Here is a 115343-nt window from a genome sequence, read left to right as displayed (position 1 = left end):
GAAACGGATGGCGTCAAGTTTTCCAGCCTGAAAGACCGGCTGCTGAAAAAGCATGCGGCCGACGAGCGGCAAGCCGTGCTCGCCATCCTGACCGCCTACGCCAGGGAAGGCCAGCTGCTGCACTGGCGCGCCTTCCTGATGAGCGATATCGTGCAATTGGCGCAAGCCAATGAACATACGGCATTTTTCGCCTGGGCGTTGGCGCAGCCCGAGCTGGCCTACCGGGCCGTCGACGGCATGCTGAAAAGCATAGGCAAGGACGCTTATGCGCCGCTGGTGGCGCTGGCCGCGTCCAGCGCCACGCGCCTGGAAGTGCGGGCCCGGGCGATCAAGAGCCTGGCCGCCTTCAGCCGCCAGCCTTTCGACACGGGTTTGCCGCATGACCCCGGCCACTGGAAGCCCGACAGCCTCCCGCTCGACGCCGTGCTGGCCTGGCAGCGCGATGGCTACCCGGATGGCGCAGGCCATGCGGTGCCCGTCACCCACGCGGCGCTCGATGAGCCGCGCACGCCGCTGGAAAAAGCTGCTGCCAGGCTGGAGAAAAAACTGGCGGCCCGGCGCAGGAAAGAGCAGGACCTGGCGCAGCCATCGAACTGGCTGACCATCGCCAGCGCCGCCGACATGGCCGGCATCGCGCAGCGCTGGGCCTTGCCAGAGCAGTACCGGCGCTTCCTGGCTTGCCATTCGCCGCTGCGGGTGTTTATCGACAGCCCACAGTATTTCCAAGGCTTGAGCCTGTACGGCGCGGCCGGGCTGGTCGAGGCCCAGCACGGTTACGCCTGGGATGCCGTCAGCGGCGCCGCCATCGCCGGCTGGCCGGAACAGTACCTGGTGATCGCCGACGCGGGCGCCGATCCGTATTGCCTGGACCTGGGCGCCATTGCCGGCGGCGATGCGCCCGTGTACACGGCCGAACACGGCATGGGCGCATGGCGCTTCGAGCGCCATGCGGACAGTTTCATCGACTTCCTGAACGAGATCGCGACAGCCGCCTAGCCTGCTTCGCCTCCCGGCCCGCCCGGGCCGGGACCGCCTGGGCCGCCCGGCCCCCGTCCGCCCGGCGGACCGAAGCGCGGTTCCCGTTCGCCCTCTTTCGCCGCCGACGTGGCGCCGCCCAGGCGGTACGACAGCCCCACATAAATCATGCGTCCATCGAAGCGCCGCGTGCTCGTCTCGCGCAAGGAAGCGCTGTTGATGACGGTTTCCATCTTGTTGCTGCTGAATACATCGGTCACATTCATGACCAGGCTCAGCTGCGGCGTCACCGTGTGGCGCCAGCTCATGTTCAAGGTGTTGTTCGGCGAGCGGTAGCCCTGTCCCGACAGCATCTTGCCTTGCATTTGCAGCGCCAGTTGCAGCTGGTTGGCGGGATTGATCTGGTAATTGAGGCGCGCGCGGCCGCTCAGGGCGTTCGCCGTGCGCGTGCTGCGGTTGCCCAGGTCGTCGGAACTCGTTTGCTGGCTGCGTGCCAGGTTGCCGCTCGTGTTCAGGGTCAACGATGGCGTGAGCTTGCCGCTGACGCTGAACTCCAGGCCGCTCGAATGGCTGCCTGCGCCGTTTTCCCGCGTGGTCAGCAGCACATTGTCGCTGATGAAATAGCGGTAATCGACGATGGCATCCGTGTCGCGGCGGTGGTAGGCGCGCAAGCTGCTTTCCAGGCCAAACAATTTCGTTTCATAGCCGACCTCGAACGAATCCGTCTGCGTGGGTTTCAGCTTGGGGTTGCCGGCCGACACATTGAACTCATCGCGGTAGATCACGTACGGATTCAGGTCGCCCGCGCTCGGGCGGCGCAGGCGGTGCGCATAGCTGAAGCGCAAATTGCTCTCGTCGCTGACCTTATACGTGGCGAACAGGCTGGGAATGTAGTTGATGTAGTTGTTGCCGGCCTCGACGCCGCTGGTGATCTGGCGCACGTTCAAGTCCGTGTATTCGGCGCGCAAGCCGGCCAGCGCGCCCCAGCGCTCGCTCAGGCGCATCTGGTAGGAGCCGTACAGCGCGATGGTGCGTTCGTCGAGCTCGAAACGGTTGCTGCGCATGGGGTTGACGGTCTCGGCCAGGCTGGCCGGGTTGATGTCCGTGTACAGGGTGTCGAAGCTGCTCTTGTTGTCGGCCACCTTGTAGCCGAGCTTGGCCGTGCCGCCCGCCAGCGGGCGCTCGTAGTCGCCGCTGAAGTCGACGATGCGGTTGCCCGTCTCGCTGTGCTGGCGCGCGCGGCTGTCGAAAGCGTTCACGGGCGCGACCGCGTAGGTATTGGCGTAATCGCTGTCGCTCTCGTTGGTCGACGACGACACGCGCAGGTCGATCTTGAGGGTTTCGCCCGGCAACTCGCCCTTGTGGTCGTAGCGCGCGCCCCAGCTGTAGTTGCGGCTGTCGCCGTTGCGCACGGTGCTGCGCACATAGTCGCCGATGGTGCTGCCCGTGCTGTCGCCATTGATGTAGCGGTCGAGCGAGCGCTGGTCGTTGCTGCGCCCGTTATACGACACGCTGGCGGCCAGGGTGTCGCTGGCATTCAGGTTGTAATTGACGGTGCCGTGCAAGCCCAGCGAGTCGTTCAAGCCATTGCTGGCGGACTGCTGGCTGCTGGGGGCGAAGGCACCCGTACCACGCTCCAGGCGCTCGCGGCTGACCTCGGCCACGGAATTGCGGCCGTCATGGCGCACATTGATGCCGCCCTGGTAGCCCCACGGCCCTTCGTTATAGGTGCCGGAGACGGAGCTGTTATAGCGCCCGGCAATGCCCGCATTCGCGTTGACGGTGGCAAAGCCGCCCGGCTTGCGGTTGCGCCGCATCACCAGATTCAGGATCGGGCCGCCACCGGCCTCGTTGCCGAACTGGGCGCCGGGATTGTTGATCACTTCCACCGATTCGATATCGTCGGCCGCCATGGCGTTCAGGGTGGCGCCGCGCGAATCGCCCTGCAGCATGGCCGACGGCTTGCCATCGATCAAGATCTGCACATTGCTGCTGCCGCGCAGGGAAACGGAACCGTCGGGATCGACGGCCACCGACGGCACATTGTTCAAGGCATCGGCCGCCGTGCCATTGGTGCTGCCCACGTCGGACTTGACGTCGTAGACTTGCCGGTCGATACGGCCCGTGGGACGTTCGGCCGTCACGCTGACGGAAGGCGGCGCGTCCACGGCGGGTGCCTTGGCCTGCGCCGGCTTGACGGCAGTATCGCCGGTAACGGTTTGCGCCTGGACGGCGGCGCCGGAGACGAGCAGGCTGCCGCCCGCCAGGCAATGGAAAAGAAGTTTATGCATTTGGCTAAAAATAATCGAGACGCTACGGATGAGGCACTACGCCGCAGCGTGAGAGCACATTCCAAGCATGCCACGATTGCAAGCAGCAAAGCAAATGCGAACCATTGTTATTTACTTCAATTTACAAATCTCTGGCACTTGTGGCCGTACAGCCTCATCCAGTGAACTTTGCGCTACCTCAGCAAACCCTTGCCCCGCGCCAGTGTCAGCCAGCCCGGATATTCCGTCATCAATAAGTCATACAGTTCCGCATCGCTGTGCTCGTCGGGCGAGCTGACGGAAAAGTAATTGGCGTTGTCGACCAGGCGCCCCTGCAATTCGTCGAGCTTTTCCAGGAAAGGGAAGTCGGAATCGGCAAAGGCGGCGAGGAACTTGCTTTTCGACTTGCGCCCCTTGCCGATGCCCATGAATTGCCAGAAGATGGGCTCGTTACTCGCCCAGCGCAACTGTTTTTCCGTCGTCGCCTGGTCGCTGGTGCCGCCATCGGTGACGAACATCACGTACACGGGCAGCTCGGCCGCGACGGGCCGCGTGCGCTCGCCGCCGGCCTTGTCTGGGAAATAAAACGCGCGGATCGCCTGCATGGCGGCGCCATAGCGCGTGTCGCCTTCCAGCGGATGGCGCTGTATGGCCTGGCCCACATAGGTATTGCAGTTGCTCAAGGCCATCGGTGCCGGATGGTGGACGTTCTTGCCGAACAGGAAAACGTCGATCTCGCCATCGTCGTCGAACTTGCAGCCCAGCGCCAGGATGCGCTCGGCAAAGCGCTGCACCAGCCCTTCTTTATACAGCCGTCCCATGGAGCCGGAAATATCGAGGCACAGACACACCTTGGCCCGATGGTCGGACAGGCCCACTTTTTGCAAGGACACGCCCGCCTGCTTGACCAGGCTGACCAGTTGCGGCGCCTCGCGTTCGACGCGCTTTTCCAGATTGATCTTCGCCTGCATGACGGCCGAAGCCGCCGCAGGGGCGGCCTGATCGACTTCGCCGCCGAAATGGCGCACCAGCGCATCGAGTCCCCCATTGAAACCCTGGCCCACGGCCATGCAGCGCCAGCCGCCGTCCTTGCGGTAAATTTCTGCCAGCATGACGGCTTTTTCCTGCGCGAAATCACTGCCCGCGAACGCGAAGCGGGCCAGTTCGCGTCCGCCCGCCTGCAGGCGCACGTGGCCCGATTGCAGCTGCGACATCACGCCGCCGCCATCGATGGAAGCCGTCACGACGAGGCGGTCTATGCCGGCCGGCAAGCGCGCCAGCTGCAAGGCAAACGCGGCCATGTCGCCACCGCTGCCGGCGCGCGCTTCCACGCCGCCGCACGGCGTGCGCGGCTGGTTGAAAAAAGTCATGTAGCGCTCGTCGGACAGCTTGCCGGCCGCATCGAGGCCGAAGCAGGCCACGTCGAGCGCCAGGCCCTGCGCGGCGACGCCGATGTCCAGCACGCCGTCGGGAACGAGATTGGCCAGCGGCAAGCGCTGACCTTTGGACAAGGTTTCCATCAGTGCCTCCTAGGCGATATAGCGGCGTGGATTGTCCGCATTGCAATCATCTTCATCTTCCTTGTCCTCGCCCTTGAAGACGACGGGACCGTTGAAGGCCAGCTGCAGGTTCTCGCCCTGCCAGCTCAGCCACGGCGTCGCTTCGCTGCCCGGCTCCGAGGTCTTGCCGGACGGCTCGAGAATGATGCTGTCGGGCGTGATGCGCGCCATGCCGATCACATAGGTGTAGACGGTATCGTCGTCGGCCGCCTTGGACAAGCGAAAATCGAAGTCGCACTCGACGATCTGCTGGCCGTATTGCATGACCATCTTCGGCCGCATGGAGGCGACGGAAACGGCGCCATTGGCCACCGCCGAATACACGCTGAAGACGAGGCCCACCGTGCCGCCATAATGTTGCGCCAGCGCAGGATTGACTTCCACCGTTTCCGTGGCCGGCTCCTTGCCCGATGCGCCCGCCACGTCGCCCAGGTGGCGCACGAAAGGCATGCTGTCGAAGTTCCCGGCCGCGTCCGGCGCCTGGATGAAGCGCATCTGGCCGTTCGGCAAGAGGATGCCAACGCGCAAGTCGAGATCGTCGTTATCGTCATCGCCATCGCCGTTATCGACCCAGGTGGCCTTGACGGTCAGCTTGCTCGGCGCGCCCGCGCCCTTTTCCAGCGACACCTTGTGCGTCTGGCCCGCCTTGGTCAGCGAAATTTTCGACAAGGAAATCTTGGATGCCGGCGCCGGTTCCGCTGCCGCCTGCGCCACTTCGCCGCCGAAATGCGCGACCAGGGCATCGAGGCCGCCATTGAAACCCTGGCCCACGGCCATGAAGCGCCAGCCCCCGTCCTTACGGTAGAACTCGCCCAGCATGACGGCTTTTTCCTGCGCAAAATCAGATCCTGCATACGCAAAGCGGGCCAATTCTCTCCCGCCGTCGAGCAGGCGCAGGTAACCGCTGCCCAGCTGCGCCATGGTCGCTGCCCCATCGATGGCGGCCGTGACGACGAGGCGTTCGATGGCGGCAGGCAAACGGTCCAGCTGGTAGCTGAAACCGGCCGCATCGCCGGACGGCGCCGCCGCTTCCACGCCGCCGCACGGCGTGCGTGGCTGGTTGAAGAAGGTCATGTAGCGGTCATCGGACAATTTACCGGCGGCATCGAGGCCGAAACACGCGAAATCGAGCGGCACGCCGGCACTGGCGAGGCCCAGTTGCACGACGTTGCCCGTGACGAGGCCGGACAGCGCCAGGCGCTGCCCCTTGATCAGGTTTTCCATGGAATCAGGTAGAGAAGAAGGGGATACAGAACCGGGCAGCGAGGCCACCCGGTACATTTACGCGGACAATTGCTTTTTATGCATTGATTCCAAACGAGCGTGCCAGAGGGCCCAGGCCGCCCTTGAAACCCTGGCCGATGGCCTTGAATTTCCATTCGCTGCCGGCACGGTAGATTTCGCCGAAGATCATGGCCGCTTCCGTCGAACCGTCTTCCGACAGGTCATAGCGGGCGATTTCCGCGCCGTTGTCGCCGTTCAGGCAGCGGATGTAAGCCTTGCCCACCATGCCGAAGTTCTGCTTGCGGTTTTCCGCGTCGTGGATGGTGACGGCCACGGCGATCTTGTCGATGTCGGCCGGTACGTTGGCCAGGTCGACGGCGATTTTCTCGTCGTCGCCATCGCCGCCGCCCGTCGTGTTGTCGCCCGCGTGGACGATGGAGCCGTCAGCCGACTTCAAATTGTTATAAAAAATGAAATCAGCGTCGGAACGGGCCTTGCCATCCGTTTTCAGCAGGAAGGCGCTGCCGTCCAGGTCGAAAGCGGCGCCATCGGTGGCGCGCGGGTCCCAGCCCAGGCCAATCACGATTTTCTTCAAGCCGGGAGCTTCCTTGCTCAGGTTGACATTGCCGCCTTTTTGCAAACTGATCGCCATGGTGTTTCCTCTTCAATGTGTGGGTTGCATTCGGTGTTTCAGGTCACCTCGCCGGTACCCCGGCTTGATGAGCCATGAGCCTACCATAAAGTTCCTGCTTGTCAGCCGCGCACTATTGAAAATAATGCCATGCGGAAAATACCGTATGACTGCCCCCATGCGCAAAATGACGGATAATGCCGCTCGACAAAAATTTTCACCCTCATGAGCGACTTGAACCCGGGATGTCCTTGAATAAGATACAACTCGACTGCATCCCCGGCACCTTGTGCGATGAACGCCTGTGGTCGCGCCTGGCGCCTGCCCTGGGCGGCGCCTTTGATCTACGGCATGTGCCCCTGCACCAGGCGCGTACGCGCCCGCAGATGCAGGCAATGATCGCCAGCCGCAGCGCGCCGCAAGCCCACTTGGTGGGCTTTTCGCTGGGCGCCTACCTGGCGCTGGAACACGCACTGGCGCACCCGCAACGCGTGCAGTCCTTGACTTTGATCGCCAATTCCGCCAAAGGTTTGCTGCCGGCGGAAATCGAAGCGCGCCAGCGCATCGTCGCCATGCTCGAGCGCAATGCCTATGCGGGCATCACGCGCCAGCGCCTGCGCGAACTGCTGCACCCGTCGCATCTGGACGATGCCGCCATCACGGGCCTGATCGGGCAAATGGGCCTGGACCTGGGCAAGGACGTGTTGCTGGCGCAATTCATCACCACGATAGACCGCCCCGACCTGATGGCACGCCTGCCGGAACTCAGCTGTCCCGTGCTGATCGTGGGCGCCGAAGACGACAAGCTCGTCAACCCCGACGATTTGCGCGCCATGGCGGCCCGCCTGCCGCAAGCCACCCTGCACCTGCTGAAAGACAACACCGGCCACATGATTCCGCTGGAAGCGCCGGGTCCGCTGGCCGACGCCATGCGTGCGCATCTGGAGGCTGCCGGCAATTTCAACGATAATGACGGGCATCGGGCCATGCCCCCACTACTTTGACAGAAGCAATGAGCCATTTGACCATCATCGTCGCCACCGACCAGCAAGGCGGCATCGGCATCAACAATACCTTGCCGTGGAAACTACCGGAAGACCTCGCGCATTTCAAGCGCTTGACGACGGGCCACCCCATCCTCATGGGCCGCAAGACCTTCGATTCCATCGGCCGGCCGCTGCCAAACCGCCGCAACATCGTCATCACGCGCAATGCCGACTGGCGCCATGAGGGCGTGGAAGCGGTCTCGTCGGTGGAAGCGGCCATCGCCCTGCTCGATGGCGCCGAAGGCTATGTCATCGGCGGCGCGGAAATCTACCAGCAGTCGCTGCCCCTGGCGCAGCGTTTGATCATCACGGAAATCGGCCAGACCTTTGACTGCGATGCCTTTTTCCCCGCCGTGGATCATGCCGTATGGCAAGAAACCGCGCGCGAGGCCCATGTTTCTGAGAAATCCGGCCTGCCTTACGCCTTTGTCACGCTCGAACGCAAAGCCTGATAAGGTGATGTCGATCGCCAGCATGTTGCTGTAATACCCCTGTCACACCCATGCGTCACGCTAGCGTACGCTTGTGACGCTTTGATGCGATATTTTTTTCCCGCAGACGCCGCATTTCTGCGAGAATCCCGTTCTTATTTTTTTTCTGCGGCTGCCGGGTTGTACGACCGCCTGACCGTCGCGCCCTAGTCCGCCCCTTCACATCTGTCAGGGGCGGCTTGCTTTTTTGGAGACATGCATGAAATTTCGTTTCCCCATCGTCATCATTGACGAGGATTTCCGTTCTGAAAATACGTCCGGCCTGGGTATTCGCGCCCTTGCCGCCGCAATGGAAAAAGAAGGCATGGAAGTGCTGGGCGTGACCAGCTACGGCGATTTGTCGCAATTTGCCCAGCAACAATCGCGCGCGTCAGCCTTCGTGCTGTCGATCGACGATGAAGAATTCGGCGGCGGTTCCATCGAGGAAACCGACCATGCCTTGAAATCGCTGCGCGCCTTCGTCGAGGAAATCCGCTACAAGAACGCCGATATCCCTATTTATCTGTATGGCGAGACGCGCACTTCGCGCCACATCCCCAACGATATCCTGCGCGAGCTGCATGGTTTCATCCACATGTTCGAAGATACGCCGGAATTCGTCGCGCGCCACATCATCCGCGAAGCGAAATCCTACCTGGACGGCCTGTCGCCGCCATTCTTCCGCGCGCTGGTGCACTACGCCAACGACGGCTCCTACTCGTGGCACTGCCCCGGCCACTCGGGCGGCGTGGCCTTCCTGAAGTCGCCGATCGGCCAGATGTTCCACCAGTTCTTCGGTGAAAACATGCTGCGCGCCGACGTCTGCAACGCCGTCGAGGAACTGGGCCAGCTGCTCGACCATACGGGTCCGGTCGCCGCGTCGGAACGCAATGCGGCGCGCATCTTCAATGCCGATCATTGCTATTTCGTCACCAATGGCACGTCGACCTCGAACAAGATGGTGTGGCACTCGACCGTGGCACCGGGCGACATCGTCGTCGTCGACCGCAATTGCCACAAGTCGATCCTGCACTCGATCATCATGTGCGGCGCGATTCCCGTGTTCCTGATGCCGACGCGCAATCACCTGGGCATCATCGGTCCTATCCCCCTGCATGAATTCACGCCGGAAAGCATTGCCCGCAAGATCGAAGCGAACCCGTTCGCGCGCGAAGCGAAGAACAAGAAGCCGCGTATTCTCACCATCACGCAATCGACCTACGATGGCGTGATCTACAACGTGGAAACCCTGCGCGAAATGCTGGACGGCAAGATCGACACCCTGCACTTCGATGAAGCATGGCTGCCGCACGCCACCTTCCACGATTTCTACAAGAATATGCACGCCATTGGCAAGGACCGTCCGCGCGCCAAGGAATCGATGATCTTCTCGACCCAGTCCACGCACAAATTGCTGGCCGGCCTGTCGCAGGCCTCGCAAATCCTCGTGCGCGAATCGGACACGGTCAAGCTGGACCAGGATGCCTTCAACGAGGCTTACCTGATGCACACCTCGACCTCGCCCCAGTATTCCATCATCGCCTCGTGCGACGTGGCCGCGGCCATGATGGAAGCGCCGGGCGGCACGGCCCTGGTGGAAGAATCGATCATGGAAGCGCTCGATTTCCGCCGCGCCATGAAGAAGATCGACCAGGAATGGGGCCAGGACTGGTGGTTCCAGGTATGGGGTCCGTCCAGCTTCAACGACGAAGGCATGGGCCAGCAGGAAGACTGGATGATACGCGCCGAGGATGACTGGCACGGCTTCGGCGACCTCGCTCCCGGATTCAACATGCTCGACCCGATCAAGGCGACCATCGTCAACCCGGGCCTGTCGCTGGACGGCCAGTTCGGCGACACGGGCATTCCCGCGTCCATCGTCACCAAATACCTGGCCGAGCACGGCGTCATCATTGAAAAATGCGGCCTGTACTCGTTCTTCATCATGTTTACGATCGGCATCACCAAGGGCCGCTGGAATACCTTGCTGACTGCGTTGCAGCAGTTCAAGGACGACTACGACAAGAACCAGCCGATGTGGCGCATCCTGCCGGAATTCGCGGCGGCCAACCCGCGCTACGAAAAAATGGGCTTGCGCGACCTGTGCCAGCAAATCCACGATTTCTACAAGGCTTACGACGTGGCGCGCCTGACGACGGAAATGTATCTGTCGGACATGATCCCGGCCATGAAGCCGTCGGAGGCGTTCGCCAAGATGGCGCACCGCGAAATCGAGCGCGTGGCCATCGACGAACTGGAAGGCCGCATCACGTCCATCCTGCTGACGCCGTATCCACCGGGCATTCCGCTCTTGATCCCGGGCGAGCGCTTCAACAAGACCATCGTCGACTACCTGCGCTTCGCGCGCGACTTCAACGAGCGCTTCCCGGGCTTCGAGACGGATGTGCATGGTCTTGTGAAACGCGAAGTCGATGGCAAGCGTGGCTATTTCGTCGACTGCGTCAAGTTGGACGAGAACGTCTAAAAATCGTCCATGGCGGCGTTGCATTGCCTAGCCGTACTATTCGTACTGTCTTCGGCAATGCGCCTTGCCCTGAACGTTTTTAGCCATTCTTGTGACGTTCGTCAAAAACAGTGATGCCGCTTAGCGCCGCCTGATGTGCATCAGGCGGCGTTTTTCATTGTGCGCCTCCCGCGCACGCTTGTGCCAGATCAAACGGCTGGGGTATCGGACTCCTAAGATGGGCGACTCGTGCCCTCGTGATGGCTGGCATATGACGCTCAAGGTGTGGCTGGAAATCGTGCAGCAGGCGGCGGCTGGCAGTGGCGCCTTGCTGATGACGGCCTTGAAGCAGGCTCAGGTAACTATAGCCCGGCGGCACGAAGGCGAAGCGGACGCTGCGGGCATCGTGCTGTTTGCCGAGGCCGATGCCGCGCTGCTGCAGGCGCTGCCGGCGCTGTGCGGTCATGCCCGCGTGCTGGCCATTGCCGCCTGCGGCCAGGCACCCAGCTGCGCGCAAAAGCGTGCCCTGCTGGCGGCGGGCGCGCTCGACGTGCTGCTGTGGCCGGCAGGCAGCGTCGATGCGGCCCAGGTGCTGGCGCGCCTGCAGCGCTGGCAAGCCGTGGCGCAGCTGCTGGCGTCCGGCGCCGTGCGCCGGCAGCTGGTGGGCGACAGCACGGCCTGGACCGCCCTGCTGCACCAGGTGGTGGAAATGGCCGCCTTCAGCCAGGCGTCGATGCTGATCACGGGCGAGACGGGCACGGGCAAGGATTTATTGGCGCAACTGATCCACCGCCTCAGTAACTGCAGCGGCGACTTCACCATCCTCGACTGCACCACCCTGTCGCCGGAACTGGCGGGCAGCGAACTGTTCGGCCATGAACGGGGCGCCTTTACGGGCGCGGCGGCCGCGCGCGACGGCGCTTTCGCCCTCGCCGACGGCGGCGTGCTCTTCCTCGATGAAGTGGGCGAACTGCCGCTGCCGCTGCAGGCGCAGCTGCTGCGCGCCATCCAGGAGCGCAAATACAAGCGCGTGGGCGGCAATACCTGGCAGCCCACCCAGTTTCGCCTCGTCTGCGCCACCAACCGCGAGCTGGAAGACGAAGTGGCGCGCGGCGCCTTCCGCGCCGACCTGTATTACCGCATCGCCGGCTGGCGTTGCCAAACGCCGCCCCTGCGCGAGCGCCAGGACGACATCCTGCCGCTGGCCCGGCATTTCCTCGCCGAACTGGCGCAACAAGAGCCGCCCCCGCTGGACGCCGCCGTGCGCGAATACCTGCTGCTGCGCGACTATCCGGGCAATGTGCGCGAACTGCGCCAGACCGTCACGCGCATCTGGCACCGCCATTGCGGTCCCGGCCCCATCACCATCGGCGCCCTGCCGCCCGACGAACGGCTGCTGGCGCCGCTCTGGCCCGACCAGCATTTCGAAGCGGCCGTGCGGCGGGCCCTGGCCCAGGGCTGCAAGCTGTCGCACATCACGCGCTGCGCCACCGAAGTGGCCATCCGCCTGGTGTTGGCCGAGGAGCACGGCAACAACCAGCGCGCCGCCGCCCGCCTGGGCGTGACGGACCGCGCCCTGCAGATACGCCGCAAGGCAGCCGCCTGCGCGGCGCAAGCGGCGGCTGCCGCCACACCGCTGTCCGCGCCAGCCGCCCTGTGATCTGCCTCATGCCAGCCCCGCCAGCCGCAAAAAATTGCCGCCCGTGATCAGCGCCGCATCGCGCGGCGGCAAGCCCAGCAAGTGAATCTTGTGCAATTCCAGCCCCGGATGCAGCCAGGGGCCATCCGAACCGAACAAAACCTTGTGCGGCCCCGCGCGGCGCACGGCCTGCTCCAGCAAGTCGTAGCGGCGCACGCCCGAGCTGTCCGTATGGATGTTGCGGTGGCGTACCAGATGGTCGATCAGCGCCAGTTGCGCCGCCCAGTCGTCGCTGAAGCTGCCCAAGTGGGGCAGGATGAAGTTGACGTCGGGATACTGCTGCGCCAGCAGTTCGGCCACGGCCACCTCGCCGGCCGGGTCGTACAGCACGGGCAAGCCGAAGAAGCGCGCCGCGTCGCACAGCTCGCCGCTGATGCGCGCGTCAAACCGGTGCGCCTTGATGCCAACAAAGCCATACCGCTCGACAGCCGTGCGCAGCAGGTCCATGATGCGGCCCCGGTCGCGCCGCGCATGCACGAAGGCAAAGCCATAAAAACGCTGCGGATCGGAGGTGACCAGGCGCGCCACGCCGTGGTTGGCGATCGCATAATCGGAGTGAAAGGCAGCGAACAGCACGCTGCGGGCGATGCCGGCCGCCTGGGCCCGGCGCAGATAGGCGTGCAGCGGCGCATCGCTGTCCCACGGCCCGCTCAAGCCGTCACCGGGTCCCGCATGGCAGTGACAATCGATGACCAGCGCCATGGCCGCCTCCCTGCGCTCAGTTCCAGTCGCCCATGACGACGATGCGGTTGCCGCGCCGGCGCCAGCGCCCGCTTTCCTCTTCCTGTTGCGGCGCAGGCGAGCGGAACTGCGGCAATTGCTGGTGCAGGGCCCGCGTCAGCGCGCTTTCCACGGCACGCGCACTGCCGTCGCCGTCGGCCGCCAATCGCGCCGCCTGCCCGGCGATGCGCACGAAGCGGCGCGCCATCTCCAGTTCGCGGTCGGCCGGCGCTTCGCTCTCCATTTCCAGCTCCAGCGCATCGCTGGCCGCGCGCCCCAGGGCAGAGCCGAGCGCCGTGCCCACGCCCGGTATCGGTATCATCGAACCGAGGGCGCCGCCGACAAAGGGCAAGGCCGTCTTGGCCACGGCCTTCAAGGCGCCGCCCAGGGGCTGGGCCACCTTGGCGATGGTGGAACCCACTTTCTTGACGCCCTTCCACACGCTCTTGAAGACATTGCCGAGAAACTGCTCCAGCTCCTCCTCGCTGGTCAGTTCCAGCAATTCCATGGCCAGTTGCAGTTCTTCCTCTTCGCCGAAGATGGCCGGCGCCGTGCCCTTGCCGGGCCAGTCCTGGCCGAATTCCAGCACTTCAAACGCGGCGCCGGCCCGCTGCCGGCATTGCGCGCATGCGCATTCGAGTTGGTGCATGATGCTCTCCTTCCTGTGATCAAGGCGTGGCTGTCAGGTCCACATTCAGCTCCACATTTCACCGAGCACGGCCAGTTCCAGTTCGCGCCGCTGGTTGGTCAGCACGCCGCGCTGGTTGGCGAACATGTCGTCGTGGATGCGCTGCTCGATGCGGCGCCGCTGCGCCGCCGAGGACAGGGGCGCCACATACACCTGGTGCCCGCTCAGGTCCACCCCCATCATCTGGCCGCACAGCCGGTGCTGCAGCAAACGCCGGTGCAGGTCGTCCGTCTGGCCGCTGTAGGCGCGGCGCCGCCCGCCCGCATCGAACTCGATCACATACAGGCCCGGCCCCCGGCCATTCGGGTCGCGCAGGGCATTGGCCAGCGTCCCCAGCGCCAGGTAATTCAGGGCGGCCGCTTCCGGCACCCGGCCCATGGTGCCGGCCAGGGTCGGCGGGATTTCGCCCTGCTGCTGGCCGTCGTCCTGGCCCTGGTCCTGATCAGGTTCCGGCTCCTGCTGGTCGCCAAACGCGGGTTCCGCCACGGGATAGGCCGATGGATAGATGGCCGGGTAGACGGGGGCATAACCGCCCCAGCCCCGGTAGCGCGGCGGCAGGTAGGGAAAGAGCGGCGGCGCGGGGCGCGGGAACCGGCGCGCCGGATTCGCCTGGTAGCGTGGCGGCATGGGACGCCGCGGGCCGCGCAACGGTGGCCGCACCCGCACGCCGCCGCCATAGCGCCCGCTACCGGGGTGCCAGCGCTCGCCTTCCCACTCGGACTCGGATTCGCCCTCCTGCGCCCACTCCTGCTCCTGCGCCCACTCGTATTCGCCTGCCGCTCCCGCTTGCCCGGCAAAGGGCAGCATTTCAAACGCGTCGTTCATATCGCCTCCTGATGTGATGTTCAAGCAAATCCATCGCCTGCTCCAGTTGCCGGGGCGTATGATCGGCCCGCAGCAGAAAAGTCAGCGCACCGGGACCGTCCCCCGCTTGCGCCAGTGCCAGCACGCCCGCCGCCCGCAAGGCTTGCTGCAAATGGGCGCGCCCGGGCAGGCGCTGCACGGGAAAGCTGCCGCCCCGGCAAGCGATGCCGGCCGCCGCCATTACGCTGCGCCATTGCGCCACCCGGTCCGCCAGGGTGGCGCGCAGGGCGTCGCCATGGCGCGCATTGAGCGCCATGGCCCGCTGCGCGGCGGCCAGCACGGCGGCCGAAGGCGGACTGGCATGCACGCGCGTCTGGCTGTGCGCCGCGAAGCGCCGCAGCAGGGCGCCGCTGCCTGCCAGCACGGCCAGCGGCACGCCAAAACCCTTGGCCAGCGAAGCGCCGACGATCAGGTGGCCGCCCGCCTTGTCGCAAGCGCCCCGCAAGCCATGCAGCCGCGCCGAGCCGCCGCCTTGCGCGCCCGCCACGCCCAGCACCTGCGTGTCGTCCAGCAGCAGATAGCCGCCGCCCTGGCGCGCCAGGGCCGCATAAGCGGCCAGCGGCAAGACCTGTTCGCTGCCCGGCACATAGCCGTCGGCCAGGATCAACGGGCGCCGCCCCTGCCTGCCCCAGGCCGCCGCCAGCCGCCGCAGCGCCGCCATCTCGCCGCTGGGAAACAATCGCAGCGGCAAACCCAGCGCCTGCGCCCGCTCGGCGCCCCAGCGCGCGATGGCGTAGCTGCCGCCATCGACGAGGATCACCAGCCGCTCGGCAGCCAGCATGCCGAACAGGTCCCAGAACAGGTGCAGGGTCGACGGCAGCACGCAGGCCGCCTCGCAGCCTTGCAGGGCAGCCAGGTCCGCCGCCAAGGCTTGCGCGCCGGGCGGCTCGCGCAGCGCGGCCGGCTGGCCCAGGGTCAGGCTGCGCCACGGCGTCAGCTGGGCCGCCGGATGGCGCATGCCCAGGTACAGGGCACTGGTAAAGTCGAGCATGCACGCGCCCCGCTCCCGCCCTAGACGCTGCGCAGCTGCTGGCTCAGGCGCTGGCGCAGCAACACCGAAGGCATCGTCGATTCGACCACCGGGTCGCTGCTGTCGACGGACAGATCGACCCCGGTGGCGGCGCGGTAGCCGTGGATATAGCCTTGCACTTGCGGCCGCCAGAAGCGCGCCCAGTTGAATGCCTGGGTCGGTTCATAGATGTCGCTCCAGTTGCCGTAGCGCACGGAGAGCAGCAATTGCTCGCCAAAGATGGCCAGGTTACGGAAATGCATGACGCTCGTATCGGTCCAGCCCTGCAGTTTCTTCATGGCGTCGACCCGGTCCATCCACGGTTCCGGATACGCCACCATCACGCGCGTCGGCAAGAATTCGCGGAATTCGGGCCGCGCCAGCATCCACTGCTGCATCAGCATCTCGATGCGCGCCGTCGACGGCAAGTCGCCGAACTGGTTGTGCGCGCCCTGCGACAGGATCAGGTGGATTTCCTTCAAGGCATTGAGCACGGGGAAGGCGTCCGCCTTCACGGTGGTGTCGTCGTCCTGCTTGTAGAACGAGGTCAGCAGGCGCAGCAGATGGTGGAAGGCTTCCAGGAATTTCGAGCGGCTGTCGGCTGGCCGGAAGTGCTGGACCGCCTTGCCGTCCAGGCGCACACCGTAGTGGTGGTCGTACTCGTAGTTGCGGCGCACCACGGTCAGCCGGTGCTGCTCATCCTGGGTATAGCCCCACAGCAAGTTGTTCAGGGGCCGCAGCATGTCGATTTCCGTGTTCGACAGGGGATCGAGATGGTTGCCCGGCGCGCGCAGGTTCTGGAAACGCCGCGCGATGGCGTTCATGGTTTGCACCAGCATGCCCTCTTCGTGCCAGTACGACCAGATCAGTTCCAGCAGGCAAGGATTGGCCAGCTTTTCCTGGATGATGCCAAAGCACAGGTCGACCTCGCCTTCCTGGCCCCGCGGGATGCTGATGGGGATGTCGGGCAGCTTGCGGCGGATCACGGCCAGGTAGGGCAAGGTCTGGAAGCCGTCCACGTTTTCCAGGTAGTCGTGGCGCAGCACGGTTTCCAGGTCGCGCCCTTGCGGTATGTCGCGGCGGTCCAGGTAGGCGTTGTCCTCGGCCGGATTGAAGGCCAGCGGCTGGTTCAGCACACCGCAATTGACCATCACGAACGCTTCCGTCGCCACTTTCAGCACGCGGTAGGAGTCGGAATCGGAAAACGGCAGCGTGCGGCGCTGCTTGAGCTGCTGGAACATGTCGGCCTTTTTCACGAAACGTTCCTGCTCGAAGCCCCGTACGCTGGCCAGGTCGCTGCAAAACAGGCTGTCCATGAAATGCAGGTAATTCGTAAACGACATCGCCTCGGTACTGTTGCGTATCAAGGTCCACAGCGGCAAGTCTTCCGTCGGTTCCGTTTCCGTGCGCGTCAGCGATACGCCCACGTTGCCGGTGATGGGCTGCGGCTGGCGCTCTTCCGTCTCGTATTCCGCATCGAGCGCCAGCATGGCGTTCGGGCTCAGCCCCTCCGGCACGGGCAAGGCGCTGCGCAGTTCGGGACGCTGCGACAGCATCATCTGCGCCATGAAACGGTGCATGCCGGCGCGCCGCACGGGCGTGGAAAACGCGTTCGGCGTGCCGCGCATGGGTACCCACGGCGAGGCGGCCAGCACCTGCACCTGGTCGCGCCCGTCGGCGCTTTGATCGCCGTCAAACGAGACGGTGGCGATGGCGCGGTCGCCCACCCTGCCGAACTGACAGTCGCTGGGATGGCAGTCGGCCGTTTCAAACGCCAGCGCGACCTGCGGGTTGAGGTGGGGCTTGAAGCACAATACGGCGCTGCAGCCTGCCTGCACCGTCACGCACTGGGGCGGCGTGGCGGGGAAATTGCCATACACCCCCACGTAGCTGCCCGTCATCAGGTCGGCAAACACGGTGCTGCCACGCCCATCCGTCCAGCGCACACCCACCAGCATGGCGGGATCGGGCACCCAGGCGGCGGCATTGAAGTTGTGGCAATCCGCCTCGGCTCCCCGGTACAGGCTGATGGCGGCATTGACGACCATGGCTCCGCTGTCCTGCTCGTGGACGGTGACCGCGATGCTGCCGCCGTGATGTTTCGGACCCGCCTGGCCCGCCCCCCTGTTCTTGCCACCCATATTGCTGCTCATCTTGCTGCTCATGTCATTCTCCTCAATGGATAATCAAACGGGATGCCAGGGGCGGCAGCGGCCTGCCGGACTGGCGGCCATGCCGCACGGCATCGGCGCACAGCTCCGACGTGTCCAGGGTGCTGCGCAGGGCCCAGTGAGTCAGCAGCCGTTCCAGCAGCTCGCTTTCGTCTTCCGGACTCAAGGTGCCGCTGGCGCGCGCCTGGCCCAGCACGGCGAACACCAGGGTCGGCGTGGCCTGGTACATCTGCGCCGGCGCCAGGTTCCAGCTGCGGAACAGCTGCGCCAGCGTGGCCGGCTGGCGTGTGTGCACGGCCATGGCTTCGGCCAGCGAGCCCCCGCGCAAGGCCGGTGGCCGGTGCTGCACCAGCAAGCCCACCAGGGCTGCCATGCTGTCCTGCAGCTGCGCCAGCAGCCGCTGCCGGGCCGCCGGCAAGCCAGTCAGCGGGTAGTACGACAACCACAGCTGCTCCAGCTGGTTCCATTGCGGATGCGGATACAAGGCCCGCCCCATGGCGCAGCTCAGGCGCACCCGCAGCCATGGCACCGGATGGGGATCGTCGATATTGAGGCGGAAGACAAACACGCGCGGCAGGCTGACCACGCCGATCAGGCCCAGGGTGGCGGCCACGCCGACCCGTGCCAGCGACCAGAAATCGGCCACGATCTCGGAAATCCACCGTTCCCACAGCTGCCACACGTGCACCAGACCGCTGCCGCCATGCTGCATGGCTTGCAGCACGGGCCGCAAGGAGGCCACCAGGTCCAGCAGCGCCGCGCCCTGGTGGCCCACCTCGTGCACCAGCGACGAGGCGATGCTGCTGCCGATCATGCGTTCGCGCGGCAGGCGGATGATGGCGACGGGATTGTCGCCGCCGCCCGGCAAGCGCGTGCGCGCACGGCGGATGGCGGCGCCCGGCCCCCGGTCCAGGTAGCAGATCACGGGCGGCGCCTGGTACACATTGCCGGGCAGCGCCAGCGCATCGGCGGCAACGATGTCGAGCCCGGCCAGCCAGACGCCCGTCTTGTGCTCGCTGCGCTGCGTGATGACCTCGTTGAACAGGTCGAACTGGGTCAGCGCGGCATTGAATTTCAGGCGCAGGAAGGTGAAGCGGCGCTGCGCATCGGCGGCGGTGGCCATGCTGGCGCCATCGGCGTGCTCGCGCCGCAGCCAGCGCTGGAACTGGGCGACCATGCGCCGCAATTCGCGCCGTCCCTGCACCAGCTGGCTTTCGATGGCCGACTGGGCGCTGGGCATCAGGGCGGCCGCCAGCACCGTCGGCTCGATCAGCGCGAACGGTTCCAACCGCGCCAGCCGCGTCAGCAGCGAGCGCGCCTCCTGCGCCAGCATCCAGCCAGCATAAGCGCCGATGGCCATGATGTCAGACGCCGTACAGGACGATTTTATGACCCTGGCGCGCCCAGCGCCCGCTGGACGGACGCATGCCCGCCGAGCCCCTTGCCGCGCCGCCCTGCGCCATGGCCCCGCCCGCAGCGGCGCCGCTGCCGTTCTGCGTGGCAACCTGGCTGCCGGGGCGGCCCAGCAGGCCGGGCGCGAACTGGCGCGCCGCCGCGCTGGCGGCCGCCTGGGCGATGGCGCGCGGGTCGCCCGAACCGCGTGCCTGGGCGGCGCGGTTGACGGTGTCGGCGGCCAGGCGCACGAACTGCTTGGCACCCTCGAATTCGCGGTCTTCGTTCGACGACGACTCCGCTTCCAGCCCCAGCGCATTGCCGGCGGCCGAGGCCAGGCCGCTGCCGATCTTGGCCCCCAGCGGACCGCCAAAATAGCCGCCGATGGCGCCGCCGGCCAGGGGAATCGCCTTTTTCGCTACGCCCTTGAGCACGCCGCCGATGGCTTGGCCCACGGGCGACTTGATGATGCCGCCCGCCACCGAGGCGGCCTTGCGCAGGAAATTGCCGAGGAACTGTTCCAGTTCGGCTTCATTGCTGACCGACAGCAGTTCATTGGCCAGTTCCATTTCTTCGGCCTCGGAAAACATGGCGTTCGCGCCACCCTCGCCGCTCCACTCGCCTTGGCCAAACTCGAACTGTTCCGCTTCAAAGCCGGACATCTCCTGCCCGTATTCCAGGGTCGTACGATCTAAGTCATGCATGATGAGCTCCTAAAAGTTAGCACCTCGGTTGACACTACAGTGCCGGACGAACTGGCCGTCCGGCTAACAATCGAGCACGACGATGTGCCCGCCCTCGCGGCGCCAGCGGCCACCGTCCCGTCCTGACGCTTGCGCCGCCTGCCTGAGCAAGCCTGGCGCCACGCTGCGTGCCACTTGCGACAGGGCCGTTTCCACCCCTGCCCTGGGCGCGCGCGCACCCGCGCCGCCGTCCTGCGCCAGCGCCGTATTGACGGCATCGATCAGATGCACGACCTGGCGCGCCAGTTCGAATTCCTTGTCTTCCGGGCTCAATCCTTCCAGTTCCATGCCGAAGATGCGGGCGGCGCGCCGCTTGAGCGCCTGCGGCGAGCCGCCATGCAGGGGCAGCAGGGGCGCCACCACCTTGCCCAGCAGCTGGCGCAACGGCCCTTCCAGCGGCGTGCCGCGCACTTGCTGGCCCGCCGCGGTTGCGCGCAGCTGGCGCGCCAGGAAAGTATCGAACTGGGACGGCGCCTGCAATTCCAGCAATTGCGCCGCCAGTGCCAGCTCATCTTCGTGCTGCAGGGACAGCACGCCCGGCGCTTCCGGCAATTCCATTTCGGGACGATAGGCGAGCAGGCGGCTGGTCATGACAGGCTCCGATGAAAGACGGGCGGGTGGCCCATGCCTGCCTGACGCAAGGGCCATGCCAGCCAGGCCCTGGAGAAGAGCGGGACGCGACGGCGAACGGCGTTTCGCCGATGGGATAAAAACCATGGTTTCCGGCGAAGCGAGTTTCGTTGTCAAGATGAGCTTTCAAACAAGCTTAATTGGCAGGAATGATTACGTCGCCTATGCGCCACAGTGCCCGCCAGCGGCAAAAAATATTTTTTATTTTTAAAAAATAAAGTTCGCGCTACCACAGCGAAAATGACCGCAACACCACGCCAACGTCAGGCAAAAATAAACGTGGCCAACACGTAAATACTTAATTGGAAACGTGTTTTTGGTAGGCAAGGCCTACAATTAACGGGCTAGAATTTGATTGCCTGAAAGAAACTAAATGACTGACTCTACTTTGCGCCGTTTGCTGGCCGCCATCTTGTTCAGCCTGCTTTCCGCCTGCGGCGGTGGCGGCGACAGCAAGACCGGCTCCAGCCAGAACCCGGACATCTCAATCGTGCCGCCGGCGACCGCCATCCCCGGCGATCCGCTAGCCCCCGGCACCGCCGCGCCTGGCGACACCATCGCGCCGCCGCCCCTGACCACGCCCCCGGCCGGCCTGGCAGCCACCACCTTCACGCGCCAGGAGGCGTCGCGTTTCCTGGGCCGCGCCACGTTCGGTCCCGACATGGCCGCCATCGATGCGCTGGCCGCCAGCGACAGCGACGCCTGGTTCAAGGCCCAGTTTTCCAAGCCGCAAACTTTGCACCGCAAATATATCGACGCCATGCTGGCGGCGCAGGCGGCCGGCGGGCAAAAAGTGGGTTTTACGGGGATGTATGAAACCTTCTGGCAGCAGGGTATCCGCGGCGAGGATCAATTGCGCCAGCGCATGGCCTTCGCCCTGTCGGAAATCTTTGTCATTTCTATGCAGAATGAGTCCGTGCGCCCACAAGTGCGTGGCGTGGCCAGCTATTACGACATGCTGGGCCAGCGTGCCTTTGGCAACTTCCGCGATCTGCTGGAAGGCGTGGCCCTGCATCCGATGATGGGCTTGTACCTGTCGCACCTGCGCAACCAGAAGGAATCGGCCACGCGCACGCCCGATGAAAACTTCGCGCGCGAAGTGATGCAGCTGTTTACCATCGGTTTGTACCAGCTGAATGCGGACGGCAGCCTGAAACTGTCCGGCGGCAAGCCCATCGAGACCTACACGCGCGACGACGTGGCGGGCCTGGCGCGCGTCTTTACGGGCTGGAGCTGGGCCGGTCCTGACCAGAGCGCCGCCCGCTTCTATGGCAGCACGGCCGATCCCGACCGCGACTGGAAGCCGATGCAGAACTACGCGGCCTTTCATTCCAGCGGCGACAAGCGCTTCCTGGGCCAGAGCATTTCCGGGGCCAGCAGCGGCCAGGCCGACCTGAAACTGGCGCTCGACACCCTGTTCAACCATCCGAACGCGGGACCGTTCTTTGCCCGCCAGCTGATCCAGCGTCTGGTCAGCAGCAATCCCAGCCCCGCCTATGTGGGCCGCGTGGCCGCCGCGTTTGCCAACAATGGCAGCGGCGTGCGCGGCGACATGCAAGCCGTCATCCGCGCCGTGCTGCTCGATCCCGAGGCACTGGCCCCAGGCGGCACCACCCTGCGCACAGGCAAGTTGCGCGAGCCACTGCTGCGCCTGGCCGGCTGGATGCGCGCCTTCGATGCCAGGCCTGCCAGCGGCCGCTACAGCATCTATTACCTGGACGACCCCTTGAGCGGCCTGGGACAGAGTCCCTTGAATCCCGCCTCCGTCTTCAGTTTTTTCCGCCCCGCCTATACGCCGCCCAACTCCGCGCTGGCCAGCGCGGGCCTGGTGGCGCCGGAGCTGCAGAACACGTCCGAGCCATCGGTGACGGGCTATCTGAACTTCATGCAGGAAGCCATCAATAGCGGCGTGGGCGACGGCCGCGACATCAAGCCCGACTACACGCGCGAACTGGCGCTGGCCGCCGATGCGGGTGCCTTGCTCGACCGCATCGACCTTCTTCTGATGCATGGCAGCATGCCTGCCAGGCTGCGCGGACAAATCCTGACCGCCGTCAATGGCGTCAGCATCCCCGCGGCCACGGCCAGCAATGCCGCGCAAGTGGCCACGGCCCAGGCCAACCGCGTCAAGCTGGCCATTTTCCTGACCATGGCCTCGCCGGCCTACCTGGTACAAAAGTAAGAGCGATCACATGCAAAACTTCCCCTTTTCCCGCCGCCGCTTCCTCGGTTCCATGCTGAGCCTGGCCGGCACCACGGCCGCGCCGTTCGCCATGAATCTGGCCGCCATGGGCAACGCCGCCGCGCAATCGGCCGGCGACTACAAGGCCATGGTGTGCCTGTTCATGGCCGGCGGCAACGACGCCTTCAACACGGTGCTGGCCACCGATCCCACGTCATGGAATGAATACACGCGCCTGCGCAACACGGGCGCCGCCGACTCCATCCATCTGCCCGGCGTGGGCGAGACGGGCGGCGTCTTGCCCATCGTGCCCGCGACTGCGCAAACGGGCCGCGCCTTCGCCCTGCATCCCCAACTCGCCCCCCTGAAAGACCTGTTCGACAATGGCCGCGCCGCCGTCGTGGCCAATGTGGGCACCCTGATCCAGCCCGCCACCCTGGCGCAGTACAAGGCGGGCAGCGTGGCCTTGCCACCCAGGCTGTTTTCGCACAGCGACCAGCAATCGACGTGGCAATCAGGTTCGCCGGAAGGGGCCAGCACGGGCTGGGGCGGGCGCATCGGCGACGTGGCCGGCGCCGGCAATACGAATGCCATGTTCACGGCCATTTCCGCCGCGGGCAACACCATCTTCCTCAGCGGGCGCCAGGTACGCCAGTTCCAGGTGGGCCAGTCTGGCGCCGTGCCCATCCGCGGCCTGAGCGGCAGCCTGTATGGCAGCACTGGCGGCGCGGGCGCCTTGCAAGCCATCATCAACGATGCGGGCAGCGACCTGATCGAACAGGAACACGTGGCCGTCGTGCAGCGCGCCATTTCCAGCCAGAGCATCCTCAGCGGCGCCATGCTGGCCGCCGGCGCGGGCGGCGTGCCCAATCCCCCGCCCTACGTCAATCCGAACACGGGCGCGTCCGGCGTCAATCCGCTGGCCGTGCAATTGCAGACCGTGGCGCGCATCATCGGCGGGCGCGGCCCCCTGGGGGCGAAACGGCAAGTGTTTTATGTGACCCTGGGCAGTTTCGACACGCATGACCGCCAAAAGGAGCTGCATGGCGACCTGATGGCCCGCCTGGCCCATGCGCTCGCGTACTTCGACACGGTCCTGGCGGCGCTGCAGGGCACGGACCTGCGGCGCCAGGTGACGACGTTTACGGCGTCGGACTTCGGCCGCACCTTCAGCAGCAACGGCGACGGCACGGATCACGGCTGGGGCGCCCACCATTTTGTCGTGGGCGGCGCCGTCAAGGGCCGCGACATCTACGGCGCCTTCCCCACGACGGGCCTGGGCCATGAGCTGGACGTCGGTTCCGGCGCCCTGCTGCCGACCACCTCCGTCGACCAGTACGGCGCCACCCTGGCGAAGTGGTTCGGCGTGGCCGACAGCCAGCTGGCCGAGGTGTTCCCGAACATCGGCAACTTCAGCCGGCGCGACCTGGGTTTCATGACAGCAACTTAACCGTTCACGGCGATCGTCAGGGTGACGACATAGCCATCCGTGGCATTGCCCGTCACCGTGGCCATCTGCAGGCTGGCGCCGTCGCTGAAGACATTGTCGGTGGCATAGCTGATCTGCGCCAGGTTGCGCACGCTGGCCGTGTAGCCGCTGGCCGCATAAGCCTCGTTCAAGGTTGCCATCGGAAACGTGAATTGCGAGGTCTTGATGCGGTTCGCGGCACTGGCCGCCTTGGCCAGGCTGGGATAGACCTCCAAATGCACGTGCGGCATGCGACCCGCGTAACAGCCGGGAAAGATGGTCGTAAAGGCCAGCTTGCCGGCGCTGTCCGTTTCCTGCACGCCGCGCAGGTAATTTTGCGCCGTCACGCCGCTCGAATACAGCGAATACAGGCCTTCGCGGTCACAATGCCACAGGTAGACGGCGTAGCCGGCCAGGCTGGCGCAGCCGCCGCTGGCGTTGAGCAACTGCAACTGGATGGTCAACGGCACGCCCGCCGCCACACCCGTGGCGCCATTGAAACTGGCGCGGATATCGCTGCGCACGACGCCCGACTGGTTCAGCACGTTGATGATGCTGCCGCCATGCGTGTTCGTGCCGTCGGCCGGATACGGCCCGCCCGTTTCCTCGGGGATCACCGTGCAGGCGCCCGTGGCCGGTAGCGTCACGGTGCCGGTGCTGCCCGCGGCCATACCGCCGGCGTCCGTGCCACCCCCGCAGCTCATCAAAGGCAAGGCGGCGGCGCCGGCCAGCAGCCAGCGCAGGACTTGCCGCCGCTCGGCCGCCTGCCGCATCATTTCGAGGTCGGATGCCAGACCGTGATCATGTAATTCCATACATACTCCAACAAGTGGGGCAAGCCCGCCAAGGCAGGGTTCAGGCTGGCGCACAGGAACAGCGCTTGTGTCGCATGGCGCGAGAGCGCCTTCCTGGCAACCGGGGCGAGCTTGCGTTCCATGGTTCAGGCCGTTGTATTGACCAGGTTGCCGCTAGTGGACACGCTGCCGCCCGCATTGGCTGCGCCCAAGCTGCCCGACAGCGCCTGCAAGAAGCTGCTCAGCTTGGCGCTGCTGTCGCCGCTGGTGCTGGCGCTGCCGCCCAAGGCCGTGATCAGGCTGGAAAAGCTTGATTGCAAGTCCGAAACGCTGCTGTTATCGCTGCCCGTGCCCGACGACAGGGTCTGGATCAGGCTTTGCAAGTCCGATTTGATATTGCCATGCCCCCGTGCCCGCCCCCCGCCCTTGTCGCCCTCCTTGTCGACACCGGCGCTGGCACCCGCGCCGCCCTGGGCGTGCAGGCTGCCCATCAACTGGTGCAGGAACGCTCCCAATGCCTGGCCCGCATCGCTGCTGCTGGCCGTGCCCGTGTCGGCGCTAGTGCTGTCGGGCGACGCCGTGTCGGGCACCGTCACGCCGATCGACGACAGGGCGCTGGAAACGGCATCGAGAAAGCCCTTATCTTCCTGCCTTGGCGGCCGCGCGCCGCCTACGCTGTCGGCACTGCCGGTATTGCCGCCGCTGACGCGGTTGAACGCGCTCAGCTGGGTAGCGGCGCTGCTGGAACTCAAGGCACTGATGCTCATGGTCAATCTCCTGTCGGTGATTGGGGATGGCGCGGGCCGGGCCGGCCGTCGCGCTGCTGCTGCGTCTGCTGGCGCTGTTCCGGCGTCAGCACGGCCAGCAATTGCTGCTCCAGCCGCGCCTGCAGCAAGCTGATCGTCGCCATGGCTTGCGCCGCCGTGCTGGCCAGCGCACCGGCCTTCGCATCGTCGTAGGCATCGGATGCGGCCAGCTCGCGCAACTGCGCATGGGCCTTGAAGGCGATCTTTTCCTGTTCCCGCAGCAAGGGCGCCTGGGCATAGGTGGCGGCGAAGACCTTGTCCTGCTGCGCTTCGCTCAATTCGATGCCGCGCAGGAACAGCGGCAAGCCTGGCGCGCCGGGCCCGCCTGGGCCGTGGCCGAAGCCGGGCGGCGGCCCTGGCATGGCTTGCGGCGGCGGGCCGTCCGGCGCAGCTTCCTGCTGCGCCAGGGCGACCAGCGGCATGCTGCAGGCGGACAGCAGCAACAGGGACAGGACAATACTCAGGTGTTTCATCGGGCTTTCCTTTCGTGGCGGTCAGCCCTGATTGTCGGCGTCTGGCGTGTAAAGCAACGTTAGGGCCGCGTAAAAGCGTGTAAAGGAAAGGCCGCAAATGTAAGCGGACGTATGTAAAAGCGGGTAAAAGGGCCCTGAAGGGCCCCTGTTGACTGCTATCATCGGGCGATATTCACCCGAAAAAGCACAGGCATGAGCAAGGTTTTGTTAATCGATGACGACGTGGAACTGGTCGGCATGTTCCAGGAATATCTGACGCAGGAAGGTTTTGACGCCCGCGCCGTGCATGACGGCGAAAGCGGCGCGGCCGAAGCGCTGACGGGCCTGTATGCCATCGCCATCCTCGACGTCATGATGCCGCGCATGAATGGCCTGGAAACCCTGCGCCGCATCCGCGCCGGCAGCAACCTGCCCATTTTGATGCTGACGGCGCGCGGCGACGACACGGACCGCATCGTCGGCCTGGAGCTGGGCGCCGACGATTACGTGACCAAACCGTGCACGCCGCGCGAGCTGACGGCGCGCATCCGCGCCATCCTGCGCCGCGCGCAGGCGGCGCCGCACGACAGCACGGGCATGGCGCCGCTGACCGTGGGGCAACTGACGATGTGGCCGGAACAGCGCCGCATTTCCTGGGCCGGCACCCACCTGGAGCTGACGAGCACGGAATTCAACTTGCTGGAAGTGCTGGTGCGCCATGCCGGCAAGCCCGTGAGCAAGAATCAACTGTCCGAACTGGGCCTGGGCCGGCCCATGGCCCGCTTCGACCGCAATATCGACGTGCACTTGAGCAGCCTGCGCCGCAAACTGGGCACCCTGGCCGACGGCCGCTCCTGCCTGCAGACCGTGTACCGTCTCGGCTACCAGCTGATCAAGGAGTAAGCGTGGGGCGTCTGTTCTGGAAGTTTTTTCTGTGCATCATGCTGGCGCAAGTGACGGCCACCATCGGCATCGGCGGCACGTTCTGGCTGAAAAACCGGGCGGCACAGCAGGAACGGGCCCTCGACATCGACACCAGTCCCCCCGCGCAAATGATCATCGAGGCTGCCAGCGCCACCCTGGAAGCGGGCGGCAGCGCGGCCTTGCGGCAATTCCTTGGCAAGCTCGAGCGCATGCGCGTGTTTGCCGTCGATGGACGCGGACACGAACTGATGGGCCGCGCGGTGCATCCCGCCATGCTGAGCAAGGCGCGCGCCATGCTGGAGCAAAGCCAGCCCCATCCCGTCGTGCGCACGGTCACGGGCAGCGACGGCCAGCGCTATCTGCTGTTCCTGCCCTCGTCCGAACGCTTCCGCAATGCCGAGGCAGGCGCCGCGCGCGACACCCTCAATGCCGTTACCCTCAGCGGCCCGCGCGCCATGGGACCCGGTCCACGGCCCAGGGAAGCGGGCACTGCGCCGCCACGCGGCGAATTCGGCCGCGGCATGCCGCCCGGCCCGCGCATGGACAGCCCCTACCGCACCTTCATTCCCCTGGGCGCCGCCATCGCCGCCAGCCTGCTGTTCGCCTTCTTGCTGGCCTGGTATTTTGCGCGCCCCATCCGCGACTTGCGGCAAGCGTTCGAGGCCGCCTCGCACGGTGACCTGGCGCCCCGTTTTCACGCCAGCGGCAAGCGCGGCGATGAATTGACGGACCTGGGCCGCGATTTCGACCGCATGACGGGCCGTTTGCGCCATCTCATGGAGAGCCAGACGCGCTTGCTGCATGACGTGTCGCACGAACTGCGCTCGCCGCTGGCGCGCTTGCAGGCCGCCATCGGCCTGGCGCACCAGCAGCCGGACAAGATGGACGCCTCGATGCAGCGCATCGAGCGCGAAAGCGAACGCATGGACAAGCTGATCGGCGAACTGCTGACCCTGTCGCGGCTGGAAGCCGGTGCCGGCTCCCCGCTCAGCGAAGACGTCGACATTGCCGAACTGCTGCACGACATTCTGGAAGACGCCCGCTACGAAGCGAAGGCGCGCCAAGTGGACATCGCCCTGGCGGGCGACGCGGCCAGCGCCGGCGCCGCTGTCACGGGCCGGCCCGAACTGCTGGCGCGCGCCGTGGAAAACGTGGTGCGCAATGCCGTCAAGCACAGTCCCGATGGCGGCACGGTGGACGTAAAGCGGTCGCGCCTGCATGACGGCAAGCAGGATCTGCTGCGCATCGCCGTGCTGGACCGCGGCCCCGGCGTGGCCAGCGCGGACCTGGCCAGCATTTTCCAGCCGTTCTTCCGTGCCAGCAATACCCAGCACAGCACGGACGGCCACGGCCTGGGCCTGGCCATCGCCCAGCACGTCATCGGCGCCCATGGCGGCCGCATCGGCGCCAGCTTGCGCAGCGGCGGCGGGCTGTGCGTGGAGATGCTGCTGCCCGTCAAAACGCCAGGCTGAGCTGGCGGCGAGTATTGCCCGAGACTTGCTTACGCCTGGGTATCGATGATGCTGCCCAGCGTGGACGAGACGGACTTGGCGGGACTTGCCGCCGTGTCGGCGCTGCTGGCCGTCTGCGTATCCTGTTGCGCCGCCTGCTGCGCGGCCGCCGCTTGCAACTGAGCAATTTGTGCCTGCAAGGCCTGGATTTGCTGCGCCAGCTGCTGCTGCAGCTTTTGCGACGCGTCCGTCTGCTCGCCCTTCTGCGACTCCGTCAACTGCTTTTGCGCCGCCGTGATCTGCTTTTGCAGCGCCGCGATCTGCGCACTGCTGCCCGCACTGGCGCTACTGGCCGCGCTGACTGCGCTGCCGGAACCGATTGCCGCTACCATACTGCCTCCCTGATCATTCAATACCTTATTATCGGCGCGCAAGGTACTCAATACAGGGCGGCAAGTGTAAAGGCGGGTAAAGCCATGTAAAGACGCCGCGCCCACCATCCGATTGCACACCAGCAAGAAAAACTGGCACACTGGCGCTTCCTGCCTTGACCACGATCCATGATGATGACGCCCCTGCTGCCCGCCCTGCCCGACCTCGTGCCCCACCTGCGCTGCGGCGTGATCGAGTTTCCCGTCCACCACATGCGTGGCGGCACGTCGACGGGCCTGGTCTTGCACGCGGCCTGCGTGCCGGCCGCACAAACGCTGCGTGAGGAATTGCTGCGCCACCTGATGGGCGTGCCCCAGTCCGGGCGGCAGCCGGGCAACCGGCAAATCACGGGCCTGGGACGGGGCGCGCCTACCAGCAATAAAGTCTTCCTCGCCGAGGTGGAACAGCATGCGGGCCAGCCGCGCCTGGTCAGCACCCTGGTGCAGCTGGCCGGCGAGCATGGCGATATCGACTGGAGCGTGAACTGCGGCAATATGTCGTCCGCCCTGCAACTGTGGGGACTGGACAGCGGCGTGATCGAGGCGCTGGCCATCGGCGCGCACGATATCGAAATCCGCAACACCAACACGGGCGTCATCACCACCTCGCGCATGGCGCGCGAACTCGATGGCAGCTTTACGGCCGCCAGCATTCCTGGCGTGACCGGCAACTTCCCCCGCGTGGACCTGTTCCTGCGGCAGCCGGCAGGCGCCAAGACGGGCAAGTTATTGCCAACAGGCAATGCGCAGGATGTGGTGCACAGTTATGCGGTCTCGTGCGTGGATGTGGCCGTGCCCATGGTCATCGCGTCAGCGAGCCAGTTCGGCAAGACGGCGCACGAGTCCATCGCGGAACTGGAAGCGGACACGGCTTTCATGCAGGCGATCCGCCAGGTGTGGAGCGCGGCGGGACTGCTGATGGGCTTGCGCAAGCGCGATGGCGGGTTGATGACCCTGGAAGAGCTGGAACGCAGCGAAACCATCCCCAAGTTCTGCATCGTGGGGCCGGCATCAGAAGAAGGAAATATTGCGGTGCGTTACTTTACGCCGCAGGCGGGCCACGCCTCGCTGGCCGTCTCGGGCGGCTGCTGCCTGGCGGCCGCCTGTTTGATCCCGGGCACGGTGGCGCATGCGCTGGCGCGCGGCGTGCCACCGGTCAAGCAAATGGAGACAGAGATTGAACTGGGCATAGCCAACCCGGCCGGCATCCTGGACACCACCATCGTGGCGCGCCAGGACGGGGCGACGGGCAACATCGCCATCGACGGCGCGGCCTACCGGCGCAGCGCGCAAATCTTGCTGCGCGGCCATGTTCCCCTGTACCAGCCGTCAAGCGCGCTGAAAGCGTGGCTGCTGAAACAGATTTAAAGCAGGACTGGCGCCCTGCCCGCTCAAGCAAGCAATCAATCAATCAATCAATCAATCAGGTCTTCGGCAGGGTCACGCCGACCTGGCCCTGGTATTTGCCGCCGCGGTCCTTGTACGACGTTTCGCACACTTCGTCGGATTCGAAGAACAGCACTTGCGCCACGCCTTCGTTGGCGTAGATTTTTGCCGGCAACGGTGTCGTATTCGAAAACTCCAGGGTCACATAGCCTTCCCATTCCGGTTCGAACGGGGTGACGTTGACGATGATGCCGCAGCGCGCATACGTGCTCTTGCCCAGGCAAATCGTCAATACATTGCGGGGAATGCGGAAGTATTCCACGGTACGGGCCAGCGCGAACGAATTCGGCGGGATGATGCAATAGCCCTTGCCCGACACGTCGACGAAGTTATTCGCGTCAAAATCCTTGGGATCGACGATGGTGGTATTAATATTCGTGAACAGCTTGAACTCGTCGGCGCAGCGGATGTCATAGCCATAGCTGGAGGTGCCGTAGGAAACGATGCGGTTGCCGTCGCGTTCCTTGACCTGGCCCGGTTCGAACGGCTCGATCATGCCCGTTGTTTCCGCCATGCGGCGTATCCATTTATCGCTTTTAATCGTCATCGCAGGGGTATCTTTCTAGAATATCGAATGGCTGGGGCGGCGCGCCTGGGGCAGGCGCGGCCCGAATGGCAGGATTTTACGCGAAAATCCGCCGCTGTTGGCCCCCATCCCCTGAAAATCCTTGGCGGAAGGCTATTGTTTCGCCAGCAATGCCGTGATCATCTCGCGCACCACTTGCGCTGTCAGTTCCGGGTTCTCCATGGGAAACAGATGGCCGCCCGGCACCTGGCGGAAAAACTTGCCGACCAGCTTGCGCGTGGCCGTCAGCCCCGCCTGGCGGCATTCCACCGATTCCGTGCCGCCGATAAAGCCGATGGGCACGGGAAAACCATCCTTGACGAGGCCGCCGATATGGTGCGGCAAGCTGCGGTAGACCTGTGTTTCCACTTCGCGCGTAAACCGCAGCTGCACCCCTTCAGGATGGGGAACCAGGCCGCTGTCGATGTAGTCGCGCAAGACTTGCGGCGCCCAGATGGCGAACATGTCCTTGGCCGCGAAGTGTTCATAGGCCGCTTGCGCGTCGGGCCACAGCTTGCGCCGCCGGGCGGAAAAGCGGGCGGGAGAGTAACGCTCGCCCAGCGCCGTGTTGCGCGCCAGGCGCACCAGCAAGGCGCGCCAGCCCGCCACCACGGGCGAATCGAGCAAGACCACGCAACGCACCAGGTCGGGCCGCTGCTTGGCCACCATCACGCTGAGCATGCCGCCCAGCGAATGGCCGACGAGGATGACGGGCGCGCTGTAGCGGCGTTCCAGGTCGTCGATGTACTCGCGCACCAGCTCGGGCCAGCCCGTGCTGACGGGATATGCCGGGTCGTGCGCATGCATGTCGAGCGCCTGCACGGTGTAGTGCTGGCCCAGCAAGCCGAACAGCTTGCGGTAGGTACCGGCAGGATAACTGTTGGCGTGGGCAAAGTGCAGTTGCGGGAGGGTCATCGTGGGACGAGGCCGGTGAATGCGATAGGCAATTGTAATGGCATGCCGGCAAGACGGATCAGAGGAAGGCCTCTAATTTCCGAGCTGGCAGCGGGCGCGCTGGTGCCATGCCGGGCACGAACGAGGCCAGTACTTCGCCCAGCTCGGCGTTGGAATCGACCACGCAAAAAGCGTCGTCAAACGCGTGGTGACGGTTCATGGGATTGCGCACGACGATGCATTCCAGCCCGGCCGCCCTGGCGGCGCGCAAGCCGCGCGGCGAGTCTTCCACGGCCACGCAGTCGGCGGCGGCCAGGCCCAGGCGCTGCAAGCCGAGCTGGTAGCCGTCGGGCGCCGGCTTGCTTTCGCCATACATTTCGCGCGTCAGCACGAAACCGAAGTGCTGCAACAAGCCCGTGGCCGCATGGCTGATGCGGAAATGCTGTTCGTAGGCACTGGTGACCACGCCCATGGCCACGTGCGGGCGCAGCGCCGCCAGCACTTGCCCGATGCCGGGGATGGCCAGCTGGCCCGCCTGGCGCAAGCGTTGCGCAAACAGCACGGTGCGCTCGGCCCGCAGGCGCTCGACCAGTTCGATGGCGTGGCCCTGTCCCAGCAGCAGATGCCAGGCGCCGTAGTTATTGTCCAGGAACCAGTCAAAGAATTGCTTCGGCGTCAGCTCTATGCCGTAGGGCAAGAGCAAGTCGCGGTTGCTTTCGTAAAACAGCTGTTCGGTATCGACCAGCACGCCATCGTTGTCCCACAGTACGCCCCGGATGGTTTTCATGGCTAGTGTCGTTCAAAAACTTACTTGAAGAAAATGTCGTAGGACAACTTCACGATCAGCAGCACCAGCAGCACGAGGAAGAGGATGCGCACGAAGGCGGCGCCGCGGCGCACGGCGATCCAGGTGCCCGTCAGGGCGCCCAAGATATTGCACACGGCCATCGGCGCTGCCACCGCGTAGACTACGTGGCCGGCGGGAATGAAGAAGGCCAGCGCGGCCACGTTGGTGGCGATATTCACCAGTTTCGAACAAGCCGAGGCGAGGATGAAATCGAAGCCGAAGACGCGGATGAACAGGAAAATCAGGAAACTGCCCGTGCCCGGCCCGAACAGGCCATCATAAAAGCCGATGGCGCCGCCGATGACGATGGCGAGGACGCGTTCGCGCGGACCGATAGGACGCGCTTCGCGCGTCGTGCCGAAATCCTTCTTGATGAAGGTGTAGATGGCCATGATGATGATCAATACCAGCACCATGGGGCGCACCACCTGCTGCGGCACGTAGGACACGGCGGCCGCGCCGATGAAGGACATGACGAAGGCGCTGGCCACGGCGGGCAGCACCAGCAGCCAGGGGATATGCACCTTGCCGACAAACGAGCGGGCGGCAAACGTGGTGCCGCAGGCGGACGCCAGCTTATTCGTGCCCAGCAAGGAGGTCGAGGCCATGTTCGGCATCAGGTTGAACAGGGCCGGCAGCTGTATCAGCCCGCCCCCACCCACGGCGGCATCGATCAGGCCGGCAAAGAAGGCAAATAAACACAGCAGCGAAATGGTCAGCATGATAGGCAATATGGAATGGGCGACAGCGGCAGTATAGGCGTCAGGCACTTTTTCGGATGCAACTTCAAATTGCGGAAAACGCAATCAGGCGTAACGCTTGACGGAATGCGCTCCGTGCGGTCTACTGGCCTCTTTTGCCGGGAGTCACGCGATGTCGATGAAACTGATGTGGGAAATCCGCGCCTTTTGCACCGTGGTGGAAAAGCGCAGCTTCATCCACGCGGCGCGCATGCTGGGACGCTCGCCGTCGGCCGTCACGCGCGCCATCCAGTTCCTCGAAGAAGCCATCGGCGCGGAGCTGATCCTGCGCACGCAAAAGCAGTTCACCCTGACGACGGCCGGCGAAACCTATTACGCGTCGGCCAAGCACTTGCTGGAAACGCAGGCCGAGGCGGAAGAGCAATTGGCGGAATTGAGCAACTCGCCGCAAGGCTGGGTGCGCCTCTCGGCGCCGGAAATTTTGTCGCTGGGCTTCCTGCCGAAAGTGGTGGCGCAATTTTCGCGCGACTATCCGAATGTGTCCGTGGACATCCATTTCTCGGACAAATCGATCGACCCCATCCAGGAAAAGCTCGATTTCGCCATCCGCGGCGCCTTCCCCCAGTCCAGCGAACTGATCGGCTATCCCCTGTGGAACTACCGCCGCTATATGTACGCCTCGCCCGACTACATCGCCCGCATGGGCGCGCCCGAGGAACCGGAAGAGCTGGCCGGCCACGACGTCATCATGCACTCGGCCCCCCGCATCCTGCGCGACTGGCATTTCGTCTCTGCCACGCGCAACGTGCGCTACCAGGTGCAGCCGCGCTTCCGTTTTACTTCCGGCATCGCCACCTTCCAGGCCGCCCTGGAAGGCGCCGGCATCGTGCGTCTGGCCAGCTGGCTGGCGGAACCTGCCGTGGCCGCCGGCACCCTGCGCCGGGTCTGCACGGCATACCGGCTGACGTCGTCAAAAGAGCTCGATCCCAGCATCCATGCCGTCTACGGCACGTCGAGGATGGCCAAGGGTGCGCGGCTGTTCCTGGAGTATGTGCGGCAGAGGGGGCTGGAGATACCGGACGAGCGGCACAGCTGACGCCTGCGCCCGTGAACGGCCGCTATGACCTGATGCGAACAGAAACAGGCGTATTGAGGACCCGCGCCACATCATAGATCGGCGCGTTGCCACGAAACGATATCGCGATGAGCTCCAGCGGCGTCACGGTGCCATACGCAATAAAGGTTTCCACATATCCCTCCGAACCCACATGGTGGTAAGCCACCTCCTTCGCTTTCGCCAGCGGCGCCGGCCCGACAACGGCGGATCCCTGAAACCGAAAAATCAGCACGCATCCATTTCTTTCCGCCTGCGAAAGCGCGCCCTGCAATTCCTGCGACAGCGTCACATGGTCGAAAGCGCCTTGCAGCACGCGGTGTTGCACGATCGCCTCGGCGGTTGGCAGGTCCGTCACATGAAACAGATACGGATGCTGAAGACGTAGCGCCGCCGGTAATTTACGCCCCTGCAAGTCATATGACAGCGTCTTCGACGGCTTGCTTTGGGAGCGGATCCGCGACTCGAAGCTGATCACCGGCACGACCGCCGTTTTCTTCCAACTAAACAGACCCATCTTCACCCTTTCAGTATCATCCAGGCAGCGTCGGGGCTGCCAACCCATGACAGATATATACCATTAATGCAGCCGCGTCCGCTAGCGCCCCTGCCAGTAGCGCGGCCGGCTGGCCCGATACTGCGTCACATTAATATGGTCGCCAAACTCCAGCACCACCGCCCCCGTTACATCCGTGCGCAACCGCGTAATGCCCATGTCGCCATAGCGCGCATACACTTGCGGCTTCGGATGTTTATAGCGGTTCCGGTGCCCCACCTGGAAGATCGCCAGGGCCGGATGGACGGCGTGCAAAAATGCCGGTGTCGACGAGGTGCCGCTGCCGTGGTGCGGCGCCAGCAGCACATCGGCCGCCAGTTCACCGTCTGCCGAGCGCCCCAGCAGCTGCGCCTCCTGCGCCGCTTCGATGTCGCCAGCCAGCAAGATTGCATGCTTGCCTGCCGTGATTTTTACGGTGCAGCTGCGGGCGTTCGGTTTCAGGGCAATGTCCGTATGGCTGGCGGGCAGCGGGTGCAGCATGGCGAAATGCACGCCTTCCCAGGTCCAGCCCTGGCCCGCCATGCAATGCAGATAGGGACGGTGCGATACCCGCCGCGCCTCGACGGCCGGGTGGCCATCGAACAGTGACGAGGCCAGCCAGCCTACCTGCACGTTTTCCAGCAAGGACACGGCGCCGCCCGCGTGATCGAGGTCGCTGTGGGAAATGATCACGCCGTCGAGCTTGCCGATGCCGCGCGCCCGCAGATACGGCACGATGACCCGGCTGGCGCCGTCGGCATCGAGGCTGTAGGCGGGTCCCGTGTCGTACAGCAGGCGGTGGCCATGCGTTTCCACCAGCACGGCCATGCCTTGTCCCACATCAAAGGCCGTGATCCACATCTGGCCCGGTGGCGGGCTGGACGGCAAGGCCGTCAGCAGCGGTAGCCAGCCCAGCATGCCGACCCAGCGATGCGGCCATCCCCTGGGCGCCAGCAGCCAGGCCGTGCCGAACAATGCCCAGCAAAAACTCCACATTGGGGGCGCGGGTGCCGTCCAGACGGCAAAGCGGCGCGCACCGAGCCAGTCCAGTACCTGCGCCAGCATCTGCACGATGGCGTGCGCCAGCAGCAACAGCGCGTCGGACAGGGGCGCCGGCAGCAAACTGCCCGCCAGCGACAAGGGCGTGACGACCAGACTGATGACGGGAATGGCCAGCGCATTGGCCACGGGAGACACGAGCGAGACTTGCGAGAACAGCAGCATCGTCAACGGCACCAGCCCCACCGTCACCACATACTGCGTATGCGCACCGAGCGCCACGGCCGCGCGCAGACGGCGCCAGCGGCTGGCGTTCTCCGGCAAAGGCGCCGTGGTACGGCCCGCCGTCGCGTACAGCATGGTGGCGACGGCGCCGAACGACAGCCAGAAACCGGGCCACAGCACGGCCCACGGGTCGAGCAGCACGACCACGCCCAGCGCCAGGCACAGCACGTGAACGATGCTGGTGATGCGTCCCAGCCACAAGGCCAGCGCCACCACCAGCAACATATATAAAGTGCGCTGCGCGGGCACGCCGAAGCCGGCCAGCAGTACATATACACATGCCGCCAGCGCACCAGCCAGCGCCGCCACTTTTTGCGCCGGCAGCAGCAAAGGCAGTTGCCGCTCCGTGAAAAACGAGCGCCGCCACAGCCCGCCCGCCCCGAGGGCGAACAGACCCGCGATCATGGTGATGTGCAGGCCGGAAATCGAAATCAGATGGCTGACACCCGTGCGGTTGAATACCTGCCAGTCCGACTGTGGAATGGCGCGCTGGTCGCCCACCACCAGCGCCACGATCACGCCCGCATACTGTTTACCTTCCAGGCTGCGCAGTATGCGCGCACGCAACACTGCGCGGCTCGCTTCCACCACATTGCCGAAAGCGGGCACGAAGGCCGCCAGGCGCACGTTGGGGGTATCGGCGCGCGGCTGCGGCCGCACATAGCCGGTGGCGCGCACGCCCTGCTCCAGCAGCCACGCCTCGTAATCGAAGCCCATGGGATTCGCGTTGCCATGCGGGCGCTGCAGGCGCACCGTCAGCCGCCAGCGTTCACCCGGCTGCACGTCGCCCACCTCGTTCGTCACCGCATCGCGAAAGCCCGCGTACCAGGACAGGGCGATCAAGGGCGGCACCTTCGCATTGAGTGCCTTCTCCACGGAAAAATTGAAGCGCACGCCCTGCTCGAAGCGGTACGGCAAGCTGGCCACCGTCCCCGTCACGACAATGTCCTGCCCCTCGTCGGCCAGCGCCAGCTGCGGCGCCAGAGCTGCCTGGGCCATCCAGGCCGCCCAGTAAAAGCCCAGCCCCACGCCGGCGGCTAGCGCAACAACGCAGCGCCAGCGCGCATGACGGCGCAACAGCCACGCCATCGGCAGCGCCGCGCCAGCGATCACCCACAGCAACGCGCCCGCGTGCGGCGGCAAGCTTGCCTGCGTCTGCAACCAGGCGGCGCCAGCGGCAAAGCCGAGTATCAGGGTGCGCATGGGAAGGCAGGATCAAGGCAAAATCGGCTCGCTGCGAAAGGGACTCAACTAATGTGATCGCTTTCCACGCCTTGCCGTCTGATCTGGCGCAATGGTGCACTGGATAAGAGCGCTCATGCACCGCATCCACCAGCTACGCCTTGTCCTATGCCGTACTGACCGACCTCGTGTCGGTCAGCAATAACCCCTTGGCGGTGCTCGACCTGGCCTGCGGCGAAGGTCATGCGTTCATGGACGCCGCAGCGCCGCTGCAAGCCGGCGACGGATTGATCGCCACCGGCTGGGGGCTACGCGCCGTGCGCGCACGGGCAGCCTGAACTGCCATCGGCGCCATGGCTTGCTGGCGTCAGCGGCAACAGGCTACGATAGTGGCTGCCGCAGCGCGCAGTATTTCTCCCGTCAATTGCAGGATTGCTGGCAGGCGGACCGCTCGGCGCCGCACTCGGCTTGAGAGGTACCGGCGGCGATGCAAGCCCTCCACTCGGCAGCGCAGGCGCTATAGCAGCTGGCAAAGGCCGGCGTTGCAGTCACCGCCAAACCGAGGCCTGACGCGAAAAGAAATGCAGCGAGCTTTTTATTCATGGAGTTCTCCCAAAATCGGATGGCTGATGAATCCCTGCGTGCGCCATCCTCTGACGCAGGGCCACATACACAGGTATGTCGGGTGTCATCGCGCGCTGGCCGTGCGTCAGCGCGAAATGGAAAATCCTGCGGCCGCCAGCGTATCCTGGAGCACCGTCAAATCAAAACCGTGCATATCAACGCGGCACGCCCCAGCCGATAGCCAGACCGGCATCCAGAATAATGCCGTACGTCGCCATCAATTTCAGATATTGTGAAAAGATACTAAAATACCCCTGCAAAATCTGAGCCCATGATCATCTCGGCATTATTAATTGTCAAGATAATTCAATTCATTTCGCGCCATCGGATAATTCCTCACGCAATGAAAAAGACCGGCGCGATACGAATATCATCGCCATGGATATCGATAAAAACATACTCTTTGTTATTATCGGTGCCACGGCAATTGAAATTTTAATGTTAAATTCAAAAATTTAACAAAATTAATAAAAATACATTCATGAAAATTTCAGCCGAATAAAAATGTCGCAGGAAAAACCGCTAAGCGCAAAGCACCGGGATATCGGATTCCCATTCCTCGTTCAAGCAAGATGATTTTCAAGCAGGTGGCAGCGCCGCCCTCCATGTTTGCCAGTTGCTTATCCGCCTCAAGGAATCGTCGCTTTACAGATCGCGCTCGTGCGACAGCCGCATCGGGCGCCGGGGAAAAATCTTTGCCCGGCGCACGGTATAATCGGCCTCGCTTACTTCAACACCCAGGCACGACATGACTTCCTCCGCACTTCCTCCCGACACCTCCACCGACCTTTCCGACAGCACCGAAGACAATAACGACGCCACCCTGGTCGCGGAACTGGGGGAACTGGCCGAGCATATCCGCCTGGTCAAGATGGAAGGCCGCGTCTTCGTGCGCTTTTCCGGCGTGGTCAAGGCAGGCCACCTGGTGGTGCCGTATGCGCTCGTGCCTGCACAGGGCGTGCTGGCGCGGCCGGCCAAGTGGCGCAAGATGGACCGCGAGACCAAGCTGGCCCTGGTGCGCGAACGGGCCAGCGCGGCCGTCTTCGAGGAACTGCGCCAGCACGTGATCGATTTCGTCGCCGATATCGCGGGCCTGAGCGAGGACGTGGATGCGGACCCGATGGTCTTCCTGCACACGCTGGCCGACATGCAGACGTCGGAGCCGGCCGGCATGGTCTTCGACCGCATCCGCCAGCGCTTCAACCACGCCATCGAGCGCCAGCAGGAGGAACAGCACGCGGCACGCACGCGCCAGAGCATCAACCTGGCCGAATACCCCGCCTCGTTCGAGATGGCACGCCGCCTGCCGCGCCGCTTCATCGCCCTGCTGGGGCCCACGAACTCCGGCAAGACGCACCGCGCCATGGAAGCGCTGGTCAAGGCGAAGAGCGGCATCTATCTCGCGCCATTGCGATTGCTGGCCCTGGAAAACTACGAACGCCTGCAGGAAGCCGCGCCGCACGGCAAACCGCTGGCCGTGAGCCTGATCACGGGCGAGGAGCGCCGGGTCGTCGACGGCGCCACGCACGTGGCCAGCACGGTGGAAATGCTGGACACGAAAACCGTCGTCGAAGTGGCCGTCATCGATGAAATCCAGATGCTGGCCGACCCGGACCGGGGTGCCGCGTGGACGGCGGCCGTCTGCGGCGCGCCCGCCCACACCGTGTACCTGGTGGGGGCGCCCGAAGCGCGGCGCGCCATCGAGGCGCTGGCCGAACGCCTCGACTGCCCGCTGGAAGTGCATGTATTGAAACGCATGGCGCCCCTGTCGATGGAGCCGACGGCCGTGCGCAAGGTGCGCAACCTGCGCCGCGGCGACGCCGTCATCGCCTTTTCGCGCCGCGAAGTGCTGATGTGGCGCGACATGATCACGGAAACGGGGCTGTCCGTGGCCACCGTCTACGGCAACCTGTCGCCCGAAGTGCGGCGCGCGCAGGCGCAGCGCTTCCGCGACGGCACGGCCGATATCGTCGTCGGCACGGATGCGCTGGCGATGGGCCTGAACATGCCGATCGCGCGCATCGTCATGACCACCTGCGTCAAATACAATGGCCGCGAAGAGGAAGAGATTTCCGCCGCGCTGGCGCGCCAGATCGCCGGGCGCGCGGGCCGCTACGGCGTGCATGAAGAGGGCCTGGTGGCGGGCTACGACAACGAGACGCATGAAGTGATGCGCGCGCTGCTCAAGGAAAAGCTGCATCCGCTGAACACCAGCGGCTTTGCCGTGGCGCCCTCGCTCGAACACCTGCACCGCATTTCATCGGTGACGGGCGAGCTGTCGCTCAGTAAACTGCTGCGCCGCTTCATCCACAATATCGACGTGCCCGACGGCTTCTTCTTCCCGCGCATCACGGAAGACCAGAAGGAGCGCGCCGTCTGGCTCGACACCCTGCCCCTGTCCGTGGCCGACAAATTTACTTTGTCGCTGGTGCCGATATCGAGCAAGGTGCCATCCCTGCAGACGGCGTGGGAGCACTGGGCGAAGAATCTGTCGCAGGGAAAAACGAGCACCTTGCGCCAGCACGCGTATGGTGGCGGCACGCAGAATCTGCAGCAGGTGGAAGACACCTGCCGCTACTACTCCGCGTATGCCTGGCTCAGCTACCGCCTGCCCGAATTCTTCCCCGATATCGCCGTGGCGCAAAACCTGTCGCGCGATGCGTCCGAGCGCGTCGATTCCATCCTGCGCGCACACAACGCGGCCTCGCGCGGACGGTCGAAGAAGTTCAAATAGGCGTTAGCGCAATTCCCAGAACCACACCTCGCCGCAATCCCAGTAGCATTCGGAGCCGCACACCTTCACGCCGATGGAAGGCAGCAGAATGTCGATATGCCCGCCCGCGCCGCCCAGGTAACCGGGGATGCGGAAGAAGGCGACGAGGCCCTGGCGCTGGCCGACGCCCGGGATGGCAACCTCCCTGACGAATTTTTCGGGCGCGCCGAACATCGAGGGACTGGACAGCATGTGCGCCAGCTTGGCCTGTCCCGGCTCGATCAGCGCGCCCTTGAACGGCCCCTTGCGGATGGCCATGCGGCCCTTGACCTGGATGCCGGCCTTGATCAGCGCCAGGCTGACGCGGATGGCGCAGGTGTTGGCAAAATTATCCTTGCCGATCAAGTCTTCCCAGCCGATTTCGCCGAACAGGGCCGCCTGGTCGACGGCGGCCACGCTCGGGTAATACTCGCGCAGCGCGATGAATGCAGGTTTCATGGCAGCCTCCCGTCATCCCTGGTCGACAGGGAACATCAGGCCGATTGTAGGAGGATGCGGCGGCCCCGCACTGAGCGAGATCAAGCGTAAACCGACGGCACCCGTAATGCCAACAATGACGCCGGATTACGCGCGGCATTGCCACGCCAATCCGACCTACATGCTCAAGTAGGTCGGCTTAGGCCAAAGGCCGTAAGCCGACGCCCGCCGCAACGCCAGCGAGGACGTCGGATGAAGGCCGCTTACGGCTTGCCCGGCGCCGCATAATGCAGCTTGAGCACCAGGCCATTATGGTCATCGGCCATATAGATATCGCCGTCCTGGCCCTGCTTCACGTCGACGGGCGCGCCCCTGCCCTGCTTGCCCTTGCGCTCCCAGTTGCCGATCAACTCGACGGACTTGCCCAAGGGCGCACCGGCCTTGTTGGGCAGCAGGGCCACCAGGCGGTGGCCGTTGCTGCGGTAGCCGTGGTAACCGATGATCAGGCTGTTCCTGTACAGCTCCGGGAAGCGGCTGGCCGTGTAAAACGTCATGCCCAGCGGCGCGGCATGGCCGGGCAGCAGGCGCTCGGGCGCCGCAAATTGGGCGTCGCAAGCCGTTTTCGGATATTCGGGACTGGCGACATTGTCGTCGTAGCAGTACGGCCAGCCGTAATGCCGGTCGGCCTTGATCAGGTTCAGCTCCTCATGCGGCAGGTTCTCGTCGCTTTTGAGCTGCGGCATGGCGGCCTGGATGGCGTCGCGCGCGTTTTCCGCCTGCCACAGCTCGCCCGTCGCAGGATGGAAGGCCAGCGCCATCGAATTGCGCAAGCCGCGCGCATGCGTGCGCCAGCTCGCCACCGTGCCCGCCGGCCATGCCATCGTGTATTCGCGGATGGCGCCCAGCGCTTCCGGACCTTCCGCCGAAGGACAAGCCTTGGCCGGATCGGGCGCCTTGCCATCGTTTTCGCAATGGTCGGTGCTCGAACCCACGTTCACGTACAGGTCGCCCTTGGGGCTGAAACGCATGTTCGTCAGCAGATGCAGGCCGAGGCCCGGCAGGCGCGGCGTCTTGGCCGTGCCGCCGATCACGTCGGTGATGGCGCGGGCGGGATCGCGCAGGTCGAAGCGGAAGATGCGTCCCACCTCGCCCACGTAGACCAGGCCGTCCGGCCCCTGTACGATGCCGTTCGGGCGGTCGAGCTTGTCGAGCAGCAGCTTGCGCTCGTAGCCCGGGCCGGCCGCCTTGCGCTGCAACAGCCACAATTTACCCTGCTTCGGCGTCCATCCCGTCATGTCCGTGACGAGGATGTCGCCATTCGTCAGCGGCAGCACGCCACGGGGAAATTTCAGGCCGTCGGCCAGCACGGCCACGCAAAAGCCGGCCGGCGTGGTGACGTCGAGGCGCGGCATGCCGTCGCACTGGGCGCCGGCCGCCGCCATGGCGGGCGCAAACGCGCTGGAAAGGCAGGCCGCCAGGGCGCCCGCAAGCATTTTCTTGTTCATGGTTTCACTCCATCAGGGGTAGTCGAGGCAGTACAGCGCGCGCGTTGGCGCTGGTTTGCGCCGCCACGTCGGCAAGTTCCAGGCCGCGCAATTCGGCCAGCACGGCGCCAATGCGGGGCAATTCTTCGGGGCTGTTGCGGCCCGGGTGGATCCAGCTGGGCGAAATATCGGGCGCGTCCGTCTCCAGCACGATGGCGTCCAAAGGCAGGTCGCTCGCCATGCGGCGTATCTGCAAGGCGCGCGTAAACGTCATCGCGCCGCCGAAACCGAGCTTGAAACCAAGATCGATATAGCCCTGCGCCTGCTGGAAGCTGCCATTGAACGCATGCGCGATGCCGCCGTTCGGGCGGATCTGGCGCGCGTGCTTGAGGACGATGTCCTGCGAGCGGCGCACGTGGGCAAGCACGGGCAGGTCGAAGTCGCGGGCGATCTTCAGCTGCTCGCGCAAAAAATGCTCCTGCCTGGCGCGCATGGCCGGTTCGCACAGCATCGGGAGGAAGAAATCGAGGCCGATCTCGCCGATGGCGACAAAACGCGGATCATGCATGGCCTGCGCCACGGTTTCGCGCAGGGCGGTCAGATCGTCTTCCGTGGCCTGCGGCACGTAGATCGGGTGGATACCGAGCGCGTAGCAGGCGTTGGGCGCCGCTGCCGCCAGGTCGCGCACGATGGCGAAATTGGCAAGTTCGACGGCGGGAACGACGATCATGCCCACGCCCTGCTGCTGCGCGCGCGCCGCCACCTGCAGCGATTCGCTGCCGAATTCATGCGCGTCGAGGTGGCAGTGCGTGTCGATCCACAGCATGGCGGTTCCTTAGTATTGGTACGGCTGCAGCCCTTCGTCCGTCAGGCGCAGCACGCGGTCGCAGCGCTTGGCCAGTTCGATATCGTGGGTGACGATGACGAAAGCGGTGCCCAGGGTGCGCGACAGTTCCAGCATCAGGTCGAAAATCTGTTCGGCCGTGGCGTGATCGAGGTTGCCCGTCGGTTCATCGGCCAGCACGCAGGCAGGCTGCGTGACGAGGGCACGGGCCAGGGCCACGCGCTGGCGCTCGCCGCCCGACAATTCGCCCGGCGTGTGCGTGACGCGCTTGGCCAGGTTCACGCGCGTGAGGATTTGCTGCGCCAGCTCGGTGGCGGGCGCGCGCTTCATGCGCCGTATCATCAAGGGCATGGCGACGTTGTCGAGCGCCGAGAACTCGGGCAGCAGGTGGTGGAACTGATAGACGAAGCCCAGCGAGGCGTTGCGCAAGTCGCCGCGCGCCTTTTCGCTGAGGGTGGCGAAATCCTTGCCCAGCAGGGTCACCTTGCCGCTGGTGGGCGTATCGAGCCCGCCCAGCAGGTGCAGCAGGGTCGATTTGCCCGAGCCGGAGGCGCCGACGATGGCGACGCGCTCGCCGCGATGCACGTCGATGTCGATGCCGGCCAGCACCTGCACCTTGTAGCTGCCCTGCGTGAAAGTCTTGCCCAGGCCGCGGCAGCTAAGGACGGCGGAATCGGCGGAAGCGCCGTTGGAGGCAGGTTTATTCAGATCGGTCATGGTCGTAGTCAGTGGTTTATTCATAGCGCAGGGCTTCCGCAGGTTTGACGCGGGCAGCCCACCAGCTTGGGTACAGGGTCGCCAAAAAGGCGAGGATCACGGCCAGCACGCCGATCTTGGTGACGTCGGGCCAGCGCAGGTCGGACGGCACGGTGCTGATGAAGTAAATGTCCTTGGAGAGGAACTGCACGCCCAGCAAATGCTCGATGAAGGGCACGATGACGTCGATGTTCATCGCCACCAGCACGCCGCCGCCCACGCCCAGGATCGTGCCCAGGATGCCCACCAGCGCGCCCTGGATCATGAAGATCTTCATGATGGAACGGGGCGAGGCGCCCAGGGTACGCAAAATCGCGATATCGGCCTGCTTGTCCGTCACCGTCATCACCAGGGTCGAGACGAGGTTGAAGGCGGCCACGGCGATGATCAGGGTCAGGATGATGAACATCATGCGTTTTTCCGTCTGCACGGCGGCGAACCAGTTGGCATTCAGCTTGGACCAGTCACGCAGCCACAGGTCGCCCGGCATGGATTTTTTCAATTCGGCCGCCACTTGCGGCGCCTGGTTCATGTCGGCCAGGCGCAAACGCAGGCCGGACGGGCCGTCGAGGCGCAGCAAGCGCTGGCCGTCTTCGATATTGATGAAGGCCAGGCCGGCGTCGAATTCATTGTGGCCCGCCTGGAAGATGCCGCTGACGGTGAAGCTGCGCATGCGCGGCAGCACGCCGGCCGGCGTGACCTGGCCCTGGGCCAGCATCAAGGTGACTTTTTCGCCGAGGTTGACGCGCAAGGCGCGCGCCAGCTCGATGCCCAGCACGATATTGAAGGTGCCCGGCTGCAGGGCCTTGAAGCTGCCCATGCGCGTCTGGCCGGCCACGTCGGACACATTCGGCTCCTCCTCGGGCAGCACGCCGCGCACGATGGCGGGACGCAGCGCATCGTCGCGCAGCAGCATGCCCTGCGTTTCCACAAACGGCGCCGCGCCCTTCACGGCCGGATTCTTGAAGGCCTGCGCCGCTTCCGCGCGCCAGTCGGGCATGCTGCCGCTGTTGTCGAACACTTCCACGTGGGCCAGCACGGACAGCATGCGGTCAGTCACTTCCTTCTGGAATCCGTTCATCACGGACAGCACGACGATCAGCGCCGCCACGCCCAGGCCGATGCCGGCCATGGAAATGAGCGAGATGAAGGAGATAAAACTGTTGCGGCCACTGCGCTTGCCGGCCCGCGTGTAGCGCAGGCCGACCAGCCATTCGAAGGGCAAATTCTTGAAAATACTCATTGTTCAGGCGGTCTTTATCGTTTCTTGGAGTGTTATTCGTAGCGCAGGGCCTCGGCCGGCTTGACACGCGCGGCGCGCCAGCTCGGGTAGATGGTGGCCACCAGCGCCAGGCCAAAGGCGATCAGGCCGATCTGCGCCACGTCCAGCCAATGCACGTCCGACGGCACGGCGCTGATCTGGTAGATTTCCTTGGAGATGAAGTGCAGGCCGAAGATGCCTTCGATGAAGGGCACGATGACGCCCACGTTCAGCGCCAGCACGACGCCGCCGATCACGCCCAGGGCACTGCCCAGCAAGCCCACCAGCGCGCCCTGGATCATGAAGATCTTCATGATGGAAAACGGCGAGGCGCCCAGGGTGCGCAGGATGGCGATATCGGCCTGCTTGTCGGTGACCGACATCACCAGGGTCGAGACGAGGTTGAACGCGGCCACGGCGATGATCATGCTGAGGATGATGAACATCATGTTCTTCTGGCTTTGCACCAGCGCATACCAGCTGGCACTGGCGCGCGACCAGTCGCGCATCCACAGCTGGCCCGGCATCGAGGCTTTCAGTTCGCGCGCCACCTGGGGCGCCTTGTTCATGTCGTGCAGGCGCAGACGCAGGCCGGACGGGCCGTCAAGCTGCAGCAGCTGCTCCGCGTCCTGCATGTTCACAAACGCCAGGCTGCCGTCGAGTTCATTGTGGCCCGCCTCGAAGATGCCGGCCACCTTGAGCGCGCGCATGCGCGGCATGACGATGCCGTTGGCCGGATCGCCCGCCCTCGGCTCGCGCTCGAGCATCAGGGTGACGTTCTGCCCCACTTGTACGCCCAGCGCCTTGGCCAGGTCGATGCCCAGCACGATGTTGTACGAGCCGGGCGTGAGATCCTTGAAACTGCCCTGTTTCATCTGGGCGGCCACGCTGGAGACGGTGGCTTCCTGCTGCGGCAGCACGCCGCGCACGACGGACGGGCGCATGGTTTCGTCATTGAGCAGCATGCCCTGGGTTTCCACGAAGGGCGACACGGCTTTCACTTGCGGGTTGGCGTAGGCGGCGCGCTCCTGCGCCTGCCAGTTGGGCATGGAGCCGCTGGTGTCGAACACCTCGACGTGGGCCAGCACCGACATCAGCCGGTCTGTGACTTCCTTCTGGAAGCCGTTCATGACGGAGAGGACGACGATCAGGGCGGCCACGCCCAGGCCGATGCCGGCCACGGAAATGAGGGAGATGAAGGAAATGAAGCTGTTGCGGCCACTGCGTTTCCCGGCGCGCGTATAGCGTACGCCGACCTGCCACTCAAAAGGAAATTGTTTGATGATGCTCATGCGCTCCCGCGACAACGATGATATGCGAGCGCGCAGTGTGCCACACAATGGGCATTTCATGCATCAAGTCTGCGTGAAACAGCGCACAGCTAGCCTATTTTGCCTCCTGCGCCAGGCCGAAAACGCGCAACAGCTGCCCCGCCAGCGCATATTGCCGCATCTGCGCCAGGGTCAGACGGTGCAGCTGGTCGATGCGCCGCTGCTGTATCGTGAAATAGCTGTCGCGCGTCTGGATGACCTGCTGCAGGTTGCGCCGGCCCGCCTCGTACTGGATGGTCCCGCCGCGCACGACGAAGGCCATCTTCCTTTCCTGCTCGTCGAGCAGGTCCAGCGTGCGCTGCGCATTGGCGATGCGCGGCAGCATGCTGGCCAGGTCGGCGCGCGTGCCCTGCTCGGCGCGCGCCACGTCCGCCTCGGCCGCCTGGGCGCGGCTGATGCTCTCGTCGCGCTGCGCCAGGCTGCCCCCGCCGAGCGGGATTTCCCAGGAGACGCCCACCGACCAGCCCCGCTGCTGGATGGTCGACGGCGGCGGCGTGGTCTTGTTATTGAGCAGATGGCTGACATTCAGGTCGATTTTGGGGGCCAGGGTAGCGGCCACGCCACGCACGCGCAACTGGGCCGCGGCAGCCCGCTCGCGCGCGGCGCGCAACTGCGCCTGCTGCGTATCGGCATTCTCCAATGCCTGCGCCGGCAGCGGCGCGAAGGCGAAATCGGCAAACTGCGCCACCGGCTCGAAAGCCAGCGCCTCGAGTTTGATGCGCGCCGCCTGCTGGTCCGTCAGCAAACCGTCGTGCACCAGTTCCGCGTCCAGCTGCGAACTTTGCGCCAGTTCGCGCTCCACTTCAGACGACTTGCCCAGTTCCGCCTGGCGCGTCACCTGCCGCACCAGCTGCGTCACGTCGCGCAGGCGTTCCTGCGACTGCTGCAGGCTGCGTTCCAGGCGCTGCATGTCGAAATACGCTTCGGCCAGCTTTTCCGCGCTTTCCGCGCGCGCCCGCTCCACGTCGAAGGCGGCGCCCGCCATCTCGCGCTCGGCCGCATCGAGTTCGGCGCGGTCGGCGCCGCCGTTGTACACGTTCCAGCGCACGCTCGCTTCCACCTGGTGCGTGCGGCGCTCGACCTCCTGCGTCCCATCGAGGTCGTTGCTGCGCCCCCGCGTCGCCTGCAGCGCCGCAGTCGGGAACAGACGCGAACGGGCCTGCTTGTAGCGCGCTTCGGTGGCGGCCAGCGCCGCCTGCGCCGCGATCACCTGCGGATCGCGCGGCACGGCGCGCGCCAGCAAGGCAGGCAAGCCGCGCGCGGACTGGACGGATAACGTGCCGGGAAGCTGCGCCTGCGCCGCCATCCCGGCGCACGCCAGTGTGATAAATATCAAGAAAGCACGCATCACCGCTCCTGCAGGGAAGACTGCAAGCCGCGCAGCACGGGCTTGAACACATATTGCAGCACCGAGCGGCGTCCCGTCAGGATGCCCACGTCGACGGGCATGCCTGGCGTCACCGGCAAAACCTTGCCGTGCGCCGTCAGCTGGCTGCGGTCGGTGCTCAGCTGCACCTCGAAGTACGGTTCGTTGCGTTCGTCGGGAATCGCGTCCGCCCCCACGCGCACCACTTGCGCCTTCATGCGGCCGTAGGTGGTGGCGTCGTACGCCAGCACATTCGCCGACGCGCTCTGTCCCACATGGATAAAACCGATGTCCGACGGTTTCACGCGCACGGAAATCAGCATTTCCGAATCGGCCGGCACGATTTCCAGTATCGGCTTGCCCGGCTGCGCCACGCCGCCGACGGTTGCCACCAGCACGCGGTTGACGACGCCGTCGACGGGCGCCGTCACGTCGCGCCGGCTGACCTGGTCCTGCTGGCCTTTCACGGTGCTGGCCAGGGCGCCGGCCTTGGTTTCATATTCGCTGCGCTGCGCGCCCCACTGGCCGCGCATGCGCGCTTCCACTTCGCCCGCCTGCGCCTGCGCCTCGGCCAGGGTGGCCGTCAAGCGCGGCACGGAGGTGCGCAGGCTGTCGAGTTCCGTGCGTTGCTGCTGCACGCGCTGCTGCGCATTCAGATAGTCGCCGCGCGAACCGGCACCCTCTTTGAAGAGCCTCTCCTCGATGGACAGGCTTTCCAGGGCGATTCTCAAGCCTGTGTCCAGCTGGGCGATGCGGCTGTGCGCCTCGGCCAGCTCGCCGCGGCGGCGCGTCACGCCTTCGCGCGCGGCCGCCGTGGCCGACGCGAATTCGCGCTGGCCGTCGCGCCACAGCTGCGTTTCCTTGGCGATCAGCTCGGGCGCTTCTTTCTGCCATTCCGGCGCAAACTGGGGCGTGCCGCCGGACAGCAGCGCATCGAGGCGCGCCCTGCCCGCCAGCGCCGCCAGCCGATTCTGCACGCTGGCGCCCAGGTTGGCTTCGTACTGGGCCGTGTCCAGGCGCAGCAGCAAGTCGCCGCGGCGCACGCGCTGGCCCGGTTTCACCAGCATTTCACGCACGATCCCCCCTTCCAGGCTTTGCACTTCCTGCAGGTGCGATGGCGGCGTGATGGCGCCCCGGCCATTCACGGAGACGTCGAGCTGGGCGAACATGGCCCAGGCCAGCACCAGCACCAGCAGCACGGCGATCAGGGCCAGCATGCGGATGACGATGCGCTGCGGTTCGCGTTCCGGGTCCGGGTGGGCCGCCGGCAGAGGGCGGGCGTTCGGGGCGTTCACGGCGCTCATGCCGCCACTCCCTGTTCCACCGCAGGCTTGGCCGCCTGGCTGTTCAAGACGCGCATGACGTCATCGCGCGGGCCGTCGGCCACGATGCGCCCCTTGTCGAAGACGATCAGGCGGTCCACCAGCGCCAGCATGGCCATGCGGTGCGTCACGAGCACGATGGTCGTCTCTTTTAGGGTACGCAGCCGGCCGATCAGCCGCTGCTCGGTGGCCGGGTCGAACATGCTGCTCGGCTCATCGAGCAGCAGCATCGGCGGTTTCACCAGCAAGGCGCGGGCCATGGCCACGGCTTGCCGCTGGCCGCCGGACAGGCGTTCGCCCCGCTCGCCCACTTCCGTCGCCACGCCGTTGGGCAGCTGGGTGATGATGTCGTCGAGGCAGGCCAGGCGGATGGCGTCGAGCAGGCTCTCGTCGCCGGGCTGGCTGCGTCCCAGTTCGATGTTTTCGCGCAGGGTGCCGTGGAACAGGGTCACGTCCTGCGGCACGTAGCCGATCTGGCGGCGCAGGCTCAAGGGGTCCAGCTGAGTGCTGGCCAGGTCGTCGAACAGCACGCTGCCGCTTTGCGGGCCGTACTGGTTCAGCAGCAATCGCAGCAAGGTGCTCTTGCCTGAACCGAGCTTGCCGATCACGCCGACCCGTTCGCCGGGGCGGATCTGCAGATTGAGCTTATCGAGCAGCGGCGGCGAATTCGGGTAGGCAAAGCCCACGTCGCGAAATTCGATGCGCCCGGACAGGGGCGGCGCCTGCAGGCTGGCCGCGTCGTCGTCGGTGGGCGCTTCCATGATTTTATTGAGTGCGTGATACGACAGCTTGGTCTGTTCCCAGCGTATGATCAGGCCCGCGATCTGGCTCACGGGCGCCAGGGCGCGGCCCGTCAGCATGCTCACGGCGATGATCTGGCCCAGGGTCAGCAGATGCTCGCCCATCAGCAAGGCGCCCGTGGCCACCACGGCCACGCCGGACAGGGCCAGCACGGCCGTGTTGATGTAGTTGACCCGGCTGACGATTTCGCGCGTCTCGACGCTGTTGGCGGCGATGGCCACCGTCAGGCTTTCCCATTTGCGCCGGCTCCACGCTTCGGCGCCCAGCGCCTTGATGGTGTCGAGGCCATTCATGGTTTCAAACAGGTGCGCCGTGCGCTGCGCGCTTTCCTGCATCGAGGCGGCCACGTGGCGCGCCAGGGCCGCGCGCGAGGCGAAGGCCACCAGCAGCAGGATCGGGATGACTGCCAGGGGCACGAGCACGAGCCAGCCGCCGACCAGGGCGATCACCAGCAGGAACAGCAGCAGGAACGGCAAGTCGCCCAGGGTGGTCAGGGTCGTGGAAGCGAAGAATTCGCGCACGGATTCGAAATCGCGCACGGTATTGGCCAAAGTCCCCCCCGAGGCGGGCCGGCTGGCCGCGCGCAGGCGCAAGCACTGGGCGAAAATGTTCGACGACAGCGCCACGTCCATGCGGCGCGACGCCGTTTCCACCAGTTCGCCGCGCAGCAGGCGCAGGGCCAGCTCGAAGCCCGTCAGCGTCACGACAGCAATCGTCAGCACCCACAGGCTGGACGTGGCATTGTTCGGGATCACGCGGTCATACACGGCCATCGCATAGAACGGCACCAGCGCGCCGATGACATTGAGCACCAGGGTGCCCAGCAGGGCCCAGCGGAAGACCCAGCGGTTGCGGTTGAAGACATCCCAGAACCAGCGCCCCGCCACCGGCATGCTGTAGAGCAAGCTGCGCTGGTCGAAAAACATTACGGGCCGCACCGCTACCCAGCGTCCATCGGGCACTTCCCGCGCCAGCGCGGCGGCGTCAAACCAGGCACTGCCGGCGATGCCGGGCACATGGCATTCATATTTACCGTCGGCAATGGCCAGCACCACCAGCGCCTGCCCTTCCCCGTTGAGCAGCAAGGCCGGCATTTCCGTGGGGCGGCGCGGCTTGTCTATCGGCAACGCGGTGCCGGCCAGGCTGGCGTGCGCCAGCGCCTGTTCGAGGAAGTCGGCGGCGGCCGGGCCTGCCTGGGCCGCCACGCTGGCGCGCAGGCGCTCGGCCTGCACGGTCACGCCGAAAAAGCGTGCCAGGAAGACGATGGCGTCGGCGATGGCATCGGTGGAGATGCCGGCGGAAGCGATGGAAGTATCGGGGGGTGGGGTCATGATGGGTTCACAATAAAAAGCTGCGGCGCGCCGGTCGGGCGCGCCGCAGCGGGAACGCTATCGCTTGCGCGATGAGCGATGAGCGATGATTAATTCAGCGCGGAAGCGCCCTTGCGGCGGCGCGCCATGAAGCCCAGCAAGCCCAGGCCCGCGACCAGCATGGCCCACATCTGCGCTTCCGGCACAGGCGATACGCTGAGCAAGGTTTGCGAAGCTGGGTTGACGCTCGTCAAGCTCGTGTAGTTGTACAGGTTCTGGATCGCGCCATTGCCCGTGGCCACGCCCAGCATGGTGTTGGCCTGGCTGACAACGGCATTGCTGAGGTTTTTGAAGCGCAGGTCGCCCGTCAACAGGTTCGTATTGTCGTTATTCAATTCCCACAGGGCCAGCTGGAAGGCGGCGGCGCTGTTGGCGCTGGTCGATACGGCCGCGATGGACGAAGCGTAATACCCTTCATACAGGCGCTTGACGGAATCGCTGGCGGCGAAGGCGCCGCTGCTGTAGCTGTTCGACGTGTTGCTCAGTGCGACATGGGGATCGAGGCAAAACGCCAGGAACGTGTTGCTGTCGTACTTGACTTCCCACAAGGTCGGCGAGATGGCGCTGCCCGAGCCGAAGGCGCCACCGGCAGCCGTAAACAGGCTGACGCTGTGCGAATCGACGACTTGCAGGTTGGAGGCGGCCAGGGCGCTGCCGCTGGCGAGGGCGAAAGCGGCTGCGGCGATGGCGCCGCGAACGATCAGGTGCATGGATTGTTTCATCGTGGTTTCCCTATTTCTATTATCAAGTGTGGAAAAAAGCGTGGAAAGCGCCGGCGCCCCGTGACGGGTGCGCCGGTGCGGCATTGCCGGGCAGGCTCATGGCCCGGCAAGGGACATCAGGCAGCCATTTCCTGGGGCTGGGTCGTTGCGTGGGCCATGGCGCGGCGCAAGAGGTCGGCCATTTCGCACTGGGCCTGGGCTTCCGCGGCAGGGGCTGCTGCGGCGGCGGCCGGCGCGGCGGCGACGGTGGTCACCGTGCCATCCTGGCCCAGCACCACGTCGAGCGTGCTGTCGTCGCGCAGCAGGTCGGCCATGCTGGGCAGATGCACGCCGGCGGCGGCCGCATCCTTGGCGTCGACGTTGAAATACACGTCCGTCATGTCGACCGTCTTGCCGTCGGCCAGGGTGGCGCTGCTGCGCTCCAGGTGCAGGTTGCTGTTGGCATCGAGGAAAGGCAGTTCCGTGTAGCTCACGGCCAGGCTGGCCACGCCGGCGTGGTGCAAGGACATCAGCTCGCCATCGTCCGTGACGCCATTGCTGTTGGCGTCGCGCCAGATGCGCAGCTCGGCGAACTTGTCATCGTGTGCATCGACCACGCCGTCGTGGTTCGAGTCATAGCTGGACAACTTGGCGAAGCCCGTGCCCTTCTCGTTACCACCGAACAACTCGGAGATATTGTCGATCTTGCCATTGCCATTGCTGTCGATGGCCAGCAAGCCGTCATGGGCCGAAACCCAGCCCGTCTGGATGGCGCTGCCCGTGCCCAGCAGGTCGAAGCTGCCGTGGAAGTCGGCGCGGGCGATCGTGTGCACGCCGTCGCCGTTGAGGTCGATGACGATGGGCGTGATGGCCGCATCCCAGCTCATGTCGTTCTGGCCCGACGCCAGTTTCAATATGTCCGTGTAGACCACGTTGGCCGTCGTGCCATTGCTGTTGACGTCCGAATCGATGTTGTCATTCGTGCCAATGTTCTTCGCGCCCCAGCGCCACGTATCCATGGCGTAGCCGGCGTGATACACGCCCGACTTGTCGAACTTGAGCGAATAGCTGCCCGGATCGAGGTTGCTGAACAGATAGTTGCCGTTGGCATTCGTGTAGGTGGTGGCCAGCAGCACGCCGCTGCCCGAGTACAGCTGCACCTTGATGTTGGCGATACCCGCCTCGTTGTAGTCTTGCACGCCGTCATGGTCGGCGTCGCGCCAGACCTTGTCGCCAAGGCTGGCCTTGCGGTAGATGCCCGCATCCCAGCTCATGTCGTTCTGGCCGGCGGCCAGGTTGATCAGCGACGTGCGCCCCGTGCTGACATCGACGTCGGAATCGGCCGTATCGCTGCCCAGGTTGGCCTTGGTGTAATAAAAGCCCGATGGACGGATGACTTCGACCTTGTAGCTGCCGGCCGCCAGCTCGCTGAACAGGTAGTTGCCGCTGGCATTCGTCGTCGTCGAGGCGATGACCACGTTGCTGGCGTTGAGCAGGTTGACCTTCACGCCCGCCACGCCCAGTTCGCCCGCATCCTGCACGCCGTTGTAGTTGTTGTCTTCCCACACGCGGTCGCCGATGGAGGCCGTGTTGAGTTTGACCAGGCCCGCATCCCAGTCCAGCTGCACGTCGCCCGATTTCAGGACCGCCATGGCGGTGGTCAGACCCGTGGCCGGATTGACGTCCGAATCGGTGGCATAACCGCCGATATCGGCCTTGGTGAAACCATAGCCGGCCGGTGGCACGAAGCCCAGGTAGTAGCTGCCCGGCACCAGGTTGCTGAACAGATAATTGCCGTTCGCATCCGTGGTGGCGCTGGCCACGACGGCGCCATTAGCGTTGTACAGGTTGACTTTCACACCGCCCATGCCCGCCTCGCCCGCATCTTGCGTGCCGTTGCCATTCGCATCGAACCAGACGCGGTCGCCGATGGATGCCGTCTTGTACAGGCCGGCATCGAGGTCCTTGTAGTTCTGGCCGGCAGCGACCGTCACCTGGCCGCTGTTGCCCTGCGCATTGATGTCGCTGTCGAGCGCGTCGTTGCCGCCCGCATCCTTGACCGTGGTCAAATAGCCGGCGGGCGCCACGACGGCGATCGAATAGGTGCCAGGATCGCCGCTGAAATTGTAATAGCCGGTAGCGTCCGTCAGGGTCGAGCCGATCACGCTGCCGGCCGCGTTTTTCAGCTGCACGGTGACGCCGCCGATGCCCGCTTCGCCCGCATCCTGGATGCCGTTGGCGTTGCTGTCATGCCAGACCCGGTCGCCCAGGGTGGCCGGCAAGGCCACGATGCCCGCATCCACGCTGTGATTGCTGTCGCCCGAAGCCAGCAGCACTTGCGCCGTGCGGCCGTCGGCATTCGCGTCCGAATCGCGCTGCTCGTCACCGCCCTGGTCCTGGCCCGTGAAGGTATAGCCGGCTGGCAAGGTGGTTTTATCGAACTGCACGCTGTAGGCGCCCGGTTTCAGATTCGTGAACAGGTAGTTGCCGTTCGCATCCGTCACCAACGGACTGCCGACGGCGTTGCCCGATGCATCGAGCAAGGTCACTTTCACGCCAGCAGCACCCGCTTCGCCCGCGTCCTGCACGCCATTCTTGTTCGTGTCGAACCAGACCCGGTCGCCCAGCTCGGCCGTGCGGTACAGGCCCGCATCGAGGGTCAGGTTGGTTTCGCCCGGCGCCAGGGTCACGGGCGCCATCTTGCCGGCCGCATCGATATTGCTGTCCTTGCCCGCGTCGCCGCCCTGGTTCGCTGCCGTCGGCACATAGCCGGCGGGCGCGACCACGGTCACGGAATACGTGCCCGGGTTGACGTCGAAGTGGTAGCCGCCGCTGGCGTCCGTCGTGGTGGAGGCGACCACATTGCCGGCCGTATCCTTCAATTGCACGACCACATTGGCGATGCCCGCCTCGCCCGCGTCCTGCATGCCGTTGGCATTCTTGTCTTCCCAGACGAAGTCGCCCAGGTGGGCCATCGGCACCTTGAAGGTCAGGTAATGGGGCGCCAGGCTCAAGTCTTGCGCATTGCAGCCGGCCGTGCCGCCGTCATCGCGCACCTTGAAACCGAGGTCGAAGTCGCCCGCCACGGTCTGGCTCGGCACGAAGACCAGGTGGCCCGCGCGGATGTCGTCGATCGACACTTCCGTGCCCACCGCTACGGCTACGCCGTTGAGCAAGACTTGGCCCGCCGTGGTGGTATTCGTGATGACGATGGACTTGAAACCGTTGTGCTCGACGTCGTCGTGGAAACCGAAATCGCCTTCGCTGAGCACCACATTGTTGCCGTTGAGCAAAGTAAACGTCTTGTCGGCCGCGTCGGGCGCGTCATTGACGGGGTCGATGATGACTTGCAGGCTCAGCTGGACGATATCGCCATTGCCCTTGTCGATCGTCACCTCGATGGTCGAGAAGCTGCCGTTGTAGTTGGCGGCCCAGTCGCCCGGACGCACGTACACGGTGTCCGCATCGAGCATGCCGAACAACGGGGTGTTGACGGTCGACTCCGTATCATCGGGCAAGAGCACGGTGAAATTCTTGATGTTCAGTTCGCCTTGCACCGAGTAGCCGGCCTGGATCAGCAGGTCGCGGATATCGAAATTCTTGTTGATGTCTTCGCAGACGTGGACCGTGGTCGACAGGTTGTAGGTAGTCATGCGGCCTCCTGACGGCATGCCACGGCGGCGGCAAGAGCGGAAGTACGGGGGGCCAGGGCGCGATCAGCCTGGCCGCGCAAAGCGGCGAATGTATACATAGGTGGGCTTCCAAGAAGAGACTTGTTAAAAAAATGAAGCCGGCAGATCTTGTATACAGTTTCGAGGGACACAGGAGCCAGACGACGCAACCACGCAGCAGGGGGTGATTGTCTTTCCGATATTTAAGTTGTCGCAATTATATCCACTATCTTTTCAAAAGCAAATTAATTTCCCTCAATATCAATAAAATTTTTATAATTTTTTGCACATTGCCAGCGCCGCCGGCGTGGCCAGCGCGGGCCTGAAAACAGATGCGCCTTCTCGGCCCGCACCACAATCGCCTACAATCTCGGGATGAATCAACTTACCCTCGTCCTGCCCTTCGCCTTGCCCAACGCCGAACTGGCTGCCGACCTGCTCAAGGTCTTGCAGGCGCCCGCGCTGGCAGCGCTGCTGTCGCGCACCTCCACTTGCAATTTAGAAACTTTTGACAACGCCAACCGCCTGCTGCCGCATGAAGCGTGGCTGGCGCATGCGCTGGGCCTGTCGCCCGCGCCCAACGGCGCGGCGGCGCAGGTGGCCTTTGCCGCCCAGGCCATGCGCGGCTACGGCCTCGCGCCGGAACCGGGCGCACGCTACTTCCTGCTGCATCCGGCCCACCTGGCCATCGCCCGCAGCCATATCAGCCTGGAAGAGTTGCGCCAGCTCAAGCTGAGCGAGACCGACGGGCGCGCCCTGTTCGACATCGCCGCCCCGTATTTCGACGAGATCGGCCAGCCGCTCGCGTATGGCGACGCGGGCACCTGGTTCATGCGCGCCGATGGCTGGTCCGACTTGCAGTGCGCCACGCCGGACGCCGCCACCACGCAAGACCTGTCCGTGTGGATGCCGGAAGGCGAGCACGCGCGCGCCGCGCGCCGCCTGCAGAACGAAGTGCAGATGCTGTGGCATGAACACCCGGTCAATGCGGCGCGCGAAGAACGGGGCTTGAAAGCCATCAATGCGTTCTGGCTCTGGGGCGGGGGCGTGGCCACGGCGCAAGCGCCCAGCTGTGCGGCCCGCCTGCATACCAAGGACGCACCGGGCTGGCTGGCCGCGCTGGCGGAACCGGCGCGCCGCGATGCCAGTCCAAGCAGTGTGCTGGCGGAGCAATCCGATACGATGGTCGTGCTGGGCGGCTTGACCGAAGCGGCGCAGGCCCAGGAATGGGGCATGTGGCTGCAACAGCTGCAGGCGCTGGAAACGGACTGGTTCGCGCCCCTGCTCGCGGCCTTGAAAGATGGCCGCCTGGGCCAGCTGCGCCTGGTGTTGAGCCACCGCGACGCCTGGCTGGACGTCACCACCAGCAAGCATGCGCAGCGCAAATTCTGGCGCGCGATTACCCTGAACAAGTTGAAAGCATCATGACCCGTACCCGCATCGCCACCCGTCCCTGCCCTTACCGTGAATCCGAATTGCTGCGCCAGGGCGGCATCCATCCCGTGCTGGCCCGGCTGTACGCCTCGCGCGGCCTGTCCGACGCGAAAGAACTGTCGAGCGAACTGGCGGCCCTGATGCCGCCGTCCGGCTTGCTGCACATCGGCGCGGCCGGCGTCTTCCTGGCCGATGCCATCGCCGCCAAGAAACGCATGGTCATCGTGGCCGACTACGATTGCGACGGCGCCACGGCCTGTGCCGTGGCCATACGCGGCTTGCGCGCCATGGGCGCCGACGTCGACTTCATCGTGCCCAACCGTTTTGAGTACGGCTACGGCCTGACGCCGGAAATCGTCGAACTGACGGCGCGCGAAAAGTCGCCCGACATCATCATCACCGTCGACAACGGCATCGCCAGCATCGACGGCGTGGCCGAAGCGAACCGGCGCGGCATCCAGGTCGTCGTCACCGACCACCATTTGCCGGCCGACACCCTGCCCGACGCGGCCGTCATCGTCAACCCGAACCAGCCCGCCTGCGGTTTCCCGTCCAAGCATTTGGCGGGCGTGGGCGTGGTGTTCTATGTCTTGCTGGCCCTGCGGGCCGAGCTGCGCCGGCGCGGCATCTTTGACGCGCAGACGCAACCCAAGCTCGACAACCTGCTCGACCTGGTGGCGCTGGGCACAGTGGCCGACGTGGTGCGCCTCGATACGAACAACCGCATCCTCGTCGCGCAAGGCTTGAAACGCATGCGCAAGGGCAATATGCACGCGGGCGTGGCCGCCCTGTTCCGCGTGGCGGGCCGCGAAGCGCGCAGCGCCACGCCGTTCGACCTGGGCTTTGCCCTCGGTCCGCGCCTGAATGCGGCCGGCCGATTGCAGGACATGTCGCTGGGCATCGAATGCCTGATCACGGATGACGAAGGCCGCGCCTGGGCGCTGGCCCAGCAACTGAACGACATCAACCTGAAACGCCGCGAAATCGAGGCGGAAATGCAGGATACGGCGCTGCTGCACCTCGACGACTTCGAGCCGGCCAACAGCAGCACCATCAGCGTCTTCGATGCATCCTGGCACCAGGGGGTGATCGGCATCGTGGCTTCGCGCCTGAAGGAAAAGTTTTACCGCCCGACGATTACCTTTGCACCGGGCGCCGATGGCTGGATCAAGGGCTCGGGCCGCTCGATTCCCGGTTTCCACTTGCGCGACGCGCTCGACCTCGTGTCGAAACGGGCGCCCAGCCTGATCGACAAGTTCGGCGGCCACGCCATGGCGGCGGGCTTGACCATCCGCGCCGACGCCTTCGACGCCTTTTCCCAGGCCTTCGAAGCCGTGGGCCAGGCCTGGCTCAGCCAGCAACAGCTGGAACGGGTGGTGGAAACGGACGGCCCGCTGGAAGACGCGTATTACACGACGGCCTTCATCGAACTGATGGATGGCCAGGTGTGGGGCCAGGGCTTCGCCCCGCCCGTCTTCTGCGACGAATTCCGCGTCGTCAGCCAGCGCATATTAAAAGAGCGCCATTTGAAACTGCTGCTGGAAAAGAACGGCGTGCGCTTCGACGCCATCTGGTTCGGGCATACGGACGCCCTGGGCGAACGGACAAGGGTTGCCTTCCGGCTCGATGCGAATGAATACAATGGCACGACGAAAGTGCAATTGATGGTGGAGCACGCCGAGCCTGCCTGATGGCACCGGCCCAAACCTACTGCGCGTCGCACTTTGCGGCCGGCGATGCTCACCGTGCCCTGGCACGGTTGCGCTTCTCGGCCGCAAGGGGGCGCCGAGCCTCACTGCCGCTCGCTACGGTTTGGTCAGGCGCCGTGAGCTTTATGACCTTGCTGCTGTATCTCAAACTCCTGTGGAACAAAGTCATATCAAATCATGGCAATGACGGATACAGGCCTCCCCCACCTGAAAGTTATCCAGCACCATGCTGACCGGCCTGAACCACCTCACCCTGTCCGTACACGACCTTGATCGCAGCGTCGTCTTTTACCGCGATACGCTGGGCATGCGCCTGCATGCGCGCTGGGACAGGGGCGCCTACCTGTCGGCCGGGGATTTGTGGCTGTGCCTGTCGCTGGATGCGGGCACGGCGATCAGCGCGAACGGCTACACGCACTATGCGTTTTCCATCTCGCAGGAAGACTTCCCCGCCTTTGCCGCCAGCCTGCGCGCCGCCGGCGTGCCCGAATGGCAACAAAACCGCAGCGCCGGCGATTCCCTGTATTTTCTCGATCCGGACGGCCACCAGCTGGAAGCCCATGCGGGCAGTCTGGCGCAGCGGCTGGCGGCCTGCCGCGCAGCGCCGTATCAGGGCATGGTGTTCGAGGATTGACGATTTAAAATGGTATATTCGCTGAATTCATTAAATTCGCCAATTCAACAGGAAGAACGATCAGCGTTATCGTGGAAAAACACTGTCGCCCGTCGATACATCACTGATAACCTTGCCTTTAAGACTTAATCAGGCTGACAAGATTCCATCAATCAATAGGAAAATTTGCCACATTTTATGGCAAAAATAAAAATATTGATTGAAAATAGCTAACACTTATTTGGCAAATTCGCTAGAATCGATAACGCATCAGCTAATTCCTGATGATGCATGATCAGTTCTGAGGGCAAACCCGTCGAAAGGCGGGGACGCAAAGCCACCGGCCTACCGCGCGCAAGCGCCATGGCAGCGGGGCTGCCAATGTGCAGGACCGGAACCGCCAGCGCGCGGTGCCAGCCTGGATGCATTGTCGAGATGTGGCCCTCGCCCAACTCGGAGAGTTTCGCCATGAAAAAATTCATTCCCCCGCATCCCCGCCACGGGCGCCTGCTGCTGGGCGCCACGGCCGCCATCCTGCTGGGCGCCTGCGGCCCCGGCCAGGAGACAGCGGCGCCGCCCGCCGCCGTCGCCACGGCCGCGACCCAGTTCAGCGTCGAGGTACCCGTCATCCCCGCCGCCGTCGGCGCGCTGGTGGCGCAACCGATGTTCCATGCGGCCCCGGCCCTGCTCGATGCGCCTGACGGGCGCGACAACGCCAACAGCAGCGGCTCGGCCCACTGGCGCCCGCACTTGCAGAGGGTAGCCGGCGCCATGACGGACGTCAGCACGCGGCGCCTGACGGCGCAAAAGATCGCCGCCGCGCAGCAGGCGGCGCAAGACAGCGCGCCGCTGCTGTCCGGCGGTGCGGCGGATACCGTCGCACCCATGGCCGGCAGCAGCGTCGTGGCCACCTATTCTCCCGCGCAAATCCGCGCCGCCTACGACCTGCCCGCCCTGCCGGCGGCGGGCACGGCGCTGACGCCGGCCCAGGCGGCCCAGCTGGGCGCCGGGCAGACGATCTATATCGTCGACGCCATGCATAACCCGAACGCGGCGGCCGAACTGGCCATCTTCAACCAGAAATTCGGCTTACCCGGCTGCACCACCAAAGCCATCGCCACGAATGCCGCCCTGCCATTGCCGCCCGCCCCGGCCAGCGGCTGCGAATTTTCCGTCGTGTACAACACGCCGTCGAGCACCATGACGGCCACCGCGCCCGCCTATAACTCGGGCTGGGCCATGGAAATCGCGCTCGACGTGCAGTGGGCGCATGCCACGGCGCCGCTGGCGCGCATCGTGCTAATCGAGGCGCCCGACGCCTCCATCAACAGCCTGCTGGGCGCCGTGCGCCTGGCCAACCTGATGGGGCCTGGCGTCGTGTCGATGAGCTTTGGCGCCGCCGAAGGCAGCTGGACGGCCTCCGTCGACAGCGCCTTCACGGGCAAGAACATGAGCTACCTGGCCGCCACGGGCGACTCGGGCAGCGGCGTGTCCTGGCCCTCCGTGTCGCCCAACGTGCTGGCCGTGGGCGGCACCACGCTCAGCTACAGCGGCAGCGGCGTGCGCAGCGAAGCGGCCTGGTCCGGCACGGGCGGCGGCATCAGCGCCTACACGGCACTGCCCAGCTACCAGACGGCAAGCGTGCCCGGCCTGACCAACCTGCTGCGCCGCAACGTGGCCGACGTGGCTTTCAATGCCGACCCCGCCACGGGCCAGTACACGGCCGTGATGGCGCAGGGCAGCAGCACCGCCAGCTGGCTCAGCATCGGCGGCACCAGCCTGTCCACGCCGCAATGGGCCGGCCTGGTCGCCATCGCCAACGCCAGCCGCGCGCTGCAGGCCAAGACGGCGCTCGGCTTGCCGCACAGCATGCTGTACGGCCAGATCGCCACCGTGCCCGGTACCTTCGCCAGCAGCTTTGCCGACATCACGCGGGGCAGCAACGGCACCTGCAGCGTGTGCACGGCCAGGGTCGGCTATGACCCGCTGGGCGGCCTGGGCACGCCGAACGTGAAAAGCCTGCTGGCCAGCCTGTCGGGCACGCAGATCGCCTCGACAGCCCCCGTGGTGGCGCCGGCCAGCATCAGCGGCGCGGCCGGCAAGCCGCTGTCGTTCACCGTCTCGGCCACCGCAGCCAATCCCCTCGGCTACACCATGCTGGGCGCGCCGGCCGGCATGAGCATCGCCGCCACGGGCGTGGTCAGCTGGGCCGCCCCCGTCGCCGGCACCTATGCCGTGACCATGGTGGCCAAGGATACCGTCAGCGGTCTCAGCGGCCAGGGCGTGTACAGCATCGTCATCGCCCCCGTCGCGCCGCCCGTCGTCGCCGCCGGCGCCATCACCGGCAAGGTGGGCACGGCACTGGCATTCAATGTCAGCGTCACGGCCGCCAATCCCGTCAGCTACGCGCTCGCCGGTGCGCCGGCCGGCATGGTCATCAGCAGCGCCGGCCTGGTAAGCTGGGCCGCGCCCGTGGCCGGCACCTACGCCGTCACCGTGACGGCCACGGACAGCAAGACTGGCCTGAGCGGCAAGGGCCTGTACACGGTGGCCATCGCCGCCCCGCTGCCGCCCGTCGTGACGGTCGCCAGCGTCAGCGGCAAGCCCGGCGTGGCCCTGTCGTTCACCGCCACGACGGTGGCACCCAACGCCGTCACCTACAGCCTGTCGGGCGCGCCTTCCGGCATGACCGTCAATGCCGCCGGCGTCGTCAGCTGGGCCAGCCCCGTGCTGGGCAGCTACAGCGTGACCGTCATCGCCAAGGATACGAAGACGGGCTTGACGGGCCAGGCCGTGGCCACGGTGAAAATCGCCGCCGCCGGCCCCACGATCAGCGCCGCCGCCATGACGGGCGTGGCGGGCAAGGCCATGAGCGGCAGCATCGTGCTGACGGCGCCCGGCGCGAACGCGCTGTGGATCTCGATCAACGGCGCACCGCTGGGCATGCAGTTCTCCATGAGTGGCATGACCATCACGGCCTCCTGGCCGCAACCGGTCGCCGGCAGCTATACGCTGAAGGTGGTGGCGCTGGACAATAACGGCTTGACGGCGCAGCTGAACGTGCCGGTGACCGTCACGGCAAGATAAGCTGGCGCAGCCGGCCACCCTGCGGGGCGCAGCGGGACACACGTCCTGCCGCGCCCCGTTTTTCATGCGTGCGGCCCTTGCAGCGAATCCATAAAAGGAGTATAAACAATCCATAAACAGAGTTTTATTGAAGGATATATCATGAATCTCGCCTACGCCTACCCCAAGAGCCGCTTCGAGCCGGCCATCCTCGTCGACCTGAACGCCAAAGCCGAGCGCGAGCGATTGTCGCAGGCGGCATTAAAGGGTTTTTTCAAGCTGGCCGCCGCGTGGAAACTGCGCGACGACGATGCGCGCGAATTGCTGGGCGGCCTGTCCAGCAGCGCCTGGTACGAGTGGAAGAAGCACCCGGACCGGGTGCTGGAAGTGGACCGCATCACGCGCATTTCCTATTTGCTGGGCATCTACAAGGCCTTGCACATCCTGTACGGCGACAAGCTGGCCGACGAATGGGTAAGTTTGCCCAACAAGAACCCGATCTTCGGCGGACGCACGCCCCTGTCGCAGATGCTGGCCGGCGGCTTGCTGGCCATGCAGACCGTGCGCAAGCTGCTCGACGCGCGCCGCGGAGGACTGTGATCGTGCCGGCCGCCGCGAATTCCACCCTGCCGCCGCTGGCCGCCTTGCGCCAGATCGACACCTGCCGCCTGATCCCGTCGCGCTTCGCCGACATGGAGGATTCCGTGCTGGCGCCGCTGGCCGAGGACGACGACCACCTGCGCGAGCTGTTCGAGCTCGATAACGCCACCAACGCGCGCCTGGTGGCCGAGTACGGCGGCGCGCCAGGAATTGGCGTGGACGAGCTGGTTTTTGGCGTGCCGCACTTTCGCATCATCAACGCCGCCTACACGTATGCCCGCCCGGAAGGGGCGCGCTTCAACGATGGCGAACGGGGCGCCTGGTATTGCGCCTTCGACATGCCCACGGCGCTGGCAGAAATCATTTTCCACAAGACCGTGGAATACCAGGAAATCGATTACTTTGACGACAGCGCCAGCTACCAGTCGCTGCTGGCCGATTTTTCCGCCAGCTTCCACGACCTGCGCGGCCAGGAACGCTACCAGGCTTGCCTGGACCCGGCCAGCTACATCGCCTCGCAAGACCTGGCCGCCATCCTGCTCGAGGCCGGTTCCATGGGCGTGATCTTCCCCAGCGTCCGGCACGCCAGCGGCACCAACCTGGCCTGCTTCCGCCCCGCCCTCGTGGGCAATGTTCGCAAAGGTGCCGCCTATCGGTTAACATGGCAGGGTACGCCGACGCCGCACGTGGAAGCCTTGCCAGGCAAATAAACCGCGCGCAACGGCACCCGACTCACCGCAACTTGATATTTCGCATGCAAACCAATCCTGAAAAAGACACCGAACTGCGCCTCAAAGTGAACAGCGAAACGGCCCGCCTGGCCTGGAGCGAACTGGAAAAGCACTTCGCCCAAGGCAATGTCGTCTGGGTCGCCAACGAGCTGGACCTGGTCGAAGTGGCCGTGCGCATCTCGCACGACGACAAGGCCACCATCACGCAATGGATGGTCGACGGTAAGGTCGCCAAGGTCTCGGACCAGCAGGCGCTGGACTGGCAAGCGGCCGATGCGTCCCTGTGGGCCGTCGTCGTCAGCCCGTTCATCCTGGTGCAGCAGGAAAAGCCCACCAAACACTGATGCCTACAGGCTGCGCTCGAACATCAGGCGCAGCGACGCGCTGCCGTCCAGGCGCGTCACGCTGTCGCTGCGTCCCGGCCCATCCACATAGGATTGCCCTTGCAACTGCTGCTGGTGCAGCAGGTTGGCCGCCGACAGGCGCACGCGCGTTTTCGCGTCCGGCTGCCACAACGCATATGCGTCGAGCGTGCGCTGCACGCCCGCATGGCTGCTGGCGTGCGCATCGAGCCGCGCCAGCCCGCCCGTCTGCACGTGCAGATTGCCGCCCATACTCATCTTCGGCGAGAGCCGGCAGTCGAGTCCCAGGTTGAGCGTGGCCGGCACCTGGCCCGCCAGGCGGTTGCCGGGTCCCGGCACGGCGGCGACGCTCGACCAGTTGCGTCCCGCGTTGGCGCGCACGTCGAGATCGGGCGCCTGCGCCCACCAGGTCCGCAGGGGGAATTTCACATCCATCTCGATGCCGCGCACCGTGGCCGTGCCATTGTTGAACGGGCTGGCCGTCCAGACGCCATCGTGCTGGAACAAACGCTGCACGGTGACGTCGCTGATGCGCCGCGCGTAGCCCGACAGGCTGGCCACGCCGCTCTTGCCGAAATAGCTTTCCCAGGCCGCGTCCAGGCCCCACGCCAGTTCCGGGCGCAGGTCGGGATTGCCCTGGAAATCGGGATTGTTGGCGCTGTTGCCATTGTTGATGGTGTAACGGCGCGGCACCAGGTTGCGCGTGGCGGGCGCCTTGTAGGTGCGCGCCAGCGCCAGCCGCAGCTGGTCGCGTTCCTGCTGCGGCAACTTCCACAGCAGCTGCGCCACGGGGCTCCAGACCTTGGCCCGCGTGCGCACTGCGCTCAGGGTGCGGCCCTCGGTCGCCGTCTGCAGTCCCTCCCAGCGCACGCCCGCATACATTTGCAGGCGCGGCGTCACGTCCCATTCATCCTGCGCATACAGGGCCAGGCGCCGCACGTCGGCCATATAGTCTTCATCGAGCGCATACGGCGCGGCGCCGGCAAAATACGTGTCGCGCTGGCGACGCGACTCGCTGCGGCGTATCAGGCTGCCGTCCCAGCCCAGGCTCAGGGCATGGCCGCCGCCCAGCCTTCCCAGGTATTTGCCGCTGCTGTTGACGCTATCGTCAATGGCGTCGGAGACCACGCCACGCAGCAGCAGGGGCGCACCACCGGCCGCATCGCCATGGAAAACGTAATCCGTATCGCGCCGGTTGTGGTTGACGCCCAGTTTGGCCGTCAGCTTGCCCGCCGCCCCCAGCGAATGCGCCCAGCTCACGTCGCTGCGCGCGGAAAACACGCTCGCTTGCGAAGTGGCGCCATTGCGCGGATACGCCGTGGGCATGCCCAGCAAGGCCGTTTCGCTGGCCACGCCGTCAAACCCCGTGCGGTACCAGTCCAGCAGGCTTTGCCAGGTGATGGCGTCGCCATTGTCCAGCGTCCAGTGCAGGCGCGGCGTCAGGCTGGCCTTGTTGACGGACGAGGCATTGCGCGTGCGCGTGTCGCGCAGCGCCAGCGGCGTGCCGGCGGGATCGGACATCGTTTCCACCGTCCCTCCCGCCACGTCATCGGCCGTGCGCTCGACCGCCCCCGTCAGCGAATAGGCGAAACCGGGCAGCTTGTCCGCCACGCGCAAGGACGCGGCAGGCTGCCAACGGCCATCCTGCCGGCCCGCGCCCAGCTTCCATTCACGCTCGGCGCCGCTGGCGCCCTTGCGCAAGACTACGTTGATGCTGCCGGCGACGGCTTGCATGCTGTATTCGGCCGTCGCGCTGCGCAGGATCTCGATGCGCTCGATCATCTCAGGGGCGATCGATTCGATGGAAAAACCGGGCGGCGCCGGTTCGCCGTTGATCAGCATTTGCGTGTAGCCGGCGCCCAGGCCCCGCATGCGCACCTCGCCGCCGACGACGGAGACGCCGGGCTGGCGCTTCAGGGCCGCCGCCAGGCTGCCGTCGCCATATTGGGCAAGATCGTCGCGGCTGACGATGATTTTCGCGGCCGTGTCGTCGCGCCGCTGCTGCAGGCCGCTGGCGGCGGTAATGTCAACTGTCTGCAGCGGCGCCTCCCCGGCGCAGGCAACGGCGGGCAAGAGCAGGTAAAAGAGCGGGGGAAAAAACAGGGGAAACGGGCTGGCGCTGCGCATGAGACCTTTTCTACACTGCGGGAAAGGAAGCGCGCAGTGTAGAGGATTTGACAATGCGCAGCAAGCGCCTTGTCAGGCCATGTTCAATGCCCGCCGCCCAGGTAGGCCGCGATCACCTTCGGATCCGTCTTCAGGCTTTCGGCCGGCCCGTGCACGGAAATGCTGCCGTTTTCCAGCACGTAGCCGTAATCGGCCACGTTCAGCGCGGCGGCGGCGAATTGCTCGACCAGCAGCATGGTCACGCCTTCCGCTTTCAGGCGCGTGATGATGCGGAAGACTTCTTCCACCAGGATCGGCGCCAGGCCCATCGACGGCTCGTCCAGCAGGATCACTTCGGGATTCAGCATCACGGCGCGGGCCATGGCCAGCATCTGCTGCTCGCCGCCCGAAAGCGTGCCGGCCAGCTGGTCGCGCCGCTCCTTCAGGCGGGGAAACAGCTCCAGGGCCTTGTCCAGGTCGCCCTTGATGTCGCCTTTCGGGCGCGCGCGCGTAAAGCGGGGGAAGGCGCCCAGCAGCAGGTTGTCCGTCACCGACATCGAGGCGAAAACTCTGCGCCCTTCCGGCGAATGGGCCAGGCCGGCGCGCGCGATGCGGTGCGAGTCGAGGCCCGTGACGTCCTTGCCGCCCAGGGTGACGGTACCGGATTTGGGTTTGAGCATGCCGGAAATGGCGCGCATGGTGGTGGTCTTGCCGGCCCCGTTCGAGCCGATCAGGGTCACCAGCTTGCCCTTCGGGACCTCGAGCGAAATGCCGTGCAGGACTTCGACTTTGCCGTAGGCGGCGTGCAGATTGGAGATAGTCAGCATGATGGATCCTCTCAGTGCGCCGCTGGCGCCAGGGTTTCGGCGCTGCCGCCCAGGTAGGCTTCGATCACTTTCGGATCGCTCTGGACAAGCGCGGGCGCGCCCTCGGCGATCTTCTGGCCGAAGTCCAGCACCGTCACCACGTCCGACAGGGCCATCACCACGTCCATGTGGTGCTCGATCAGGATGATGGTGATGCCGTGCTCGCGGATCTTGCGGATGATGGCCATCAGTTCCTTGATGTCGGGCGCCGTCAGGCCCGCCGCCGGCTCATCGAGCAGCAGCAGGCGCGGGTTGAGGCCCAGCGCGCGGCCGATTTCCAGCAGCCGCTGCTTGCCATACGGCAGATTGCGCGCCTCTTCATTGGCCAGGTCGGCCAGGCCGACGAATTCGAGGATGCTGGCGGCCCGCTCGCGCGCCGCCGTCTCTTCGCGCTTGTAGCGTGGCGTGTGCAGCATCACGTCCAGCACATTCGATTTGAAGGTGTTGTGCAAGCCCACCAGCACGTTCTCGGTGGCCGTCATCTCGCCGAACAGCTGCACGTTCTGGAAGGTGCGCGCCACGCCGCCGAGCGCGATTTCGGACGGCGTGCGGCCGGAAATGACGGCGCCGGCAAATTCCACCTTGCCCGCCGTCGGCTTGTAGATCCCCGTCAGCACGTTCATCATGGTGCTCTTGCCCGAGCCGTTCGGCCCGATCAAGCCGTGCACGGAACCCTGCGTGACGTTCAAGTCCACCTGGTTCAGCGCCTTCAGGCCGCCGAACTGCATCAGCGCCTGGTCCACGCGCAGCAGGGCTGCGCCCTGCTGCCCGCCCTGGGCGTGGTCGAACGGCGCTACGCCGTGCGAAGCGACGGCCTGCACATGGCCCCGGCCCTTGCCGATAAAGCTCATCAAAAAGCCCACGATGCCGTCCTGCAGGTAGTACACGACGAACAGGGTCATCAGGCCGAAGATGGTCAAACGCCAGTCGACCATGTTTTCCAGCTTGTAGGAAAACGCGGCCAGGCCGATGGTGGCCGCCAGGGGCACGAGCACGCCGCGCACGGTGGAGCGTTTTTTCGCCAGCATGAAGGCGGACCCGATCACGCCCAGCACGGCGGCGGACACGGCGATCTTGCGGAACAATTCGATGTCCGACAGGAGGCTGGGCAGCATGACGACGATCAGGGCGCCGATCAGGGCGCCCGAACGCGTCTTGCGTCCGCCCATGATGACGGCCAGCAGGAACAGGATCGTCAGCTCGAAGTTATAGGTATTCGGCGAAATGTATTCTTCCGAATATGCGTACAGGCTGCCGGCCAGGCCCGCGAAACCGGCGCTGATGACGAAGGCGTAGACCTTGTAGCGGTAGACGGACACGCCCATGCAGTCCGAGGCGATGGGACTGTCGCGCAGCGCCTCGAAGGCGCGCCCCAGGTTCGACTTCAGGATGCGGTGCACGACGACGAGCGAAATGACCATCAGCGCGGCCACCATGTAGTAATACTCCACTTCCGTCAGTTTGTGGCCGAACAGGACGGGTTTGTGGATCTTGATGCCCATCGGGCCTTCCGTCAGGAAGCTCATCTCGTTGATCAGGATTTGCACGATGGTGCCGAAGGCCAGGGTCACCATGGCCAGGTAGGGTCCCGTCACGCGCAGGGCCGGCAAGGCCAGGATGGCGCCGAACAGGGCCGCGCCCGCGATACTGGCGGGGATGGCCAGCCAGAACGGCGCGCCCAGCTTGAACACCAGCACGCCCGTGGCGTATGAGCCGATGCCGAACAGGCCCGCATGGCCCAGCGACACCTGCCCCGTGTAGCCGACGACGATATCGAGGCCGAACAGCAGGATGGCGTAAATGAGAATGGTCTCGGCCAGGTGGATGTAATACGGATTCGGAATGACGACGGGGAACAGCACGAGCGCGGCCAGGCCCGCCGCGCTCAGCGCCAGCATGGTGATTTTCTTGTTCATGTGGTCCTCAGACTTTCTTGATCGCGGCTTTGCCGAACAGGCCGGACGGCTTGACGGCCAGCACCAGCAGCAAGAGCAGCAGGCCGGGCACTTCCTTGTAGCCGGTGGAAATGTAGTAGCCGGTGGTCGTTTCCGCGATGCCCAGGATCAGGCCGCCGACGATGGCGCCCACGCCCGACGTCAGGCCGCCGATGATGGCCACGGCAAACGCTTTCAGGCCCAGCGAGGCGCCCATGGTGGCTCCCGTCAGGGTCAGCGGCGCCACCAGCACGCCCGCGAAGGCCGCCGTGGCCGACGACAGCGCATAGGAAAAGGTGATGACCATGCCCGTGTTGATGCCCATCAGACCGGCCGCGTCGCGGTCGTTGGCCGTCGCCACGACGGCCTTGCCGTAGATCGATTTGCGGTTGAATACTTCGACGGCCAGCATGATGGCCAGCGCGCCGACGATGACGGCCACCTGCATCTGCTGCACGTTCGCGCCAAACACCTGGAACGGCGCGGCCGACAGCGGCGACGGGAACATCAGGTCATCCTTGCCCCAGATGTTTTCCGCCACGTTCTTGAAAATGATGGCCAGCGCGATGGTCGACATGATCCAGCCGAATTCGGACTTGATCTTGATGGCGGGCCGCACGCCTATCCATTCGACGAACACGCCCTGCAAGGCGCCGAAGACGATGACGATGGGGATCATCAGCAGGTAGCTCATGTAAGGGCCGCCGTGGATGGTGCCCACCAGGGACAGGCCCACGAGCGCGCCCAGCATCAGCGATTCGCCCTGGCCGAAATTGAGGGTGCCGGACGTGGCAAAGGTCAGCTGGTAGCCGAAGGCGATGACGGCATAGATCATGCCCAGCGCGATGCCGCTGAAGACGAGCTGCAGGAAGATTTCCATGGTGTTCCCCGAAGGATGGAAGATAAAAAAATGGCCAGTCCTGATTCCTCAAGGCTGGCCACTGCGCGACGAATGTCTGCCAGGCTTATTTCGCGAGGACGACTTTGCCGTCCTTGACTTCACCGAAGACCGTCAGGTCGGCCGTGATCGCTTCATGGTTGGTCTTGCTGAACGGCTTGTTGTAGGTGGTGACGGCGCCTTCCACCTTCTCATTCAGGTTTTCCAGCGCGGCGCGCACTTTCGGGCCGTCCGTGCCGCCCGCCTGGGTGATGGCCGCGGCCAGCAGGTAGATGGAATCGTAGCCTTGCGCGGCCGAGACGGCCGACGGCATGCGTCCGCCCGACGGCTTGTAGGCGGCCACATAGGCGTCGATGAAGGCCTTGCGCTTCGGCGTGCTGGCGTCCTGGATGAAGGTTTGCGGCATGCGCGTGCCATTGCCGTTCTTGCCCGCGTTGTCGATGAAGTTACCCATGGCCAGGGTCCAGCTGCCGATCAGCGGCACTTTCCAGCCCAGTTTTTCCATGCCGTTGGCGATCTGCGCCAGTTCCGGGCCGATGCCGTAGGTCAGCACGACTTCCGCCCCCGCCTGCTTGGCTTTCAGCAGCTGGGCCGTCATGTCGACGTCCTTGATGTTGTATTTTTCAACGACGACGGGCTTGATGCCCTTCTTGTCGAGCGCCTTTTCCAGGTCTTCGCGGCCCAGCTGGCCATAGTTGGTGGAGTCGGCCAGGATCGCCACTTTCTTGAATTTGCGGTTCTCGATCGCTTCATGCACGATCATGCCGGACTGGATGGTGTCATTGGCCGCATTGCGGAAGATGTAGTTTTCCGGCTGGTCGGCGAACTGTTTGGTGACGATGGAACCCGTCGCCACATTGTTCATCACGGGAATTTTCGCTTCCTGGTAGAAGCGCTGCGAAGCCAGGGCCACGCCCGTGTTGATGTAGCCGACGGTGGCGGCGACCTTTTCCTTGTTGATCAGTTCCTGGGCGATCTGCACGCCGCGTTCGTTCTTCGCTTCGTCATCGCGCTCGATCAGCAGCAAGGAACGGCCCAGCACGCCACCTTTGGCATTGATTTCCGCGACGGCCAGCTTGACGCCGTCGCGCATCGACACGCCCATCGGCGCGGAACCGCCCGTGAACGGTCCGGACACGCCGATCTTGATGGGGTCGGCTGCGACTGCCGCCTGCGAGAAACCCAAAACCAAACTTGCTACGAGCAATTTCTGTTTCAAATTCATTGTCATCTCCTCTGCTACAACGTTTTAAATGCCACTTATTTTTATAGTCGTACGCTGGATAACCGCCCCATCGATAAATCATTGTAGGTGAGTAAACATGCCCCAGCAACAACTACATGTGACGCGTCGCAGCATGCGAAAAAGACTACATTACCCGTCCGATGTCAGTCTTTTGTAAGGAAAATATGACGCAAATTGGAACACACTGCACCATTTGGCAACAGTGCTGCCACCGATGCGGGGCCGCCGGACGACTTCACAGCGTGCTGATCTGACGCAATACTGCCATTGCTCAGCATGCTAACGTCGGCCATGCCAGCGCGTGCGCGCCGGCCCCGTCAGCCACTGCTACCGCATGGAGGCCATATGCAGCGCCCGTCGAACCCGTCCATTCCCCACCTGCTACTTGCCGCCAGCGCCAGCCTGCTGCTGGGCGGCTGCGCCACCAACCTGGCGCCCGTGCGCAGCTTCGCCGACCAGACGCAAAAGATGTCGGTCCACTTCGAACCCATGCTGGCAGGCGGCGTCCACAGCTGCATGGACAAGGCCATGCGCAAGCGTCTGATCCTGGCCGAGCGTTTCGATGCGCAAGCGAGCGAACAGGCGGCGCGCGCCGATTGCGCCGCGATCGCGCAGGCCAGCGCGTCGATCGCCAGCCTGAACGACGTCCTGTTGCGCTATGCCCAGACCATGGCTGCGCTGGCCGATGACAAGCTGCCCGTCTACAAGGAAGAGTTTTCCGGCCTGGGCGATGCACTGGGCGGCCTGGCGCAGCCGGGCGCCGGCGCGCCCCTGCTCGATGCGGACAAGCTGGCCAAGGTCGTCAAGCTGAGCGAGCACCTGACCCGCCTGGCCACGCAGCGCCGGCAGAAATCGGCCTTGCGCGAATTGCTCGAGGAGCAGGAAGCCGTCGATATCGTCAGCAATGCGCTCAAGGAGTATGCGCAGCGCAGCTACCGGGCCGGCTTGCAGGACGAATTGCGCGACCTGGACCTGCTGCGCGGCGCCGTCGACAAGGCCGCGCCGCGCGAACCGCTGGCCGCCAACTACATCCGCACGCGCTTGCACCTGGAAGGCGGGCAACTGCGGGAGAGGGAAAAGATCGTCGCCGCGTATGTCGCCGCCGTCGACGCGCTGCAAGCGAGCGTGGCGGCGCTGCGGGCCAATTTCGACCGCCTGCAGGCGCCCGAACTGGAGCGGCAGCTGGCGCAGTTTTCACGCGACGTCGAGACGCTGCAGCGGCAAGCGACCTTCCATGCGCCCGCCCGCTGGTAAACGACAGGCCCACCGGAGAATCCCATGGCCCCACTGACCGAACTGACGAAAGAGCAAAGCTACGCCATCGCCGACAGCCTGGCGCAAGCGTCAAGCCTGGTGCTGGAATTGCGCATCCGCGAACGGGAAGCGCTGGCGCCGGACGAACGCGCGCTGCTGGAACAATATGAAAACCACCTGGACCAGATGGTGGCCCTGTTCCGCGCGTACGGCATTTACCTGACGGCCGAAGGCGCCGAGCAGGCGCGCGGCGACATCGAAGGCGCCATCGCCAAGGGCAAGTCACAGCTCAAGCGCATCGCCGACATCAAGGCGGCCATGGCCACGGCTGCCAGGCTGGTCGACCTGGGCGCCGCCATCTTGTCGCGCGACCCGTTCGCCATCGGCGAGGCGGCGGCCAGCCTGCGGGCCAGGCCGAAGGCATCCGCGTAGATCACGGCTCGGCGGCGCGGTGCCCCATCGCATGCGTGGCCATCTTCAGGTACAGGAAGGACTGCTCCTCGCTATGCGCATAGCCCATCTGCCCTTCGGCCAGGGCGACGGATTTCTGCTGCAGCGCTTCCGGGTAGTCCAGGTCGCAGGCGGCGTCGAGCCAGAAACGCGCCCGGGCTTCGTCGGTATCGAGCAGCATGTTCGCCACGATGAACATGGCGGGCGCCACGCCGCGCTGCGCGGCCAGTTCCAGCCAGCGCAGCGCGGCCACGGCGTCCCGCGGCCCGCCCATGCCGTTCTTGAGCATCAAGCCCAGATAGTACGCGGCGGGGCCGCTGCCCTGCCCCGCCGCCTGTTCGAACAGGGCGCGCGCCTGCGGCTGGGTCGCTACTCCCGCGCGCATCAAGACCTTGGCCCGGGCCGTGGCATCAGGCGCGGCCACCACGGGCGACGCCAGCGCGGCGGCCAACAGCAAATTTACCAGCATCATTTTGACAAATCGAGCTGGTACAGCGCAAAGCCCTTGCCCGCGCCATCGTCAGCTTTCAGCTGTGTCACGTTGTCGATGCCCGCCGCTTTGGCCAGGTCTATCACGTTCGGCGCCGAGTGGAACACCACCGGGCCTTTCGTGGCAACCTTGGCGAAGCGCCAGCTGCGCGCCGAGCCGTTTTTCGCGCGCGTCAGGTTTTTCTGCTGCGTCACATACGCGATCAAGAGTTCGCGGTTGTTGTCGGGCGAAGCCACCACCGTCTTGCTGCCGTCGAGGCCAGGGAAATTGCCGCCGCCGCTGGCGCGGTAGTTATTCGTCGCGATCAGGAATTCCTGCGCCGCGTCTACAGGTTTACCCTTGTAGGTCAGCGCCTGGATACGCCGGCCCGGCGGCTGCGTGACGTCGATCTGGTAGCGCAGGTCGGCGCTGGTGATCGTATCGAAGTTGTAGCTTGGATGGGCCGTGTTGACCAGTTCCTGTGCTTCCGGCTTGTTGGGGTCGATGGTGTTGAAGCGCCGCGCCGACTGTTCCAGCCAGGCCTTCAGGTCCGCGCCGTTCATCTTCACGCCATACAGCGCGTTCGGATACAAATACAGGTCGGCCGCATTATTCAGCGCCACGTTGCCCGCCTTGACGTCCGTGTAGTCGGATACCCCTGCCGAGCCACTCTTGAACGGCGACGACATCGACAGCACGGGCAAGTGCGCGTATTGCGGCAAGTTCGCCTTCACGTACGCGGCCAGATAGCCCGATTGCGCCTGGTTCACCACTTCGATGGCGCTGACGTCGCCCACGTCGGCGAAATACGTCGACATGCGGAAATCCGTGGCGCCGACCGGTGTCTGCACGTAGGCGATCGTCGCCGCGTGCTCCTCGGCCACCAGTGTGGCGATGGCCGCATCGGGAGTGACATAACTCTTGTCCGCATTCTGGATGCCGCGCGCTTCCACCGTGGTGGCGCTCTTGTCGACCACCCATTGCTTGCCGTCGTGGCGCAGGCGCAGGCCGATCACGCCCAGGTGCTTGCCCCACAAATTGGCCATCACGGTGGGCACGCCATTGACCAATCCCCTGACCTTGTCAACGCCGGGCAAATTAAACTGCGGCACCGTGCTGGCGGCGTTCGGGAACAGCTGGTGCGAGTGGCCGATCAGCATGGCGTCCACGCCCGGCACTTGCGACAGGTAGTAATTGCCGTTTTCCATGGTCGGCGAGTACGGACTGTCATCGAGACCGCCGTGCGAAATGGCCACCACCAGCTCGGCGCCTTTCGCGCGCATCTCGGGAATGAATTTTTCCGCAGTCTCGCGCACGCCCTGCGTGTAGACGCGCCCTTCCAACCAGCGCTTGTCCCAGGCCATGATGGTGGGCGGCGCGAAGCTGATGATGCCCACCTTCACGCTGCTGGTCACCGGTTTTCCATCGGGACCGGTCGCCGTGATCTGCTTGTCGATGATGTGGTACGGCGCAAACAGGGGCTTGCCCGTCCTGGCGCTGTAGACGTTGGCCAGCACTTGCGGGAACGCGGGACCGGCGCAGCGCGGTTTGCCGGCATCGACGCTGTCGACGTCGAAGCGGTTGCCCGTCACCTGGCTCAAAAACGCCAGGCCGTAGTTGAATTCATGGTTGCCGATGCCGCCGCCGTCCACCTTCAACAGGTTCATGGCCTTGTAGATGGCCAGGGTCTGGTCGCAGGCCAGCGGTTTGACCAAGGCCTGGTAGTCGGCCAGGGCCGTTCCCTGGATGGTGTCGCCGTTGTCGAGCAGCAGATTGTTCGGGAATTGGGCACGCGCCTGCGCGATCAGCGCCGCCGTGCGTTCCAGGCCGATCGACGGCTCCGCCTGCAGCTTGTAGTAATCGTAACTGAGCACATTCGCGTGCAAGTCCGTCGTCTCCAGCAGGGCCAGGGTGGCGCTGCTGCCGGCCGGCGCGGCCGATGGCGCCGGGGCGGATCCCGTGGCGGCGGGCGGCAAGGCGCCGCAGCCAGCCAGCAGCAGCGGTAACAGGGCGAGACGGGGCAGTTGACGCAGGGGGTGGCGCATGAGATGTTCCTGTGGAAAGACAATATCGCCAGCATCATACGCAGCACGATAGCCATCATCAAGGCAAAAATATTGTCGCAAATACAGCAAAATACGCATTTTATTGCCCCGCGCGGCCGCAATTGCGCCGCGGCGGCAGCGGAAACGCGCCGCGCTCGCGTATAATTCAGGGTTTGATTTCACCATAGAAGACCAGAACATTATGGAAGCCGAACGCATCAATATCATCTCCGCCCTGCTCAACGACCTGACGGTCCGCGAAGCCGAACTTCGGAGGTATCTTTGACTTCACTGTCAAGTCGGAGAAACTAGAGCAAGTCAACGAAGAGCTGGAAGATCCCACCGTCTGGAACGATCCCAAGCGCGCCCAGGACCTCGGTAAAGAGAAGAAGGCGCTGGAAGCGATCGTCTTCACCCTGGCCAAGGCCGATGCCGACCTGCGCGACACCCGCGACCTGTTCGACATGGCCCGCGAAGAAGGCGACGACGAGACGCTCGAAGCGATCGAGCAGGACGTGCAGGAAATCCGCAAGGTCATCGAAAGCATGGAATTCCGCCGGATGTTCAACAATCCGATGGACCCGAACAACTGCTTCATCGACATCCAGGCCGGCGCCGGCGGCACGGAAGCCCAGGACTGGGCCTCGATGCTGCTGCGCCAGTACCTGCGCTATTGCGAACGCAAGGGTTTTAAAGTTGAAATCCTCGAGCAGTCCGACGGCGAGGTCGCCGGCATCAAGACGGCCACTTTGAAGGTCGAGGGCGATCACGCCTACGGCTTCCTGCGCACGGAAACGGGCGTGCACCGCCTGGTGCGCAAGTCGCCATTCGACTCGGCCAACGGCCGCCACACGTCGTTTACGTCGCTGTTCGTGTATCCGGAAGTCGACGATTCGATCGAGATCGACGTCAATCCGGCCGATATCCGCGTCGATACCTACCGCGCGTCGGGCGCCGGCGGTCAGCACATCAACAAGACCGACTCCGCCGTCCGCATGACCCATGCGCCGACCGGCATCGTGGTGCAGTGCCAGAACGACCGTTCGCAGCACCGCAACCGCGCCGAAGCGATGGAAATGCTGAAAGCGAAACTGTACGAGCATGAACTGCGCAAGCGCATGAGCGAACAGCAAAAGCTGGAAGACTCGAAGACGGACGTGGGCTGGGGCCACCAGATCCGCTCCTACGTGCTGGACCAGTCCCGCATCAAGGACTTGCGCACCGGTTTCGAGACGGGCAATACCAAGGGCGTGCTCGATGGCGACATCGACGACTTCATCTCCGCCTCGCTCAAGCAAGGCGTATAAGGATGAATGCATCCGCTCCGGTGCCGACGCAGCGCGCCTTCCTGTTCGACATGGATGGCACGATCGTCGACAACATGGCCTTCCACACGACATCGTGGCTGGCGTTCTTTGAACGCCACGGCCATGCGCTGAACGCGGACGCCTTTTTCCGCGACACGGCGGGACGGCAGGGACACGAAATCATCGCCAAGTACCTGGGCGAGGATGCCGACCACGTCACCCTGCTGGCGGAAAAGGAAGTCGTCTACCGCGAACTGTATGGCCCGCACCTGGCCACGGTCGCCGGTTTCGACCGGCTGGTCGCCAGCGCGCGCCAGGCCGGCGTCGGGCTGGTGGTCGGCACGGCGGCGCCAGACGAGAACATCGCGTTCACCCTGGATGGCCTGGACCTGCGCCACCGCTTCGACGCCATCGTCGGCGCCGCCGACGTGGAACGGGGCAAGCCGCACCCTGACGTGTTCCTGAAAGGCGCGCAGCTGGCCGGCGCGCTGCCTGAGAACTGCATCGTCTTCGAAGACGCGCCCCTGGGCGTGGAAGCGGCGCGCCGTGCCGGCATGCGCGTCGTGGTACTCACCACCACCCTGCCGGCCGACGCGTTTGCCGCCTTCGACAACGTCATTGCCATCGTGCCGGATTTCTCCTCGCTCGACGTCGACGCACTGTTTGCCAGCGTGGCGCCAGCGCTGGCACCACATCATCAATCATCACCAACGAAGAACACCATGACTACGGATATCCAAGAACAAGCCGCCGCCCCCGATGAAAACAAGATCATCGCCGAGCGCCGCGTCAAGCTGGCCGCACTGCGCGAACAAGGCGTCGCCTTCCCGAACGATTTCCGCCCCGAGCACAAGGCGGCCGACCTGCACGCGCAATACGGCGGCAAGACGCGCGAAGAGCTGGAAGCCGAACCTGTCACGGTGGTGCTGGCCGGCCGCATGATGCTCAAGCGCGAAGCGGGCAAGAAAGCCGCTTTCGCCACCCTGCAGGACGCTTCCGGCCCGAAGGCCGACGGCCGCATCCAGATCTACGCCACGCTTGATCTCACCGGCGAAGCGGCCATGGCCGCCCTGCACCACTATGACCTGGGCGATATCCTGGGCGTGACGGGCACCCTGTTCAAGACCAAGACGGACGAGCTGACCATCAAGGTCACGCAACTGCGCCTGATCACCAAGTCGCTGCGCCCGCTGCCGGACAAATTCCACGGCCTGGCCGACCAGGAAACGAAGTACCGCCAGCGCTACGTCGACCTGATCATGAACGAAGAGACGCGCCGCACCTTCAAGGCCCGTACCGCCGCCATCTCGTCGATCCGCCGCTTCATGGAAAAGAACGAGTTCATGGAAGTGGAAACGCCGATGCTGCACACGATTCCGGGTGGCGCGGCGGCCAAGCCCTTCATCACGCACCACAATGCGCTCGACATGCAGATGTTCCTGCGCATCGCGCCCGAGCTGTACCTGAAGCGCCTGGTCGTGGGCGGCTTCGACCGCGTGTTCGAGATCAACCGCAACTTCCGCAACGAAGGCGTGTCGATCCGTCACAACCCGGAATTCACGATGATGGAATTCTACGCGGCCTACACCGACTACAAATGGCTGATGGATTTCACGGAAGCCGTCATCCGCCAGGCCGCCATCGACGCGCACGGCACCGCCACCCTGACCTACGGCGGCCGCGAACTCGATTTGGCAAAACCGTTCCACCGCCTGACCATCGTCGAAGCGATCAACAAGTACGCGCCGGGCTACACGCCGGAGCAGTTGAACGATGCGGACTTCATCAAGGAAGAGCTGAAGAAATTCGGCGTCAAGCCGTTCGCCACGGCCGGCCTGGGCGCGCTGCAACTGGCGCTGTTCGAAGAGACGGCTGAAGCGCAGCTGTGGGAACCGACCTACATCATCGACTATCCGGTCGAAGTGTCGCCGCTGGCGCGCGCTTCCGACACGGTGGCCGGCATCACCGAACGCTTCGAGCTGTTCATGGTGGGCCGCGAAATCGCCAACGGCTTCTCCGAGTTGAACGATGCGGAAGACCAGTCGGCACGCTTCCTGGCGCAAGTGGCCGCCAAAGACGCCGGCGATGAAGAGGCGATGTTCTACGACGCCGACTACATCCGCGCGCTGGAATACGGCATGCCGCCAGCCGGCGGCTGCGGCATCGGCATCGACCGCCTGATGATGATCATCACGGATTCGCCGAACATCCGCGACGTCCTGCTGTTCCCGCACCTGCGCCGCGAAGAATAATCACGGACGCCAGCCGATAAAAAGCCGCCTGATTTTGCGATCAGGCGGCTTTTTTACGTCTGTCGCAGGCCGTCAATCGGCCAGGGTCACGCGCTGGTGGCTGCGGCTCGCTTGCTGCGCCGCCAATGCCGTCGCCAGCGCGCGCATGCCGTCGTCGCCCGTGGCTGCCGGCTGCCCTTCGCCACGCATGGCGCGCTGGAAGGCGCGCACCGAGCGCACGTACAGGTTTTCGTGCTCGACGGGGATGTCGATGCTGCCGCCGTCGCGCGTCAGGCTGATGCTGCCGACGGGGCGCTGCGTCATCACGCCGGTGGCGAAGATGGTGCCCTTGCTGCCGATGATTTCCACGCCGGACAGCGAATACGGCGCGTTGAACGCGTCGTGCACCTGCACCAAAGTGCCGTTGTCGAACTCGATGACGGCCATCAGGCCCTCTTCCAACCCGGCCACCGTCATGCCGCCGCTGGTGGCGCAGGCGGTGACGTGGCGCGGCTCCGATTCGAGCAGGAAGCGCAGGGTGTCGACGTCGTGCACGAACATGTCGAGGGTGACGCCGCCCGACTCCGGCGCATCCAGGCGCCAGCCGCGCAGGTGCTGCGGCAGGTTGTTCGCGTGCAGCACGCGGCCATACAGGGGCTGGCCGATCTCGCCCGCGCGTATCAGCTCGCGCACCTTGCCGTGGCTGGCGGCGTTGCGCAAGTGGTGGTTAATCCCCAGCACCACGCCCGCCTCGGCGCAGCCGTCGACCATGCGGCGGGCGTCCTCAAGGTTCAGCGCCAGCGGCTTCTCGCACAGCACGTGCTTGCCCGCGCGCGCCGCCTGCAAGGTCTGCGCCATGTGCCATTCGTTGGTGGTGCTGATGTACACGGCGTCCGCGCCAGGATGGGCCAGCGCCGCATCGAGGTCGGTATAGCTGGCGGCGATGCCGAACTGCGCGGCAAAGGCGGCGCCGCGCGCGGCGTCGCGGCTGACCACGGCCAGCACTTCCGCGTCGCCCTGCTGGCGGATCGCGTCGACCATCCATTCGCGCGCCACGGTGCTGGCGCCGACCAAAATCCATCCGATTTTCTTCATTCGATTCTCCCGTTAAAAAGTGTGGCGCAGGCCGAGGTTCCAGGCCTGGTTGCCGGTGCCGTTGTCGGTGGCGTTGCCCACCAGGTAGGCGGCGCCATTGCGGTTGTCGATGTGCGCGTAGGCCGCGTACAAGGTGCTGCGCTTCGACAGCGCATACGTGTAGCCGATGCCGATCTGGGAAGCGTCGCCGTTGGCGGCGCGCCGATCGTCGCGCCGCACGTACGAGAACAGGACGCGGTGCGGGCCCACCGGCAAGGTGGCGCCCAGCATCAGGTCCGCGCTGTCGACCGTGGTGGCGGCGCCCGCCATGCTCTTGCTGACGGCCACGGCGCCATGCGCCTTGACCACGCCGAAGTCCCAGGTGGCACCCAGCACCGTGTTGCGCGACCTGCCCGTCACCAGGGCGCTTGACAGGGTGTTGGCGTCCTGGTGCGCCAGGCGCAGATACAGCGGTCCGCTGGCATAGGTGGCCGCCGCGCCCGTGTAGCGCCTGGCCGACGCGTCGCCGGGCACCTCGCCGAAGCCGTACGCCAGTTCGCCGGAAAGCCCGCCGCGCACGGGCGAACTGTAGGTGATGCTGTTGTCGACGCGGCTGATGTAGCCGGCCGTGAAGACATTGCTCATCCTGCCGGCAAAACCCAGGTAAAACGGGTCCAGCACGCCCAGGCTGCTATCGATGAAGGTGTACTGGCGGCCCAGCCGCAAGGTGCCCGCCGCACCGGCGAGGCCGACGAAGGCCTGGCGCCCGAACAGCAGGCCGCCCTGTGCCGAAGCGCCCGTGTCGGCCAGGATGCCCGCATCCATCGTAAAGATCGCCGTCATGCCGCCGCCCAGGTCTTCGCTGCCCTTGAAACCCAGGCGCGAGCCGTTGGCGATGCCGCTGGTCAGCTTGAGTACCCTGCCCCCGGGACCGCCGCTCTCGGACACCACGCCCAGGTCCGCGATGCCGTACATGGCCACGTTCGACTGCGCCGCGCACAGGCCGCCGCAGGCGCCCGCGCCGATGATCATTGCCCTTGCTACCTTGTTCTTCATTTCTTTCCCTGTCTGTCTTTTTATGGATACTGTTCTTAACTGACCAGGTGGCGCGGCCGCTCGCCGCGCAGGCCGGCCAGCAGGTTGTCCACGGCCTGCTGCGCCATGGCGTAGCGCGTTTCATGCGTGGCCGAGCCGATGTGCGGCAGCGCCACCACATTGGCCATGTGCGGCAGCGGATTGTCCGGCGCCAGCGGTTCGCGCTCGAACACGTCCAGGCCGGCGCCGTGGATGGTGCCCTGCTGCAGCGCCTCGATCAGCGCCGCCTCGTCGACGATGCGCCCGCGCGAACCGTTGATGAAGATGGCGCCGGGACGCATCAGCGCGAACTCGCGCCGGCCCATCATGCGTTCCGTCTGCGCCGTCAGCGGCAGTACCACGCAGACGAAATCGGAGCCGGCCAGCAGCTCGTCGAGCGCCACCTGGCGCGCGCCCAGCGCCGCTTCCACCTCGGGCACCGCTTCGCCGTTCACGTACAGCACCTGCATGCCGAAGCCCAGCGCGGCGCGGCGGGCGACGGCGCGGCCGATGCGGCCCATGCCCAGCATGCCGATGGTCTTGCCATGCACGTTGACGCCGTACTGGCTCTCGCCCACGCTGCGCGTCCAGCGCCCGGCCTTGACGAATTCGGCCAGCTCGACGACGCGCCGCGCGCTGGCGAGGATCAGCGCGAAGATCGTGTCGGCCGTCGTTTCTGTCAGCACATCGGGCGTATTGGCCAGCAGGATGCCCCGTTCGCGCAAGTAGTCGACGTCGAACTGGTCGACGCCCACCGAAATGGTGGAAATAATGCGCAGGTCGACGGCCGGGTCCAGCAGTTCGCGGTCCAGGCGCACGCTGGCGCCCAGCAAGCCATGCGCGCCACGGATCGCGGCGGCGAACGCGGCGCGGTTGCCCGCGTCGATCGCCTCGAAATACGTCACCTCGCATTCGGCGCGCAGGCGCGCCAGCAGCGGCTCGGCCAGCTTTTTATACACAACCACATGTTTTTTCACGAGTGTTCCCCTGTTCGGTTCAAGATTGGCCTAGCGCGTCGAGCTGGGCGCGGGTCGGCAAGCCTTCCATGTCGCCGGCCACCTGGATGGCGAAGGCGCCAACGCGGTTGCCCCGCCGTACCGCCTGCGCCAGCGGCAAGCCTTCCAGCAAGGCGCTGACCAGGCCGGCCGCGAAGCCGTCGCCGGCCCCCACCGTGTCGACCACGTTGTCCACGCGCTCGCCCGGCACCATGCCGCTGTCGCCGTCGGCCGTGCGGTAATAGGCGCCCTCGGCACCCAGCTTGATGACCACCAGCCGCGCGCCTTGCTGCAGATAAAAGCCGGCGACGTCGTGCGGCAAGTCATGGCCGGTGAGGATTTTCCCCTCCCCCAGGCCGGGCAGCACCCAGTCGGCCCTGGAGGCAAGGCGGTTGATCTGTTCCACCATGACGGCTTGCGACGGCCACAGCGAGGGCCGCAGGTTCGGATCGAACGACACAGTCCGGCCATGCTCGCGCATGAAGTCGATGGCCTGGCCGGCGAACGCCAGGCTGGTCTGGGACAGCGCCGCGGCCACGCCCGTGGCGTGCAGGTGGCGCGCGGACAGAAAATAGGCGGGGTCGAAGTGCTCGGGCGCCAGCCGGCTGGCGGCGGAACCCTTGCGGAAGTATTCGACCAGCGGATCGGCGCCGTTCTCGGCCTTTTCCTTGAGCAGGAAGCCGCTGGACTGGCCGGCGACGGCGGCGACCCGGCTGCAATCGACGCCTTCGGCCTGCACGCTGGCGCGGATGAAGCGGCCGAACGAGTCATCGCCCACGCGGCTGAGCCAGCCGACTTTCAAACCGAGGCGCGCCAGGCCGATGGCGACATTCGTCTCGGCGCCGGCCAGGCGGCGCGTGAAATGCGCCACGGCCGCCAGGTCGCCCGTTTCCTCGGCAACGAACATCGCCATCGCTTCGCCGTAGGTGACGACGTCGAGCGCGTGCCCCCCTTGAATTTCCTTTTGGCGCAGGTCTTGTTCCCTCATGCGGCCTCCAGCATCTGGATATAGCGGCCCGTTTCAGCCACCAGGTCGGTAGCCTCCAGCGGGAATTCGATGGCCCGCTGCACGCCCGGCGCAAAGTGCGCAAAAACGGCGCGCCAGGCCGGATCGGCGTCGGAAACGGCGCAGGCGGACAACCGCCCCCCGTCATCCTGGACGGCCTTGCAGTGCACGTAGCGCACATACGGCGCCAGCAGGCGCGCCGCCTGCTGCGCATCCTCGCCCACCCAGCGCCAGTTGCCGATGTCGAAGGTCAGCCCCACAGGCAGCCCGATGTCGCGCGCCGCCGCCAGGAAGCGCGCCATAGTCGCCAGCTTGCCGCCATGAGCCGTCTGGTCGTTCTCCACCAGCAGCGCCACGGGCGCCGCCGCCAGCCGGGCTTTCAAGGCTGGCAAGTCCGGCGCGGCCGGGTAATGGCCCAGCGACACCTTCAGGTAGCGCGCCCCCAGGCGCGCCGCCTCGTCCAGCATCTGCTGCTGCAGCTCCTGCCGCAGCAGCCCGTCCGCGTCCCACAATTCGATGGGCGTGGAATACACGCAGTACAGGCCGCGCGCGGCCACCGCCGCGCCCATGCGCGCCAGGTCCGGCAAGTCGGAGGTGAACAGTTCGCGGCGGATCTCGATGCCGGCGCCGCCCGCATCGGCCACCACGTCGATGAAATGGCTTTGGCCCAGCTGCCTTACCCTGCTTGCGCCATAAGCCGACGCCGCCACCAAAACGGGGCTCATTTGATCGCTCCCGCGCCGACGAACTGGCGCGCTTCGGGCGTTTGCGGATTGCTGAAAAACGCTTCCGACGCCCCGCTTTCCCACACCAATCCCTGGTGCATGAAGACGGTGACGTCGGCCATGCGCCGCGCGAACTCCATCTCGTGCGTCACCAAGAGCATCGTCATGCCGGCCTGCGCCAGCTCTTCCATCACCTTCAGCACTTCCTGCGTCAGTTCCGGGTCGAGCGCCGACGTCACTTCGTCGAACAGCATCACCTGCGGCTCCATCGCCAGCGAACGGGCGATCGCCACGCGCTGCTGCTGGCCGCCCGACAGCTGCTCGGGATAAGCCTCGCGCTTGTGGTCCAGGCCCACCTGCTTGAGCACGCGCAGCGCCGTGGCGCGGCCCTGGGCGTCGGGCACCTTCTTGACGATGCGCGGCGCCAGCATGACGTTTTCTTCCACGGTCAGATGCGGGAACAGGTTGTAGCTCTGGAAGACCATGCCGACGTCCTTGCGCAAGTCGAGCAGGTGCTCCTGGCGCGCCGTCAGCGTATGGCCGGCCACGGCGATGCTGCCGCTGTCGATGGTTTCCAGGCCGTTGATACAGCGCAGCATGGTGCTCTTGCCGGAGCCGCTGCGGCCGATCACGGCGATCACCTGGCCCCGCTCGACGGCGAACGAGACGCCCTTGAGCACGTGGTTGGCGCCGAAGCTCTTGCTGATATTGTCGATTTCAACGATGGGCATGGAATTTCCTTTCCAGTGAATGGCTGTAGCGCGACAGCGGATAGCACATCGCGAAGTAGATCAGGGCGACGACGGGGAAGACGATGAAAGGCAGGAAGGTCGCGTTACTGACCAGTTGTCCTGCCCGCGTCAGTTCCACCACGCCGATGATCGAGGTGATCGAGGTGTTCTTGATGATCTGCACCATGAAGCCCACCGTCGGCGGCAGCGAATGGCGCAGCGCCTGCGGCAGGATGACGTAGCGCAGCTGCTGATAGCGGTTCAGCGCCAGCGCGGCCGACGCTTCCCACTGCTGCCGCTGCACGCCTTCGATGCAGCCGCGCCAGATCTCGCCCAGGTAGGCGCTGGCAAAGATCGTCATCGCCGCGCCGGCCGCGATGATCGGCGACAGCTTGTAGCCGAACAGGGCAAGGCCGTAATACGTCAGGAACAGCACGATCAGCACGGGCGTGCCCTGAACCAGCTGAATGTACAGGGCGCTGATGCCACGCAGGACCGGACTGCGCGCCGTGCGCAGCAGCGCCACCGCGAAGCCGGCGATGCCGCCCGTGATGAAGACGATCAGCGACAGGCCGATGGTCCAGCGCGTGGCCTCGAGCAGGAATTGCAGGTTATCCCAGGAAAAGTCACTGATCATGTCAAGCTCCCATGCGCGCCGCGCCCAGACGGCGGCGGCGTTTGAAGACGATCTGGCCCAGCACCCAGAAGCTGAAGCGGAACAGCAGGGCCAGCACGATGTACAGCACCATCACGACGATGTAGATCTCGAAGCTGCGGAAGGTTTCCGCGTCGAGCAGGTGGGCGGCGGCGGTCAGCTCTTCGGCGGAAATCGCCGACACGACGCTCGAAGCGAGCATCATCAAGGTGAACTGGCTGGCCAGCGCCGGATAGACTTTTTCCAGCGCCGGCAGCAGCACCACGTGGCGCATCATCTGCCAGCGCGTCATGCCCAGCGCCTGCGCCGCCTCGAGCTGCGACGGATGCACGGCGCCGATGCCGGCGCGCACGATCTCCGCCGCATAGGCGCCCAGATTGACCGTCATGGCGACGAGCGCCGCGCCGTTCGCGTCGAGCTGCAGGCCCAGCGACGGCAAGCCGAAGTAAATGATGAACAGCTGCACCAGGAACGGCGTGCTGCGGATGATCTCGACATACGCGCGCACCACGGCGCGGGCATAGGCGGGACCGTTCTTCAGGATGACGGCGGCGCACACGCCCACCGCCAGTCCCAGCACCATCGCCATGGCGCTCAGGCGTATCGTCAGCGCCGCGCCCCACAGCAGGCGGTCCAGCGATTGCATGACGAGTTCGAAATGAAATTCATACGGCATACTCAACTCCTTGTCTGCGTGCGCGTCCCCGGCCGCGCCACCATGGCGGCGCGCCGTGCGGACGGGCACTTTCCTATGCGGCTTGCGGTATCAGAAAGTCGGCAGCGCTGGCAGCGGCGCGCCGCTCCACTTGCGCGCAATGGCGTCGAGTTCACCGTTCAGCTTGACGTAGTAGATGAAGTTGTTGAGCCACTGGTGCAGCTCGAAGTCGCCGCGGCGCACCGCCATCGAGTTCGGCTGCAGCGAGTAGGTGAAGCGAACCTCGATCTTGCCCGCGCCGCGCGTCTTGATGATGTCGAGCGCCATCGTGCTGGGAATCGAGACGGCGTCGACCTGCTTGCTGAGCAAGGCCTGGGTGACGGTGGCGTCATCCTCGAAACGCACGATATTGGTGCCGGCCGGCGCCAGGCGGCTCAAGGCCGTATCGTTGGTGGTGCCGCGCGTCACGCCCACTTTCTTGCCCTTCAACTCGGCCAGGGCCTTGAATTTGCCGCCGACCGGCGCGACGATGGCCAGTTCGAACGCGCTGTAAGGCATGGTGAACATCAGGGTCTTGGCCCGTTCCGGCGTCGGCGCCAGGGTCGCCACGAGGAAATCGACCTTGCCCGACTCCAGCGACGGCACGCGCGACGGCGCCGTCAACGGGACTATTTCCACGGGCAGGTTCATATATTTGCCGATCAGGTTGGCGACGTCGACGTCATAGCCGACGGGCGCGCCCTTGGCGTCGATGCTGCCGAACGGCGGCGTGCCGCTGACCACGCCGATGGTCAGCTTGCCTTTCTTGATCAAGTCGCCAAGCGTCTGGGCGCCGGCATCGGCCGCCGCACCCAGGGCAAACGTTGCTGCGAGCGCGCAAGCCACGATCTTCGAATACAACAGTGTAGTCATCTTCATGCTTCAGTCTCCTGTGATCCCGGTACCGGCCTCGTCGAGGCGCTTCCGGGAATATTGTCAAATGGACGATTCAGATCGCCTCTTGCCGTGTCATATCAACTTCATGCCCAACATTGCCCTGCCTGACTATCCACGCCCCTTTCCAGCGTAAAAACAGTTTATGAAACCGGTTCCATAACTATCTCAAAAAAAAGGGCAAGGCCCTCTTTCCCGTCAACCGCCGCCCTTGCGTACTTCGTTACCCTGGGTGGAATTGCGCACAATCAACTTACCCGGCAACAACACCTCGCGCGGCGGGCATTGATCTCCCTGCAGGCGCGACAGCATGCACGTCATCGCCGAAAAGCCGATTTCATAGGTCTGCTGCTCGATCGTGCTCAGGCCCGCCAGCGGCGACCATGGCAACTCGTCAAAGCCCAGCAAGCCCACGTCCTGCGGCATGCGCAAGGCCAGGCGCTGCAGCATCAGCGCCAGCTCCAGCGCCACCATGCCGTTCGAGGCCAGCAGCGCCACGCGGCGGCCGCGCCACTGCGCCAGGCATTGCCGCACCTGCGCGTCGATGGAAGGCCGGTCGTCCAGGTCCACGGCCAGCACCTCACCCACACAGTCCGGATGCTCGGCCATCACGGCCTGGAAACCGTCGGCGCGCATCAGCCGCGAGCTGACGCCCGTCAATGGCGGCGCGACGAAGGCGATGGCGTCGAAACCCTGCTCGATCAGATGCGCGGTGGCCAGCCGGCCCGCCTGCACATTGTCCAGGCCCACGAGGTCGAAATCGGCGCCCTCGATGCGGCGGTCGACCAGCACGATGGGCATGTCCGCCTGCTGCAAGTCGGACGACTGAATATTGCGCCCCTGCGTGTTGACGATCAGCCCTTCCACGCTGTACGAGCGCAGCGCGGCCAGCGACTGCCGTTCGCGCTGTTCGTCGTTGCCAGTATTGCACAGAATCAAGGTATAGCCATGCTGCTGGCAAGCCGCCTCCACGCCTTGCAGCACGGCCACCGTGTAGGGATTGAGCATGTCGGCCACGACCATGCCGATCAGGCGCGTGCGCCCCCGCTTGAGACCGCGCGCCATCTGGTTCGGCTGGTAGCCGAGACGCGCGATGGTGCTGGCGATCTGCTGGCGGATGTTTTCGGACAGGGCATCGAGTTCGCCGCCGAGAAAGCGCGACACGCTCGTCTTCGACACGCCCGCCTCGCGCGCCACCTGGGCGATGGTCACGGGCCGTGCCGGCTCGCCGGAGGCTGTTTTTTTGCTGCCGCGTACTGAATCCAAGGGTGCTCTCCACTACCTGTTGATCTGTATATTTTTTATTTTGGAACCGGTTCCAAAGATAGCACCGGCGAATCGATGACGCAAGCGATTTGATTGCCTGTGGCGGCGAAGGAACACGATGGGGGCATGATGAAAAGGCGCCGCCCGCCCCCCCCTTGCAAACACAGGGGGCGGGCGGCGCGATGGTGTCAAGACTGTTTACTGGACCACGGTGTAGCAAGGTACATACGCCGTGCCCGCCAGTTTCATGCGGTGCTGCGCCACGAACGAGGCCAGCAGCGCATCCATGGGGCCGGCGATGGATTTGTCGCCGTGGATCTCGAAGTTGCCATGTTTTTCGATCGAGCGGATGCCGTCATCCTTGACATTGCCCGCCACCACGCCCGAGAACGCGCGGCGCAACTGGGCCGCCAGCAAGTGCGTGGGCTGGTTCTTGTGCAGGCTCAGGTTGCGCATGTTTTCATGCGTGGGCTGGAACGGCTTCTGGAACTCGTGGTCGATTTTCAAGAGCCAATTGAAATAATACGCGTCGCTGTGCGCCTTGCGGAATTCGCGCACCTGGCGTATGCCTTCGAGCATTTCGCGCGCCACCAGTTCCGGGTCGTCGATGATGATCTTGTAGCGCTGCTGCGCTTCCGGCCCCAGGGTGTCGTGGATGAACTGGTTGATCTGCACGAAGTACTCGCGCGATGTTTCCGGGCCCGTGAAGATCAGCGGGAACGGAATCTCGGCATTGTCCGGGTGCAGCAGGATGCCGAGGATGTACAGAATCTCTTCGGCCGTGCCCGCGCCGCCGGGGAAGACGACGATGCCGTGACCGGCGCGCACGAACGCTTCCAGGCGCTTTTCGATGTCCGGCATGATGACCAGGTCATTGACGATCGGATTCGGCGACTCGGCCGCGATGATGCCCGGCTCGGTGATGCCAAGATAGCGGCCATTGTGCAAACGCTGCTTGGCGTGGCCGATGGTGGCGCCCTTCATGGGGCCCTTCATGGCGCCCGGGCCGCAGCCCGTGCAGATGTCGAGGCCGCGCAAGCCCAGCTGGTAGCCCACTTCCTTCGAATAATTGTATTCGGCGCGGTTGATCGAGTGGCCGCCCCAGCAGACGACCAGGTTCGGATTAAGCTGGGTTTGCAACACGTTGGCATTGCGCAGGATGTGGAAGACGGCGTCCGTCACGCCTTCCGTGCTCTGCAAATCGAATTTCGGGTTGCCCGTCACTTCGTCGCTGACGAAGATGATGTCGCGCAGCACGGCAAACAGGTGCTCGTGGATGCCCTTGATCATCTTGCCGTCAACGAAGGCGATGGCTGGCGCGCCCTTGATGTCGAGCTTGATGCCGCGCTCGCGCTGGATGATGGAGATTTCAAACGACTGGTAGCGCTCCAGCAGGGCACGTCCATCGTCGATGGTGCTGCCGCAATTCAAGACCGCCAGCGCGCAGCGGCGGAAAGTGTTGTACAGGCCGCCCTGGCTGGTGTCGAGCAGTTTGTTGACTTCAGTCTTGGAGAGCACGTCCAGGCGGCCTTCCGGTGAAACCAGAGTATCGATAACGTCGTGTTCCATAATGCGAAAAATTCCTTTAAAAATCGATGCTCGAAGGTCTTGCAGCCTCAATATACGACAAGTCAGGCAAGTTGTGCTGTGCCGCCGCAAAATCGCCGGGGCCGTTCCTGCCTGCAAACCGGTTTGACTAATATGAAACAGTCATTCTTGCTAATGCGAATGGAAACCTTCGCTCAGCGCAATTTGTAGATTAGAATGCCAGCCTATTGGAATTCCCGTGCGTGAGGTTCTTCATGAGAGTCCCCGCCGCCCGCAGGCTTCCATAAGTTCGTTGTATCGATTGACTATAATAATTTTTCAGGAGGAACCGCATGAGCGGTGCGACTACGCCCAACAAGGAAGCCGTTATTCCCGAGTTCAAGCAGATTATGGGCCATCCAAGCCCATTGTGGATGTTGTTCATGACTGAATTCTGGGAACGCTTCGCGTTCTACGGAGTTCGCTGGGCGCTGGTACTGTACATCGTTGCCCAGTTCCACGGCGGCGACGGTTCGGGACAGGCAGCGGCCAACCTGACCTACGGTTCCTTCCTCGCGCTGGTGTATGCCGGCGCCCTGTTCGGCGGCTACATCGCCGACCGGGTCATCGGTTACCAGCGCTCCATCCTGCTGGGCGCCATCTTCATGGCTGCCGGCCTGTTCTGCATCTCCGTGCCAAACCAGGACATCTTCAACCTGGGCCTGGCCACGATGATCGTCGGTAACGGCATGTTCAAGCCGAACATCTCGACCATGGTCGGCAAGCTGTACACGACCGCCGATCCGCGCCGCGACAGTGGCTTCACGATCTTCTACATGGGCATCAACATGGGCGCCATGGTCGCGCCCGTCTTCACCCAGTGGCTGGCCGAGTCGATCTTCGGCACCAGCGCCATGCCTTCGTACAAGATGGTCTTCATGGCCTCCGGTTTCGGCATGCTGATCAGTCTGGTATGGTTCTTCATCGGCCGCCGCGCCCTGAAGGGCATCGGCGCACCGGAAGCCGGTTCCGGCAACCCGATGCGCGTCGTCTGGGTGGCCGTCGGCTCGCTGTGCGTGATCCCGCTGATGTATTTCCTGCTGACCGTCGGCGCTGAAAAGCTGCAAATCGTCCTGACCGTGCTGTTCGTCGGCCTGGCCGTGATGCTGATGATCGAAGGCATCCGCAACGGCAAAGTGGCGCGCGACCGCGTCATCGCCATGCTGCTGATCTTTGTCTTCAACATCCTGTTCTGGATGTTCTTCGAACAGGCTGGCAGCTCGTTTACTTTCCTGGCTGACAAGATCGTCAACCGCGACCTGGGCTTCTGGATCTTCCCGACCGCCTACTTCCAGACCGTCAATTCGGTCGCCATCATCGTCTTCGCGCCGATCATCGCCGCCGTCTGGGTCTTCCTGGCACGCCACAACGTCAACCCTTCGATCCCGCGCAAATTCGGCCTGGGCTTGCTGGGCAATGCGCTGGCCTTCGGCCTGCTGATCTTCGCTCTGTCGAGCATGGTTGGCGCCGATAACAAGATCCCGTTCTGGACCCTGACCACCGTCTACGTACTGCAATCGATCGGCGAACTGTGCCTGTCGCCTATCGGCCTGTCGATGGTCACCAAGCTGGCGCCAGTGCGCCTGGTAGGCCTGGGCATGGGCGGCTGGTTCCTGTCGACCGGTATCGGCAACAACCTGTCGGGCATCTTCGCCAGCCACGTCAGCGGCGAAAGCGGCATGTCGGTGCAATCGGCCCTGTCCGGCTACACCTTCGGCTTCTGGTCCCTGCTGGGCGCCGGTGTCGTGCTGTTCCTGATCGCACCGCTGATCAACAAACTGATGCACGGCGTGAAATAAGCGTCTTGTTGTAGATCAGAACGGCGGCCCGCGGGCCGCCGTTTTTCATTCCGGCACCGGTTATTGCCTTGGCGGGCGGTACAATACCGCCAGGGCCACCGGCCACTCCCCCCACTCAGCAAAGAATATTATGTCCAGCACCTCCACCACCTCGCCCCTCTCCGACGACGAATACGCCGAACTCGACACCCTGCTGGCCGCGCCCGCGCTGGAAGGCCGCGCCATGGACGTGTCGATGCTCGAAGGTTTTCTCACGGCCGTCTCCCTGAGCCCGAAACAGATCGCGCCGGAACAGTGGCTGCCATGGGTATGGGACAAGGCGGCCGGCAGCGCCGCGCCGGCACAGGACGCGGCCAGCGAACGGGCGGCCAGCCTGGCCCGGCGCCACCACGCCTACATGGTCGAATGGCTGGCGAAGGACCCGGACAGCTTCGAACCCATCTATGTCTGCGGCCCCGAATGGAGCGTGCCCGCGTGGTGCGCCGGTTTTGTGCTGGGCACCAGCCTGGACAAGCCCCAGTGGGCGGCCCTGGCCGTCAGCCACCCGGAATACCTGGCGCCGTTCCAGCACCTGGCCAGCGCCAGCGAACTCGATGACGATGCGGCCGAAACGGCCATGGATGGCGTGATTCCCGCTGTCATCGCCATCAACGCCGCGTGGGCGCGCCAGCGCCATCTGAAACAAAGCCAGCCCGGCGCCACCGTCTTGCGCGAACTGCCGAAGACGGGCCGCAACGACCCGTGCCACTGCGGCAGCGGTAAAAAATACAAGAAATGCTGCGCCGACGCCGATAGCGCGGCCGGCTAAGGACGCATCTCCTTGCGCCAGCTGCTGACGGCCATCCTGCGCTTCCTGCTGCGCCACGCGCTGCAGTTCGCGCTGTTCATCGTCATCCTGCTGGCCGGCCGCCTGCTGCTGGCCGAATGGCGCAGCTACAGCGCCGGCTGCGAGGCTGTCGCCGCCCTGCGCCAGGCTTCCGGCAGCGCCGGCAGCCATGGCGCCAGCCTGGCCGAGTCGGCCACGCTGCGCGTCAACGCACTGCAAAAGACCTCACAAACGGCCATCACCGCCCGCCAGAAGGAAGTGCAGGCGCAGCTGGCCGCCTTGCGCGCGCGGCAACAGCCGTCGCTGTTCACCCTTCCCCTGCCCGACACGAGCACCCTGGCCTTGCAGGCGCAGGAGGAAGCCACACGCCGCGTGGAAATCGAAGTGCTGGCGCAGGAAGCCCGTTACTTGAGCGCCCTGCAGGCGGCGATCAGCGGCGAAGATGCACGCCAGACGCTGGCGCACCTGCATGCGGAACACGTCAGCGCGTATGCCGCACTGCAACACAACCTGCGCCAGCGCCGGGAACTGGAAGCGCTGCACCCGCTGGCCGCGCGCCTGCCCGGCAGCGACGCCTATGCGCAACTGTCGCATCTCGAAGCGGAGGGCCAGCGCTTGCGCGAGGTCAACCTGCAAGCGTATCAGGCCTGGCTGGCGCAGCGCGCGCGCACCAGCAATGCCACCAACATCACCCGCCCCGCCGCATTCGCCATCGACGAGCAAGCCTTGAGCGGCGCGCTGGCGCCCGTGCGGGCGGCGATTGCGGCCGGAGAGACCCAATTGGCGCGCAACTGGATCGCCCGCTGGCGCTCTCCCGTGCTCGACGTGGCGCCCACGGCCGCCCTGCTGGTGCTGTCGGCCATCCTGCTGCCCGCCGCCATCAAGGCCTTCTTTTACTTCGTGCTGGCGCCCATCGCTTCCCGTTTGCCGCCGCTGTCCATCGCGCGCGAACTGCAGGTGAATGGTAGCTCCCTGCCCCTGCCGCCGCTTGGCGAATCGCGCATTTCCGCCGTCTCGCAGGCATTGCAGCTCAAACCCGGCCAGCGCATGCTGATCCATCCCGAATACCTGCAATCGTCGCCCGTCGGCACGCATAAACGCACGCAGTGGCTGCTGGACTGGCGCTTTCCCTTCACCAGCCTGGCCGCCGGCATGGCGGCGCTGACGCGGCTGGAAAGCGACGTGACCGCATCCGTGACGATTTCCGCCAGCGACGACCCGCTGCTGGAAGTGGCCGTCGTCCACCTGCCGGCCGGCAGCGCCCTCGTATTCCAGCCGCGGGGCCTGGTGGGCCTGGTCTGCGACTCTGGCCAGCCGCTGGCGCTATCGAGCCACTGGCGCCTGGCCAGCCTGCATGCCTGGCTCACCCTGCAGCTGCGCTTCATCGTCTTTCGCGGCCCCGTTACCCTGATCGTGCGCGGCTGCCGCGGCGTGCGCCTGGAGCGCGCGGGCCAGGGCCGCTCCATCAGCCAGTCCGCCACCCTGGGCTTTACCACCGACGTGCTGTACTCGACGATGCGCAGCGAAACCTTCCTGCCCTACCTGCGCGGCCAACAAGCCTTGCTCAACGACCGCTTCGACGGCGGCAACGGCGTCTACCTGTACGAAGAAACCCCGCGCCACGGCAAGCAGCCGGGCAAGGTAGGCAGCTGGTTCGAGGGTTTTACGGACGCGATCTTGAAAGTGTTCGGCATCTAGCCGAAAAGACCATATGAACGACTTCCTGTTTGCCGATTTTCTCGAGGACCAGGCCGCGTATGCGGCGGCTGAGGCCTACTGGCAGGCACGCCTGGCCTTCCTCGACAGCCTGTGCGCGCCGTATCTGCGTACCGCGTTTGCCAACGGCCAGCCGTTTTATGACGGCAATCCCATCGTCAACCTGGCGGACCGCAACGCCGGCAAGGCGGCGCGCATCGTGCAGCAATGCCCGCAGGAGTTCGGCCCCTGCTACACGAGCTTCGAGCAAGCCATCGAGCTGGCCGGCAGCGATGGACAGCATCGTGCGGCGCAGGAAAAGGTCATCGTGCTGACGTTGACGCAGGCGACGGCGCAGCGGGCCGAGGATGAACTACGCGCGTGGTTTGCGCCAGCGTAGGGCTGCCGGCTACGCCGCAATCGAATGCGACACCGTCAGCCACTCGCCCGGCTGCAAATTCGCCGCCGCCTCGCGCGTGGCCAGCACGCTGTCCGGGTCCAGGTCGGACCGGTTCAGCTTGTAGGAATAGGCGAAATCGTCGGCATCGAATGCCTGCCCCGCCTTGACGTAATACTTGAAGCCGACAAACGAGTCGGGATTGGTGACGACCGAATATTCAAGCGTGACGCTGTTCATGGCGGGCCTCGTCGGCGATGGTGATACAGCCATTATGCGTCAATTCCGGCGGCAGCGACGCGACGACTAATCCTTGCGGCAAGTCAATAGCCCTGCCGATGGCCGGCGCTACAGTAGCCTGAGCCAACCACCGGATGGAATGCCATGCGCACCTTGCTCGCGAAGATCAGGAACACACTGACGCCGCAGGCGGGCCTGCCGGCGGCGGCGCGCATGGAGCGGCTGTCGGACCGGCGCGGCCTGCCCGCCTTTGACCCCGGCCCGCAAGCCGTCGTCGAGGCCTGCACGGCCTGGCTATGCGCGGCGCAAGACCACTCCAGCTCAAACGACGACGGCGTCGCGCGCGATTACAGCCTGCTGACAGGCTGGGCTAGCTCCTACCCGGAGACCACCGGCTACATCATCCCCACCTTCATCGCCCTGGCGCAGCGCATGGGCGACGACAGCCTTCACGAGCGGGCGCGCCGCATGCTCGATTGGTGCGTGGCCATCCAGTTCCCCGCAGGCGGTTTCCAGGGCGGGAAGATCGATTCGACGCCGCGCGTGCCCGTCACCTTCAACACGGGCCAGATCCTGCTTGGCCTGGCGGCCGGCGTGGCAGCGTACGGCGATCGGTACCAGGACGCCATGCACCGCGCCGCACGATGGCTGCGCGACAGCCAGGATCCCGACGGCTGCTGGCGCCGCCATCCGACGCCGTTCGCCAGCGCCGGCGACAAGGCGTATGAAACGCACGTGGCGTGGGGCCTGTTCGAAGCGGACCGCATCGCACCGGGCCACGGCTATGGCGCGGCCGGCCTGCGCCAGGTCGACTGGGCGCTGACGAAGCAGCGTCCCAACGGATGGTTCGCCTCGAACTGCCTGGACAACCCGCTGCTGCCCCTGACCCATACCATCGGCTACGCCTTGCGCGGCGTGCTCGAAGCGCACCGCTTTTCGGCGCGCGCCGACCTGCTGGAGGCCGCCGCGCGCACCGGCACGAGCGTCGCCAGGGCCGTGGCGGCCGACGGCCATCTGGCCGGCCGCCTCGGTCCCGACTTCCAGCCGGGGGCCAGCTACGCCTGCCTTACCGGTTCCGCGCAAAACGCGCATTGTCTGTTCCTGCTGTACCAGTTCACGGGCGAGCGGCACTACCTCGACGCGGCGCGCCGCCTGAATAGTTACGTGCGCCGCGCGGTCAGCATCGACGGCCCCGCGCACGCGCGCGGCGGCGTCAAGGGCTCGTTTCCCGTCGATGGCGACTACGGCACCTGGGCCTACCTGAACTGGGCCGCCAAGTTCTGTATCGATGCCAACCTGCTGGAACTGGAACTGGACCGGAAAGCCGGCGATGCTTGAGCGGGCCAAGCGCGCCGCCAGGGCTGTGCTGGAAGCGTGGCGCCGCGCCGCCAGCGCCCGCAACATGCGCCACGGCGCGCGCCACGTGACGCGCGCCGGATTGACCGCCGATCTGGCGCGGCTGGGCATCGCGCACGGAGATTCGCTGTTCGTGCACTCTTCGCTGAAAAGCCTCGGCTATGTGGAAGGCGGCGCGGCGGCCGTGATACGCGCCCTGCAGGACGCCGTCGGCCCGCACGGCACCTTGCTGCTGCCCACCTACTATCTGCCCGGCGGGACCGTGCGCGCCACCTGCGACATGAAAGACTATGTGTTCGATCCGCGCCGCCATGGCACGCACATGGGGCGCCTGCCGGAAGCGTTCCTCGCCAGCGCAGGTGTCCGGCGCAGCATCCACCCCACCCACTCCGTGTCCGCGTGGGGCCGCCATGCCGACGCTCTCACCGAGGCGCACCACCGCGCGCCCTCGATCTTCGGCGTGGATTCGCCCTGGCAGCGCTTCATCGGCTGCGAGCAGGCCAAGGTGCTGGGCCTGGGCATTTCCATGGGGCCCGTGACGTTCTATCACGCGCTGGAAGACGCCATGGGCGACACCTTTCCCATGGCCGTATGGGAAGAAAAAACGGAGCTACTGGCCTGCCTGGACTACGCCGGCCGGCGCTGGGACGTGCCCGTGCGCCCTTTCGATCCGGCCATCGCGCAGCGCCGCATCGACCAACCCGGGCGCGGCGACTTGCGCGATTATTTTGCGCGCGAATTCGATGCCACAGGCCTGCGCGTCAACGGACAGGTCGGCGATGCGGCATCGTGGTGCATCGCGGCGCAGGCGTTTTATGACCACCTGGGCCGGTTGGCGTCCGAACACGTGACGATCTACGCGAGCGCGGCAGAACTGGCGGCGCGGCCCATCGGGCGCGCATAAAAAAAAACGCCCGGATCGTCATGACACCGGGCGGTTTTCATTGGAGTGTTTAAAACATCAAGCCTGCGAACTGCCCGCTTTCTTCTCGCGCGCCACGATATACAGCAGCACGATGATGACGGCATACGGCAGCAGGGACAGCGCATCCGAGTGCAGGCCGGCGTAGAACGGATTACCGTGTTCGGCCCAGTCGGCCATCATCTGGTCGAAGTGCGTGAGCACGCCGGCCGTGATGGCAATGATGATGCCGGCCAGCGCGCCGCCGGCGATGTAGCCGGACGCCAGCAGCACGCCCGAACTGCGGTCGCCCGCCAGCTGGCGCTCTTCCTCGTTCAATTTAGCGTTGTGTTCCAGCTTGTTGTTGCGGCGGTCCGCCAGCCAGCGCACGATGCCGCCGACAAAGATCGGCAGGGTCGAGGACAGCGGCAGGTACACGCCCACCGAAAACGCCAGCGACGGGATGCCGGCCATTTCCAGCACCACGGCGATCATCACGCCGAACAGCACCAGGGTCCACGGCAGCTGCTGGTCGAGGATGCCCTTGATGATGTAGGACATCAGCACGGCCTTGGGCGCATCGTATTTCTTCACTTCCGAACCGTCCGGACGCTTGCTGTAGTGGCCATTGATGCCCGGATCGACCAGGTAGGCCAGCTGGCCGTCTTCCTTGACGAAGTATTTGCCGGCCGGGCCGCCCACGGTATCGGTCTTTTGCCAGACTTTATACGTATTGTGGTCGGTCTCGGCTTGCGGGCCATGCAGCTCGCCCGTCACCGTCAGCTTCGATGCATCGACCGTCAGGCCGGGCGCCACTTGCGCGGCCGGCACGTAGACGGTGCTCGCCTCGTTCAGTTTCAGCAGGATCGGACCGAGGATCAGCGCCGACGACAAGGCGCCCGCCAAAATCGCGTACTGCTGCAGGCGCGGCGTGGCGCCCACCAGGTAACCGGTTTTCAAATCCTGCGAGGTGGTGCCCGCATTGCTGGCGGCGATGCAGACGATGGCGCCCACCGACAGGGCCGTCACATAGTAACGCCCGCCCGTCCAGCCCATGATCAGGAAAATCAGGCAGGTAAACAGCAAGGTGGCCACGGCCATGCCGGAGATCGGGTTCGACGAGGAGCCGATTTCGCCCGTCAGGCGCGACGACACGGTGGCGAACAGGAAGCCGAAGACGAGGATCAGCAGCGCGCCGAGGAAGTTCATGTGCAGCGGCGTGGCGAAGGTGATCACGGCGATGATGGACAGGCAGCCGATGACGACCCATTTCAACGGGATGTCCTGGTCCGTGCGCAAGGTGGAATCGGTCTTGACGCCCTTGCCGATGCCTTTCAGGCCGGCCGACAGGCTGCGCCAGATCATGGGCATGGCGCGCACCAGCGAAATCAGGCCGCCGGCGGCCACGGCGCCCGCGCCGATGTACAGCACGTAGGCGCTGCGCACGTCGTCCGCGCCCATTTCGCTGATCAATTTGGTGCCCGGCGAGAGCACGGTGGTCAGGCTGTCGCCGAAGAACTTGATCATCGGGATCAGCAGCAAATACGACAGCACGCCGCCGGCCGCCATGGTGGCGGCGATGCGCGGGCCGATGATGTAACCCACGCCCAGCAATTCAGGAGAGATTTCGGCGCCGATGGAGCCGCCCTTGAGCGGCGCGGCAAATTCCACGCCCGGCGTATCCTTCCAGCCCTTGAACGAGATATTGAAGACTTTATACAGCAGGCCGACGGCGAAGCCGCCGAAGATGATCTTGGCGCGGCGCTTGGCGTCCAGCGCGGCGGCCGAATCCTTCTCGATGCTTTCGCCGGCGGCGATGCGCGATTCTTCCGTGGCGGCCGCCTTGAGCACTTCGGCGCACGCCGTGCCTTCGGGGAATTTGAGTTCCTTGTGCTGGTCGACGATCATGGTGCGGCGCATGGGGATCATCATCAGGATGCCCAGCAGGCCGCCGAGAATACCGACCAGCATGACCCGCGAGATTTCCAGGTCGAAGCCGAGGATCAAAATGGCGGGCATGGTCACGCCCAGGCCGAAGGCCAGCGATTCGCCGGCCGAACCGGCCGTCTGCGTGATGCTGTTTTCCAGGATCGACGAATCCTTGCCGCCCACCTTCTTGGCCAGGCCGAACAGGGTGATGGCGATCACGGCGACGGGAATCGAGGCGCTGACGGTCAGGCCCACCTTCAGCACCAGGTACAGCGAGGAGGCGCCAAAGACCATCCCCAGGATGACGCCCATGAACAGCGCGCGGAAGGTCATCTCGGGCAGCTTCGCATCGGCCGGGATATAGGGCTTCACGACGCTCGGTGTTGCATCTTTTGCCATGGATATTTCCTTAATTTTTAAAAATAAACAGCCCGGATCGATGCCCGGGCTATTTTCTTGAAGCCGAGACTATCGCACAGCCGCGTTTCGATGAAAAGGTTTTTTGCTCCCGGTCCCGGCGCCCGGCCCGCACGGGAAGCGCCGCAGCATTGGTCTATAATCGCTGCCACCGTGCCCTGCACGCTCATGTGAGACTGCCTTGACTGCCAAACGATCCGGATTCCCCTGGCCTTCCCGCCGCGCCACCGTGCGCGGCTTCATCATCGCCGGCTGCGCCGCGCTGGCCGCTGCCGTGCTGCTGGCCGCCTGGCTGTTCCTGTACGTGCGCCCCCGCCTGCCCGAGCTGGGCGTCATCACGGACTACCAGCCGAAGATCCCGCTGCGCGTGTACACGGCCGACAATGTGCTGATTGGCGAGTTCGGCGAAGAGCACCGCGACTTCGTGCCGATCGCGCAAGTGCCGGAAATGATGAAGAAAGCCCTGCTGGCCATCGAGGACAGCCGCTTCTACGAACACCACGGCATCGACTTCGTGCGCGCCGGCGGCGCCGTGCTGTCGAACCTGCGCCACGGCTTCGGCCACGGCGGCGGCTCCACCATCACCATGCAGGTGGCGCGCAACTTCTTCCTGACGCGCGAAAAAGTCGCCTCGCGCAAGCTCAATGAAATCATGCTGGCCCTCAAAATCGAAGCGGCCCTGTCGAAAGAGCAGATTCTCGAGCTGTACATGAACCAGATGTACCTGGGCCAGCGCTCGTTCGGCTTCGGCAGCGCGGCGCAGACCTATTTCGGCAAGCCGCTGAATGAATTGTCGATCGCGGAAATGGCCATGCTGGCCGGCTTGCCGCAAAACCCGTCGCGCCACAACCCGATCAGCAACCCGAAAAAGGCGCACGCGCGCCAGCAGCTGGTCTTGAAACGCATGCGCGAACTCGATTACATCAGCGAAGGCCAGTACCGGCAGGCGCTGGCCCAGCCGCTGCATATCAACAGCCGCGGCAAGCAGGGTTTCGATACGCACGCCGAATACGTGGCCGAACTGGCGCGCCAGGCCGTGTTTGCGCAGTTCAAGGAAGACAGCTACACCAAGGGCATCAGCGTCTACACGACGATTCTCAAGGCGGATCAGGACGCGGCCTACGCCTCGACGCGCCGCAACGTCATCGCCTACGACCAGCGCCACGGCTACCGCGGCCCGGAAACCTTCATCGACATGCCGGCGGACCCCGAGCAGCGCGACGACGCCATCGATGCTGCGCTGCAAAAACGCCCGGACAGCGACGGCCTGATCGCCGCCGTCGTCACGGAAGTCGCCAGCGGCAAGGTGGTGGCCGACACGGGCGACGGCGACGCCAAGGCCATCACGGGCGACGGCTTGCGCTTTGCCGCCCCCGCCCTGTCCGCCAAGGCGAGCGCCGGCATCAAGCTGCGCCCCGGCGCCGTGATCCGCATCAGCCAGGATGCCAAGGGCAACTGGGCCATCACGCAAGTGCCGCTGGTGGCCGCCGCCTTCGTCTCGCTCGACGCGGACACGGGCGCCTACCACGCCATGGTGGGCGGCTTCGACTACAACCTGCAAAAGTTCAACCACGTCACGCAGGCCTGGCGCCAGCCCGGTTCGGCCATGAAGCCCTTCGTGTATTCGGCGGCGCTGGAAAAAGGCTTTTCGCCGGCCACCCTGATCAACGACGTTCCGCTGGAAATGCAGGCGGGCGGCAAGGTGTGGGCGCCGCAGAATGACGACTTCAAGTTCGACGGCCCCATCACCATGCGCTATGCGCTGGCGCAGTCGAAGAACGTGGCCTCGGTGCGCATCCTGCGCGCGCTCGGCGTGCCGTACACGCACGACTTCCTGGAGAAATTCGGTTTCGACCCGGCCCGCCAGCCCAGCAACCTGACCATGGCGTTGGGCACGGGCTCCGTCACGCCCGTGCAGATGGCGGGCGCCTACGCCCTGTTCGCCAATGGCGGCCATCAGGTGGAACCGTACCTGATCGACCGCATCGTCGACGCCAGGGGCACCATCCTGATGCAGACCAAACCGCCCGCGCCGAACGACGACAAGACCCTGGCGCTCGATCCGCGCAACGCTTTCGTGATGGACAGCATGCTGCGCGAAGTGGCCCGCACGGGCACGGGAGCGGCGGCGACGAAAAAACTGGGCCGCAGCGACATCGCCGGCAAGACGGGTACCACCAGCGACGCCGTCGACGGCTGGTTCGCCGGCTACAGCGGCGGCATCGTGGCGGTGGCGTGGATGGGCTACGACGAGCCCAAATCGCTGGGCGGACGCGAATTCGGCGCGACCCTGGCCATGCCGATCTGGATCGACTACATGCGCACGGCGATTTCCACGCGCCCGCAAGTCACGCGCGACGTGCCGGCAGGCCTGAGCCAGGTCGATGGCGAATGGCTGTACGATGAATTCATCGACATGAATGGCGTGAAGACGCTGGACATGGACGTGGAGACGCCGACGGACCCGGCTGCGCTGCCGGAAACGCTGCCGCCGGAAACCGCGAACTGACGCAGCTATCTTGTCGGATGACGCTTCGCTAATCCGACCTGCCGCTTACTGCATCAATCACCAGTCGTAGGTCGGGTTAGCCGGGACGGCGTAACCCGACAAGTGCCGCCGAGGTTTACACAGCGGTCATGCTCAAGTACCCGCGCACCGTACCGACCACGCTGTCGGCGAAATCGTCCACGTTGACCTTCGCCGCGCGGTACTTCCAGCGTTTCACGTACCAGTCCTGGAACAGGGCCAGGCAGTGGGCGGCCAGCAGGGTGGGGTCGCCCTGCGGCTTCGGTTCGATTTCGGCGATGGTGGCGGCGATCAGGGTCTGCACATACAGTTCCGAATTCTTCGCCATGCTGCGCTGCTCCACCTGCAGCACGCGCGAATCCATGAAGACGAAATAAAACCACGGCTGCAGCACTTCGGACAGGTAGATCGACGAGCGTATCATCGCCTCGAGGCGGTCCAGCGGCGACTTCACGTCGGCAAACAGCAGCGGCAAGGCTTGCGTGGCATGGCGCACCACGTCCTCGATCATTTCCGCCAGTTGGTCCTTGCTGGTGATGTAGCCATACAGGCCGCCCATCGACAGTCCCGTCTCGCGGCACAGGTCGCGCAAGCTCATGGCACGGAAGCCCACGTCATTGGCCAGGCGGAAGGTGGCGACAAAGATGCGTTCGAGATTTTCCAGCGCCGGCTTGCGGCGCTTGACGCCGATGCGCTCCGCGTGGCGGTCAAGAATATATTCCCAGATATTTTCGCCATTTAAAGGCGTCATCTGCTGAAACTGTTCAAAATTAAAATGGGTCGACAAGTGCATTCCCAAGTAACGGTGTATGAGCAATGTAAGACAGCACCTGGGCGGCGCTGCAAGACGGCGGGACGGCTGATGCGGGGCCGATTATAGCTCAGGAAAACAACTATTTGACTTTTCAACTATGCAATAAGCACATAAGCAACGCCAAATTCCCACAGTTATTGCGCTGCATCATGCAATTCAAATGCAATTTCAATCCAGCGGTGCTACATTTCAAAAACCGAGCGCTCGCTATATTTAATGCATCAATAGAATGTGAAGGAGCACCCGGTTCATCGCTACAGCATCGACATTTCCACTATTAATAATACATAACGGAGACAAAATGAAGACTCGCTTTTGGCAACTGCTATCCACCTTGCTCCTCACCCTCGCCATCCTGCCCGGCAGCGCCAGCGCCGCCGGCTACACGCAAACCAAGTACCCGATCGTGCTCGTGCACGGCCTGTTCGGCTTCGACAAGCTGGGCCCCGTCGAATATTTCTATGGCGTGCCCGATGCCCTGCGCAGCGGCGGCGCGCAAGTGTATGTGACCACCGTCTCGGCCGCCAACAGCACGGAAGTGCGCGGCGAACAGCTGCTGTCGCAGGTGCGGCAAATCCTCGCCGCCACCGGCGCGGCCAAGGTCAACTTGATCGGCCACAGCCACGGCGGCCCCACGGCCCGCTATGTCGCTTCCGTGCGTCCCGATCTGGTGGCGTCCGTCACCAGCGTGGCCGGCGTCAACAAGGGTTCCAAGGTGGCCGATATCCTCAGCGGCGCCATTCCCAACACCAGCGGCGCGCTGGGCAATGCGCTCGCTTCCCTGATCGGCATTTTGTCGGGCAACAAGGGCTTGCCGCAAAACGCGGGCGCCTCGCTCGCCTCGCTGTCCACGGCCGGCTCACTGGCTTTTAACACCCGCCACCCGCAAGGCGTACCCACCTCCGCTTGCGGCGAAGGCGCCTACCAGGTGCAAGGCGTGTATTATTTCTCGTGGAGCGGCGCGCAGCCGTACACGAATGTGCTCGACGTGAGCGACCCGGCCCTGGCGGCCATCAGCCTGGCCTTCGGCGGCGTGAAGAACGATGGCCTGGTCAGCAGCTGCTCCAGCCACCTGGGCAAGGTGATCCGCGACGACTACGCCATGAACCACCTCGATGAAGTCAACCAGTTCGTCGGCATCGTCAACCTGTTCGAAACGAACCCCGTCACCGTCTTCCGCCAGCAGGCCAACCGCCTGCAAGGCCTGGGACTGTAAGGAGAAGCGCATGCACGCGAAATGGATCATCGGCGGCAGCCTGGCAGCCCTGGCCCTGTACCTGGCGTTGCGGCCCGGCGAGCCGCCCGCCCTGCCGCAGGAGAAGGCGGAACCGGACCTGTTCGCGTTCGTGCGCTCGATGGAAGGCACGCGGCCCGACGGCAACGTGACGGTGGCCGCCGGCGACAAGCTGGTGGTCGACGCGGAACTGGGCCACCTGTTCGACTACTACCTGGCGGGCCTCGGTGAAAAGCCGCTGGCCGCCATTCGCAGCCAGATCGAGGCGGAACTGGACAGGCGCCTGGCGCCCGTCCCCGCCCGCGAAGCGAAGCGCCTGCTGGGCACTTATCTGGCCTACAAGCAGGCACTGGCCGGTGCGGAACAGGCCTTGCCGGCGCAGGCCGATCCCGCCGTGGCGGCGCGCGCGCGCCTGCAAGCGATGCGCGCCCTGCGCGGCAATTATTTTACGGCGGAAGAAAGCGCGGGCCTGTTCGGCGCCAGCGACGCGTATGACGACGATGCCGTGGCGCGCATGGCGATCCTCGGCGATACGTCGCTCGATGAAACCCAGCGCCAGGCGCAACTGACGGCGCTGGACCAGAAAATGTCGCCCGCCCAGCGCGATGCGCGCGACGCGCCCGTCAGGGTGGCGCAGCTGGACGCCTCCGTCAAAGCCTTACGGGCGCAGGGCGGCGGCGAGAATGAAGTCTACCGCCTGCGCGCCAGCACCTTCACCCCGGCGGCGGCGGCGCGCCTGGCGGAACTGGACCGCGAGGAATCGCAGTGGCAGCAGCGCATCATCGCGTACCAGGCGCTCAAGGCGCAGCAGGCCGGCCTGCCCGGCGGCGCGCAGGATGCGGCGGCCCTGCAGCGCTTGCGCGACGCCAGTTTCACGCCGGACGAACAGCGCCGGCTGGGCGCCTATGAATAGCCATCAAGCCAGCTGCGCCAGCAACCGGGCCAGCAAAGCTGCCGCCGCCATCACATCCGTGGTGTCGCACCCCTGCCGGTAGCCGGCATGGACGGGGGCCAGCAAGGCATGCGCGGCGGCGCCGCAGCCTTGCGCCTGCATCACGGCCGCCAGGCTGGTGGCGCAGCGCAGCTCCCAACCCGGCGCCTGCTGTCCCCGGGCCAGCTGCAGCGCTTCTTCCAGCTGCACGCGCACCGCTTCCAGGCCGGCCGCATCGTCTTGCGCCAGCACCCGCCAGCGGTGGTGCGCGTCGCGGCGCAGCACTTCCGGCGCGCTCCACGGCGCCAGGCCCGTGCGTGCGCGCCGCAGCGCCTGGCTATCGGCGGCCGCGTCGTGCAGGGTGGCCATCAGATCGATCTGTATCGGCCAGCTGCGCACGGAAGGCCAGGGGAATTCCGTCAGCGTATCGCCCGCATCGAGCAGCCGCCGGTAGGCGGCGCCCCAGGCGCTCCAGTACAGCAAGCCATAGCGGGCCGCATGCTCGCACAGCAGGCAAGTCCAGGCGTGCGCCAGTCCCCGCTGCCCGCACCACAGGGCAACGGGAATGGCATTGATGGCCAGCGCCACGCACAGCGTGACGCCATTGTGCTCGAAGCCCACCGTCACCGCCTCGCGCGCCAGCGCCAGAGCATCGTCGGGGCAGCCCTGCATCCACAGGCAGCGCGCCAGCGTGCCGCGCAGGCAAACCTGGTGATCGGCCAGCAAGGCATTGTTGAAGCCAAGCTGCCCGGCGCCCTCGGGATGCGCGAGCACCATGCGCGCCAGCGCCGCCGACTGCGCGTAGCGTCCGCGCAGATACTCGCCCGCCGAGCGCATGCGCGCCAGCACCAGCCGCATCGCCGTGTCGTCGCGCGCTTCGCACAGGACGGCCAGCTGGGCCACGTAACTGTCGGCGCGCTGGAAATCGGCGAGCTGCAGGCTGCAGATCCACATGCCGCAAATCGCTTCCGCACGGCGGCTGTCATCGTCCGTGCGCATGGCCAGCGCATAGCCGCGCTGGAACGAACGCAGCATGGTGCCCGTGATGCCCTGCGTATGCAGCAGCAGGTGCGCCTGCGAGGCATGCAGCTGCATCTCGCTGTCGGGGTCGTCCACGGCCTGCGCGGCCATGCACGCGAGCGCCCGTTCGACGCGCACGCGGTATTCATCCATCAGCGACAGCTGATAGAACAGGGTTTGCGCGGCCAGGGTCAGGGCCACGCCCAGCGCCACGTCGCCCTCCTCGCCGAAGGCCCAGTCGATGGCGGCCCGCAGGTCATCCACATGGCGGCCGTAGCGCGCGCTCCAGTGCGCCGGCGGCATGCTCTCCCAGTCGGCGGCGATGCGCCCGGCCAGGCCCAGGCAATGGCGCGCATGGCGCCGCAGCACGGCGCCGGCGTCCCCGCCTGCGGCCAGCTGCGCGGCGGCGTAGGCGCGCGTGGTGTCGAGCAGCCGGTAATACACGTGCTGGCAGCAAAACTCGATGCTGACGAGGGACTTGGCCGCCAGGTCGGCCAGCGTATCGAACACGTCGCAGCCCGTCACGGCGCTGGCCGACTCCAGGCGGAAGCGGCTCTTGAACACGCTCAGCGCCTGCAGTACCTGACGCTCTTGCGCGTCGAGCAGGCCGTAGCTCCAGTCCAGGGTGGCGCGCAGGGTCTGGTGACGCAAGGGCATGTTGCGCGCGCCGCGCGTGAGCAGGCGAAAGCGGTCGTCGAGCTGGCGGCGCAATTCATGCAAGCCGAAATGGCCGATGCGCCCGGCCGCCAGCTCCAGCGCCAGCGGGATGCCGTCGAGGCGCCGGCAGATATCCACCACCACGGGCACGTCGGCGTCGGCCAGCACGAAAGCACCGTCGACGGCCGCGCAGCGTTCGCAAAACAGCTGCACCGCGGCGAAATGCCGGGCCGCCGCCGCGTCGGGCACGGCATCGGCCGGCGGCAATTCCAGCGCGGGCAGCCGCAGCAGCTGCTCGCTGGTGATGCGCAGCGGTTCGCGGCTGGTGGCCAGCACGTGCAGCAGCGGCGCGCCCTTGAGCAAGGCGTCCGCCAGCATGGCGGCCGCGCCGATCACGTGCTCGCAGTTATCGAGCACGATCAGCATGTGGCGCGGACGCAGGTAGGCCAGCAGGACCGGCATGGCGTCGCCGGCCGGCACCGCCACCCCCAGCGCCGTGGCCAGCGCCAGCGGCACCATGCGGGCCTCGTCCAGCGGTGCCAGGTCGACGAAACACACGCCATCGGCATAGCGGCGCAGCACGCGCGTGGCCAGGACGACGGCCAGCGTGGTCTTGCCGATGCCGCCCGGACCGGCAATGCACAGCAGGCGCAATTGCAGCAGCTGGTTGGCCATCGTTTGCAGCGCCTCGGTGCGGCCCAGCATGCGCGTCAGCATGACGGGCAGGTTATGCCGCGGCTCGGCGCCCGCCGCTCCGGGCGCCGGCTGCCCAGTGTGCGCCAGCGGCGCCAGGAAGCCGTAGCCGCGCCCGGGAATGGTGGTGATGTAACGCTGGCCATCGCGGCCATCGCCGAGGGCCTTGCGCAATGCCGCCAGATGCACGCGCAGGGTCGCGTCGTCCACCACGGCATTGGGCCAGACGATGGCCACCAGTTCATGCTTGTCGACGATGTCGCCGGCGCGCTCCAGCAGGGCCAGCAGCAAGTCCATGGCCCGGCTGCCCAGGCGCAGCGCGCGATCGCCCTCGAACAGCAGGCGTTCTAGCGGCAAAAGGCGAAACGGGCCGAATACATAGGCCGGGACGGGACTGTTTATCATTCTTGCGTGGGGGAGAAGGTGTTAAAGCATGCGGCTTGCAGTGGCCATATTTTACTGAGCATCCACGCCAGGCCGCATGGCGCCATGTTTCGGCACTGTTACAAGGCCGGCCGGCGCGCCGGCGGCCAGCAATGCGGCCACGTCGGCCGCGCACGCCGGGCGGTGCAGGTAAAAGCCCTGCACCTGCGGGCAGCCCAGCCGACGCAGCCGCGCCAGCTGTTCGCCATCTTCCACCCCCTCGGCCAGCACCTGCAAACCCAGGCCGCGCGCCAGCGCAATGGTCGAAGCGACGATCACGGCATCACTGCCTGCGCTGCCCAGGTCGCGGATGAAGCAGCGGTCGATCTTGATGGTATGAATCGGCAGCATCCTGACATGGCTGAGCCCCGAATGGCCGGTGCCATAGTCGTCGAGCGAAATGGCCAGGCCCAGCGCACGCAGGCGGCGCAATACCTGCGTCGCCTGCGCCATGTCGTCGATGCAGCAGCTTTCCGTCACTTCCAGCTCCAGCAGGCCAGGCGCGATGGCGTGCCGCCGCAGGCAGCGCAGCACGAAGTCCGGCAAGTGCGGCTGGCACAGCTGGCGCGCCGAGATATTCACCGCGACCGGCACCAAAGTCAGGCCCGCCGCGCGCCACTGCGCCAGCTGGCGGCAGGCCGCATCGATGCCCCAGTTGCCCAGCGCGACGATGGCGTCGGTCTGCTCGGCCAGGCCGATGAATGCATTCGGGTAGATCAGGCCGTGGCGCGGGTGGTCCCAGCGCAGCAGCGCTTCCAGGCCGACCAGGCGCAGTTGTGCCGTATCAAACTTGCCCTGGTAATGAAAGCAGAATTCGCCGTCGCCGATGGCGGTGTCGAGGCGCGCCTGCAGCTCCCGGCTGCGCGCCGACGCCATGGGCTTGCCGCCGCGCCCATCCAGCGCCCGCCACTGCATGGCGCAGCCCAGCGCCAGCGCCGCCAGTCCCACCAGCGCCACGTGACGCGGCTGCGCATCGTCCAGCCAGATGCCCAGCGGCAGGCAGACGGCGAGCGCACCGCACAGCAGCGCCCGCGCGCGCGGGCCGTGCCAGAACCTTGCCAGGCGCGCCACTAGGCCAGCAGGCGCGGCACGGCCGGCGCGCTCCGGCGCGGCAAGACGTGCGCAGGCCCCTGCTGCAGGCGAAACACGCTGACCACCTGCAGCAGGTTCGCCGCCTCGCCTTCCAGCGATTGCGATGCAGCCGCAGCTTCTTCCACCAGGGCGGCGTTCTGCTGGGTCACTTCGTCCATCTGCACGACGGCCTGGCTGACCTGGCCGATGCCCGTGCTTTGCTCGGCGCTGGCAGCCGTGATGTCGGCCACCATCTGGCTCACGCGCCCCACGGCCGCCACCACTTCCTGCATGGTGGCGCCGGCCTGCGCAACGAGGGCCGCGCCCGCGTCGACCTGCTGGGTGGAATTGGCGATCAGGGCGCGGATATCGCGCGCCGCCGCCGCGCTGCGCTGCGCCAGGCTGCGCACTTCCGTCGCCACGACGGCAAAGCCGCGCCCCTGTTCGCCCGCGCGCGCCGCTTCCACGGCCGCGTTCAGCGCCAGGATATTCGTCTGGAAGGCCAGCATGTCGATCACGCCGATGATGTCGGCAATCTGCGCCGACGACGCGCTGATGGCGTCCATCGTGTGGATCGCCTGGACCACGGCTTGGCCGCCGGCGCCGGCGATGTTCGCCGCCTCGACGGCCAGGATGCTGGCATGGCGGGCATTATCCGCATTCTGCTGCACGGTGGAGCTGAGCTCCTCCATGGCCGACGCCGTCTGTTCGAGCGAGCTGGCCTGCTCCTCGGTGCGCGAGGACAGGTCGCTATTGCCGGCCGCGATCTGCGACGAGGCCGTGGCGATGGTATCGGTGCCGCTGCGTACCCGCTGCACGATCTCGAGCAGGTTGCCGTTCATGATGCACAGCGCGTCGAGCAGCTTGCCCGTTTCATCGCCGGCGTGGCGGCCAAAGGTCGACGTCAGGTCGCCGGCGGCCACCGTCTGCGCCACCGTCAACGCGTGCTGCAGCGGATGGACGATGCTGCGCGTGACCAGCCAGGCCGTGACGAGCGAAAAGAGCACGGCCAGGGCGCTCAGGGCCAGCATCATGTTGCGCGCCGTGACGTATTCATCGTGCACCTGGGCGCCCGCCTCCTCCATCAGCTCATGCTGGTGCGCGATGAGGCTTTCCAGCGCCGCCATGTAGCGCAGCTGCTCGCCGCGCACGGCGCCGAGCAGCAAAGCCGTCGCTTCGTCGCGTGCGCCCTCTTCCAGCAGGGCCAGTACCTTGTCGCGCCCGCCGTTGAACGCGGTGCGCGCCTGCGTCACGGCCGCCATCAGGGCGCGGCCGCGCGGCGACAGCACCACCTTTTCCAGCTGCGCCAGTGCCTTTTCCGTTTCGCCGCCCGCCCTGGCGATGGTGGCGCGTTCCTGCGCCAGCTGCTGCGGCTCCGTCATCAGCAGCAGGTTGCGCGAGGAGCGCGCGATGATGTTGACATGCTTGATGATGTCGTTGGCCAGCACGGTTTTCGGATATTTGTCATCGATCACGTCGCGCATGCGCAGCTCCAGGCTGGACAAACGCAACATGGCCAGCGCGGCAGTCGCCAGCAGCAGCAAGGTCAACAACGCAAAGGAGCAGCGCAGGCGCGTGCCGATTTTCATATTTGCCATCTTTATTCGCATCCTTCAATGTGGTGCATCGGTCACCGCGCCGGGCGCGCATGCAAGGCTGACGGCAATGGCTGCCGCCTGCCACGAATGGCTGGACGCAGCAGGCGGAGGGGTCAGCCGGGATGTGGCCGAGGCGGGAACAAGGGTGGTACGGCAGGCAGTGTGAGTTATCTCACAAGCAATGTCGCGTTAAGTTTTGAAAAGATTTGCTTAGATGACAAAACAGCTATTTTTATAACGCTGTTTTTTTAGTAAGTAGTAACCGCAGTGCGGGCTCGCGCACGCATGCAAAAACGGCCGCACAAGGCGGCCGTCCGGTCAGCGCATCCTGGCGCCGTCAATCCGTCCGTCCATCAGAACACTTCCCACTCGTCGTCGCGCGGCGCGCTCTGGCGCTGGGACGGCACGGCGTGCAAGGCCGGGCGGCCCGCAGCGGGACGCGATACAGGGCGCGATGCCGGTCCCGGTGCAGGACGCTTCAAAGCGGCACGCGGCGCGGCGGCCTTTGTGCTCGCGCTTGCGCGCGCGGCTGGCGCCTGTGCGCCATCGAGCTTGAAGACGCTGACCACCTGGGCCAGCTGGCCCGATTGCTCCTGCAGCGATTCGGCCGCGGCGGCCGCCTCTTCCACCAGGGCAGCATTCTGCTGCGTCACCTGGTCCATCTGGCCGATGGCCTGGTTGATCTGGTCGATGCCCGAGCTTTGCTCCTGCGTGGCCAGGCTGATTTCCGCCATGATGTCCGTCACGCGCTGCACGCTGGCGACGATTTCCGCCATCGTGCTGCCCGCCTCGGCCACCAGCTTGCTGCCCGTGTCGACGGCCACCACGGAGTCGCCGATCAGGGTCTTGATTTCTTTCGCTGCGCCAGCGGATCTTTGGGCAAGATTACGCACCTCAGTCGCCACCACGGCAAAGCCGCGTCCCTGCTCGCCCGCACGCGCCGCTTCCACCGCCGCATTCAGCGCCAGGATATTCGTCTGGAAGGCGATGCCGTCGATGACGGAAATGATGTCGACGATCTTGCGCGACGAATCGTTGATGGCGTCCATGGTCTCAACCACCTTGCCCACCACCGCGCCGCCCTTCACGGCCACGCCCGAGGCGGAGAGCGCCAGCTGATTCGCTTGCTGGGCGTTGTCGGCGTTCTGGCGCACGGTCGACGTCAGTTCTTCCATCGACGACGCCGTCTCTTCCAGCGAGCTGGCTTGCTCTTCCGTGCGCGAGGACAGGTCCAGGTTGCCGCTGGCAATTTCCGACGAGGCCGTGGCGATCGTCTCCGTGCCGCTGCGCACCTGGCCGACGATGTTGACCAGGCTGGAATTCATGTCTTTCAGCGCCTGCAGCAGCTGGCCCGTTTCTTCCGTCGTGTGCACCTCGATATTGCTGGTCAGGTCGCCCGAGGCGACCGTTTGCGCCACTTTCACGGCCGAATTGATCGGCTGCGTGATGGCCCGCGTGATGTAGGCGGCGCAGCCGATGCCCAGCGCGGAGGCCAGCAAGCCGAGGATGACCATCAGGCTTTCCGAGCGGATCACGGCCGCGCTGCCTTCCTTGACGCTGGCGTCGGCCACGCCGTTATTGAGCTTGATGATCTCGTTGAGCGTGGCTTCGGCCTTGCCGAACAGGCTGCGCGAATCCTGGTACTGCTTGTAGAACGCCACGAACAGCTCTTTCTGCCGCGGTTCGTCGCGGTTGTCGGCCAGCTGGCGCAGGATGGCGCGCACCTTGTCGTCATCGCCCTTCCAGGCGGCCCATTCCTCCAGGAAGCGCTTCCACAGCACGGCTTCCTCGGGGGTTTGCGGCAGCGGCTCGTACAGCTTGCGGCCCGCCTCGATATTGCTCCAGGCCTTGGTGCGCAGCTGCAGCGCTTCGGCAAACTTGTCCTGTGCCTGGTAATTGTTTTCATAGATGGCGGCCGTCAGGGTGGCGGCGGCGACGGCCGTCTGGCCCTCGTTCATCATCATCAGGCCCTGGATCGACGGCAGGCGCACCACGCCGATTTCATTGACGGCGTTGCCCACGGTGGCGATGCCCGTGTAGCCGCTGATTCCCACCACCAGCAAGGCGACCATCATCACGGCGACGAGCGTCGCCAGCTTCCATTTGATCAGTAAATTCTTAAACATGGCGAGGTCCTTTATAAATGCACGACGACTGCTGGCGAGGTTGAGGCTGGCATGTTCGAGTAAAACAGCTGACACTTGTATAAAGGTGGCGGGGATGGGGCGTACGCTTCGTTACAATTGGCGAGATTTCATAAGTCCAAGCATAGAGGAAAAATATGTTTCTGGCTGATACATACTTGATACAAAACAAGATTTATTTCTTTACTGTGGCGCGTGTTGCACAGTGGTCAGAAAAAATGGCCTGGCGCCCCGCTTTGGTGCAAAAAATCCCCACGTATCGCTATTGGCTACGCAGTTGATAGTCGTATAAGATGAGCAACAAGCAAACAACAGGCAGACCATGGCTTATCCTATCGAACACAAACTGGTGATCGGGGTCGCTTCCAGCGCCCTGTTCGACCTGGCCGAATCGCACCAGGTCTACCTCGACAGCGGCCCCGAGGAATACCGCAAGTACCAGGAAGCCCATATCGACACGGTCCTGCCGCGCGGCGTGGCCTTCCCCTTCATCCGCCGCTTCCTGAACATCAACAAGCACTATCCGCGCCAGTCGCCCGTGGAAGTGGTGCTGTTTTCGCGCAATTCACCGGAAACGGGCCTGCGCGTCATGCATTCGATCGCCCACTACGGCCTCGATATCTCGCGCGCCGCCTTCATGACGGGCAAGTCGCCCTATCCTTACCTGCCCGCCTTCAACGCCTCGCTCTTTCTCAGCGCGAACGAGGACGACGTGCGCAGCGCGCTGGCCTGCAACTATCCGGCCGGCCTGGTGCTGCCATCGCGCACGGAAGACGACGAAAACGACGAGGAATTGCGCGTGGCCTTCGATTTCGACGGCGTGATCGCCGACGACGAAGCGGAAACCGTGTTCAAGCGTAACAATGACGTCGATGAATTCCACGCCCATGAAACCCTGAACGTGGGCACGCCGCACCGCCCCGGCCCGCTGGCCGACCTGTTCCAGAAGCTGGCCACCATGCAACGCCTGGAAGAAAAGGCGCAGCGGCGCGATCCCGGCTACAAGAAGATCCTGCGCATCGCCATCATCACGGCGCGCAACGCCCCGTCGCACGAACGGGTCGTGACGACCCTGAAAAGCTGGGGCGTGGCGGCCGACGAGACGTTTTTCCTCGGCGGCATGGACAAGTCGCGCGTGCTGTCCGTGTTCAAGCCGCATATCTTCTTCGACGACCAGTTGAGCCACCTGAAATCGGCGGGCGGAACCATCCCGATGGTGCATGTCCCATTCGGGATTGCAAATATCCGTGCGGGCGATGGTCTATAATCTCGCCTGTCGGCGCCGTCACTGGCGGCGCTGCGCGCATCACAGCTGTCCCACTCAACTGCCTCTGCCACTAGTGTCATCGCCTGCATGTCCTTAGACTTAACAAAAGCCCTCCCCAAGCCCGGCAACCGCTATGCGCTGCCCGCCCTGTATGGTTCATCCGACGCCTATGCCCTGGCGCTGGCCGCTTTGGCCTTGAAAGCGCGGGGCCAGATGCTGGCCGTGGTGGTGGCGCAGGCCAGCGACGGCCAGCGCCTGCTCGATGAAATCCCGTGGTTTGGCGGCAAGGAACTGCGCTGCCATCTGCTGCCGGACTGGGAAACCCTGCCCTACGACGCCTTTTCGCCGCACCAGGACCTCGTCTCCGAACGCCTGGCCACCCTGCACGAAATCCAGACGCGCCAGTGCGACGTGCTGATCGTGCCGGCCACCACGGCGCTGGTGCGCCTGGCGCCGCCGTCCTTCCTGGCCGCCTACACCTTCTTCTTCAAGAAGGGCGAAAAGCTCGACGAGGCACGCCTGAAGTCGCAGCTGACCCTGGCCGGCTACAGCCATGTGTCGCAAGTGATGTCGCCGGGCGAATACTCGGTGCGCGGCGGCCTGCTCGACCTGTTCCCCATGGGGTCGGCCCTGCCCTACCGGCTCGACCTGTTCGGCGACACCATCGAGACCATCCGCACCTTCGACGCCGACACCCAGCGCTCGCTGTACCCCGTGCACGAAGTGCGGCTGCTGCCGGGGCGCGAATTCCCCATGGACGAAGCGGCGCGCACCACCTTCCGCAACCGCTGGCGCGAACAGTTCGAGGGCGACCCGTCGCGCTCCGTCGTCTACAAGGACATCAGCAGCGGCATTGCCTCGGCCGGCATCGAATATTATTTACCGCTGTTCTTCGAGCAGACGGCCACCCTGTTCGACTACCTGCCGCCCGACGCCTCGCTGGCCCTGGTGGGCGAGATCGACGCCGCCATCGGGCGCTTCTGGACCGACACGCAGTCGCGCTACCGCTTCCTGAAGGCGGACCGCGAGC

General features: G+C 65.1%; 95 protein-coding genes, 1 pseudogene and 1 riboswitch (2 of these 97 only partly in view). Of the genes and pseudogenes, 37 read left to right on the top strand and 59 right to left on the bottom strand.

The genetic code is table 11. From position 1 onward, the window contains the following. Window positions 1-996 carry the 3' portion of an SMI1/KNR4 family protein gene (locus tag ACQ4WQ_RS07135; RefSeq protein ID WP_436495686.1) on the top strand. It extends 45 nt beyond the left edge of the window, so 996 of the gene's 1041 nt are visible here — the last part of the coding sequence; its start codon lies beyond the left edge, outside the window; it ends in the stop codon at window positions 994-996. Here ACQ4WQ_RS07135 and ACQ4WQ_RS07130 read toward each other — a convergent pair. The 4 genes from ACQ4WQ_RS07130 to ACQ4WQ_RS07115 all read right to left on the bottom strand — a co-directional run bounded on the left by ACQ4WQ_RS07130 (window position 993) and on the right by ACQ4WQ_RS07115 (window position 6680). Next, a complete protein-coding gene (locus ACQ4WQ_RS07130; RefSeq protein ID WP_436495684.1) occupies window positions 993-3266 on the bottom strand; it encodes a TonB-dependent receptor domain-containing protein in 2274 nt (757 codons plus the stop codon). The genes ACQ4WQ_RS07135 and ACQ4WQ_RS07130 overlap by 4 nt on opposite strands. Before the next feature lie 173 nt (window positions 3267-3439). Continuing rightward, window positions 3440-4765: a VWA domain-containing protein gene (locus ACQ4WQ_RS07125; RefSeq protein ID WP_436495682.1), complete on the bottom strand. Its 1326-nt coding sequence runs from the start codon at window positions 4763-4765 to the stop codon at window positions 3440-3442. Window positions 4766-4774: 9 nt separating this feature from the next. Beyond that, window positions 4775-6028, bottom strand: coding sequence for a TerD family protein (locus ACQ4WQ_RS07120; protein ID WP_436495680.1), 1254 nt, complete (start codon window positions 6026-6028; stop codon window positions 4775-4777). Window positions 6029-6104: 76 nt separating this feature from the next. After that, window positions 6105-6680, bottom strand: coding sequence for a TerD family protein (locus ACQ4WQ_RS07115; RefSeq protein ID WP_076571516.1), 576 nt, complete (start codon window positions 6678-6680; stop codon window positions 6105-6107). A gap of 224 nt (window positions 6681-6904) precedes the next feature. Between ACQ4WQ_RS07115 and ACQ4WQ_RS07110 the strand changes: the two genes are divergently transcribed. The 4 genes from ACQ4WQ_RS07110 to ACQ4WQ_RS07095 all read left to right on the top strand — a co-directional run bounded on the left by ACQ4WQ_RS07110 (window position 6905) and on the right by ACQ4WQ_RS07095 (window position 12299). Beyond that, window positions 6905-7663, top strand: coding sequence for an alpha/beta fold hydrolase (locus tag ACQ4WQ_RS07110; protein ID WP_436495677.1), 759 nt, complete (start codon window positions 6905-6907; stop codon window positions 7661-7663). Window positions 7664-7671: 8 nt separating this feature from the next. Beyond that, a complete protein-coding gene (locus ACQ4WQ_RS07105; protein WP_436495675.1) occupies window positions 7672-8157 on the top strand; it encodes a dihydrofolate reductase in 486 nt (161 codons plus the stop codon). A gap of 238 nt (window positions 8158-8395) precedes the next feature. After that, a complete protein-coding gene (locus ACQ4WQ_RS07100; protein ID WP_326456064.1) occupies window positions 8396-10660 on the top strand; it encodes an arginine/lysine/ornithine decarboxylase in 2265 nt (754 codons plus the stop codon). Between the two features lie 250 nt (window positions 10661-10910). Further along, entirely contained in the window at window positions 10911-12299 is a 1389-nt protein-coding gene (locus tag ACQ4WQ_RS07095; RefSeq protein ID WP_436495673.1) for a sigma-54-dependent transcriptional regulator, read from the top strand. Window positions 12300-12305: 6 nt separating this feature from the next. Here ACQ4WQ_RS07095 and ACQ4WQ_RS07090 read toward each other — a convergent pair whose 3' ends face one another. The 8 genes from ACQ4WQ_RS07090 to ACQ4WQ_RS07055 form a co-directional block, all read right to left on the bottom strand. Beyond that, window positions 12306-13040, bottom strand: a complete 735-nt coding sequence (locus ACQ4WQ_RS07090) for an amidohydrolase family protein (protein ID WP_436495671.1) — start codon at window positions 13038-13040, stop codon at window positions 12306-12308. A gap of 16 nt (window positions 13041-13056) precedes the next feature. Continuing rightward, window positions 13057-13707, bottom strand: a complete 651-nt coding sequence (locus ACQ4WQ_RS07085; RefSeq protein ID WP_436495669.1) for a hypothetical protein — start codon at window positions 13705-13707, stop codon at window positions 13057-13059. 45 nt (window positions 13708-13752) lie between these two features. Then, entirely contained in the window at window positions 13753-14571 is an 819-nt protein-coding gene (locus ACQ4WQ_RS07080; RefSeq protein WP_436495667.1) for a hypothetical protein, read from the bottom strand. Continuing rightward, the gene (locus ACQ4WQ_RS07075) at window positions 14555-15601 is read right to left on the bottom strand and encodes an aminotransferase class I/II-fold pyridoxal phosphate-dependent enzyme (RefSeq protein WP_436495665.1); all 1047 of its coding nucleotides are present in this window, start codon (window positions 15599-15601) and stop codon (window positions 14555-14557) included. Before ACQ4WQ_RS07075 ends, ACQ4WQ_RS07080 begins: the two co-directional genes overlap by 17 nt. 20 nt (window positions 15602-15621) lie before the next feature. Continuing rightward, on the bottom strand, window positions 15622-17784 hold the full coding sequence (locus ACQ4WQ_RS07070) for a hypothetical protein (protein ID WP_436495663.1): 2163 nt from the start codon (window positions 17782-17784) through the stop codon (window positions 15622-15624). 10 nt (window positions 17785-17794) lie between these two features. Then, complete coding sequence (locus ACQ4WQ_RS07065) at window positions 17795-19087, bottom strand: hypothetical protein (RefSeq protein ID WP_436495980.1); 1293 nt, start codon at window positions 19085-19087, stop codon at window positions 17795-17797. Between the two features lie 67 nt (window positions 19088-19154). After that, entirely contained in the window at window positions 19155-19886 is a 732-nt protein-coding gene (locus ACQ4WQ_RS07060; RefSeq protein ID WP_326456056.1) for a hypothetical protein, read from the bottom strand. 63 nt (window positions 19887-19949) lie between these two features. Continuing rightward, the gene (locus ACQ4WQ_RS07055; RefSeq protein ID WP_436495661.1) at window positions 19950-20516 is read right to left on the bottom strand and encodes a hypothetical protein; all 567 of its coding nucleotides are present in this window, start codon (window positions 20514-20516) and stop codon (window positions 19950-19952) included. On the opposite strand from ACQ4WQ_RS07055, the gene ACQ4WQ_RS07050 reads away from it, so the two are divergent. The 3 genes from ACQ4WQ_RS07050 to ACQ4WQ_RS07040 all read left to right on the top strand — a co-directional run bounded on the left by ACQ4WQ_RS07050 (window position 20515) and on the right by ACQ4WQ_RS07040 (window position 24187). Continuing rightward, a complete protein-coding gene (locus ACQ4WQ_RS07050) occupies window positions 20515-20766 on the top strand; it encodes a hypothetical protein (RefSeq protein ID WP_436495659.1) in 252 nt (83 codons plus the stop codon). The two genes, ACQ4WQ_RS07055 and ACQ4WQ_RS07050, sit on opposite strands and share 2 nt — an antisense overlap. 162 nt (window positions 20767-20928) lie before the next feature. Further along, entirely contained in the window at window positions 20929-22737 is a 1809-nt protein-coding gene (locus ACQ4WQ_RS07045; protein WP_326456053.1) for a DUF1800 domain-containing protein, read from the top strand. Between the two features lie 10 nt (window positions 22738-22747). Next, on the top strand, window positions 22748-24187 hold the full coding sequence (locus ACQ4WQ_RS07040; protein ID WP_436495657.1) for a DUF1501 domain-containing protein: 1440 nt from the start codon (window positions 22748-22750) through the stop codon (window positions 24185-24187). Here ACQ4WQ_RS07040 and ACQ4WQ_RS07035 read toward each other — a convergent pair. The 3 genes from ACQ4WQ_RS07035 to ACQ4WQ_RS07025 form a co-directional block, all read right to left on the bottom strand. Continuing rightward, a complete protein-coding gene (locus ACQ4WQ_RS07035) occupies window positions 24184-25020 on the bottom strand; it encodes a dioxygenase family protein (RefSeq protein WP_326456051.1) in 837 nt (278 codons plus the stop codon). The genes ACQ4WQ_RS07040 and ACQ4WQ_RS07035 overlap by 4 nt on opposite strands. Before the next feature lie 125 nt (window positions 25021-25145). Next, a complete protein-coding gene (locus ACQ4WQ_RS07030) occupies window positions 25146-25766 on the bottom strand; it encodes a hypothetical protein (protein WP_436495655.1) in 621 nt (206 codons plus the stop codon). Between the two features lie 2 nt (window positions 25767-25768). After that, window positions 25769-26278 carry a Spy/CpxP family protein refolding chaperone gene (locus ACQ4WQ_RS07025; protein ID WP_436495653.1) on the bottom strand — a complete coding sequence of 170 codons (510 nt, stop codon included), beginning with the start codon at window positions 26276-26278 and terminating at the stop codon, window positions 25769-25771. A 192-nt stretch (window positions 26279-26470) separates the two neighbouring features. Here ACQ4WQ_RS07025 and ACQ4WQ_RS07020 point away from each other — a divergent pair, with 192 nt between their 5' ends. Beyond that, window positions 26471-27160 (top strand): response regulator transcription factor, encoded by a 690-nt coding sequence (locus ACQ4WQ_RS07020; protein ID WP_326456047.1) that lies wholly within the window; start codon window positions 26471-26473, stop codon window positions 27158-27160. A 2-nt stretch (window positions 27161-27162) separates the two neighbouring features. Next, the gene (locus ACQ4WQ_RS07015) at window positions 27163-28653 is read left to right on the top strand and encodes a sensor histidine kinase (RefSeq protein WP_436495650.1); all 1491 of its coding nucleotides are present in this window, start codon (window positions 27163-27165) and stop codon (window positions 28651-28653) included. 29 nt (window positions 28654-28682) lie between these two features. Here the strand turns inward: ACQ4WQ_RS07015 and ACQ4WQ_RS07010 are convergent, their stop codons facing one another. After that, window positions 28683-29024 carry a FlxA-like family protein gene (locus tag ACQ4WQ_RS07010; protein ID WP_326456045.1) on the bottom strand — a complete coding sequence of 114 codons (342 nt, stop codon included), beginning with the start codon at window positions 29022-29024 and terminating at the stop codon, window positions 28683-28685. Window positions 29025-29192: 168 nt separating this feature from the next. Between ACQ4WQ_RS07010 and ACQ4WQ_RS07005 the strand changes: the two genes are divergently transcribed. Further along, a complete protein-coding gene (locus tag ACQ4WQ_RS07005; RefSeq protein ID WP_436495648.1) occupies window positions 29193-30431 on the top strand; it encodes a PrpF domain-containing protein in 1239 nt (412 codons plus the stop codon). 55 nt (window positions 30432-30486) lie between these two features. On the opposite strand, the gene dcd is transcribed toward ACQ4WQ_RS07005, so the two are convergent. From dcd to ACQ4WQ_RS06985, 4 genes are all read right to left on the bottom strand, one after another. Beyond that, window positions 30487-31056, bottom strand: a complete 570-nt coding sequence (dcd, locus tag ACQ4WQ_RS07000) for a dCTP deaminase (RefSeq protein WP_034755486.1) — start codon at window positions 31054-31056, stop codon at window positions 30487-30489. Between the two features lie 132 nt (window positions 31057-31188). Next, the gene (locus tag ACQ4WQ_RS06995; protein WP_436495646.1) at window positions 31189-31989 is read right to left on the bottom strand and encodes an alpha/beta fold hydrolase; all 801 of its coding nucleotides are present in this window, start codon (window positions 31987-31989) and stop codon (window positions 31189-31191) included. 58 nt (window positions 31990-32047) lie between these two features. After that, window positions 32048-32755, bottom strand: coding sequence for an HAD family hydrolase (locus tag ACQ4WQ_RS06990; protein WP_436495644.1), 708 nt, complete (start codon window positions 32753-32755; stop codon window positions 32048-32050). A 20-nt stretch (window positions 32756-32775) separates the two neighbouring features. Beyond that, window positions 32776-33537 carry a sulfite exporter TauE/SafE family protein gene (locus ACQ4WQ_RS06985; RefSeq protein WP_070224469.1) on the bottom strand — a complete coding sequence of 254 codons (762 nt, stop codon included), beginning with the start codon at window positions 33535-33537 and terminating at the stop codon, window positions 32776-32778. A 151-nt stretch (window positions 33538-33688) separates the two neighbouring features. Between ACQ4WQ_RS06985 and ACQ4WQ_RS06980 the strand changes: the two genes are divergently transcribed. After that, a complete protein-coding gene (locus ACQ4WQ_RS06980) occupies window positions 33689-34612 on the top strand; it encodes a LysR family transcriptional regulator (protein ID WP_436495642.1) in 924 nt (307 codons plus the stop codon). 22 nt (window positions 34613-34634) lie between these two features. Here the strand turns inward: ACQ4WQ_RS06980 and ACQ4WQ_RS06975 are convergent, their stop codons facing one another. Both ACQ4WQ_RS06975 and ACQ4WQ_RS06970 read right to left on the bottom strand, forming a co-directional pair. After that, window positions 34635-35147 (bottom strand): hypothetical protein, encoded by a 513-nt coding sequence (locus tag ACQ4WQ_RS06975; protein WP_436495640.1) that lies wholly within the window; start codon window positions 35145-35147, stop codon window positions 34635-34637. Window positions 35148-35228: 81 nt separating this feature from the next. Continuing rightward, on the bottom strand, window positions 35229-37652 hold the full coding sequence (locus tag ACQ4WQ_RS06970; RefSeq protein WP_436495638.1) for a DNA internalization-related competence protein ComEC/Rec2: 2424 nt from the start codon (window positions 37650-37652) through the stop codon (window positions 35229-35231). A gap of 140 nt (window positions 37653-37792) precedes the next feature. On the opposite strand from ACQ4WQ_RS06970, the gene ACQ4WQ_RS06965 reads away from it, so the two are divergent. Further along, a complete protein-coding gene (locus ACQ4WQ_RS06965) occupies window positions 37793-37969 on the top strand; it encodes a hypothetical protein (protein WP_436495636.1) in 177 nt (58 codons plus the stop codon). An 82-nt stretch (window positions 37970-38051) separates the two neighbouring features. On the opposite strand, the gene ACQ4WQ_RS06960 is transcribed toward ACQ4WQ_RS06965, so the two are convergent. Next, window positions 38052-38234, bottom strand: a complete 183-nt coding sequence (locus tag ACQ4WQ_RS06960) for a hypothetical protein (protein WP_436495634.1) — start codon at window positions 38232-38234, stop codon at window positions 38052-38054. A 769-nt stretch (window positions 38235-39003) separates the two neighbouring features. Between ACQ4WQ_RS06960 and ACQ4WQ_RS06955 the strand changes: the two genes are divergently transcribed. After that, the gene (locus ACQ4WQ_RS06955) at window positions 39004-40989 is read left to right on the top strand and encodes a helicase-related protein (RefSeq protein WP_326456036.1); all 1986 of its coding nucleotides are present in this window, start codon (window positions 39004-39006) and stop codon (window positions 40987-40989) included. A gap of 3 nt (window positions 40990-40992) precedes the next feature. Here ACQ4WQ_RS06955 and ACQ4WQ_RS06950 read toward each other — a convergent pair whose 3' ends face one another. The 11 genes from ACQ4WQ_RS06950 to ACQ4WQ_RS06900 all read right to left on the bottom strand — a co-directional run bounded on the left by ACQ4WQ_RS06950 (window position 40993) and on the right by ACQ4WQ_RS06900 (window position 56334). Next, window positions 40993-41466 carry a T6SS effector amidase Tae4 family protein gene (locus tag ACQ4WQ_RS06950; protein WP_436495632.1) on the bottom strand — a complete coding sequence of 158 codons (474 nt, stop codon included), beginning with the start codon at window positions 41464-41466 and terminating at the stop codon, window positions 40993-40995. 242 nt (window positions 41467-41708) lie between these two features. After that, on the bottom strand, window positions 41709-42950 hold the full coding sequence (locus tag ACQ4WQ_RS06945) for a PQQ-dependent sugar dehydrogenase (protein ID WP_436495630.1): 1242 nt from the start codon (window positions 42948-42950) through the stop codon (window positions 41709-41711). Window positions 42951-42954: 4 nt separating this feature from the next. After that, entirely contained in the window at window positions 42955-43752 is a 798-nt protein-coding gene (locus ACQ4WQ_RS06940; protein ID WP_436495978.1) for a TatD family hydrolase, read from the bottom strand. A gap of 12 nt (window positions 43753-43764) precedes the next feature. Next, window positions 43765-44490 carry a lipoprotein-releasing ABC transporter ATP-binding protein LolD gene (gene lolD / locus ACQ4WQ_RS06935; RefSeq protein ID WP_035819561.1) on the bottom strand — a complete coding sequence of 242 codons (726 nt, stop codon included), beginning with the start codon at window positions 44488-44490 and terminating at the stop codon, window positions 43765-43767. Window positions 44491-44506: 16 nt separating this feature from the next. Beyond that, window positions 44507-45772: a lipoprotein-releasing ABC transporter permease subunit gene (locus ACQ4WQ_RS06930; protein WP_071076820.1), complete on the bottom strand. Its 1266-nt coding sequence runs from the start codon at window positions 45770-45772 to the stop codon at window positions 44507-44509. Between the two features lie 32 nt (window positions 45773-45804). After that, entirely contained in the window at window positions 45805-47082 is a 1278-nt protein-coding gene (locus ACQ4WQ_RS06925; protein WP_326456032.1) for a lipoprotein-releasing ABC transporter permease subunit, read from the bottom strand. Window positions 47083-47176: 94 nt separating this feature from the next. Continuing rightward, a complete protein-coding gene (locus ACQ4WQ_RS06920; protein ID WP_436495627.1) occupies window positions 47177-48457 on the bottom strand; it encodes a TolC family protein in 1281 nt (426 codons plus the stop codon). An 11-nt stretch (window positions 48458-48468) separates the two neighbouring features. Beyond that, on the bottom strand, window positions 48469-49791 hold the full coding sequence (locus ACQ4WQ_RS06915) for an HlyD family type I secretion periplasmic adaptor subunit (protein ID WP_436495625.1): 1323 nt from the start codon (window positions 49789-49791) through the stop codon (window positions 48469-48471). Then, complete coding sequence (locus ACQ4WQ_RS06910; RefSeq protein WP_436495623.1) at window positions 49788-51941, bottom strand: type I secretion system permease/ATPase; 2154 nt, start codon at window positions 51939-51941, stop codon at window positions 49788-49790. Before ACQ4WQ_RS06910 ends, ACQ4WQ_RS06915 begins: the two co-directional genes overlap by 4 nt. 89 nt (window positions 51942-52030) lie before the next feature. Then, the gene (locus ACQ4WQ_RS06905; RefSeq protein ID WP_436495621.1) at window positions 52031-52702 is read right to left on the bottom strand and encodes a thioester domain-containing protein; all 672 of its coding nucleotides are present in this window, start codon (window positions 52700-52702) and stop codon (window positions 52031-52033) included. 116 nt (window positions 52703-52818) lie between these two features. Further along, on the bottom strand, window positions 52819-56334 hold the full coding sequence (locus ACQ4WQ_RS06900) for an SdrD B-like domain-containing protein (protein ID WP_436495619.1): 3516 nt from the start codon (window positions 56332-56334) through the stop codon (window positions 52819-52821). A gap of 393 nt (window positions 56335-56727) precedes the next feature. On the opposite strand from ACQ4WQ_RS06900, the gene ACQ4WQ_RS06895 reads away from it, so the two are divergent. From ACQ4WQ_RS06895 to ACQ4WQ_RS06865, 7 genes are all read left to right on the top strand, one after another. Next, a complete protein-coding gene (locus tag ACQ4WQ_RS06895) occupies window positions 56728-57780 on the top strand; it encodes a hypothetical protein (protein ID WP_436495617.1) in 1053 nt (350 codons plus the stop codon). After that, entirely contained in the window at window positions 57777-59477 is a 1701-nt protein-coding gene (recJ, locus tag ACQ4WQ_RS06890; RefSeq protein ID WP_436495615.1) for a single-stranded-DNA-specific exonuclease RecJ, read from the top strand. The genes ACQ4WQ_RS06895 and recJ overlap by 4 nt, the downstream gene beginning before the upstream one ends. Before the next feature lie 244 nt (window positions 59478-59721). Further along, on the top strand, window positions 59722-60129 hold the full coding sequence (gene fos, locus ACQ4WQ_RS06885) for a fosfomycin resistance glutathione transferase (protein WP_436495613.1): 408 nt from the start codon (window positions 59722-59724) through the stop codon (window positions 60127-60129). A gap of 275 nt (window positions 60130-60404) precedes the next feature. Beyond that, a riboswitch (cyclic di-GMP riboswitch) is annotated at window positions 60405-60491 on the top strand. An 85-nt stretch (window positions 60492-60576) separates the two neighbouring features. After that, a complete protein-coding gene (locus ACQ4WQ_RS06880) occupies window positions 60577-63195 on the top strand; it encodes a S53 family peptidase (RefSeq protein ID WP_436495611.1) in 2619 nt (872 codons plus the stop codon). A 141-nt stretch (window positions 63196-63336) separates the two neighbouring features. Beyond that, window positions 63337-63774 carry an MbcA/ParS/Xre antitoxin family protein gene (locus tag ACQ4WQ_RS06875; RefSeq protein ID WP_326456022.1) on the top strand — a complete coding sequence of 146 codons (438 nt, stop codon included), beginning with the start codon at window positions 63337-63339 and terminating at the stop codon, window positions 63772-63774. 2 nt (window positions 63775-63776) lie between these two features. Beyond that, on the top strand, window positions 63777-64484 hold the full coding sequence (locus ACQ4WQ_RS06870; RefSeq protein WP_436495608.1) for an RES family NAD+ phosphorylase: 708 nt from the start codon (window positions 63777-63779) through the stop codon (window positions 64482-64484). Window positions 64485-64528: 44 nt separating this feature from the next. Next, window positions 64529-64849, top strand: a complete 321-nt coding sequence (locus ACQ4WQ_RS06865) for a DUF2288 domain-containing protein (RefSeq protein WP_326456020.1) — start codon at window positions 64529-64531, stop codon at window positions 64847-64849. A gap of 3 nt (window positions 64850-64852) precedes the next feature. On the opposite strand, the gene ACQ4WQ_RS06860 is transcribed toward ACQ4WQ_RS06865, so the two are convergent. From ACQ4WQ_RS06860 to ACQ4WQ_RS06840, 5 genes are all read right to left on the bottom strand, one after another. Further along, window positions 64853-66994 carry a TonB-dependent receptor plug domain-containing protein gene (locus ACQ4WQ_RS06860; protein ID WP_436495606.1) on the bottom strand — a complete coding sequence of 714 codons (2142 nt, stop codon included), beginning with the start codon at window positions 66992-66994 and terminating at the stop codon, window positions 64853-64855. A gap of 83 nt (window positions 66995-67077) precedes the next feature. Further along, the gene (locus ACQ4WQ_RS06855; RefSeq protein ID WP_436495604.1) at window positions 67078-67800 is read right to left on the bottom strand and encodes an ABC transporter ATP-binding protein; all 723 of its coding nucleotides are present in this window, start codon (window positions 67798-67800) and stop codon (window positions 67078-67080) included. Between the two features lie 11 nt (window positions 67801-67811). Next, window positions 67812-69755 (bottom strand): branched-chain amino acid ABC transporter ATP-binding protein/permease, encoded by a 1944-nt coding sequence (locus ACQ4WQ_RS06850; protein WP_436495602.1) that lies wholly within the window; start codon window positions 69753-69755, stop codon window positions 67812-67814. A 7-nt stretch (window positions 69756-69762) separates the two neighbouring features. Next, a complete protein-coding gene (locus ACQ4WQ_RS06845; protein ID WP_010398938.1) occupies window positions 69763-70653 on the bottom strand; it encodes a branched-chain amino acid ABC transporter permease in 891 nt (296 codons plus the stop codon). 85 nt (window positions 70654-70738) lie between these two features. Continuing rightward, window positions 70739-71896: an ABC transporter substrate-binding protein gene (locus tag ACQ4WQ_RS06840; RefSeq protein ID WP_046682990.1), complete on the bottom strand. Its 1158-nt coding sequence runs from the start codon at window positions 71894-71896 to the stop codon at window positions 70739-70741. Between the two features lie 366 nt (window positions 71897-72262). Between ACQ4WQ_RS06840 and ACQ4WQ_RS06835 the strand changes: the two genes are divergently transcribed. Together ACQ4WQ_RS06835 and ACQ4WQ_RS06830 are read left to right on the top strand one after the other, a co-directional pair. Then, on the top strand, window positions 72263-73171 hold the full coding sequence (locus ACQ4WQ_RS06835) for a hypothetical protein (RefSeq protein ID WP_436495600.1): 909 nt from the start codon (window positions 72263-72265) through the stop codon (window positions 73169-73171). A 24-nt stretch (window positions 73172-73195) separates the two neighbouring features. Continuing rightward, complete coding sequence (locus ACQ4WQ_RS06830; RefSeq protein ID WP_436495598.1) at window positions 73196-73603, top strand: hypothetical protein; 408 nt, start codon at window positions 73196-73198, stop codon at window positions 73601-73603. A gap of 1 nt (window position 73604) precedes the next feature. Here the strand turns inward: ACQ4WQ_RS06830 and ACQ4WQ_RS06825 are convergent, their stop codons facing one another. Both ACQ4WQ_RS06825 and ACQ4WQ_RS06820 read right to left on the bottom strand, forming a co-directional pair. After that, window positions 73605-74093, bottom strand: coding sequence for a tetratricopeptide repeat protein (locus tag ACQ4WQ_RS06825; RefSeq protein WP_436495596.1), 489 nt, complete (start codon window positions 74091-74093; stop codon window positions 73605-73607). Beyond that, on the bottom strand, window positions 74090-76135 hold the full coding sequence (locus tag ACQ4WQ_RS06820; protein ID WP_436495594.1) for a bifunctional 2',3'-cyclic-nucleotide 2'-phosphodiesterase/3'-nucleotidase: 2046 nt from the start codon (window positions 76133-76135) through the stop codon (window positions 74090-74092). Before ACQ4WQ_RS06820 ends, ACQ4WQ_RS06825 begins: the two co-directional genes overlap by 4 nt. A 202-nt stretch (window positions 76136-76337) precedes the next feature. Here ACQ4WQ_RS06820 and prfB point away from each other — a divergent pair. The 3 genes and pseudogenes from prfB (at window position 76338) to lysS (ending at window position 79694) form a co-directional block, all read left to right on the top strand. Then, window positions 76338-77442 (top strand): peptide chain release factor 2 gene (prfB, locus tag ACQ4WQ_RS06815; protein ID WP_139143151.1). Its coding sequence is split into 2 segments (ribosomal slippage): window positions 76338-76418 and window positions 76420-77442, totalling 1104 coding nucleotides; the frame shifts between segments, so codons are not numbered across the junction. Window positions 77443-77444: 2 nt separating this feature from the next. Further along, window positions 77445-77999: pseudogene (locus ACQ4WQ_RS06810) on the top strand (HAD family hydrolase); the annotation flags it as partial. Between the two features lie 165 nt (window positions 78000-78164). Beyond that, window positions 78165-79694 carry a lysine--tRNA ligase gene (gene lysS, locus ACQ4WQ_RS06805; protein ID WP_436495976.1) on the top strand — a complete coding sequence of 510 codons (1530 nt, stop codon included), beginning with the start codon at window positions 78165-78167 and terminating at the stop codon, window positions 79692-79694. Window positions 79695-79766: 72 nt separating this feature from the next. On the opposite strand, the gene ACQ4WQ_RS06800 is transcribed toward lysS, so the two are convergent. The 11 genes from ACQ4WQ_RS06800 to ppnN form a co-directional block, all read right to left on the bottom strand. Then, a complete protein-coding gene (locus ACQ4WQ_RS06800) occupies window positions 79767-80768 on the bottom strand; it encodes a Gfo/Idh/MocA family protein (RefSeq protein WP_436495591.1) in 1002 nt (333 codons plus the stop codon). Window positions 80769-80780: 12 nt separating this feature from the next. Beyond that, window positions 80781-81803: a porin gene (locus ACQ4WQ_RS06795; RefSeq protein WP_436495589.1), complete on the bottom strand. Its 1023-nt coding sequence runs from the start codon at window positions 81801-81803 to the stop codon at window positions 80781-80783. Between the two features lie 35 nt (window positions 81804-81838). After that, the gene (locus tag ACQ4WQ_RS06790; RefSeq protein ID WP_436495587.1) at window positions 81839-82798 is read right to left on the bottom strand and encodes a 2-hydroxyacid dehydrogenase; all 960 of its coding nucleotides are present in this window, start codon (window positions 82796-82798) and stop codon (window positions 81839-81841) included. Between the two features lie 19 nt (window positions 82799-82817). Continuing rightward, a complete protein-coding gene (locus ACQ4WQ_RS06785) occupies window positions 82818-83804 on the bottom strand; it encodes a sugar kinase (RefSeq protein ID WP_436495585.1) in 987 nt (328 codons plus the stop codon). Beyond that, on the bottom strand, window positions 83801-84547 hold the full coding sequence (locus tag ACQ4WQ_RS06780) for a sugar phosphate isomerase/epimerase family protein (protein ID WP_436495583.1): 747 nt from the start codon (window positions 84545-84547) through the stop codon (window positions 83801-83803). The genes ACQ4WQ_RS06785 and ACQ4WQ_RS06780 overlap by 4 nt, the downstream gene beginning before the upstream one ends. Then, entirely contained in the window at window positions 84544-85278 is a 735-nt protein-coding gene (locus ACQ4WQ_RS06775; RefSeq protein ID WP_436495581.1) for an amino acid ABC transporter ATP-binding protein, read from the bottom strand. Before ACQ4WQ_RS06775 ends, ACQ4WQ_RS06780 begins: the two co-directional genes overlap by 4 nt. Further along, a complete protein-coding gene (locus tag ACQ4WQ_RS06770; protein ID WP_326458334.1) occupies window positions 85265-85915 on the bottom strand; it encodes an amino acid ABC transporter permease in 651 nt (216 codons plus the stop codon). The genes ACQ4WQ_RS06775 and ACQ4WQ_RS06770 overlap by 14 nt, the downstream gene beginning before the upstream one ends. A gap of 1 nt (window position 85916) precedes the next feature. Further along, window positions 85917-86609: an amino acid ABC transporter permease gene (locus ACQ4WQ_RS06765; protein WP_436495579.1), complete on the bottom strand. Its 693-nt coding sequence runs from the start codon at window positions 86607-86609 to the stop codon at window positions 85917-85919. A 90-nt stretch (window positions 86610-86699) separates the two neighbouring features. Then, complete coding sequence (locus tag ACQ4WQ_RS06760) at window positions 86700-87506, bottom strand: transporter substrate-binding domain-containing protein (RefSeq protein ID WP_070219948.1); 807 nt, start codon at window positions 87504-87506, stop codon at window positions 86700-86702. A gap of 213 nt (window positions 87507-87719) precedes the next feature. Further along, window positions 87720-88787, bottom strand: a complete 1068-nt coding sequence (locus ACQ4WQ_RS06755; RefSeq protein WP_436495576.1) for a LacI family DNA-binding transcriptional regulator — start codon at window positions 88785-88787, stop codon at window positions 87720-87722. Window positions 88788-88985: 198 nt separating this feature from the next. Then, window positions 88986-90356: a nucleotide 5'-monophosphate nucleosidase PpnN gene (gene ppnN / locus ACQ4WQ_RS06750; protein ID WP_070219944.1), complete on the bottom strand. Its 1371-nt coding sequence runs from the start codon at window positions 90354-90356 to the stop codon at window positions 88986-88988. A 311-nt stretch (window positions 90357-90667) separates the two neighbouring features. On the opposite strand from ppnN, the gene ACQ4WQ_RS06745 reads away from it, so the two are divergent. The 4 genes from ACQ4WQ_RS06745 (at window position 90668) to ACQ4WQ_RS06730 (ending at window position 95094) form a co-directional block, all read left to right on the top strand. Then, entirely contained in the window at window positions 90668-92173 is a 1506-nt protein-coding gene (locus ACQ4WQ_RS06745) for a peptide MFS transporter (RefSeq protein ID WP_436495574.1), read from the top strand. 130 nt (window positions 92174-92303) lie between these two features. Then, window positions 92304-92981: a UPF0149 family protein gene (locus ACQ4WQ_RS06740; RefSeq protein WP_436495572.1), complete on the top strand. Its 678-nt coding sequence runs from the start codon at window positions 92304-92306 to the stop codon at window positions 92979-92981. Window positions 92982-92993: 12 nt separating this feature from the next. Then, complete coding sequence (locus ACQ4WQ_RS06735) at window positions 92994-94697, top strand: hypothetical protein (RefSeq protein ID WP_436495570.1); 1704 nt, start codon at window positions 92994-92996, stop codon at window positions 94695-94697. 13 nt (window positions 94698-94710) lie between these two features. Next, complete coding sequence (locus ACQ4WQ_RS06730) at window positions 94711-95094, top strand: hypothetical protein (RefSeq protein WP_436495568.1); 384 nt, start codon at window positions 94711-94713, stop codon at window positions 95092-95094. A gap of 9 nt (window positions 95095-95103) precedes the next feature. On the opposite strand, the gene ACQ4WQ_RS06725 is transcribed toward ACQ4WQ_RS06730, so the two are convergent. Further along, on the bottom strand, window positions 95104-95331 hold the full coding sequence (locus tag ACQ4WQ_RS06725) for a hypothetical protein (protein WP_436495566.1): 228 nt from the start codon (window positions 95329-95331) through the stop codon (window positions 95104-95106). A gap of 144 nt (window positions 95332-95475) precedes the next feature. Between ACQ4WQ_RS06725 and ACQ4WQ_RS06720 the strand changes: the two genes are divergently transcribed. Both ACQ4WQ_RS06720 and ACQ4WQ_RS06715 read left to right on the top strand, forming a co-directional pair. Next, window positions 95476-96669 (top strand): hypothetical protein, encoded by a 1194-nt coding sequence (locus tag ACQ4WQ_RS06720; protein ID WP_436495564.1) that lies wholly within the window; start codon window positions 95476-95478, stop codon window positions 96667-96669. Then, on the top strand, window positions 96662-97591 hold the full coding sequence (locus tag ACQ4WQ_RS06715; protein ID WP_436495562.1) for an AAC(3) family N-acetyltransferase: 930 nt from the start codon (window positions 96662-96664) through the stop codon (window positions 97589-97591). Before ACQ4WQ_RS06720 ends, ACQ4WQ_RS06715 begins: the two co-directional genes overlap by 8 nt. Before the next feature lie 57 nt (window positions 97592-97648). On the opposite strand, the gene ACQ4WQ_RS06710 is transcribed toward ACQ4WQ_RS06715, so the two are convergent. Further along, window positions 97649-99916 (bottom strand): OPT family oligopeptide transporter, encoded by a 2268-nt coding sequence (locus ACQ4WQ_RS06710; RefSeq protein ID WP_436495560.1) that lies wholly within the window; start codon window positions 99914-99916, stop codon window positions 97649-97651. Window positions 99917-100115: 199 nt separating this feature from the next. On the opposite strand from ACQ4WQ_RS06710, the gene ACQ4WQ_RS06705 reads away from it, so the two are divergent. Then, complete coding sequence (locus ACQ4WQ_RS06705; protein WP_436495558.1) at window positions 100116-102443, top strand: penicillin-binding protein 1A; 2328 nt, start codon at window positions 100116-100118, stop codon at window positions 102441-102443. Window positions 102444-102558: 115 nt separating this feature from the next. On the opposite strand, the gene ACQ4WQ_RS06700 is transcribed toward ACQ4WQ_RS06705, so the two are convergent. Further along, on the bottom strand, window positions 102559-103212 hold the full coding sequence (locus ACQ4WQ_RS06700; protein WP_436495556.1) for a TetR/AcrR family transcriptional regulator: 654 nt from the start codon (window positions 103210-103212) through the stop codon (window positions 102559-102561). 364 nt (window positions 103213-103576) lie between these two features. Between ACQ4WQ_RS06700 and ACQ4WQ_RS06695 the strand changes: the two genes are divergently transcribed. Both ACQ4WQ_RS06695 and ACQ4WQ_RS06690 read left to right on the top strand, forming a co-directional pair. After that, window positions 103577-104491: a lipase family alpha/beta hydrolase gene (locus tag ACQ4WQ_RS06695; RefSeq protein ID WP_436495554.1), complete on the top strand. Its 915-nt coding sequence runs from the start codon at window positions 103577-103579 to the stop codon at window positions 104489-104491. Between the two features lie 10 nt (window positions 104492-104501). After that, window positions 104502-105422: a lipase secretion chaperone gene (locus ACQ4WQ_RS06690; protein WP_436495552.1), complete on the top strand. Its 921-nt coding sequence runs from the start codon at window positions 104502-104504 to the stop codon at window positions 105420-105422. A gap of 3 nt (window positions 105423-105425) precedes the next feature. Here ACQ4WQ_RS06690 and ACQ4WQ_RS06685 read toward each other — a convergent pair whose 3' ends face one another. The 4 genes from ACQ4WQ_RS06685 to ACQ4WQ_RS06670 all read right to left on the bottom strand — a co-directional run bounded on the left by ACQ4WQ_RS06685 (window position 105426) and on the right by ACQ4WQ_RS06670 (window position 113028). After that, window positions 105426-108167 (bottom strand): ATP-binding protein, encoded by a 2742-nt coding sequence (locus ACQ4WQ_RS06685; RefSeq protein WP_436495550.1) that lies wholly within the window; start codon window positions 108165-108167, stop codon window positions 105426-105428. A 99-nt stretch (window positions 108168-108266) separates the two neighbouring features. Then, window positions 108267-109304, bottom strand: a complete 1038-nt coding sequence (locus tag ACQ4WQ_RS06680; protein WP_436495548.1) for a putative bifunctional diguanylate cyclase/phosphodiesterase — start codon at window positions 109302-109304, stop codon at window positions 108267-108269. Next, entirely contained in the window at window positions 109304-110902 is a 1599-nt protein-coding gene (locus ACQ4WQ_RS06675) for a methyl-accepting chemotaxis protein (RefSeq protein WP_436495546.1), read from the bottom strand. The genes ACQ4WQ_RS06680 and ACQ4WQ_RS06675 overlap by 1 nt, the downstream gene beginning before the upstream one ends. Window positions 110903-111255: 353 nt before the next feature. Beyond that, a complete protein-coding gene (locus tag ACQ4WQ_RS06670; protein ID WP_436495544.1) occupies window positions 111256-113028 on the bottom strand; it encodes a methyl-accepting chemotaxis protein in 1773 nt (590 codons plus the stop codon). 340 nt (window positions 113029-113368) lie between these two features. Here ACQ4WQ_RS06670 and ACQ4WQ_RS06665 point away from each other — a divergent pair, with 340 nt between their 5' ends. Both ACQ4WQ_RS06665 and mfd read left to right on the top strand, forming a co-directional pair. Next, window positions 113369-114313 carry a 5'-nucleotidase gene (locus ACQ4WQ_RS06665; protein ID WP_436495542.1) on the top strand — a complete coding sequence of 315 codons (945 nt, stop codon included), beginning with the start codon at window positions 113369-113371 and terminating at the stop codon, window positions 114311-114313. A gap of 87 nt (window positions 114314-114400) precedes the next feature. Further along, a protein-coding gene (gene mfd / locus ACQ4WQ_RS06660; protein WP_436495540.1) for a transcription-repair coupling factor crosses the window boundary here: on the top strand, window positions 114401-115343 show its beginning. It continues 2501 nt past the right edge of the window; the window shows 943 of its 3444 coding nt (coding positions 1-943); the start codon lies at window positions 114401-114403; its stop codon lies beyond the right edge, outside the window.

The sequence above is a fragment of the Janthinobacterium goodfellowi genome, from assembly GCF_051380695.1.
In the GTDB taxonomy this organism is placed as follows: Bacteria; Pseudomonadota; Gammaproteobacteria; order Burkholderiales; family Burkholderiaceae_D; genus Janthinobacterium.
Note: the sequence above shows the minus strand (reverse complement) of the source record. Positions and strands in the feature narration are given on the sequence as shown.

Coding starts and splice junctions, on each gene's coding strand:
- ACQ4WQ_RS06795 (WP_436495589.1), bottom strand. CDS start 81,803: ATGAAGAACAAGGTAGCAAGGGCAATGATCATCGGCGCGGGCGCCTGC.
- ACQ4WQ_RS06850 (WP_436495602.1), bottom strand. CDS start 69,755: ATGAACAAGAAAATCACCATGCTGGCGCTGAGCGCGGCGGGCCTGGCC.
- ACQ4WQ_RS06865 (WP_326456020.1), top strand. CDS start 64,529: ATGCAAACCAATCCTGAAAAAGACACCGAACTGCGCCTCAAAGTGAAC.
- ACQ4WQ_RS06895 (WP_436495617.1), top strand. CDS start 56,728: ATGAATCAACTTACCCTCGTCCTGCCCTTCGCCTTGCCCAACGCCGAA.
- ACQ4WQ_RS07105 (WP_436495675.1), top strand. CDS start 7,672: ATGAGCCATTTGACCATCATCGTCGCCACCGACCAGCAAGGCGGCATC.
- ACQ4WQ_RS06910 (WP_436495623.1), bottom strand. CDS start 51,941: ATGACCCCACCCCCCGATACTTCCATCGCTTCCGCCGGCATCTCCACC.
- dcd (WP_034755486.1), bottom strand. CDS start 31,056: ATGACGATTAAAAGCGATAAATGGATACGCCGCATGGCGGAAACAACG.
- ACQ4WQ_RS07100 (WP_326456064.1), top strand. CDS start 8,396: ATGAAATTTCGTTTCCCCATCGTCATCATTGACGAGGATTTCCGTTCT.
- recJ (WP_436495615.1), top strand. CDS start 57,777: ATGACCCGTACCCGCATCGCCACCCGTCCCTGCCCTTACCGTGAATCC.
- ACQ4WQ_RS07090 (WP_436495671.1), bottom strand. CDS start 13,040: ATGGCGCTGGTCATCGATTGTCACTGCCATGCGGGACCCGGTGACGGC.
- ACQ4WQ_RS06825 (WP_436495596.1), bottom strand. CDS start 74,093: ATGATGCTGGTAAATTTGCTGTTGGCCGCCGCGCTGGCGTCGCCCGTG.
- ACQ4WQ_RS06765 (WP_436495579.1), bottom strand. CDS start 86,609: ATGCCGTATGAATTTCATTTCGAACTCGTCATGCAATCGCTGGACCGC.
- ACQ4WQ_RS06990 (WP_436495644.1), bottom strand. CDS start 32,755: ATGAAAACCATCCGGGGCGTACTGTGGGACAACGATGGCGTGCTGGTC.
- ACQ4WQ_RS06840 (WP_046682990.1), bottom strand. CDS start 71,896: ATGAATTTGAAACAGAAATTGCTCGTAGCAAGTTTGGTTTTGGGTTTC.
- ACQ4WQ_RS06715 (WP_436495562.1), top strand. CDS start 96,662: ATGCTTGAGCGGGCCAAGCGCGCCGCCAGGGCTGTGCTGGAAGCGTGG.
- ACQ4WQ_RS06770 (WP_326458334.1), bottom strand. CDS start 85,915: ATGATCAGTGACTTTTCCTGGGATAACCTGCAATTCCTGCTCGAGGCC.
- ACQ4WQ_RS06860 (WP_436495606.1), bottom strand. CDS start 66,994: ATGCGCAGCGCCAGCCCGTTTCCCCTGTTTTTTCCCCCGCTCTTTTAC.
- ACQ4WQ_RS06875 (WP_326456022.1), top strand. CDS start 63,337: ATGAATCTCGCCTACGCCTACCCCAAGAGCCGCTTCGAGCCGGCCATC.
- ACQ4WQ_RS06760 (WP_070219948.1), bottom strand. CDS start 87,506: ATGAAGATGACTACACTGTTGTATTCGAAGATCGTGGCTTGCGCGCTC.
- ACQ4WQ_RS06740 (WP_436495572.1), top strand. CDS start 92,304: ATGTCCAGCACCTCCACCACCTCGCCCCTCTCCGACGACGAATACGCC.
- ACQ4WQ_RS06900 (WP_436495619.1), bottom strand. CDS start 56,334: ATGACTACCTACAACCTGTCGACCACGGTCCACGTCTGCGAAGACATC.
- ACQ4WQ_RS06730 (WP_436495568.1), top strand. CDS start 94,711: ATGAACGACTTCCTGTTTGCCGATTTTCTCGAGGACCAGGCCGCGTAT.
- ACQ4WQ_RS06725 (WP_436495566.1), bottom strand. CDS start 95,331: ATGAACAGCGTCACGCTTGAATATTCGGTCGTCACCAATCCCGACTCG.
- ACQ4WQ_RS07080 (WP_436495667.1), bottom strand. CDS start 14,571: ATGAACGACGCGTTTGAAATGCTGCCCTTTGCCGGGCAAGCGGGAGCG.
- ACQ4WQ_RS07030 (WP_436495655.1), bottom strand. CDS start 25,766: ATGAGCATCAGTGCCTTGAGTTCCAGCAGCGCCGCTACCCAGCTGAGC.
- ACQ4WQ_RS06700 (WP_436495556.1), bottom strand. CDS start 103,212: ATGACGCCTTTAAATGGCGAAAATATCTGGGAATATATTCTTGACCGC.
- ACQ4WQ_RS07095 (WP_436495673.1), top strand. CDS start 10,911: ATGACGCTCAAGGTGTGGCTGGAAATCGTGCAGCAGGCGGCGGCTGGC.
- ACQ4WQ_RS06710 (WP_436495560.1), bottom strand. CDS start 99,916: ATGGCAAAAGATGCAACACCGAGCGTCGTGAAGCCCTATATCCCGGCC.
- ACQ4WQ_RS07005 (WP_436495648.1), top strand. CDS start 29,193: ATGATGATGACGCCCCTGCTGCCCGCCCTGCCCGACCTCGTGCCCCAC.
- ACQ4WQ_RS06970 (WP_436495638.1), bottom strand. CDS start 37,652: ATGCGCACCCTGATACTCGGCTTTGCCGCTGGCGCCGCCTGGTTGCAG.
- ACQ4WQ_RS06780 (WP_436495583.1), bottom strand. CDS start 84,547: ATGAGCCCCGTTTTGGTGGCGGCGTCGGCTTATGGCGCAAGCAGGGTA.
- ACQ4WQ_RS06930 (WP_071076820.1), bottom strand. CDS start 45,772: ATGAGTATTTTCAAGAATTTGCCCTTCGAATGGCTGGTCGGCCTGCGC.
- ACQ4WQ_RS07110 (WP_436495677.1), top strand. CDS start 6,905: ATGTCCTTGAATAAGATACAACTCGACTGCATCCCCGGCACCTTGTGC.
- ppnN (WP_070219944.1), bottom strand. CDS start 90,356: ATGGAACACGACGTTATCGATACTCTGGTTTCACCGGAAGGCCGCCTG.
- ACQ4WQ_RS06955 (WP_326456036.1), top strand. CDS start 39,004: ATGACTTCCTCCGCACTTCCTCCCGACACCTCCACCGACCTTTCCGAC.
- ACQ4WQ_RS06665 (WP_436495542.1), top strand. CDS start 113,369: ATGGCTTATCCTATCGAACACAAACTGGTGATCGGGGTCGCTTCCAGC.
- ACQ4WQ_RS07055 (WP_436495661.1), bottom strand. CDS start 20,516: ATGACCAGCCGCCTGCTCGCCTATCGTCCCGAAATGGAATTGCCGGAA.
- fos (WP_436495613.1), top strand. CDS start 59,722: ATGCTGACCGGCCTGAACCACCTCACCCTGTCCGTACACGACCTTGAT.
- ACQ4WQ_RS06995 (WP_436495646.1), bottom strand. CDS start 31,989: ATGACCCTCCCGCAACTGCACTTTGCCCACGCCAACAGTTATCCTGCC.
- ACQ4WQ_RS07075 (WP_436495665.1), bottom strand. CDS start 15,601: ATGCTCGACTTTACCAGTGCCCTGTACCTGGGCATGCGCCATCCGGCG.
- ACQ4WQ_RS06905 (WP_436495621.1), bottom strand. CDS start 52,702: ATGAAACAATCCATGCACCTGATCGTTCGCGGCGCCATCGCCGCAGCC.
- ACQ4WQ_RS06785 (WP_436495585.1), bottom strand. CDS start 83,804: ATGAGGGAACAAGACCTGCGCCAAAAGGAAATTCAAGGGGGGCACGCG.
- ACQ4WQ_RS06915 (WP_436495625.1), bottom strand. CDS start 49,791: ATGAGCGCCGTGAACGCCCCGAACGCCCGCCCTCTGCCGGCGGCCCAC.
- ACQ4WQ_RS07050 (WP_436495659.1), top strand. CDS start 20,515: ATGACAGGCTCCGATGAAAGACGGGCGGGTGGCCCATGCCTGCCTGAC.
- ACQ4WQ_RS07070 (WP_436495663.1), bottom strand. CDS start 17,784: ATGAGCAGCAAGATGAGCAGCAATATGGGTGGCAAGAACAGGGGGGCG.
- ACQ4WQ_RS06830 (WP_436495598.1), top strand. CDS start 73,196: ATGGCCCCACTGACCGAACTGACGAAAGAGCAAAGCTACGCCATCGCC.
- ACQ4WQ_RS06675 (WP_436495546.1), bottom strand. CDS start 110,902: ATGGCAAATATGAAAATCGGCACGCGCCTGCGCTGCTCCTTTGCGTTG.
- ACQ4WQ_RS07010 (WP_326456045.1), bottom strand. CDS start 29,024: ATGGTAGCGGCAATCGGTTCCGGCAGCGCAGTCAGCGCGGCCAGTAGC.
- ACQ4WQ_RS06720 (WP_436495564.1), top strand. CDS start 95,476: ATGCGCACCTTGCTCGCGAAGATCAGGAACACACTGACGCCGCAGGCG.
- ACQ4WQ_RS06980 (WP_436495642.1), top strand. CDS start 33,689: ATGTCGATGAAACTGATGTGGGAAATCCGCGCCTTTTGCACCGTGGTG.
- ACQ4WQ_RS06880 (WP_436495611.1), top strand. CDS start 60,577: ATGAAAAAATTCATTCCCCCGCATCCCCGCCACGGGCGCCTGCTGCTG.
- ACQ4WQ_RS06775 (WP_436495581.1), bottom strand. CDS start 85,278: ATGCCCATCGTTGAAATCGACAATATCAGCAAGAGCTTCGGCGCCAAC.
- lysS (WP_436495976.1), top strand. CDS start 78,165: ATGACTACGGATATCCAAGAACAAGCCGCCGCCCCCGATGAAAACAAG.
- ACQ4WQ_RS06960 (WP_436495634.1), bottom strand. CDS start 38,234: ATGAATAAAAAGCTCGCTGCATTTCTTTTCGCGTCAGGCCTCGGTTTG.
- ACQ4WQ_RS06975 (WP_436495640.1), bottom strand. CDS start 35,147: ATGGGTCTGTTTAGTTGGAAGAAAACGGCGGTCGTGCCGGTGATCAGC.
- ACQ4WQ_RS06855 (WP_436495604.1), bottom strand. CDS start 67,800: ATGCTGACTATCTCCAATCTGCACGCCGCCTACGGCAAAGTCGAAGTC.
- ACQ4WQ_RS07020 (WP_326456047.1), top strand. CDS start 26,471: ATGAGCAAGGTTTTGTTAATCGATGACGACGTGGAACTGGTCGGCATG.
- ACQ4WQ_RS07085 (WP_436495669.1), bottom strand. CDS start 13,707: ATGCACCAACTCGAATGCGCATGCGCGCAATGCCGGCAGCGGGCCGGC.
- ACQ4WQ_RS06945 (WP_436495630.1), bottom strand. CDS start 42,950: ATGAACAAGAAAATGCTTGCGGGCGCCCTGGCGGCCTGCCTTTCCAGC.
- lolD (WP_035819561.1), bottom strand. CDS start 44,490: ATGACCGATCTGAATAAACCTGCCTCCAACGGCGCTTCCGCCGATTCC.
- ACQ4WQ_RS06670 (WP_436495544.1), bottom strand. CDS start 113,028: ATGTTTAAGAATTTACTGATCAAATGGAAGCTGGCGACGCTCGTCGCC.
- ACQ4WQ_RS06745 (WP_436495574.1), top strand. CDS start 90,668: ATGAGCGGTGCGACTACGCCCAACAAGGAAGCCGTTATTCCCGAGTTC.
- ACQ4WQ_RS07045 (WP_326456053.1), top strand. CDS start 20,929: ATGACTGACTCTACTTTGCGCCGTTTGCTGGCCGCCATCTTGTTCAGC.
- ACQ4WQ_RS06820 (WP_436495594.1), bottom strand. CDS start 76,135: ATGCGCCACCCCCTGCGTCAACTGCCCCGTCTCGCCCTGTTACCGCTG.
- ACQ4WQ_RS06800 (WP_436495591.1), bottom strand. CDS start 80,768: ATGAAGAAAATCGGATGGATTTTGGTCGGCGCCAGCACCGTGGCGCGC.
- ACQ4WQ_RS07120 (WP_436495680.1), bottom strand. CDS start 6,028: ATGGAAAACCTGATCAAGGGGCAGCGCCTGGCGCTGTCCGGCCTCGTC.
- ACQ4WQ_RS06845 (WP_010398938.1), bottom strand. CDS start 70,653: ATGGAAATCTTCCTGCAGCTCGTCTTCAGCGGCATCGCGCTGGGCATG.
- ACQ4WQ_RS07130 (WP_436495684.1), bottom strand. CDS start 3,266: ATGCATAAACTTCTTTTCCATTGCCTGGCGGGCGGCAGCCTGCTCGTC.
- ACQ4WQ_RS07060 (WP_326456056.1), bottom strand. CDS start 19,886: ATGCATGACTTAGATCGTACGACCCTGGAATACGGGCAGGAGATGTCC.
- ACQ4WQ_RS06690 (WP_436495552.1), top strand. CDS start 104,502: ATGCACGCGAAATGGATCATCGGCGGCAGCCTGGCAGCCCTGGCCCTG.
- ACQ4WQ_RS07035 (WP_326456051.1), bottom strand. CDS start 25,020: ATGGAATTACATGATCACGGTCTGGCATCCGACCTCGAAATGATGCGG.
- ACQ4WQ_RS07040 (WP_436495657.1), top strand. CDS start 22,748: ATGCAAAACTTCCCCTTTTCCCGCCGCCGCTTCCTCGGTTCCATGCTG.
- ACQ4WQ_RS06695 (WP_436495554.1), top strand. CDS start 103,577: ATGAAGACTCGCTTTTGGCAACTGCTATCCACCTTGCTCCTCACCCTC.
- ACQ4WQ_RS06985 (WP_070224469.1), bottom strand. CDS start 33,537: ATGCTGACCATTTCGCTGCTGTGTTTATTTGCCTTCTTTGCCGGCCTG.
- ACQ4WQ_RS07125 (WP_436495682.1), bottom strand. CDS start 4,765: ATGGAAACCTTGTCCAAAGGTCAGCGCTTGCCGCTGGCCAATCTCGTT.
- ACQ4WQ_RS07025 (WP_436495653.1), bottom strand. CDS start 26,278: ATGAAACACCTGAGTATTGTCCTGTCCCTGTTGCTGCTGTCCGCCTGC.
- ACQ4WQ_RS06925 (WP_326456032.1), bottom strand. CDS start 47,082: ATGAGCATCATCAAACAATTTCCTTTTGAGTGGCAGGTCGGCGTACGC.
- ACQ4WQ_RS07115 (WP_076571516.1), bottom strand. CDS start 6,680: ATGGCGATCAGTTTGCAAAAAGGCGGCAATGTCAACCTGAGCAAGGAA.
- ACQ4WQ_RS06835 (WP_436495600.1), top strand. CDS start 72,263: ATGCAGCGCCCGTCGAACCCGTCCATTCCCCACCTGCTACTTGCCGCC.
- ACQ4WQ_RS06950 (WP_436495632.1), bottom strand. CDS start 41,466: ATGAAACCTGCATTCATCGCGCTGCGCGAGTATTACCCGAGCGTGGCC.